This window comes from Stenotrophomonas sp. SBJS02, from assembly GCF_020428325.2.
Classification (GTDB): Bacteria; Pseudomonadota; Gammaproteobacteria; order Xanthomonadales; family Xanthomonadaceae; genus Stenotrophomonas; species Stenotrophomonas africana.
In genome coordinates this window covers 2,765,399-2,880,741 of sequence record NZ_CP109812.1, presented here as the reverse complement: position 1 = coordinate 2,880,741, position 115,343 = coordinate 2,765,399, and the positions used below count along the sequence as shown (strand labels likewise).

Annotated in this window: 93 protein-coding genes and 3 pseudogenes (2 of these 96 running past the window's edge); 59 read left to right on the top strand and 37 right to left on the bottom strand. The window is 67.1% G+C overall.

All coding sequences use genetic code 11. From position 1 onward, the window contains the following. Positions 1-1,314: the 3' portion of a choline BCCT transporter BetT gene (betT, locus tag FQS62_RS13375; protein WP_208043175.1), read on the top strand. The gene continues 666 nt to the left of window position 1, outside the view; only the last 1,314 of its 1,980 coding nucleotides appear in the window; its start codon lies beyond the left edge, outside the window; it ends in the stop codon at positions 1,312-1,314. Between the two features lie 107 nt (positions 1,315-1,421). Here the strand turns inward: betT and FQS62_RS13370 are convergent, their stop codons facing one another. Both FQS62_RS13370 and FQS62_RS13365 read right to left on the bottom strand, forming a co-directional pair. Next, positions 1,422-4,049, bottom strand: a complete 2,628-nt coding sequence (locus FQS62_RS13370; protein WP_208043959.1) for a TonB-dependent receptor — start codon at positions 4,047-4,049, stop codon at positions 1,422-1,424. 231 nt (positions 4,050-4,280) lie between these two features. Next, positions 4,281-5,258, bottom strand: a complete 978-nt coding sequence (locus tag FQS62_RS13365; protein ID WP_208044149.1) for a zinc-binding dehydrogenase — start codon at positions 5,256-5,258, stop codon at positions 4,281-4,283. Positions 5,259-5,689: 431 nt separating this feature from the next. Here FQS62_RS13365 and FQS62_RS13360 point away from each other — a divergent pair, with 431 nt between their 5' ends. The 4 genes from FQS62_RS13360 to FQS62_RS13345 all read left to right on the top strand — a co-directional run bounded on the left by FQS62_RS13360 (position 5,690) and on the right by FQS62_RS13345 (position 9,993). Beyond that, positions 5,690-8,053, top strand: coding sequence for a ribonucleoside-diphosphate reductase subunit alpha (locus FQS62_RS13360; RefSeq protein ID WP_208044148.1), 2,364 nt, complete (start codon positions 5,690-5,692; stop codon positions 8,051-8,053). A gap of 108 nt (positions 8,054-8,161) precedes the next feature. Then, positions 8,162-9,202: a ribonucleotide-diphosphate reductase subunit beta gene (locus FQS62_RS13355; RefSeq protein ID WP_049448128.1), complete on the top strand. Its 1,041-nt coding sequence runs from the start codon at positions 8,162-8,164 to the stop codon at positions 9,200-9,202. Positions 9,203-9,227: 25 nt separating this feature from the next. Then, the gene (locus FQS62_RS13350; protein ID WP_262252373.1) at positions 9,228-9,695 is read left to right on the top strand and encodes a flavodoxin; all 468 of its coding nucleotides are present in this window, start codon (positions 9,228-9,230) and stop codon (positions 9,693-9,695) included. Next, positions 9,667-9,993, top strand: coding sequence for a thioredoxin family protein (locus FQS62_RS13345; protein ID WP_005409967.1), 327 nt, complete (start codon positions 9,667-9,669; stop codon positions 9,991-9,993). Before FQS62_RS13350 ends, FQS62_RS13345 begins: the two co-directional genes overlap by 29 nt. Positions 9,994-10,080: 87 nt before the next feature. Here the strand turns inward: FQS62_RS13345 and FQS62_RS13340 are convergent, their stop codons facing one another. Next, positions 10,081-11,412: an Nramp family divalent metal transporter gene (locus FQS62_RS13340; protein WP_208044147.1), complete on the bottom strand. Its 1,332-nt coding sequence runs from the start codon at positions 11,410-11,412 to the stop codon at positions 10,081-10,083. Positions 11,413-11,529: 117 nt separating this feature from the next. Between FQS62_RS13340 and mntR the strand changes: the two genes are divergently transcribed. After that, positions 11,530-12,000 carry a manganese-binding transcriptional regulator MntR gene (mntR, locus tag FQS62_RS13335; RefSeq protein WP_014037494.1) on the top strand — a complete coding sequence of 157 codons (471 nt, stop codon included), beginning with the start codon at positions 11,530-11,532 and terminating at the stop codon, positions 11,998-12,000. A gap of 114 nt (positions 12,001-12,114) precedes the next feature. Here mntR and FQS62_RS13330 read toward each other — a convergent pair whose 3' ends face one another. The 3 genes from FQS62_RS13330 to fabR form a co-directional block, all read right to left on the bottom strand. Then, entirely contained in the window at positions 12,115-12,663 is a 549-nt protein-coding gene (locus tag FQS62_RS13330; RefSeq protein ID WP_208044146.1) for a thioredoxin-like domain-containing protein, read from the bottom strand. After that, positions 12,653-14,812: a TonB-dependent receptor plug domain-containing protein gene (locus FQS62_RS13325; protein ID WP_208044145.1), complete on the bottom strand. Its 2,160-nt coding sequence runs from the start codon at positions 14,810-14,812 to the stop codon at positions 12,653-12,655. The genes FQS62_RS13330 and FQS62_RS13325 overlap by 11 nt, the downstream gene beginning before the upstream one ends. 278 nt (positions 14,813-15,090) lie before the next feature. Then, positions 15,091-15,747 carry an HTH-type transcriptional repressor FabR gene (gene fabR, locus FQS62_RS13320; protein WP_005416927.1) on the bottom strand — a complete coding sequence of 219 codons (657 nt, stop codon included), beginning with the start codon at positions 15,745-15,747 and terminating at the stop codon, positions 15,091-15,093. A 92-nt stretch (positions 15,748-15,839) separates the two neighbouring features. Here fabR and FQS62_RS13315 point away from each other — a divergent pair, with 92 nt between their 5' ends. After that, positions 15,840-16,910, top strand: a complete 1,071-nt coding sequence (locus FQS62_RS13315) for a ferredoxin reductase (protein ID WP_208044144.1) — start codon at positions 15,840-15,842, stop codon at positions 16,908-16,910. A gap of 11 nt (positions 16,911-16,921) precedes the next feature. Further along, the gene (locus tag FQS62_RS13310) at positions 16,922-18,070 is read left to right on the top strand and encodes a fatty acid desaturase family protein (protein WP_049448133.1); all 1,149 of its coding nucleotides are present in this window, start codon (positions 16,922-16,924) and stop codon (positions 18,068-18,070) included. A 5-nt stretch (positions 18,071-18,075) separates the two neighbouring features. On the opposite strand, the gene FQS62_RS13305 is transcribed toward FQS62_RS13310, so the two are convergent. The 5 genes from FQS62_RS13305 to FQS62_RS13285 all read right to left on the bottom strand — a co-directional run bounded on the left by FQS62_RS13305 (position 18,076) and on the right by FQS62_RS13285 (position 22,113). Continuing rightward, positions 18,076-18,411, bottom strand: coding sequence for a tetratricopeptide repeat protein (locus tag FQS62_RS13305; protein WP_005409958.1), 336 nt, complete (start codon positions 18,409-18,411; stop codon positions 18,076-18,078). Beyond that, positions 18,411-18,986: a flavin reductase family protein gene (locus FQS62_RS13300; RefSeq protein WP_049448134.1), complete on the bottom strand. Its 576-nt coding sequence runs from the start codon at positions 18,984-18,986 to the stop codon at positions 18,411-18,413. Before FQS62_RS13300 ends, FQS62_RS13305 begins: the two co-directional genes overlap by 1 nt. Beyond that, complete coding sequence (locus tag FQS62_RS13295) at positions 18,983-19,612, bottom strand: superoxide dismutase (RefSeq protein WP_088480808.1); 630 nt, start codon at positions 19,610-19,612, stop codon at positions 18,983-18,985. Before FQS62_RS13295 ends, FQS62_RS13300 begins: the two co-directional genes overlap by 4 nt. A 402-nt stretch (positions 19,613-20,014) precedes the next feature. Beyond that, the gene (locus FQS62_RS13290) at positions 20,015-21,535 is read right to left on the bottom strand and encodes a thioredoxin family protein (protein ID WP_208044143.1); all 1,521 of its coding nucleotides are present in this window, start codon (positions 21,533-21,535) and stop codon (positions 20,015-20,017) included. Positions 21,536-21,663: 128 nt separating this feature from the next. Next, positions 21,664-22,113 carry a GNAT family N-acetyltransferase gene (locus tag FQS62_RS13285; RefSeq protein WP_208044142.1) on the bottom strand — a complete coding sequence of 150 codons (450 nt, stop codon included), beginning with the start codon at positions 22,111-22,113 and terminating at the stop codon, positions 21,664-21,666. A gap of 66 nt (positions 22,114-22,179) precedes the next feature. Here FQS62_RS13285 and FQS62_RS13280 point away from each other — a divergent pair, with 66 nt between their 5' ends. From FQS62_RS13280 to FQS62_RS13235, 9 genes and pseudogenes are all read left to right on the top strand, one after another. Further along, a complete protein-coding gene (locus tag FQS62_RS13280; RefSeq protein ID WP_208044141.1) occupies positions 22,180-23,115 on the top strand; it encodes a TIGR03571 family LLM class oxidoreductase in 936 nt (311 codons plus the stop codon). Between the two features lie 125 nt (positions 23,116-23,240). Continuing rightward, complete coding sequence (locus tag FQS62_RS13275; RefSeq protein ID WP_049448140.1) at positions 23,241-23,552, top strand: DUF3817 domain-containing protein; 312 nt, start codon at positions 23,241-23,243, stop codon at positions 23,550-23,552. 153 nt (positions 23,553-23,705) lie between these two features. Further along, the gene (locus tag FQS62_RS13270) at positions 23,706-24,902 is read left to right on the top strand and encodes an MFS transporter (protein WP_154349237.1); all 1,197 of its coding nucleotides are present in this window, start codon (positions 23,706-23,708) and stop codon (positions 24,900-24,902) included. Next, the gene (locus tag FQS62_RS13265; RefSeq protein WP_208044140.1) at positions 24,899-26,092 is read left to right on the top strand and encodes an isochorismate synthase; all 1,194 of its coding nucleotides are present in this window, start codon (positions 24,899-24,901) and stop codon (positions 26,090-26,092) included. The genes FQS62_RS13270 and FQS62_RS13265 overlap by 4 nt, the downstream gene beginning before the upstream one ends. Next, entirely contained in the window at positions 26,089-27,741 is a 1,653-nt protein-coding gene (locus tag FQS62_RS13260) for a (2,3-dihydroxybenzoyl)adenylate synthase (RefSeq protein ID WP_208044139.1), read from the top strand. The genes FQS62_RS13265 and FQS62_RS13260 overlap by 4 nt, the downstream gene beginning before the upstream one ends. Beyond that, a complete protein-coding gene (locus FQS62_RS13255; RefSeq protein ID WP_208044138.1) occupies positions 27,741-28,373 on the top strand; it encodes an isochorismatase family protein in 633 nt (210 codons plus the stop codon). The genes FQS62_RS13260 and FQS62_RS13255 overlap by 1 nt, the downstream gene beginning before the upstream one ends. Beyond that, positions 28,373-28,630, top strand: coding sequence for a phosphopantetheine-binding protein (locus FQS62_RS13250; protein ID WP_046986169.1), 258 nt, complete (start codon positions 28,373-28,375; stop codon positions 28,628-28,630). The genes FQS62_RS13255 and FQS62_RS13250 overlap by 1 nt, the downstream gene beginning before the upstream one ends. After that, positions 28,627-32,516: pseudogene (locus FQS62_RS13240) on the top strand (enterobactin synthase subunit F). The gene FQS62_RS13250 and the pseudogene FQS62_RS13240 overlap by 4 nt, the downstream one beginning before the upstream one ends. Then, positions 32,507-33,265 carry a 2,3-dihydro-2,3-dihydroxybenzoate dehydrogenase gene (locus tag FQS62_RS13235; protein ID WP_208044136.1) on the top strand — a complete coding sequence of 253 codons (759 nt, stop codon included), beginning with the start codon at positions 32,507-32,509 and terminating at the stop codon, positions 33,263-33,265. The pseudogene FQS62_RS13240 and the gene FQS62_RS13235 overlap by 10 nt, the downstream one beginning before the upstream one ends. 292 nt (positions 33,266-33,557) lie before the next feature. Here FQS62_RS13235 and FQS62_RS13230 read toward each other — a convergent pair whose 3' ends face one another. The 6 genes from FQS62_RS13230 to FQS62_RS13205 all read right to left on the bottom strand — a co-directional run bounded on the left by FQS62_RS13230 (position 33,558) and on the right by FQS62_RS13205 (position 41,596). Beyond that, positions 33,558-35,015, bottom strand: coding sequence for an esterase-like activity of phytase family protein (locus tag FQS62_RS13230; protein WP_208043333.1), 1,458 nt, complete (start codon positions 35,013-35,015; stop codon positions 33,558-33,560). An 18-nt stretch (positions 35,016-35,033) separates the two neighbouring features. Then, a complete protein-coding gene (locus FQS62_RS13225; RefSeq protein ID WP_208043332.1) occupies positions 35,034-37,352 on the bottom strand; it encodes a TonB-dependent receptor in 2,319 nt (772 codons plus the stop codon). Positions 37,353-37,665: 313 nt separating this feature from the next. Beyond that, entirely contained in the window at positions 37,666-38,043 is a 378-nt protein-coding gene (locus tag FQS62_RS13220) for a DUF2894 domain-containing protein (RefSeq protein ID WP_208043331.1), read from the bottom strand. Then, positions 38,033-38,671 carry an OmpA family protein gene (locus FQS62_RS13215; protein WP_208043330.1) on the bottom strand — a complete coding sequence of 213 codons (639 nt, stop codon included), beginning with the start codon at positions 38,669-38,671 and terminating at the stop codon, positions 38,033-38,035. The genes FQS62_RS13220 and FQS62_RS13215 overlap by 11 nt, the downstream gene beginning before the upstream one ends. After that, complete coding sequence (locus FQS62_RS13210; protein ID WP_208043329.1) at positions 38,668-40,932, bottom strand: DUF802 domain-containing protein; 2,265 nt, start codon at positions 40,930-40,932, stop codon at positions 38,668-38,670. The genes FQS62_RS13215 and FQS62_RS13210 overlap by 4 nt, the downstream gene beginning before the upstream one ends. Positions 40,933-40,942: 10 nt before the next feature. After that, positions 40,943-41,596 carry a DUF3348 family protein gene (locus tag FQS62_RS13205; protein WP_208043328.1) on the bottom strand — a complete coding sequence of 218 codons (654 nt, stop codon included), beginning with the start codon at positions 41,594-41,596 and terminating at the stop codon, positions 40,943-40,945. A gap of 145 nt (positions 41,597-41,741) precedes the next feature. Between FQS62_RS13205 and FQS62_RS13200 the strand changes: the two genes are divergently transcribed. Further along, positions 41,742-42,662 (top strand): M14 family metallopeptidase, encoded by a 921-nt coding sequence (locus FQS62_RS13200; RefSeq protein WP_049447671.1) that lies wholly within the window; start codon positions 41,742-41,744, stop codon positions 42,660-42,662. Here the strand turns inward: FQS62_RS13200 and eptA are convergent. The 10 genes from eptA to FQS62_RS13150 form a co-directional block, all read right to left on the bottom strand. After that, positions 42,566-44,374, bottom strand: a complete 1,809-nt coding sequence (gene eptA, locus FQS62_RS13195) for a phosphoethanolamine transferase EptA (protein ID WP_208043327.1) — start codon at positions 44,372-44,374, stop codon at positions 42,566-42,568. The two genes, FQS62_RS13200 and eptA, sit on opposite strands and share 97 nt — an antisense overlap. A gap of 73 nt (positions 44,375-44,447) precedes the next feature. Then, on the bottom strand, positions 44,448-44,834 hold the full coding sequence (locus tag FQS62_RS13190) for a diacylglycerol kinase (protein WP_049447669.1): 387 nt from the start codon (positions 44,832-44,834) through the stop codon (positions 44,448-44,450). Positions 44,835-44,892: 58 nt separating this feature from the next. Next, positions 44,893-46,125, bottom strand: a complete 1,233-nt coding sequence (locus FQS62_RS13185; RefSeq protein WP_208043326.1) for a sensor histidine kinase — start codon at positions 46,123-46,125, stop codon at positions 44,893-44,895. Further along, positions 46,122-46,796 carry a response regulator transcription factor gene (locus tag FQS62_RS13180; protein ID WP_049447667.1) on the bottom strand — a complete coding sequence of 225 codons (675 nt, stop codon included), beginning with the start codon at positions 46,794-46,796 and terminating at the stop codon, positions 46,122-46,124. Before FQS62_RS13180 ends, FQS62_RS13185 begins: the two co-directional genes overlap by 4 nt. A 104-nt stretch (positions 46,797-46,900) precedes the next feature. Beyond that, positions 46,901-47,434 carry a nuclear transport factor 2 family protein gene (locus tag FQS62_RS13175; RefSeq protein WP_208043334.1) on the bottom strand — a complete coding sequence of 178 codons (534 nt, stop codon included), beginning with the start codon at positions 47,432-47,434 and terminating at the stop codon, positions 46,901-46,903. Between the two features lie 69 nt (positions 47,435-47,503). Beyond that, the gene (locus FQS62_RS13170; protein WP_208043079.1) at positions 47,504-47,851 is read right to left on the bottom strand and encodes an RcnB family protein; all 348 of its coding nucleotides are present in this window, start codon (positions 47,849-47,851) and stop codon (positions 47,504-47,506) included. Positions 47,852-47,984: 133 nt separating this feature from the next. After that, positions 47,985-49,421 (bottom strand): efflux transporter outer membrane subunit, encoded by a 1,437-nt coding sequence (locus FQS62_RS13165; RefSeq protein ID WP_049447664.1) that lies wholly within the window; start codon positions 49,419-49,421, stop codon positions 47,985-47,987. Beyond that, positions 49,418-50,302, bottom strand: a complete 885-nt coding sequence (locus tag FQS62_RS13160) for an HlyD family secretion protein (protein WP_107379732.1) — start codon at positions 50,300-50,302, stop codon at positions 49,418-49,420. The genes FQS62_RS13165 and FQS62_RS13160 overlap by 4 nt, the downstream gene beginning before the upstream one ends. Before the next feature lies 1 nt (position 50,303). Continuing rightward, on the bottom strand, positions 50,304-50,513 hold the full coding sequence (locus tag FQS62_RS13155) for a DUF1656 domain-containing protein (protein WP_049447662.1): 210 nt from the start codon (positions 50,511-50,513) through the stop codon (positions 50,304-50,306). Continuing rightward, positions 50,503-52,485 carry an FUSC family protein gene (locus tag FQS62_RS13150; RefSeq protein WP_268921779.1) on the bottom strand — a complete coding sequence of 661 codons (1,983 nt, stop codon included), beginning with the start codon at positions 52,483-52,485 and terminating at the stop codon, positions 50,503-50,505. The genes FQS62_RS13155 and FQS62_RS13150 overlap by 11 nt, the downstream gene beginning before the upstream one ends. A 69-nt stretch (positions 52,486-52,554) precedes the next feature. On the opposite strand from FQS62_RS13150, the gene FQS62_RS13145 reads away from it, so the two are divergent. The 5 genes and pseudogenes from FQS62_RS13145 to FQS62_RS13125 all read left to right on the top strand — a co-directional run bounded on the left by FQS62_RS13145 (position 52,555) and on the right by FQS62_RS13125 (position 57,900). Beyond that, positions 52,555-53,349: an AraC family transcriptional regulator gene (locus tag FQS62_RS13145; protein ID WP_208043078.1), complete on the top strand. Its 795-nt coding sequence runs from the start codon at positions 52,555-52,557 to the stop codon at positions 53,347-53,349. An 18-nt stretch (positions 53,350-53,367) separates the two neighbouring features. Beyond that, positions 53,368-54,358: pseudogene (locus FQS62_RS13140) on the top strand (RHS repeat protein); the annotation flags it as partial. 1,291 nt (positions 54,359-55,649) lie between these two features. Next, complete coding sequence (locus FQS62_RS13135) at positions 55,650-56,867, top strand: S1 family peptidase (RefSeq protein ID WP_208043077.1); 1,218 nt, start codon at positions 55,650-55,652, stop codon at positions 56,865-56,867. Between the two features lie 249 nt (positions 56,868-57,116). Continuing rightward, the gene (locus FQS62_RS13130; protein WP_226053615.1) at positions 57,117-57,554 is read left to right on the top strand and encodes a hypothetical protein; all 438 of its coding nucleotides are present in this window, start codon (positions 57,117-57,119) and stop codon (positions 57,552-57,554) included. 10 nt (positions 57,555-57,564) lie between these two features. Further along, entirely contained in the window at positions 57,565-57,900 is a 336-nt protein-coding gene (locus FQS62_RS13125; protein WP_208043076.1) for a DUF6984 family protein, read from the top strand. Positions 57,901-57,945: 45 nt separating this feature from the next. On the opposite strand, the gene FQS62_RS13120 is transcribed toward FQS62_RS13125, so the two are convergent. Further along, entirely contained in the window at positions 57,946-58,320 is a 375-nt protein-coding gene (locus FQS62_RS13120; RefSeq protein WP_208043075.1) for a hypothetical protein, read from the bottom strand. A gap of 566 nt (positions 58,321-58,886) precedes the next feature. On the opposite strand from FQS62_RS13120, the gene moaA reads away from it, so the two are divergent. From moaA to FQS62_RS13065, 11 genes are all read left to right on the top strand, one after another. Then, positions 58,887-59,867: a GTP 3',8-cyclase MoaA gene (moaA, locus tag FQS62_RS13115; RefSeq protein ID WP_226053616.1), complete on the top strand. Its 981-nt coding sequence runs from the start codon at positions 58,887-58,889 to the stop codon at positions 59,865-59,867. An 8-nt stretch (positions 59,868-59,875) separates the two neighbouring features. Next, positions 59,876-60,871 (top strand): bifunctional molybdenum cofactor biosynthesis protein MoaC/MoaB, encoded by a 996-nt coding sequence (gene moaCB, locus FQS62_RS13110; RefSeq protein WP_226053617.1) that lies wholly within the window; start codon positions 59,876-59,878, stop codon positions 60,869-60,871. After that, a complete protein-coding gene (glp, locus tag FQS62_RS13105; protein WP_208043072.1) occupies positions 60,871-62,124 on the top strand; it encodes a molybdopterin molybdotransferase MoeA in 1,254 nt (417 codons plus the stop codon). Before moaCB ends, glp begins: the two co-directional genes overlap by 1 nt. Further along, positions 62,124-62,384, top strand: a complete 261-nt coding sequence (locus FQS62_RS13100; protein ID WP_057499650.1) for a MoaD/ThiS family protein — start codon at positions 62,124-62,126, stop codon at positions 62,382-62,384. The genes glp and FQS62_RS13100 overlap by 1 nt, the downstream gene beginning before the upstream one ends. A 3-nt stretch (positions 62,385-62,387) precedes the next feature. Next, on the top strand, positions 62,388-62,876 hold the full coding sequence (locus FQS62_RS13095) for a molybdenum cofactor biosynthesis protein MoaE (protein ID WP_208043071.1): 489 nt from the start codon (positions 62,388-62,390) through the stop codon (positions 62,874-62,876). Positions 62,877-62,980: 104 nt separating this feature from the next. Beyond that, complete coding sequence (locus tag FQS62_RS13090; RefSeq protein ID WP_208043070.1) at positions 62,981-63,529, top strand: molybdenum cofactor guanylyltransferase; 549 nt, start codon at positions 62,981-62,983, stop codon at positions 63,527-63,529. Beyond that, complete coding sequence (locus FQS62_RS13085; RefSeq protein ID WP_049454398.1) at positions 63,526-63,891, top strand: hypothetical protein; 366 nt, start codon at positions 63,526-63,528, stop codon at positions 63,889-63,891. The genes FQS62_RS13090 and FQS62_RS13085 overlap by 4 nt, the downstream gene beginning before the upstream one ends. A 68-nt stretch (positions 63,892-63,959) precedes the next feature. Beyond that, a complete protein-coding gene (locus FQS62_RS13080; RefSeq protein ID WP_208043069.1) occupies positions 63,960-64,736 on the top strand; it encodes a helix-turn-helix domain-containing protein in 777 nt (258 codons plus the stop codon). Between the two features lie 18 nt (positions 64,737-64,754). Beyond that, on the top strand, positions 64,755-65,498 hold the full coding sequence (gene modA, locus FQS62_RS13075) for a molybdate ABC transporter substrate-binding protein (protein WP_107379723.1): 744 nt from the start codon (positions 64,755-64,757) through the stop codon (positions 65,496-65,498). A gap of 3 nt (positions 65,499-65,501) precedes the next feature. After that, the gene (gene modB, locus FQS62_RS13070; protein ID WP_049447647.1) at positions 65,502-66,185 is read left to right on the top strand and encodes a molybdate ABC transporter permease subunit; all 684 of its coding nucleotides are present in this window, start codon (positions 65,502-65,504) and stop codon (positions 66,183-66,185) included. Next, complete coding sequence (locus FQS62_RS13065) at positions 66,175-66,843, top strand: ATP-binding cassette domain-containing protein (protein WP_208043068.1); 669 nt, start codon at positions 66,175-66,177, stop codon at positions 66,841-66,843. Before modB ends, FQS62_RS13065 begins: the two co-directional genes overlap by 11 nt. Positions 66,844-66,936: 93 nt before the next feature. On the opposite strand, the gene FQS62_RS13060 is transcribed toward FQS62_RS13065, so the two are convergent. Then, positions 66,937-68,466 (bottom strand): diflavin oxidoreductase, encoded by a 1,530-nt coding sequence (locus FQS62_RS13060; RefSeq protein WP_208044190.1) that lies wholly within the window; start codon positions 68,464-68,466, stop codon positions 66,937-66,939. After that, complete coding sequence (locus FQS62_RS13055) at positions 68,463-68,891, bottom strand: PAS domain-containing protein (RefSeq protein ID WP_208044191.1); 429 nt, start codon at positions 68,889-68,891, stop codon at positions 68,463-68,465. Before FQS62_RS13055 ends, FQS62_RS13060 begins: the two co-directional genes overlap by 4 nt. 442 nt (positions 68,892-69,333) lie before the next feature. Between FQS62_RS13055 and glgA the strand changes: the two genes are divergently transcribed. From glgA to glgX, 7 genes and pseudogenes are all read left to right on the top strand, one after another. Further along, complete coding sequence (gene glgA, locus FQS62_RS13050; protein ID WP_099589224.1) at positions 69,334-70,860, top strand: glycogen synthase GlgA; 1,527 nt, start codon at positions 69,334-69,336, stop codon at positions 70,858-70,860. Beyond that, a pseudogene (locus tag FQS62_RS13045) lies at positions 70,857-73,089 on the top strand (1,4-alpha-glucan branching enzyme). The gene glgA and the pseudogene FQS62_RS13045 overlap by 4 nt, the downstream one beginning before the upstream one ends. Further along, entirely contained in the window at positions 73,086-74,804 is a 1,719-nt protein-coding gene (treZ, locus tag FQS62_RS13040) for a malto-oligosyltrehalose trehalohydrolase (protein WP_208044193.1), read from the top strand. Before FQS62_RS13045 ends, treZ begins: the two are co-directional and overlap by 4 nt. Next, positions 74,801-76,645: a 4-alpha-glucanotransferase gene (locus tag FQS62_RS13035; protein WP_208044194.1), complete on the top strand. Its 1,845-nt coding sequence runs from the start codon at positions 74,801-74,803 to the stop codon at positions 76,643-76,645. Before treZ ends, FQS62_RS13035 begins: the two co-directional genes overlap by 4 nt. Then, positions 76,642-79,215 carry a malto-oligosyltrehalose synthase gene (gene treY, locus FQS62_RS13030; RefSeq protein WP_154349209.1) on the top strand — a complete coding sequence of 858 codons (2,574 nt, stop codon included), beginning with the start codon at positions 76,642-76,644 and terminating at the stop codon, positions 79,213-79,215. The genes FQS62_RS13035 and treY overlap by 4 nt, the downstream gene beginning before the upstream one ends. Continuing rightward, positions 79,184-79,354 carry a DUF2934 domain-containing protein gene (locus FQS62_RS13025; RefSeq protein WP_080354897.1) on the top strand — a complete coding sequence of 57 codons (171 nt, stop codon included), beginning with the start codon at positions 79,184-79,186 and terminating at the stop codon, positions 79,352-79,354. Before treY ends, FQS62_RS13025 begins: the two co-directional genes overlap by 32 nt. Further along, positions 79,341-81,461, top strand: a complete 2,121-nt coding sequence (gene glgX / locus FQS62_RS13020) for a glycogen debranching protein GlgX (protein ID WP_099589229.1) — start codon at positions 79,341-79,343, stop codon at positions 81,459-81,461. The genes FQS62_RS13025 and glgX overlap by 14 nt, the downstream gene beginning before the upstream one ends. Positions 81,462-81,513: 52 nt before the next feature. Here the strand turns inward: glgX and FQS62_RS13015 are convergent, their stop codons facing one another. Then, complete coding sequence (locus FQS62_RS13015) at positions 81,514-81,828, bottom strand: branched-chain amino acid transport AzlD family protein (RefSeq protein ID WP_154349208.1); 315 nt, start codon at positions 81,826-81,828, stop codon at positions 81,514-81,516. Next, positions 81,825-82,556 (bottom strand): AzlC family ABC transporter permease, encoded by a 732-nt coding sequence (locus FQS62_RS13010; RefSeq protein ID WP_154349207.1) that lies wholly within the window; start codon positions 82,554-82,556, stop codon positions 81,825-81,827. Before FQS62_RS13010 ends, FQS62_RS13015 begins: the two co-directional genes overlap by 4 nt. 127 nt (positions 82,557-82,683) lie before the next feature. Between FQS62_RS13010 and FQS62_RS13005 the strand changes: the two genes are divergently transcribed. The 13 genes from FQS62_RS13005 (at position 82,684) to gspF (ending at position 95,297) form a co-directional block, all read left to right on the top strand. Beyond that, on the top strand, positions 82,684-83,148 hold the full coding sequence (locus tag FQS62_RS13005; RefSeq protein WP_005413654.1) for an Lrp/AsnC family transcriptional regulator: 465 nt from the start codon (positions 82,684-82,686) through the stop codon (positions 83,146-83,148). Positions 83,149-83,595: 447 nt separating this feature from the next. Continuing rightward, a complete protein-coding gene (locus FQS62_RS13000; protein WP_154349206.1) occupies positions 83,596-84,276 on the top strand; it encodes an STN domain-containing protein in 681 nt (226 codons plus the stop codon). A 16-nt stretch (positions 84,277-84,292) separates the two neighbouring features. After that, a complete protein-coding gene (locus FQS62_RS12995; protein ID WP_154349205.1) occupies positions 84,293-84,823 on the top strand; it encodes an RNA polymerase sigma factor in 531 nt (176 codons plus the stop codon). 69 nt (positions 84,824-84,892) lie between these two features. Further along, positions 84,893-85,873 (top strand): FecR family protein, encoded by a 981-nt coding sequence (locus FQS62_RS12990; protein ID WP_107379719.1) that lies wholly within the window; start codon positions 84,893-84,895, stop codon positions 85,871-85,873. Positions 85,874-85,931: 58 nt separating this feature from the next. Continuing rightward, positions 85,932-86,483: a hypothetical protein gene (locus tag FQS62_RS12985; protein WP_154349204.1), complete on the top strand. Its 552-nt coding sequence runs from the start codon at positions 85,932-85,934 to the stop codon at positions 86,481-86,483. 144 nt (positions 86,484-86,627) lie between these two features. Continuing rightward, the gene (locus FQS62_RS12980; protein ID WP_226053619.1) at positions 86,628-87,188 is read left to right on the top strand and encodes a hypothetical protein; all 561 of its coding nucleotides are present in this window, start codon (positions 86,628-86,630) and stop codon (positions 87,186-87,188) included. A 57-nt stretch (positions 87,189-87,245) separates the two neighbouring features. Then, positions 87,246-87,683: a type II secretion system major pseudopilin GspG gene (gene gspG, locus FQS62_RS12975; RefSeq protein ID WP_154349202.1), complete on the top strand. Its 438-nt coding sequence runs from the start codon at positions 87,246-87,248 to the stop codon at positions 87,681-87,683. A 9-nt stretch (positions 87,684-87,692) separates the two neighbouring features. Further along, positions 87,693-88,598 carry a type II secretion system minor pseudopilin GspK gene (gspK, locus tag FQS62_RS12970; protein ID WP_208044195.1) on the top strand — a complete coding sequence of 302 codons (906 nt, stop codon included), beginning with the start codon at positions 87,693-87,695 and terminating at the stop codon, positions 88,596-88,598. Further along, on the top strand, positions 88,595-89,758 hold the full coding sequence (gene gspL / locus FQS62_RS12965; protein WP_208044196.1) for a type II secretion system protein GspL: 1,164 nt from the start codon (positions 88,595-88,597) through the stop codon (positions 89,756-89,758). Before gspK ends, gspL begins: the two co-directional genes overlap by 4 nt. After that, positions 89,755-90,282: a type II secretion system protein M gene (gene gspM, locus FQS62_RS12960; protein ID WP_208044197.1), complete on the top strand. Its 528-nt coding sequence runs from the start codon at positions 89,755-89,757 to the stop codon at positions 90,280-90,282. Before gspL ends, gspM begins: the two co-directional genes overlap by 4 nt. Then, positions 90,279-92,660, top strand: a complete 2,382-nt coding sequence (gene gspD / locus FQS62_RS12955; protein WP_208044198.1) for a type II secretion system secretin GspD — start codon at positions 90,279-90,281, stop codon at positions 92,658-92,660. The genes gspM and gspD overlap by 4 nt, the downstream gene beginning before the upstream one ends. After that, a complete protein-coding gene (gene gspE, locus FQS62_RS12950; protein ID WP_049448015.1) occupies positions 92,657-94,090 on the top strand; it encodes a type II secretion system ATPase GspE in 1,434 nt (477 codons plus the stop codon). The genes gspD and gspE overlap by 4 nt, the downstream gene beginning before the upstream one ends. A 7-nt stretch (positions 94,091-94,097) precedes the next feature. Beyond that, complete coding sequence (gene gspF / locus FQS62_RS12945; RefSeq protein WP_049448016.1) at positions 94,098-95,297, top strand: type II secretion system inner membrane protein GspF; 1,200 nt, start codon at positions 94,098-94,100, stop codon at positions 95,295-95,297. Positions 95,298-95,308: 11 nt separating this feature from the next. Here the strand turns inward: gspF and FQS62_RS12940 are convergent, their stop codons facing one another. Beyond that, positions 95,309-96,223: an IS110-like element ISStma6 family transposase gene (locus tag FQS62_RS12940; RefSeq protein WP_241882562.1), complete on the bottom strand. Its 915-nt coding sequence runs from the start codon at positions 96,221-96,223 to the stop codon at positions 95,309-95,311. Positions 96,224-96,700: 477 nt separating this feature from the next. Between FQS62_RS12940 and FQS62_RS12935 the strand changes: the two genes are divergently transcribed. Together FQS62_RS12935 and FQS62_RS12930 are read left to right on the top strand one after the other, a co-directional pair. Then, positions 96,701-97,891 carry a substrate-binding domain-containing protein gene (locus FQS62_RS12935; protein WP_010485337.1) on the top strand — a complete coding sequence of 397 codons (1,191 nt, stop codon included), beginning with the start codon at positions 96,701-96,703 and terminating at the stop codon, positions 97,889-97,891. 206 nt (positions 97,892-98,097) lie between these two features. Further along, positions 98,098-110,490: a filamentous hemagglutinin family protein gene (locus FQS62_RS12930; RefSeq protein ID WP_208043320.1), complete on the top strand. Its 12,393-nt coding sequence runs from the start codon at positions 98,098-98,100 to the stop codon at positions 110,488-110,490. Positions 110,491-110,834: 344 nt separating this feature from the next. Here the strand turns inward: FQS62_RS12930 and FQS62_RS12925 are convergent, their stop codons facing one another. Genes FQS62_RS12925 through gspH form a run of 3 tightly spaced genes read right to left on the bottom strand, consistent with a single transcriptional unit; the run spans position 110,835 to position 112,251 of the window. After that, positions 110,835-111,449, bottom strand: a complete 615-nt coding sequence (locus FQS62_RS12925; RefSeq protein ID WP_208043783.1) for a prepilin-type N-terminal cleavage/methylation domain-containing protein — start codon at positions 111,447-111,449, stop codon at positions 110,835-110,837. Beyond that, positions 111,446-111,808 carry a type II secretion system minor pseudopilin GspI gene (gspI, locus tag FQS62_RS12920; protein WP_208043784.1) on the bottom strand — a complete coding sequence of 121 codons (363 nt, stop codon included), beginning with the start codon at positions 111,806-111,808 and terminating at the stop codon, positions 111,446-111,448. The genes FQS62_RS12925 and gspI overlap by 4 nt, the downstream gene beginning before the upstream one ends. Beyond that, the gene (gene gspH / locus FQS62_RS12915; RefSeq protein WP_154349192.1) at positions 111,805-112,251 is read right to left on the bottom strand and encodes a type II secretion system minor pseudopilin GspH; all 447 of its coding nucleotides are present in this window, start codon (positions 112,249-112,251) and stop codon (positions 111,805-111,807) included. Before gspH ends, gspI begins: the two co-directional genes overlap by 4 nt. A 103-nt stretch (positions 112,252-112,354) precedes the next feature. On the opposite strand from gspH, the gene FQS62_RS12910 reads away from it, so the two are divergent. Continuing rightward, a complete protein-coding gene (locus FQS62_RS12910) occupies positions 112,355-112,831 on the top strand; it encodes a general secretion pathway protein (RefSeq protein ID WP_208043785.1) in 477 nt (158 codons plus the stop codon). Between the two features lie 90 nt (positions 112,832-112,921). On the opposite strand, the gene FQS62_RS12905 is transcribed toward FQS62_RS12910, so the two are convergent. Further along, positions 112,922-113,254: a hypothetical protein gene (locus tag FQS62_RS12905; RefSeq protein ID WP_057500751.1), complete on the bottom strand. Its 333-nt coding sequence runs from the start codon at positions 113,252-113,254 to the stop codon at positions 112,922-112,924. Positions 113,255-113,456: 202 nt separating this feature from the next. Here FQS62_RS12905 and FQS62_RS12900 point away from each other — a divergent pair, with 202 nt between their 5' ends. Together FQS62_RS12900 and FQS62_RS12895 are read left to right on the top strand one after the other, a co-directional pair. Further along, positions 113,457-115,073, top strand: coding sequence for a ShlB/FhaC/HecB family hemolysin secretion/activation protein (locus FQS62_RS12900; RefSeq protein WP_208043786.1), 1,617 nt, complete (start codon positions 113,457-113,459; stop codon positions 115,071-115,073). A gap of 38 nt (positions 115,074-115,111) precedes the next feature. Next, on the top strand, positions 115,112-115,343 hold the 5' end (the start) of the coding sequence (locus FQS62_RS12895; RefSeq protein WP_208043787.1) for a DUF2341 domain-containing protein. It continues 1,553 nt past the right edge of the window; 232 of the gene's 1,785 nt are visible here — the first part of the coding sequence; the start codon lies at positions 115,112-115,114; its stop codon lies off the right edge, out of view.

Here is a 115,343-nt window from a genome sequence, read left to right as displayed (position 1 = left end):
TCGCACCTGTTCAACATCCCGCACTCCAACCTGGTGCAGATCATCCTGGTGGTCGCCATGATGGGCGCAGCGGTGGCGGTGGCCGTTTCCGGGGTGGAAAAGGGCGTGCGCTGGATGGCCAACATCAACATGCTGCTGGCGATCGCGCTGGTGCTGTTCATGCTGTGCGCGGGGCCCACCCAGTACCTGCTCAGCACGCTGATGCAGAACCTGGGCGACTACCTCGGTAGCGTGGTGGGCAAGAGTTTCGATGTGTACGCCTATGGCGGCCGTCCCGAATGGCTGGGCGGCTGGACGGTGTTCTACTGGGCCTGGTGGATCGGCTGGGCGCCGTTCGTCGGCCTGTTCATCGCCCGCATCTCGCGTGGCCGCACCATCCGCGAGTTCGTGTTCGGCGTGCTGCTGATTCCGCTGGGCTTCACCCTGGCCTGGCTGTCGATCTTCGGCAACAGTGCTCTGGACCAGGTGCTGCACCACGGCCAGCAGCAGTTGGCACAGCTGGCAGTGGATGATCCACCGACGGTGCTGTATGCACTGCTCGATGGCTATCCGTGGAGCCGCACGGTGATCGCGGTGACGGTGCTGGTCAGCTTCATCTTCTTCGTGACCTCGGCTGATTCGGGGGCAGTGGTGTTGTCCACGCTGTCCTCGCACGGCGGTGCGCCGGAGGATGATGGTCCGCGTTGGCTTCGCGTGTTCTGGGGCACGGTGATCGCGGTGCTGACCGCCGGGTTGCTGCTGGCCGGCAGCATCGATGCGCTCAAATCGGCGGTGGTGCTGGCGTCGCTGCCGTTCTCGGCGGTGCTGCTGCTGATGATGTGGGGGCTGACCCGCGCCTTCAGTGACGAATCGCACCGCAAGCGCGCGCTGCAGTACCGGCCATCGCCGCTGATCGGTGACGACCGCCACCACCAGGGCTGGCGCCAGCGCCTGAGCCAGGCGATGCATTTCCCGGTGCGCGACCAGGTCTACCGCTTCATGGACGACACGGTGAAGCCGGCGATGGAGGCGGTGGCCGAACAGCTGCGCGGCCAGGGCTGGGACGTGTCCACGCGCTTCGAGGCCGGCGACATGGAGCTGACGGTGAATCACGGCGAGCAGCAGGACTTCCTGTACAGGGTGATCCTGAGCGGCTACCTGACCCCGTCGTTCGCCGCACAGCAGTTGCGCAACCAGCGTTACTACCGCGCTGAAGTGCATCTGTTCGAAGGCAGCCAGGACTACGACCTGGTGGGCTACAGCCGCAAGCAGATCATCAATGACATCATCAGCCAGTACGAACGGCACCTGCAGTTCCTGCACCTGAGCCGGTGATGCGGTGGGTGCGGACCGTTGGTCCGCACCCCCTGTAGAGCCGAGCCCGCGCTCGGCTCCTCGGTGTCGGAAGAGCAGCCGAGCATGGCTCGGCTCTACAGTGGCAATCAGAACCTGTAACGAGCGCCCAGCGAGACGAACTGTCCGCGCAGGTTGTACTGGCTGATGTCGAAACCGTTGGAGCCACCGGCCGGGTCGAACGGCGGATCCTTGTCGGTCAGGTTCAGCACCGACAGCGACAGCGTAGTGTTGGCAATGCCTTCGTAGGCCACATACAGGTCCAGTTGGTGATACGGCTTGATGCGGTCACGCAGGCCGGGGTTGCTGGTCGCCGTGGCCACGCGCTGGTCGTAGCCGCTCACGTACTGCAGGCTCAGCGTGCTGCTCCAGTCGCCCACCGCCCAGTTCAGCGACGTGGTGCCACGGGTGCGCGGCAGTGCGCCGTGGCGGTTGTTGCCGGCCCCTTCATACGGTGCCTGACCGGCCACCAGCGGCTGCTTGAAGCTGAGCAGATGGGTCCAGCTGCCGGCCACGGTGAAGTTGCCCCAGCCGTCGGTGCGGAAGGTGCGGTTGGCTTCCAGGTCCAGGCCCGAGGTAGTCAGCTCGCCCTGGTTGGCATACTGGTTGGTGATGAACTGGATGCGCCCCTGTGCATCACGTTGCACGCGGCCGGGGAACAGCGTCGGGTTGTCGACGATGAACTGCGCGCTGTCCGGCTTGACCAGGTTGTCCTGCTCGATGCGGTACCAGTCCAGGCCGATGCTGGTATCGCCATCGGGCGACCACACCGCGCCCACGTTGAAGTTGCGCGAGCGTTCGGCCTTCAGGTCCGGATTGCCGGTGCGGATGTTGGTCACGCCACGGCTGCCACCGGGCTGCAATGGATCCAACGGATCGATCACCGAGCCGTAGCTGACGGTCTGGCCCGGCGCGATCTCCGGCAGCGACGGTGCACGGAAGCCACGCGAGAACGAACCACGCAGCAGCAGGCTGTCCAGCGGCTGCCAGCGCAGCGCTACCTTCGGCGAGAACGCCTTGCCGAAGTCGTCATAGTGGTCGCCACGACCGGCCACCTGCAGCTCCAGCGTGCGGTGCAGCGGCACGCTCAGTTCCGCATAGGCGGCGCTGACCTGGCGCTCGCCGTTGACCACGTTGATGGCCGGGCGCAGTTCGGTGCCCGACAGCACCTGCGCGCTGGTGCGCGCATCCAGTGATTCCTTGCGGAACTCCGCACCCCAGGCAAAGCCGACCGTACCGGCTGGCATCTCCCACAGCGAGGTCGAGGCCTTCAGGTTCAACGAGTGCAGCTTGTACCAGCCTGGCCGCTTGGTCTGCAGGCGCAGTGCATCCAGCGCGCCCGGCGTGGCGGACGGGTTGAGGAAGTTGTAACTGCCATCGCGCAGGATCTGTTCGAACGCGTAGCGGTTGACGAAATTGTCGACGTATTCTCGCTGCGCGCTCTGCGAAGTCAGCGCCGCCACTTCCCAGTCCCAGCGCTCGCCACTGCCGCGCACGCCGGCCAGGGCACGGTAGAACACCTGGGTGTTGTCCTTCAGGCGCGGGCCGATGTCGAAGAAGGTGTACTCGAACGGCAATGGCGTGCTGCCCGGGTTGTTCGGGTGGCCGACCGGCAGCACCGCCGGCACGTCGATCAGGGTGCCGGTGGCCGGGTTGTAGGCACGCAGGCCCGGGCCGACGGTCAGCGGCGCGCTGAAGATCTGGTCGGCCTTGTTGTGGCTGTACAGCACGTCGGCGAACGCCTCGACGTTGTCATTGAAGCGGTAGGTTGCACTCAACGACGCCTGCAGGCGCTCGGCGCCGGGCTGCAGGGTCTTGAACGGCTGCGCGTTGAAGGCGCAGGCCTGGCCGGGCAGGGTGCTGCCGAAATCGCTGTACGGGCGCAGCTGGCTGCCATCCGGGCAGTTGGCGAACGGTTGCGGCGCGCGCGGGTTGGACAGCCAGTTGCCACCGGCAGTGGACCAGCCGGCCAGGCGGCCACCGGGCTTGTCGCGGAAATCGCCGCTGCGGGTGTAGGCACGCTGGTCGGCGTCGAGGCGATCACGCTTGAGCAGGTCCAGCCCGAACAGCACGTTCCAGCCCTGCTGTTCGAGGTCACCGAAGCCGGCCAGCAGGCTGGCCTTGCGTTCGTCGAGACCGCCCTGGGTGGCGGTACCGAGGCCGCCGCCCACTTCCACGCCCTGGAAGTTCTTTCGCAGGATGATATTGATGACGCCGGCGATGGCGTCGGAACCGTACACCGCCGAGGCACCATCCTTCAGCACTTCGATGCGCTCGACCGCGCTGATCGGCAGCGCATTGAGGTCGACGAAGGTGTCCTGGGTGTTGAGCGCGAAGCCGAAGTTGGACACGCGGTAGCCGTTGACCAGCACCAGCGTGTTCTTCGGCGACAGGCCACGCAGGCCGATCGAAGCCGAGCCCGCGGCAAAGCTGCCGGTGTACTGCTCGTCGAAGCTGTTGCCGGCATTGGCCGACAGGTTGCGCAGCACGTCGGTGAGGGTGGCGCGGCCGGTCTGCTCGATCTGCTCTCGGCTGACGATCTGCACCGGATTCGGCCCGGCAGTGTCGCTGCGCTTGATGTTGGAGCCGGTCACCAGTACGGTGCCGAGAGTGGTGCTGTCCTTGCCGGTATCGGCCGATTCAGCGGCGCCGGCAGCGCCGGCGGTGAGGCCCAGCGCAATGGCGCCGGCAAGCAGGTTCAGGGTGGTGCGGTACATGGAAGCGACAACGCCGAACGGGGGAGGAGCCGTCAGTACCGCACGCAGGCACATGCGCCTTCCAATGACGAAAGCGCATTCAGTTATACATCACAGGTTCTTAACGAACCGGCTCGGTGGGTGCGGACCGTTGGTCCGCACGCCCCTGTAGAGCCGAGCCTACGCTCGGCTCCACACACTGGCCGGAAAGCAGCCGAGCATGGCTCGGCTACAGAACGCAATGTCAGACGATCACGGCCGCAGCAGCACCTTGCCGTTACGACCCGAACCCGCACCGGCCTTCGCTGCCTGGGCGATATCGTCCAGTGCGAAGATCTGCTCCACCGGCAGCGTCAGCTCGCCGCCAGCCGCACGCTTCAGCAGTTCGCCAACCAGCCGGCGCTTGTCCTCCACCGCCATCGCCTGGCTGACCTTGCTGCCCCAGAAGCCCTTCACCGTCGCTTCCTTGTAGATCAGGCCGCCGGCCGGGATGCGCATCGGTTCGCCGCTCATCACGCCGAACGACACCAGCGTGCCGTTGTGGCCGAGCAGGTCGACCAAGTCACCGCTGGCGTCGCCGCCGATGGAATCCACGGCGGCCGCTGCCTGTGCTTCGCCGGTCGCTTCACGAACGCGATCCTTCCAGCCGTCCACCGAGGTGTCGAACACATGATCGATACCCAGCGCCTGCAACTGTGCGACGGCATCCGCATTGCGCACCAGGTTGGCTACATGCACGCCACGCGCCCGCGCCAGCATCGCCAGCGACTTGCCCACCGCGCCGTTGGCGGTGTTCTGCACGATCCACTGGCCCGCCTCGACGTGCAGGAACTCCAGCAGCATCAGCGCGCTCAGCGGCATGGCGATCAGCTGCGCGGCCATTTCGTCGGGGATCGCCTCCGGCATCGGAATCACCATGCGTGCCGGCGCGATGAAGGCCTCGGCCCAGGTACCGTGTACCGAGGCTGCGGCGACGCGCTGGCCGATCTGCAGGCCGTCGACACCATCGCCGAGTGCATCGACCACGCCCAGCGCTTCACTGCCACCGATCGCCGGCAGGATCGGCTTGTAGCCATAGAGGCCGCGCACGGTCAGCAGATCGTGGTTGTGGATCGAGGCCAGCACGGTGCGGATGCGCACCTCGCCGGGGCCGGGCTCGGGCAGCGGCGCATCGACAATGGCAAGGACGTCGGCCGGGTTGCCGAAGGAGGGGTACTGGGCAGCGCGCATGGGCGGTGTTCCGGGGAAAGTGGATGTTGTACCGAACTGGGGACGCAGGGGCTGTCGACAAGGCGCCGCAGCTGCAACACGGCATCCTGCGACTGATCGTCGCGACATGTGCTGATTACCGCATCTTGTGTTGACGGTTCGGGATATCCCCACTATGTTGTGGCCGTCACTCCCGGTCAGCCGCCGCCGCCGGACATGCAGCAAACGTCCCGCGGCCCGCCCCTGAAGGCTTGCCGTGTCGACGCGGCCGCCATCGTGCGGACGCAGGTCGCCCCCACGGCCCGGATACCGGCCGCAGGCGCAGGCAGATGCCGACGACCTACGTTCCCGTGCCCTGGCAATCCACCCGTTCGCCCCGTGCGCCGGTATCGCGTTCAGGGCCGCCGTGGCATCGACCGCCAACGCGCGTGCGAGCCTGGAGTTTCACCACCATGACCGACAGTACCCTCCGCGTGGCCGATCTGGCCGGCGCTGGCGACGCCTTGCGCGCCGGTGGCGAGCGCGTGCCGACCTGGATCACCAAGGAGGCCGGCAACCGCCGCCTGCCGTTCGAGGCCGAGCGCCTGCAGCGCAGCATCGACGCCGTGCATGCCGAGTTCCCGCAGCTGGACGTGAGCGACTATCGCCGCGTGGTGCAGGCGATGGTCGAGCGCAAACCGAGCATCAGCGCCGACGACCTGGTCGATCTGCTGATCCGTGAGGCCGAATCGCGGGTGGACCTGGTTGCACCCGAGTGGGAACAGTTTGCCGCGCGCATCTACCTGCGCCGCCTGTACAAGCGCGCCAGCCGCAACCGCTTCTACGACGTCGGCCTGAAGTACGGTTCGTATGTGGGCCTGCAGGAAAGCCTGGCTGACCGCGGCATCTACAGCAACGACATCCTGCGCTGCTATTCGAAGGAAGAGCTGCAGCAGGCCGGCGAGATGATCGACCCGGAGCGCGACCGCCTGTTCGCCTACAACGGCCTGTACCTGCTGGCCACGCGCTATCTGGCCAGCGACCGCAGCCGCGAGGTCTACGAGCTGCCGCAGGAGCGTTGGCTGACCATCGCGCTGTACCTCATGCAGGAGGAAAAACCGCGTGAGCGGCGCATGCAGCTGGTCGGCGAGGCGTATTGGGCGCTGTCCAACCTGTACATGACGGTCGCCACACCAACGTTGGCCAATGCCGGCAAGGTGGGTGGGCAACTGTCCAGTTGCTTCATCGACACGGTGGACGACAGCCTGCAGGGCATCTATGACTCCAACACCGATATCGCCCGCGTGTCAAAGCATGGCGGCGGCGTTGGCGCCTACCTGGGCTATGTGCGCAGCAGTGGCGCACCGATCCGTGGCGTGGCCAATTCCTCTGGCGGCGTGGTGCCGTGGATCAAGCAGCTCAACAACACCGCGGTGTCGGTCGACCAGCTTGGCCAGCGCAAGGGCGCGGTGGCGGTGTACCTGGACATCTGGCACCGCGACATCGAAGCGTTCATGGACCTGCGCCTCAACAACGGCGACCAGCGCCTGCGCGCGCACGATGTGTTCACCTCGGTGTGCGTGCCCGACCTGTTCATGGAGGCGGTGGAGCGCCGCGCCGACTGGTACCTGTTCGACCCGCACGAGGTGAAGCAGGCCAAGGGCTGGTACCTGCAGGACTTCTACGACGAGAAGCGCGGCGCGGGCAGCTTCCGCGACCGCTACGCCGAACTGGTGGCCGACGAGCGCATCAGCCGCCGCACGGTGAAGGCCATCGATCTGTTCAAGCGGATCATGCTCAGCCAGCTGGAGACCGGCAACCCGTTCCTGTTCTACCGCGACGAGGTCAACCGCCGGAACCCGAACAAGCACGCGGGCATGATCTATTCCAGCAACCTGTGCACCGAGATCCTGCAGAACATGAGCCCGACGCGGATGATCCAGGAGATCGTCAGCGGCGACCAGATCGTCACCACACGCCGTGCCGGTGATTTCGTGGTCTGCAACCTGTCCTCGATCAACCTCGGCCGGGCGATCAGCGCACCGGATGACCTACTGGCCACCGATGTACTGGAGCGCCTGATCCCGATCCAGGTGCGCATGCTCGACAACGTGATCGACCTCAATGCGTTGCCGGTGCCGCAGGCCACGATCACCAACCGCAAGTACCGCGCCATCGGCCTGGGCACGTTCGGTTGGCACCACCTGCTGGCGCAGCAGGCGATCCAGTGGGAATCACCGGATGCCGAAGAACTGGCCGACCGTCTCTACGAACGCATCAACTTCCTGACCATCCAGGCCAGCGCGCAGCTGGCGAAGGAGAAGGGCAGCTACCCGATGTTCGCGGGTAGTGACTGGCACAACGGGCGTTACTTCCGTGACCGCGACTACAGCGGCGCCGCATGGGACAGCCTGGCCCACGAGGTCGCCACGCACGGCCTGCGCAACGGCTGGCTGCTGGCCGTGGCACCGAACATGAGCACCGCGCAGATTGCCGGTTCCACCGCCTCCATCGACCCGATCTACAGCGCGTTCTACTACGAGGAAAAGAAGGACTTCCGGCGGCCGGTGGCAGCGCCGGGCCTGTCGCTGGAAACCTGGCCGTACTACGAGAAGGGTGCCTACAAGGTCGACCAGTTCGCCAGCGTGCGCCAGAACGCCCGCCGCCAGCGCCATGTCGACCAGTCGATCAGCTTCAACCTGTACGTGCCCAGCACCATCCGCGCGAGCACGCTGCTGGAACTGCACCTGAGCGCCTGGCGCGAAGGCCTGAAGACCACGTACTACGTGCGCTCCAACGACATCGACATCAGCGAATGCGAGTGGTGCTCCAGCTGATTGCTTCGACTCCTGTAGAGCCGAGCCTATGCTCGGCTCAGGCGCAAGGCAGCCGAGCGTGGGCTCGGCTCTACAACGGCAACGCACGCAATACGAAGGCAGAAACCCATGGCAACCCCCCTCGACCGCATCAAGATCCTCGAACCGCGCCATCCCAACCGCAGCACCGGCATCATCAACGGCCGCACCAGTGGCATCCTCAACTGGAACGACATCCCGTACCCGTCGTTCTATCGGGCCTACAAGGAGCTGTCGACCAACTTCTGGATTCCCGACGAGGTCGACATGAAGCTGGACGCCCGCCAGTACGGCGAGCTCAACTCGCGCGAAAGGAACGCGTACGACTCGATCATCGGCCTGCTGGCCACGCTCGATTCACCGCAGACCCGCTTCATCTACAACGTGGCCGAGTACATCACCGATCCGGCCGCGCATGCCAATGCGGCGATCATCGGCCAGCAGGAAGTGATCCACAACGAGAGCTACAGCTACGTGCTGGCCTCGATCACCGATCTGCCAAACCAGAACCGCATCTTCGAGATCGCCCGTACCCACCCGACCATCATCAAGCGCAACGCGCCGATCATGGGGGCGTACGACGACTTCATGCGCGAGAAGACCGCCGAGACCCTGCTCAAGTCGCTGATCCAGTCCTCGATCCTTGAAGGCATCAACTTCTATTCCGGGTTCGCCTACTTCTACAACATGGTGCGGCAGAACCGCATGAACGGCACCGGCAAGATCATCAGCTTCATCAACCGCGACGAACTGGCGCATACCAAGTTCATCAGCGAGCTGATCCGCGCCATCATCGGCGAGAACCCGGAGTTGCAGACCAACGAGTTGACCGCCTACGTGCACCAATCGTTCGAACACGCGATCGAACTGGAGACGCAGTGGTCGTCGGAGGTGCTGGACGGCATCGATGGCATCGACGTGGACGAGATGGTGCGCTACGTGAAGTACCGCGCCAACAAGATGGCCGGCATGCTCGGCATCGAGCGCCTGTACAGCGACACCACCGACAACGTGATGCCGTGGATCAAGGCCTACGCTGACAACTTCACTGAAACCAAGACCGACTTCTTCGAGATGCGCAATGCAAGCTACAAGAAGACCAACGTCGACAACGGCTTCGACGATCTCTGAGCCCAGCGCCGCGCTGAGCATCCTGGTGGTGGTCGCCTCGTTGAGCGGCAACACCCGCGAACTCGGCCGGCAGATCGCCGAGCGCTGCCGCGCCGCAGGTCATGCGGTGCACTGGCAGGAGGTCGACGACCTGCGCCAGGCGCCGCCACTGGCCGCCGGCGAGGCCGATCTGGTCCTGCTGGGCAGCTGGACCGACAACGCTGGCCGCACGCCGGCGGAGATGAAGGCGTGGGTGGCCGGCATCGCCGAGCGCGGCGAGCGGCCACGGCAGCTGGCAGTGTTCGGCACCGGCGAAACGCAGTGGGGGCAGGAGTACTACTGCGGCGCCGTGCACCGGCTGATCCGCTATTTCCGCAGCGACTATCCGCCGTTGGAGATCGAACAGATGCCGCATGGCGTTCGCCATGCCGAAGCCATTGATGCTTGGATCAATACGGTCCTGGCCCATTACTGGAGCAACAGCGATGCAGATCATCGACGCCACCACGCCTGAGCAGTTCCAGCAGCTGCTGGCCGAGCACCCGCGGGTGCTGGTGGATTTTCACAAGGACCAGTGCCCGGGCTGCCGGATGCTGGAGATGTCGTTGCACCGGGTGGCCAACAGCGTGGCGGGGCAGGGCACGACCCTTCTGCGCGTGCAGCTGGAAGTGCTGGGTGAGGCGTTCTTCCGCGAGTTGGGGCTGCGGCAGACGCCGACGCTGTCGCTGTTCCGTGATGGTGACGAACGTACGCGCCTGGCCGGGTTCCAGTCGCCGCAGCAGATCGAGGCCGCAATCGCGTTGCATTTGTAGAGCCGAGCCATGCTCGGCTGCTGTTCGTGCGGTGTGCGATGAGTCGAGCATGGCTCGACTCTACACAGGCATCCATGGCATTTCGCGCTATGCGCCGCTGAAGGTATCCACCAGCAGTTTCACGTTCAACACCACGATCACCATCGCGATCACCCAGGCGATGCTGCCCAGCCAGCGCGGGGCCACCAGCGCGCCCATCGTCACCTTGTCGGTCACGATCCGCACCAGCGGGATGATGGCGAACGGCAGCTGCATCGACAGCACCACCTGGCTCAGCACCAGCAGCTTCACCGCGCCCTGGTCGCCGAAGAGCATGATCACCACCACCACTGGAATGATTGCCAGTGCGCGTGTGATCAGTCGACGCAGCCACGGCGGCAGGCGCAGGTGCAGGAAGCCTTCCATCACGATCTGCCCGGCCAGCGTCGCGGTCACCGTCGAATTCAGGCCGGAGGCCAGCAGGGCGACGGCAAACAGTGTCGCTGCGGCGCCCACGCCCAGCATCGGGGCCAGCAGCTGGTGCGCCTGCTCGATGTCTTCCACATCAAAGCGGCCGTTGGCATGGAACACCGCCGCCGCCAGGATCAGGATGCTGGCGTTGATGAACAGTGCGAGGGTCAGCGCGAGGGTACTGTCGGTCACTGCCCAGCGCAGGGCACTGCGACGGCCCTCGTCGGTACGCGGATAGGCGCGGGTCTGCACGATGGACGAATGCAGATAGAGGTTGTGCGGCATCACCGTGGCACCAATGATGCCGATGGCGATGTACAGGGCGTGCGGATCAGTTACCACCTGCGCGTGCGGAATGAATCCGCCCAGCACGTCCATCACCGGCGGTGCGGCCAGCACGATCTGCACCATGAAGCAGCCGAAGATCACCATCAGCAGCGCGATCACGAAGGCTTCCAGCGCACGGAAACCGCGGTTCATCAGCAGCAGCACCAGCAGGGTGTCCAGGGCGGTGATGACCGCGCCCCACAGCAGTGGCAGATCGAACAGCAGTTTCAGTGCGATCGCGGTGCCGATCACCTCGGCCAGGTCGCAGGCGATGATCGCCGCCTCGCACAGCGCCCACAGCGCCAGGTTCACCGGTTTCGGATACCGGGCGCGGCAGGCCTGCGCCAGGTCCATGCCGGTGGCGATGCCGAGCCGCGCCGACAGCGCCTGCAGGATGACGGCCATCAGGTTGGAAATGAGGATGACCGACAACAACAGGTAGCCGAAGCGCGAACCGCCGGCGAGGTCGGTGGCCCAGTTGCCCGGGTCCATGTAGCCGACCGAGATCATGTAGCCCGGGCCGAGGAAGGCCAGCAGGCGGAACCACCAGTGCCCCTTGTCGGGCACCGCGACCGAGGCGTTGAGCGCGCCCAGGCTGGCCGGAGTGGAGGCCGAAGGGTCGCGGGGCGCCAGGGTGTTCATGGGTCCGAATATAGCTCCTGCTATAGTCATTAGCAATGTGAAACAATCGTCTTTATCGCGTTACTGGTCCAGAATTCAGGTTCAACACCGGATTACACCGGAAGGACAGGCGCAGGCGTGGGCAAGACCGACGATTCGACATCGCTGAAAAGCACCCCCTTGATCGAGGCCGAGCGCCAGGTCGAGAGCTTCCGGCAAGTGCGCGAGGCGCACCGGATGGAGCTGGTGGAGGACTATGTCGAGCTGATCTCGGATCTGCTGGCCGACGGCGGCGAGGCCCGCCAGGTCGACATCGCGACCCGCCTGGGCGTGGCCCAGCCCACCGTGGCGAAGATGCTGCGGCGGCTGGCCCGCGATGGCTGGGTGGTGCAGCGACCGTACCGCGGCGTGTTCCTGACCCCGGAAGGCGAGGCGCTGGCGCATGCCAGCCGCCAGCGTCATCAGACCGTGGAGCGTTTCCTGCTGGCGCTCGGGGTGGATCCGGATACCGCACGGCGTGATGCCGAGGGCATCGAGCACCATGTGAGCGAGCAGACGCTGGCGTTGTTTGAAGCGTTCGTGCGCAAGGCCGAGGGCGGGGCGCCGTGACGGTAGCGCCGGGCCATGCCCGGCGGCATTTCGCGCGATCCCGATTTTTGTAGAGTCGAGCCATGCTCGACTGCTGTTCGCGCGGTGATGGAATGAGTCGAGCGTGGCTCGACTCTACAATTCGGGCGGGCAACGGGCCTGCTGCTGCGCGCACGCCCGTTTCGCCCATTCCTTCAACACCGGCTGCAGGCCTTCATAGCGCCGGCCGTGCCAACCATTGGCCAGCACCCTGCCGTCGGCATCGATCAGTACCAGATTCGGCGGTGCCAGCCCGGCCAATGCCTGCAGCGCCGGCATGCGCGCGGCGCGGCGTGGGTCCAGCACCGGCCACGGCATGTCCTGCGCGTGCATGTAGCGGCGCAGCGCGGCCTCGCTTTCATCCAGGCTGACGTACACCACTTCGGTATCGGCGCCGGCCTCGCGCAACGCGTCGCGCACGCTGCGCAGCGTGGGTACGAAGGCGTGGCACGGTGCACACCAGTCGGCACCGAAGTACAGCGCCACCAGCTTCGGCGGCGGCGTCCACTGCATCGGCCGCAGCGAACGCTGCTCCGGCCGCATCAGCGAGGCCGAGACCTGCGCGTGCAGGTCCGCAGCCATCGCCGGTGAGGCCAGCAGCACGGCACAGGCCAGCAACAGCGCTCGTAGTGGATCAGAACGCATAGCGCAGGTTGACGTACCACGAACGCGCGAAACGCGGCCCGTAGACATAGTCGCTGTCACGCAGCGCGCCCACTTCCAGGTCCTTCTGGCGCTGATCGAACACGTTCTTGACGCCTGCGGCCACCGACACTTCCTGCTGCGCCTGCGCGCCCAGATGCCGGTGCCAGCGCGCACCGAGGTCGGTGACCAGGAACGAGCGCGTGCGGTGCAACGCGCCCAGCCGGTTGTTCAGCACCGACATCGGTCCGGTATGGCGCAGCGCGACGAAGGTTTTCCAGGGCTCGGCGGGCATCCAGCTGAGCTGGGCCAGGCCAGTCCAGCGCGGGGTCTTCAGGTAGTCGCGGCTTTCGATCACGGTGTCGCCACCATCGCCGGTGTCGTCGAAGATGCGCTGCGGTTCGCGGAAGCGCGAGCGGTACCACGAGGCGCCGGCGGTCAGGCGCCACTGCGGCGAGGGTTGCCAGCCGAGGTTGGTTTCCGCGCCCAGCACGTTGGAGCCGGAGGCGTTGTAGCGCAGCTGGCTCAGTTGTCCGTCATCGCCACGCTGGATCTCGCCCAGCGCGAAGGTGTCGCGGATGCGTGCATAGGAGGCGGTGGCATCCCAGCTCCACACCGGATTGGCCGGGTCCGATCGCCAGTCGAAGCCGAACAGGGTGGTCAACGCGCGCTCCTCCTTCAGGCCTTCGGTGTTGCGCACGCGCACCTGCTCGCCGCCGAGGGTATCGACGTGCACATCCTCGACGAAGATCTCCGGTGCACGGAAGCCGGTGGCAATGCCCGCCCGCCATTTCAGGTTCGGGTTGGCCTGCCAGGCCAGCGCGATGCGCGGCGAGAACACCGCATTGTCCAGCTCCGAGCTCTTGTCCACGCGTGCGCCGAGCACCAGGTCGACGTTGTCGCGCAGGCTCCATTCGTCCTGGATGAAGGCGCCCAGGTTGTGGAAGGTCGCATCCTCCAGCACGGCAAGACGCCGGCCGTCACCGGTGCGGTTGTCGTCCCGCAGCGCCTCGTGCTTGTACTGCACGCCGAAGGCCAGCGCGTGCGCGCCCAGCCGCCAGTTCAACTGGCTGTCGATGTAGTGCAGCGGGTTGTGGGTGCGGCCGTACTGGCGCCACGAACGCGAGGCCGCGCTGCCGGCCACGTTGCGGTCCAGCTGCGAGGGGTCATAGCCGGGCGCGGACGGATCGGTGACCACGTTGCCAAGGCCGCCATAGAAACTGTCGCGATCGATGTCGGCGAAGGCGTAGGCCAGGCGGAAATCGACGTCGGCGTTGACTTCCTGATCCCACGACACGCTGCCTCGGCGGTATTTCGTATCCAGCGATTCGGCGATGTTGGCCAGATACTCGGGCTGGTCCAGGCGGTTGCCGCCGCGGCGGGTTTCATCGGTCACCTGCAGGTCCAGGCGCAGCCGCGTGCCCGGCGTGGGCGCGTACCAGGCCTGCAGCCCGCCGACCTTGAGGTTCTTGCGGGTGATCTCGGTGTAGCCATCACCGTTGTAGTCGATGCCGCTGTTCCAGTTGCGCTGGGCAATCACCGACAGGCCGGCGTCTGCTTCCTTGGCCACCAGGTCCAGCCGCACATCGGCGTTCTTCTGCGGCGTGCCTTTCAGGACATCCACGCCGGCCTGCACATGGCCACCGCTGCGCGCCGGCAGCGGCGGAACCAGGTTGATCACACCGGCAACCGCACCCGGGCCGTACAGCGCCGAGCCACCACCCTTGACCACTTCGATGCGATCGACGAACCCGGCCGGGATCTGTTCCAGACCGTACACGCTGCCCAGCGTGGACAGTAGCGGAATGCCATCGAACAACAGCTGGTTGTAGGCGCCGGGCAGGCCCAGCAGCTGTACTTCGCTGGTGTTGCAGTTCTGGCAGTTGCTCTCCACGCGCAGGCCGTTGATCAGCTCGGCTGCGCGCGAGAAGTCGGTGGCCGCGCGCAGCGCGATGTCTTCCTTGCGCAGCACTTCGGTGCGGATCGGGACATCGGACAGCAGGCGTTCGCTGCGGGTGGCAGTGCTGACCTTGACCTGCACGCGGTCCAGCTCGGTCGGTTTCGGAGTGGCGGCCAGTGCGGGCAGCGGCAGGGTCAGGGCAATGGCGGCGGCCAGGGGCAGCCGACGGATGAGGGGTGCGGCAACGGGCATGAGGGCGTCGTCCTTGGGAAAAAGAAAGGCGGCGAGGGCGACCTGGCTGACGCATATGAAAGCAGTGGCTTATCAATATAGCAAGGGCTATATAACGAAGCCGTAGTAATTACGAGTGGAGCACCGGCCAAGTCAGATCATGATAAGGTTATAACATTACACATAACGACCGCGACCCTGCCGGTGGTCATATGCGGAGGATGGAATTGCCGTGTGGGGCTGGGAGACGGGGTCAGAGCCCTTTCTTTGGAAAGGGATCCGACCCCGGGTACCGATCGTCAGCCGCGGCGGAATGCGGCGGGGGTACGGGCGCCGACGATGATCATGCGGATCATCGTGGAGATCTGTTCGACCAGTTCCGGATCCTTCTCCGGCGGCAGGTCCATGGCGGTCGCGCCCATCGCGAACACCAGCCGGGTGATGGCCTTGGCCACAAGTTCCGGGGCATGCAGTACCGCGCCATCCAGTGCGGCCAGTCGCACCAGGTCGTGCTGCAGCTCTTCCTCGAAATAGTGCAGCTCGCGTTCGACCGCGTGCTTGAAGTCGTCCGAGCCGACCGCGCCTTCGCGCAGCAGTACGTGCAGCAGCTTGTCGTCGGCGCGCAGCTGCTCCATGAAGGTCTCCACCGAGACCCGCACGACGCTGGTGGCGGTGGAGGTGGCGCGTTGGCGGGCCTCGCCGATGATGGTGCGCAGCGAGCGGCCGGCTGCATCGATCAGCGCCACGGCCAGTTCGTCCATGTCGCGGAACTGCCGGTAGAAGCTGTTCGGCGCGATGCCGGCCTCACGAGCCACTTCGCGCAGGCTGAGCGTGGACAGGCTGCGGTGCGGCCCGATCAGTTTCAGGGCGGCGGCCAGCAGATCCTCGCGGCTCACCGTACGGCGGGCCGGGCTGTTGGCATCTTCGGGCGTCGACAAGACGGTGGCGGCGGCCATGGGGGTTCCGGTGGGGCGAGGCTGAATCATACCCAATCCGGTTCAATATACACATGTATACACAGGTGTATGTGCGCCCGTATAGTTCACCCATGAACGCTGTCGTCCGTCCGTCCCTGTTCTCTCCGTACCGCTGGGTCTCGCCGTCGCTGTTCGATTTCTGGGCGGGCCAGCTCAATCCCCTGTGGACCCTGCGCGAGCCGGTGGCCCGCCTGGTCCGGCGTGAGCCGGCCGGCGAGGGCGCGGCGACCCTGGTCCTGCGCACCAACCGGCACTGGGCCGGCATGCGCGCTGGCCAGCACGTCACCCTGGGCGTCGAGATTGAAGGACGCCTGTGGCAGCGCAGCTACAGCCCCACCGCACTGGGTCGGCGTGAGCTGGCGATCACCGTCAAGGCGATCGAGGGTGGCCGGGTCAGCCAGCATCTGGTCCACCATGCGCAGCCGGGCGAACTGTGCCGCCTCGATGCCGCCTTCGGCGAATTCCATATGCCTGCCGCCGCGCCGGTCTTGCTGCTGGCTGCCGGCAGTGGCATCACGCCGATGCGCAGCCTGTTGCGCGACGCCTGCCAGCGCCCGCTGGCAGCACCGGTGGACCTGTTCTATTGGGAGCGCACCGCCGCCCACCTGCAGTTTCGTGATGAACTGCAGGCGATGGCTGCGGCGCATCCGAACCTGCGCGTGCATCTGCTGACCACCCGTGAGGGTCAGGCGCCGGCCGCGCGCATCGATACCCATGATCTGCAGGTGGCCGGTGATGACACGCCGCTGGCGCAGCGCCATGTGCTGGCCTGCGGCCCAGACGGCTTCGTTGCCGCTGCGCGCGAACGTCTGGTGCAACAGGTGGCCGGCTTCCAGGCCGAAGCCTTCACCCCGCCGGCGCCGCTGCGCGATGCCAGCAGCGAAGGTGAGGTGTCGCTGACGCTTGCGCGCAGTGGCCGCCAGCTGAGCGTGCCGCGTGGCCGCTCGCTGCTGGAAAGCCTGGAAGCCCATGGCATCAAGCCCAAGCATGGCTGCCGCATGGGCATCTGCAACAGCTGCAGCTGTGACCGCGTCAGTGGCGCCACCCGCCACCTGCGCACCGGCGACCTGCAGTCCGAATCGGCACAGCCGGTGCGGATCTGCGTGAGCGCGCCGACTACCGACCTGACCCTGGATCTCTGAGGACGCCTGCCATGACCCGCGCTACCGACCGTGCCCTGAGTACAGCCGAGATGCATGCCTTCGGTGAGGAACTCGACGCGATCCGCGACCGTGTGATCGGCAGCCTCGGCGCCTCCGATACCCGCTACATCCGCCGGGTGGCTGCCGCCGTGCGCTGGTTCGGCGTGGGTGGCCGCGGCCTGCTGTTCCTGGCGGCATTCTCGCCGCTGTTCTGGATGCCGCTGCTGTGGCCGGCCGCGATCACCGGCACGCTGCTGCTGGCGCTGTCGAAGATCCTGGAGAACATGGAGCTGGGCCACAACGTCATGCACGGCCAGTTCGACTGGACCGGCGACCCCAAACTCAATGGCAACACCTACGAGTGGGATATCGTTGCCACCGCCGACAACTGGCGCAAGACCCACAATTTCCGCCACCACACCTACACCAACGTGCGTGGCATGGACGATGACATCGGCTACGGCCTGCTGCGCATCTTCCCGGAGCAGCGCTGGAAGCCGTTCTACCTGCTGCAGCCGATCATCGCGCCGATCTTCGCGCTGCTGTTCCAGTGGGGCGTGGCCGCGCAGGACCTGCGCCTGGGCCGTTGGCTGAAGGGCCGCATCAGCGGCCGTGCGATGTGGATGCAGACCCGCCCGGTGGCGCGGAAAATGGCCCGCCAGGTGCTGAAGGACTACGTGTTCTTCCCGCTGCTGGCCGGCCCGTTCTTCCTCACCGTGATGCTGGGTAACATGGTGGCCAACGGCCTGCGCAACATCTGGACCTACGTGATCATCTTCTGCGGCCACTTCACCGCCGAGTCGGAAACCTTCCCGAAGGAATGCCTGCGCAATGAATCGCGCGGCCACTGGTACCTGCGCCAGCTGCGCGGTTCGTCCAACATCAGCGGCGGCTTCCTGATCAACGTGCTGTCGGGCAACCTCAGCCACCAGATCGAGCATCACTTCTACCCGGACCTGCCGGCCAACCGCTATGCGGCCATTGCCAAGGAAGTGAAGGACATCTGCCGCCGTTACGGCCAGCACTACAACAACGGCTCGCTGCCGCGCCAGTTCGGCCAGGTGGTCTGGCGCATCCTGCGTCACGCGTTCCCGAGCAAGCCGCGCCGCCTGCCGATGTCGGACATCATGTCCACACCGGCATCGGCCAACGCGGGCTGATCGACTCAGCCCGCCTTCGCCAGGTCCGCCTGCTCGCGGTCCAGGCGTCGCAGGAACACCTGCATTTCCTTGCGTGCCTGCTGGTCGCCCTTGCTGCCGGCCACGCTCAAGCCGCGTTGCCATGCTTCGCGCGCCGCCTGCGGCTGGCCGCTGGCCAGCCAGGCTTTGCCCAGCAGCTTCCAGGCGGCCGAGTATTGCGGATCAAGCACCACGCAACGGCCCAGATGGGTGGCCGCGCGCACCGGATTGCCGGCGTCCAGCCAGCCCTTGCCCAGGCCGAAGCGCAGCAGCGCGCCGTCCTTGCCGGCGGCAAGCATGCATTCCAGGGCTTCGATGTTCATCAGCGCACCTCCACCAGCAGCTCGGCCGGGCCGGGCTGGAAGCGGCCCCGATGGAACAGCAGCGGCGCGCCGCCGTTCTCGTGCACTTCGATGATGCGGCCGGCCAGCAGCAGGTGATCGCCCACTGGCCACTGTGCGTGGCGGGTACAGGTGAGATGGGCGACCGCACCGGCGATGCGTGGCGGGGCGTTCTCATCGTCATCCAGCAATGCCAGGCCGTCGAAGCGGTTGCGCACCTGTGGATCGGCAAAGCGCCGGGCCAGCGCCTCCTGGTCGGCCGCCAGCACGCTGATCGCAAAGCGGGTGGCGCGCTGGAAGGTGGACAGGCTCTGCGCATGCAACGCTAGGTTCCACAGCACCAGGGGCGGCTGCAATGACACCGGCACGAACGAATTGATGGTCAGGCCGATGGGTTTGCCCTGCGCATCGCGTGCGCAGACGATGGCCACGCCGGTAGGAAAGTGGCCGAGCAGCCGCCGCAGGGCACGCGGCGGCATCTCGACCGACGGCACCGGGGCGGGGGCGGGGAAGACCCCCGCCCACGGCCCGGCGTACGGCAGCGTCTCGCCGCTCATGAGGCCCGGGCCTGGCGGTAGCGCCGGCCGACCTCGGCCCAGTTGATGATGTTGAAGAAGGCGCCGATGTAGTCCGGGCGACGGTTCTGGTAGTGCAGATAGTAGGCGTGTTCCCAGACATCCAGTGCGAGGATCGGGGTGTGGCCGGACAGGCCGACGGCTGCGCCCATCAGCGGGCTGTCCTGGTTGGCGCTGCTTTCCACCTGCAGGCGGCCATCGCGATCGCTGGTCAGCCAGGCCCAGCCGCTGCCGAAGCGGGTCTGCGCAGCCTTGGTGAACGCATCCTTGAAGGCATCGAAACCGCCGAGATCGCGGTTGATGGCGGCGGCCAGTTCATCATCGGGTGCACCACCGTTGGTGCTGAGTACGGTCCAGAACAGGCTGTGGTTGGCGTGGCCACCGCCGTTGTTGCGGACCGCGCCACGCTGCGCCTCGGGCACGGCATCGAGGTTGGCGATCAGCGCCTCGACCGGCTGTGCGGCGATGCCGGCCTGCTCGATGGCGGTGTTGAGGTTGTTGACGTAAGTCTGGTGGTGCTTGCTGTGGTGGATCTCCATCGTGCGCGCATCGAAATGCGGCTCGAGGGCGTCGTAGGCATAGGGCAGCGGGGGAAGCGAGTACGACATCGAAGCAATCTCCGTGGGGAAGGCCAGAAGGCTGGCCGTGGGGAGATTGTTATCGCACCTCAACATTGGTTGAGGTCAAGGGGCGGGATTGAAATGCGTGCGCGTTCGTCGCTTTGATTCCTTCCATCAATCTCTGCAGGACTGCTCCCTGCGGCGGCGCGGAGAGGGAGTCAAAGGCAAGAGCAGGAGCGGCATGGTAGTGCCGGCCGCTGGCCGGCAGACAGGCAAGGTCGGGTTGCCGGCCAGCGGCCGGCACTACCAGAACCCGCTTTTCGAACCTCACCGGCGCGCTGATGTGTTGCCCGTGGGTTTACGGCGTGTCCCGGCCAGCCCCTTCCCCCGCCACAACCGATATCAACAAAAGCGTCGGCAGGCAAACCCGCCGCCAGCGCCTTCATCAACTCAACTCAACCAATCCTTGCACGCACCATCCACCTGGTCGCCGCACGCCTGCTGCATCCGCTGCTGCAGCCGCGCCAGTGTCTCCGCACCCTGATGCTTGCCGCTCCATGTCTTCAACTGCCCGGCCAGGCGCTCGAAGCGCTGACGGGTGCGCTGGTGGTAGCCCGAAGGCTGTGCTTCCAGTTCGGCGATCAGCGAGGCGGTGGCCTGCTCGATGCGTGGTGCGTCGTCCGGCGCCAGCTTCAGCAGGCCCTCTACGTACAGCACGCCCCACTGCACGCGGGTGGCCGGACCCTGCGCACCGTCGTAGGCACGCTTCAACCACTCCAGCGCCCCGGCGGTATCGCCGCGTTGCTCGGCCAGTTCGGCCAGCTCGGGCATGTAGTAGTACGGCTGTTCGCTGCGCTTCAGCTCGGCCAGCAACAGCGCCTCGGCACCGGCGTCGTCGCCAACCTCGCGCAGGGCATGGACAGCGCTGCTGATCGTAGCCTGGCGCGCATGCGCATCGGTGGCGGCGGCATCGGCAGCGGCCACGCGCTGCTTGACCCGATCAACCAGCGGCGCGGGCAGTGCACCCTCCGGCTGCTGCTGACGGGCCAGCGACACTTCGGTCAGCGCGCGCGACAACGCGTCGTCGGCGCGGTCGCCGCGCTCGGCGTCTGCCCGCTCCAGTGCGACCAGCAGCTGCTGTCCCAGCGTGTTGCTGGTGGCCGGCCCGGCACTGGCCTGCTTGACCAGCTGCACGCCTGCATAGCCGAGCAACTCGCGGTTGCGGCGTACTTCCGCCGGTTGCGCCAGCACTGCCTGCAGCAGCTCGCGTACTTCGGTGGGTGAGGCATCGGGCTTTTCGGCCGTCGCCAAGGCAAGCAGAGCGAAGCGGCGCTGCAGGGCGGCATCCGGTGCCGCCTTGGACAGCTGGCGCAGCACGTCCTGGCTCCTGCGCTCGCCGGCCAGGCGGTTGGCGTCCACTTCCCAGCCGTAGTCGCCCAGCACCTGCCAGTCTTCGGCAGCCAGCTTGCCCGGCGTCGCCAGCGCTGTGGCCAGGGTGGCGGCAACGGCACTGCGGCGGCCTGCGGCGACGGTCAGTGCCCGGGTCAGTTCGGCGGCGTCGTTGCCGCCGGCCACGCGGGTGATTTCGTTGCGCTGTGGGTCCAATACGATCAGGGTCGGATAGCCGCGTACGCCGAAGCGCTCGCCCCAGGCCTGCGCCCCTTCCTCGTCGCCATCCAGATAGACAGGAACGAATTTGCTGGTCAGCGCGATGAAGGCCGGATCCTTGAACAAGCCTGCTTTGAGCTGGTTGCACGGCGGGCACCAGACGGCACCCCAGTACAGCAGCACCGGCTTGCCGCTGTCGGCGGCCTCGGCGAAGGCATCGTCGACATCGCCCTGGCGCCAGGCGATTGCCTTGGCCGGCGCGGGCGCCTCGGCGGAGTTGGCGGTGGAAACCGGGGCCGGGGTGCAGGCGCTCAGCGCCGAAGCCAGCAGCAACACGGAAAGCGCGACGCGCATCGGCAGCATCTCGAAGGGCAGGGTGACAGGCCATTGTAGGAACCGCCGGGGAGCCCGCTGATTCAGTTTGCTTATGACGGGCGTGCCGCAGGGCATGACGCCCGCCGGGCATTGCCGGGCATGCCCGGCGGATGCCTTCAGGCCGCTGCCCGCACCATCTGTTGATACACCAGCCCATTGAACTCGCCGACGTCGCCGTCCAGCACGAAGCCATAGCGCAGGTAGGTCGGTACTGCATTGAGCGAGGCGCGCACGGTCAGGACCGGCGCGCGCACCTGTGGAAGCGCCGCCTCAAACAAAGCATGGCCGATGCCCTGGCCCTGGCAGGCGGGATCGACGAACAACATCGCAAGGTGCCGACCCTCCTTCAGTTCGATCACGCCGACGACGCGGCCGTCCTGCTCGGCCACCAGGATGTGGTTGTCGCCGTGCAGGCGCGCGCCGAACGCTTCGGCTGCGGCGACACTGCCGAAGGTGGCGATGCCGGCCGCGCTGAGCGAAGGCGCGACCGCGGCAGTGAACGCAGCCAGGCACACCGCACTGATCGCGGGCGGGTCATCGACATGGGCAGGGCGGATCATCGGCATGCAGTGTTCTTCCGGTAGTGGGCGGCGCGTCATCGTTGCCGCAGGCCTGCACGCTAAGCTGCGGGCATGAGTGATTTCAATCCTGCTTACGCTGCCTTGTTTCCGCAACAGGGCCTGAGCCTGGGCCTGATGACGCCTGTCGCCGCGCATGGACTGGCCGATCAGCATGAGGCGCGGCGCATTGCGCGACTGGCCGATGATCTGGGCTTTGCCGCATTGTGGACGCGTGATGTACCACTGATGGTGCCGCAGGGTCCGGACGCGACAGCAAGCGCGCTGGATGACCCGTTTCTGTGGCTGGGCATGCTGGCTGCCGCGACCGGACGCATCGTGGTCGGCAGCGCGGCCATCGTGCTGCCATTGCGGCAGCCGCTGCAGGTGGCGAAGTCGGCCTTGAGCCTGGACCGGATCAGCGGCGGACGCTTCGTGCTGGGCCTGGGTTCGGGCGACCGCCCGGAAGAATTCGCCGCCTTCGGTGAGGATCTGGAGGGCAGGGCGGCGACGTTCCGTGAGCGCTGGACGTTGCTGCGCGCGGCGTTGTCACCGGAGGCCTATGAGCGGAGCGCCGTACTACAGGCCACGGGTGGCTTCGACGTGCTGCCGGCGCCGGCAGCGCGCATTCCGATGCTGGTGGTGGGTACCGCGCGGCAGAGCCTGCAGTGGATCGCGCGCGAGGCCGAAGGCTGGGCCACCTATCACCGCGAGGAGGCCGCGCAGGAAGGACGCATCGGCCTGTGGCAGCAGGCGCTGGCGCAGCGCGGCGGACCAGGCAAGCCGTTCGTGCAGTCGATGCTGCTGGATCTGCAGGCGGATCCGCAGGCGCCAGCCGAGCCGCTGCCGCTGGGCCTGAAGGTTGGCCGCGATGGCCTGCGTGACTACCTGCTGCGCGTGCATGCGCAGGGCGTGGCGCATGTGATGTTCAACCTGGTCGACAACGGGCGACCGATGGACGCGGTGCTGCGCGAGATCGGTGAGCAGGTTCTGCCGTACATGCTCCGGTAGGTGTCCACCTGGGCGGACACGTTCCAGCAGTCGAGCACGGCCCGACTCTACATGAGGTTCGCATCTGCGTATCATTCGCATTTGATACCCCGATGCCGGAGCCCCGCGTGACCCAACCTTCCCCCATGCACCCGACCGGACGTCTGTTCGCCGCGGTCGCTTTCATCGAGGCTGTGACCTGGGCCGGGCTGCTCATCGGCATGTGGATGAAGTACGGCCCAATGGCCAGCGTGGCGCTGGTGAAGCTGTTCGGGCCGCTGCACGGCGTGGCCTTCCTGGTCTATGTGGCAGTCACCCTGTTTGCGGCGGTGCGCCTGCGCTGGCCGTGGTGGGCCAGCGCCCTGGCGCTGCTGGCGGCGATCCCGCCGCTGGTGACGCTGCCGCTGGAGTGGTGGTTCAAGCGCCGTGGCCTGCTGGGCCTGCGTGCGATGCGCTGAACCCGCTGTTGCATGCCCATTCAAGAGAATGGGTATCAAATGCAAATACGAGCCGTTATCATTTAAGGGTGGTGTCTGGTCCTGAGCGGGGCCGGTGCCGGGTGGGGCGCGCAGGTGCGCCCGCCCATCCTTTCCTGTTACGGCTGGTGTTCCATGCATGCACGTCCCGTCGTCCCCGGCTTGCCGGCGCTGGTGTTGGCTGCCCTGATCGGCACCATGGCGATGATGTCCTTCGTCGCTGTGATCGGCCCGGTGGTCCGCATGCTCGGCCTGTCCGAGTGGCATGCCGGCCTGTCGGTCACTGCCGCAGGCGTGTTGTGGATGCTGGCCGCGCGCCCCTGGGGCCAGCTCAGCGACCGCATCGGCCGCAAGCGCGTGCTGATGCTGGCGATGAGTGCCTACACCGTGGTCTATATCGCGCTGGCGGTGTTCATCGACATTGCCTTGCAGGCGGTGCCGCCGGTACTGGTGTCAGTGCTGGTGCTGGTCGGCGCGCGTGGCCTGATCGGCCTGTTCTATGCGGCGGTGCCTCCTACCGCAGCCGCGCTCATCGCCGACAAGGCACCGACCGGCCAACGTGCGAAATTCCTCGCCCGCCTGGGCAGCGCCAACGCGCTGGGCATGGTGCTCGGCCCGGCCGCCGCGGGCTGGCTGGCCTATACCAACCTGTCGCTGGCGCTGTACGTGGCCGCGCTGCTGCCGTTGCTGGCACTGGCGTTGCTGGCCTGGCGGCTGCCGGCGACACCCCCGGCGGCTGCTGGCAACGCACAGCGCCGCACGCCGATGAGCCGCCTCGACGCGCGCTTGCGCCTGCCGCAGCTGGCAGCGTTCATCGCGATGGTCTCGGTGACCATCGCGCAGGTCACGGTTGGCTTCTTCGCGATTGATCGCCTGGGCCTGGATGCGGCTGCGGGCGCGCGCATGGCCGGCATTGCACTCACAGCGGTCGGCGTCGGCCTGATCCTGGCGCAGGCGCTGGTGATGAAGCTGGAGGTACATCCACGCCGCTGGATCGTCCTTGGCGCCCTGATTTCCGGCATTGGCTTTGCCTCGGTGGCAGGCGTGCAGCAGGCCTGGCAGCTACCGGCGGCGTATGCGCTGGCCGCGTTTGGCATGGGCTTCGTATTCCCCTCGTTCCAGGCGCTGGCCGCCGATGCGGTGGAGGCGCACGAGCAGGGCGCCGCCGCCGGCACCGTCGCTGCCGCGCAGGGGCTGGGCATGGTGGCCGGGCCGATGCTCGGCACGCTGTTGTATCGCGGCGGGCCAAGCCTGCCTTACCTGCTGGTCGGCGCGCTGCTGCTGTTTCTGTGCGCGCTGGCCGCAGCGCATCGGATGAAGGAGACCCCATGAACGATTCCCTGATGCAGGGCGCGTGGCCGGAGGCTGCGCCAGCGCCGCAGGAGAGCACCGACGACGCGTCGCTGTTCCTGTTGCAGCATGCGGGCCAGCACGTGCACGCACGCGGCTGTCGCGCCACGCTGCCGGCCGGTGCGCTGGCGACCTTGGCAGAGCGCGTTGCGGCGTTCTTTGCCCAGCAGCGTGGCGGCCCGGGCCTGCTGGTGGGGGCGGTGCCGTTCGAACCGCGTGCGGACGACGCGTTGTACCAGCCCGAGCGCCTGCTGCCGGCGCTGGCACTGCAGCCGCAGGCCGCACCGCCGCTGGACGGTTCCCTGAAGGCCGAGCCTGCGCCGCAGGACTATGCGTCAGCGGTTGCCGCGGCGGTGCAGGTACTGCGCGCGCCCGAACTGAACCTCCAGAAGGTGGTGCTGGCGCGCAGCCTGCTGGCGCGCACCCGCCAGGCGCTGTTCCCGGACGTGCTGCTGGCACGTCTGGGCGCGGATCCGTCGGTGGCGACCTACGCGGTGCCGTTGCCGGCGGAGCCAGGGCAGGCGCCAGCATGGCTGGTGGGGGCAACCCCGGAACTGCTGCTGCGCAAGCGCGGCGCCGAGCTGTTGTCGCATCCGCTGGCCGGTTCCGCGCGGCGCAGCGCCGATGTCGCCGAGGACGAGCGTGCGGCGCAGGCGCTGCTGGCCTCGACCAAGGACCACGACGAGCACCGCCACGTGGTCGAAGCCATCGTCGAGGGGCTGGCACCGTACTGCAGCCACATCGATGCGCAGCCGCGGCCGGTGCTGCATGCCACCGCCAGCATGTGGCATCTGGGCACCCGCATCCACGCCACCCTGAAGGATCCGCAGACGTCTGCCGCCGAACTGCTGGCACAGTTGCACCCCACGCCGGCGGTCTGCGGTACGCCACGGTTGGCGGCGCTGCAGCGCATCCGCGAACTGGAACCGGTGCCGCGTGGCTTCTATGCCGGCGCCGTGGGCTGGTTGGACGCTCAGGGTGACGGCGACTGGTACGTGGCGATCCGCTGCGCGCGCCTGCAGGGCACGCAGCTGCGCCTGTATGCCGGTGCCGGCATCGTCGCCGAGTCGCAACCCGAGGCCGAGGTGGCCGAAACCGCAGCGAAGTTCGCTGCCTTGTTGAACGCGCTGGGTGTCCATGAATCCGCGCCCGCCATCGAGCCTGCCGCATGAGTACCTCCACTGACTTTTCCCGCCTGCCACTGCAGCAGGTGTGGCCGGATGACCTGATGGCGCGCTATCGCGAGGCCGGTCATTGGCGTGGCGAGACCTTCCCGGCGTTCCTGCGCGAGCGGGCGGAACGCTATGCCGACGACATCGCGGTGGTCGCCGGTGATGTCCGTCTGAGTTACGCGCAGCTGTGGCACGAGGCGGGACGCATCGGCGCGGGCCTGCTGGCGCTCGGCCTGCAGCCGGGCGAACGGGTGCTGGTGCAGCTGGGCAACACGGCAGGCTTCATCACCACGGTCTGCGGCCTGTTCCGCGCCGGGCTGGTGCCGGTGTATGCGTTGCCGGCGCACCGCATCACCGAGCTGGTCCACTTCGCCAACAAGGCTGAAGCAAGTGCCTACATCACCACCACACTGCATGAGGGCTTCGATCATCGCGGGTTGGCAAGGGCGCTGCAGGCCAAAGTGCCGGCGGTTCGCCATGTGGTGATCGACGGCGATGCGGCGGAGTTCATCGCGCTGGAGGCACTGCAGGGCGATCGCAGCCAGCTGCCGGCCGATCCGGACCCGCAGTCGGTGGCGTTCCTGCAGATTTCCGGAGGCAGCACCGGGCTGTCCAAGCTGATTCCGCGTACCCACGACGACTACATCTACTCGTTCCGCGCCAGCAATGACCTCTGCGGCATCGACCGCGACAGCGTCTATCTGGTCGCGCTGCCGGCCGCGCACAATTTCCCGATGAGTTCGCCGGGCTTCTTCGGCGCACTGTATGCCGGCGCCCGCGTGGTGCTCAGTCCCGGCCCCGGTCCGGACGCGGCCTTCCCGCTGATCGCCCGCGAGCAGGTGACCTGCTGTGGGCTGGTGCCGCCGCTGGCGTTGCTGTGGGCGCAGGCGGCTGCCACCAACAAGCATGACCTGTCCAGCCTGCAGGTACTGCAGGTAGGCGGCGCCAAACTGGTGCCGGAGGCGGCGCGGCGCGTAATCGACGGCCTGGGCTGCACACTGCAGCAGGTGTTCGGCATGGCCGAAGGCCTGGTCAACTACACCCGGCTGGATGATCCGGAGGAACTGATCGTGGCCTGCCAGGGCCGGCCGATCAGTCCGGACGATGAAGTGCGCGTGGTCGATGACCATGACCAGCCGGTGGCCGAAGGCGAGGTGGGGCATCTGCTCACCCGTGGCCCGTACACCATCCGCGGCTACCACAACGATGCGGTGGCCAATGCGCGTTCGTTCACCGACGATGGCTTCTATCGCACCGGCGACCGCGTGCAGCAGCTGCCCGGAGGCTACCTGGTGGTGCAGGGCCGCGCCGGTGACCACATCAACCGTGCCGGCGAAAAGATCTCCGCCGAGGAGATCGAAGACCACTTGCTGGCACATCCGGGCGTGTTCGATGCCGCCGTGGTCTCCATTCCCGATGAGTACCTGGGCGAGCGCAGCTGCGCCTTCGTGATTCCGCAGGGCGAGCCGTTCAAGGCGCCGGCGCTGAAGTCCTGGATGCGCGGGCGCGGCCTGGCGGCGTTCAAGGTGCCCGATCAGGTCGTGTTCGTCGACAGTTTCGATACCACCGCGGTCGGCAAGATCAGCCGCCGCGAACTGCGCGCGCAGTTGCGTGCGCGTCATCTGCAACAGACAGGAGGAACGCGCTGATGGCGCTGCCCCGTATCACCGATTACCCCTTGCCGACCGCCGCTGAACTCCCGCAGGCGCGTGGCCCGTGGCGCCCGCAGCGCGATCGTGTCGCGCTGCTGGTGCACGACATGCAGCGTTACTTCCTGGCCGCGTTCGACGCCGGCAACGCACCGCTGCGGCCGGCCGTGGACAACATCGCACGCCTGCTGGCGCATTGCCGCGCGCACGGTATTCCGGTGTTCTACACCGCCCAGCATGGCGACCAGGACCGCCGTGATCGTGGCCTGCAGGCCGACCTGTGGGGGCCGGGCATGCACCGTAGCGCCGACCATGAACCGATCATCGAGGCGCTGGCACCGCAGCCGGGCGAGCACGTGCTGGTCAAGCACCGCTACAGCGCGTTCCAGCGCAGCAACCTGGAGACGCTGATGCGGGTGCGTGGCCGCGACCAGTTGCTGGTGACCGGCGTGTACGCCCATATCGGCTGCACCGCGACCGTGGTCGAAGCGTTCCAGCGTGATATCGAGGCCTTCATCGCCGCCGATGCGGTGGCGGATTTCTCGCGTGCCGATCACGATCAGGCGCTGCACTGGATCGCGCGCACCAGCGGGGTGCCGATGACCACCGACCAGCTGCTGGAGGTGCTGTGATGGCTGCCACGGGTGAGGTGCTGGATCTGGAGCGGATGCGTGCCGACGTTGCGCGCGTTCTGGAATGTACGCCGGCCGAGATCGGTGACGACGACAACCTGATCGATCTGGATCTGGACTCGATGCGCATGCTCGGCCTGGTCCTGGCCTGGGGCAACACCGGCCTGCCGCTGGAGTTCTCGCAGTTGGCCGAACATACCACGCTGCGCCAGTGGTGGAACGTTGTGCAGACGCTGCAGGCCGCGCAGAACGCATGAACGCCGTCGCGCTGGCCACGCCGGTGGCATTGACCGAGGCCCAGGCCGGACTGTGGTTCGCACAGCGGTTGGCACCGGACAACCCGTCATTCAATACCGCGCATGCGGTGTGGATCGACGGCCCGCTGGACGTGGCCGCGTTCGTTGCAGCGGCAGACCAGGCTGCGGGCGAGGCGCAGGCCTTCGCGCTGCGCTTTGCCGAAGGGGCCGATGGCCAGCCGCTGCAGTGGCATGACCCGGCACACGTGCCGCTGCTTTCGGTGCGTGATGTTTCCGCCGCGGCGGATCCCTCCGCTGCCGCACGCAGCCTGATGCACGCTGACCGGATGAGCCCGGTCGACCCCACCCGCGACCGGATCAGCCAGCAGGTGCTGCTTGAGCTGGGCGGGGAGCGCTGGGTCTGGTACCTGCGCGTGCATCATCTGGCGGCCGATGGCTATGGCATGGCGCTGTTCACCGATCGCGTCTGCGCGTTGTACGCCGGCCGCATGGGTGAGCCACTGCCGGGGCTGGCGGGCGTGCTGGCCGATGATGCCGCTTATCGTGCCGACCCGGGCCGCACGCAGGCCGGGCAATGGTGGCGCGAGCACATGCAGGGAGCACCGGCAGGCGTGGGTCTGGCCGGCACGCTCGCGGCCAGTGACGACGCGCTGCGCTGGGTGCAGCCGCTCGATGCGGCCTTCCGCGAGCAGCTGCTGCAGGCCTCGGCACGTTGGCTGCAGCCATGGCCGGATGTGCTGGCCGCGTTGTCGGCCGAGTACCTGCGGCGGATGAGCGCGGCCGATGAAGTGGTGCTGGGCGTGCCCTACATGGGGCGGCTCGGCAACGCGTCAGCGCGGGTGCCGGCGATGGTGATGAACGTGTTGCCGCTTCGCGTGGCGGCCGGCGAGGGCAGCGTCGAGGCCTTTACCCGTGGGCTAGGCCGCAGCTCAGCCAGGGCCGCAAGCACGGCCGCTACCGCGGCGAGCAGCTGCGCCGGGACCTGGGCCTGGTCGGCACGCAGCAGCGCCTGTACGGCCCGCTGGTGAATGTACAGCCGTTCTACAAGCCGTTGGCGCTGAGCGGCGTGCAGGCCACGCTGGAGGTGCTGTGCACCGGGCCGGTGGATGACCTGACGCTGGGCTTCCGTGGCGACGGCCAGAGTCTGCTGGATCTGGAGATCGAGGCCAATCCCGCGCTGTACAGTCGCGAGGATGTCGAGGCGCATGCGGCGCGGTTGCTGCATTTCGTGTCCGCGGCAGTGCAGGCTGACGATATCGCAGCCGTGCCTCTGGCGACGCCCGTGGAGGCGCAGCAGGTGCTGCATGGTTTCAATGCCACCGCGCACGCGCTGCCGGAGACGACCCTGGTCGAGCTGCTGCAGCAGGGCATGGATCGGGACCCGCACGCGCCGGCGCTGGTGTTCGGCGACGCTGCTTTGGATTACGCAACGCTGGAAGCGCGCAGTTTCGCGCTGGCGGCACAGCTGCGGGCGATGGATGTCGGCCCGGGCAGCGTGGTGGCGGTGGCATTGCCGCGCTCGCTGGAGCTGGTGATCGGGCTGGTTGCGGTGCTGCGCGCAGGCGCGGCCTATCTTCCGCTGGACCTTGCCCATCCCGATGAGCGGCTGGCGCGTATCCTCGCCTCGGCACAGCCTGTGTGCGTACTGGCTGCTTCCGAGGTTTCGGCGCGCATGGCTGGCGTAGCGGTGCTCGCGCCGGAACAGTGGACCGCGCTGAGCTTCGCCGCGCCGTGGGCGGATCCTTCGCCCAGCGATGCAGCCTATGCGATCTACACCTCCGGTTCGACCGGCGAGCCCAAGGGCGTGGTCATCGAACACCGTGCCATCGTCAACCGCCTGCTGTGGATGCGCGAGCACTACGGCATCCGTGCCGACGACCGCGTGCTGCAGAAGACCCCGGCCACCTTCGATGTCTCGGTCTGGGAGTTCTTCCTGCCGCTGCTGTGCGGGGCCACCCTGGTGGTCGCCGGGCCGGAAGCGCACCGCGATCCCACTGAACTGGCGCGCTTGATCCGTGGGCATGGCATCACCACGGCGCATTTCGTGCCGTCGATGCTCGATGCCTTCCTCGCTGCGCCGGCCTCGGCGGGGCTGCAGCTGCGCCGGGTGTTCACCAGCGGTGAGGCGCTGGACGCTTCATTGCGCGACCGTTTCCACACACGCGTGCACGCAGAGCTGCACAACCTGTACGGCCCGACCGAGGCGGCGGTGGATGTCAGCTACTGGCCGGCGTCGGCGCAGGATCGCTCGCGACCGGTGCCGATCGGGTTCCCGGTCTGGAACACCCGCCTGTACGTGCTGAACGCCCGGATGCAGCCGGTGCCGGTCGGTGTGGCCGGTGACCTGTACCTGGGCGGGGTGCAGCTGGCACGCGGCTATCTCGGTCGCGACGATCTGACTGCCGAACGCTTCATCGCGGATCCGTTCCGGGCGGGCGAGCGCATCTACCGCACCGGCGACGTGGCCCGTTGGCGGCGCGATGGTGCGGTGGACTACCTCGGCCGCAGCGACCACCAGGTGAAACTGCGCGGCCTGCGCATCGAGCTGGGCGAGATCGAGGCGGCACTGCGCGAACTGCCGGGCATGGAGCGGGTGGAAGTGCTGCTGCGCCAGGATGCCCCGGGAGACGCCCGGCTGGTGGCCTATGTGCCAACCGCGCTTGCCGACGCCGTGACGCTGCGCAGCCACCTGGCCGCGCGGGTGCCGGACTACATGGTGCCCTCGGCGTTTGTCGGCGTGGACCACTGGCCGGTAACCGCCAACGGCAAGCTCGATCGCAACGCGTTGCCGAAGCCACCGCAACTTGAAGTCGTCGGCTTGGCGCCGCGCACGCCGTTGGAACAGGAACTCGCGTTGCTGTTCGCACAGGCGCTTGGGCGTGAGGCGCCGGTGGCGGTGGATGCGGACTTCTTCAGTCTCGGCGGTGACTCGCTGTCGGCAGTGCACCTGCTGCTGGCGATCGAGCAGCGCTGGCGCCGCGATCTGGGTCTGGGTGTCTTGTTTGCCCAGCCCACCGTGGCCGCGCTGGCGGTTCGTATTGCCGAACCGCCCGTGCTGGCCGATCACGGACTGGGGCCGGTGATCACATTGGCCGAGCCCGGCGCCGCCGGTCCTTCGCCGCTGTTCGTGCTGCATCCGGCCGGGGGCATCGCCTGGAACTACCGCACCCTGGCCCGGGCACTGCAGCCGGCACGCCCGGTGTACGGCCTGCAGTCGCCGGCACTGGACGCGCGGCAGCCGCTGCCGAGCAGCATCGAGGCGATGGCCAACGACTACGTACAGCGCGTGGTCGCATTGCAGCCGAAGGGGCCGGTGCATCTGCTGGGCTGGTCGGTGGGTGGCATCCTCGCCCAGGCGATGGCGGTGCGCCTGCATGCGATCGGCCGCGACGTCGGCGAGCTGGTGCTGCTGGACGCTTATCCCAGCGAGTGCTGGCGGGCCGAGCCGGAACCCGATGCCATTGCCGCATTGCGGGCACTGCTGGCGATTGCCGGTCATGACCCGGATGCGCATCCGGAACTGGACAGTCGCGAACGCATTCTGGCGTTCCTGCGACGTGGCGGCAGTGCACTCGGCAGCCTGCCGGATGTGGTGCTCGATGGCGTGGTGCGCGCGGTGACCGGCACCAATCGACTGATCCGCGAACATATTCACCAATCGTTCGACGGCACGCTGGTGCACGTCCGTGCGGGCCGGGATCATCAGACGCGGCCGCAGCTGCAGTCGGCGTTGTGGCGGACCCACGCGCGCAAGGTGCAGGCGCTGGAACTGCCGTTCCTGCACGCCGAACTGACCGGCCGCGATGCGGTGGCGCAGCTGGCACCGTGGTTGTCGGCGCGACTGCGCCAATGGGACGAGCAACAGGAGATCGCAGCATGCAGTTGACCGGTTTTGAAGGCCGCGTGGCGTTGGTGACCGGTGCTTCCGGCGGCATCGGAGAGTCGCTGGTACGGCTGTTGGCCGAGGCCGGCTGCACGGTGGTGGCGACTGATCGCGAGGCACCCATGGTCGTGGAGGCACGTGTGCAGGCATTTGCTCTTGATGTGACCGACAGTGCGGCTGTGGACGCGCTGGTGGACCGGGTAGAGTCCAGCGTCGGGCCGATCGCGCTGGCCGCCAGCGTCGCCGGGGTGCTGCATGTGGGTGGCGTGACCAATACCACCGATGACGACTGGCGTCGGGTGTTCGCGGTCAATGCCGACGGTGTATTCCATGTTGGGCGCGCGCTGGCGCGGGTGATGTCCGCGCGCCGGCAGGGCGCGATCGTTACCGTCAGCTCGAACGCTGCCGGCGTGCCGCGGCATGGCATGGCCGCCTACGCGGCATCCAAGGCCGCCGCCACGATGTTCACGCGCTGCCTCGGGCTGGAACTGGCGCCGCTGGGCATCCGCTGCAACATTGTCGCCCCGGGTTCAACGTTGACCCCGATGCAGACCGGTATGTGGCAGGACGAGCACGGTGCCGAGCGCGTGATCGCCGGCAGCCTGGAGACCTACAAGGCCGGCATTCCGCTGCGCAAGCTGGCCACGCCGGAAGACATCGCCCATTCGGTGATGTTCCTGCTGTCCGAGCAGGCCGGGCACGTGGCAATGAGTGATCTGTACGTGGACGGGGGCGCGACCCTGCGTGCCTGAGCTTTGTAGAGTCGAGCCATGCTCGACTGCTTTGCGGCATGAGTCGAGCATGGCTCGACTCTACAGGGTGTATCGGGTTGATCCGATAGCGCCGGGCCACGCCCGGCGACGTCTCAGGGCAGGGTCAGGCGGTACACGAGCACGCGGTTGTCGTTGTCGTACGGGATGTCGCAGGCCCGGCTTCGTTGTAGAGTCGAGCCATGCTCGACTGCTTTGCGGCATGAGTCGAGCATGGCTCGACTCTACAGGGTGTATCGGGTTGATCCGACGCCGGGCCATGCCCGGCGACGTCTCAGGGCAGGGTCAGGCGGTACACCAGCACGCGGTTGTCGTTGTCGTACGGGCTGTCGCAGGTCTGGCCCTGCATGCGGCAATGGCGGGCGATGAAGTCGTTGTCGTTGCCGATCAGCAGCAGTACGTCGTTCGGGTGCTGCGGGTCCAGCGCCGGCAGCACGTCCATGGCTTCCCACTTCTCTGACAGCAGTCCGGCATGTGGGCCGCGCTTTGTGTCCAGGTCCAGCCCGGCACGGGCCAACTGCGGGCGGTCCAGCAGGTTCAGCAGTTCGTCGCTGCGTGCTGGCATGATCTCCGGCTTCAGCGCGGTGTCGGTCGGGTCGGCCAGAACCGAGGCCGTGCCGGTTTCATAAGCACTTTCGGCCAGGTTGGTGGCATCGGCCACATCGACCAGCAGCACCGACTTGTAGACGATCGGGTCTTCGCCGTCCTTGCCCAGCCCGTTGCCGTCGCGGGCCAGCAGCAGGAAGCGATGGTCGTCCAGCGCGCGCAGCTCGCTCTGCGCGGCGGTGCGGTCCAGCTTGCCCTTGCCATCGTGCGCGTAGGCGGGCAGGGCCATCACGTAATGGCCGATCGGATGCTGTGGCGTCGGCGAGGCCGTCACGTCGTAGACCAGTACGCGGGTGTTGATGCGGCCCACCGCGTTGCCCCGCGCACTGTCCTGCAGCGTGGCGCTCTGCAGGGCGACGAACAGGCGGGTACCGTCGGGTGACAGGCCCATGCCTTCCACGCCCTGGTTGTTGCGGCGGCCGGTCTGCGGTGGCGCCAGTGAACCGAACGCCGGCTTGCCATCGCGCTGCGGCCTGATTGCAGGCGGTGCCACGATCACGCCCTGCAGGTGCCCTTGCGCATCGAAGTAGTAGACGTTGGCGGTGTACTCGTCGCCGATATAGAAGTGACCATCCGCGGTGAACTGCAGCGATTCCGCGTCCAGCGACACCTTGCCAGCGCCTGCGCCGCTGGCCGGCGAGGGCAGTACCACATCGCGCTGGGTGACCGGGTGGTCACCGGGGTCGGCACCGGTGAACGGTTGCCCGCTGAAATCCTTCAGCACCACGCCCTTGTCGGGCACCATCGTCAGCGTGCCAAGCTCGGATTTACCCGGGGAAACGTCGATGCGCAGCTGCATGCGCTCCACTCGGCCGGTGTAGTCGTAGAACAGGCCGGCCTCGGGGTCGTTGCGGCCGCGGTCGGGCAGGGTCCACAGCACGCCTTCGTAGCCGTTGGCGGTGCGCTTCCAGGTGCCGGGCTGCACCGCCAGCGACGAGAACGAGCCCAGCGTGTCGCCCAGGAAGTCCACCGTGCCCGCCGGCAGCCGCCCGGCGGCGACCAGGCCTTTGTCGACATAGGTACGACCGCCCAGCTGCAGGGTGCGTGGTGGTGCACCCGTTGCCTCGTGCGGAGCGGCGTATCCGCTGGCGGAGAGCGTGGCCAGCAGCAGGGCGGTCGTGAGCATCGGTGGACTCCGGGGCGATCAGAAGCGAAGGTCGATCGTACCGAACACCTGGCGCGGTGCCGAGGCATGGAACACATACAGCTTGCCGGCAGGGTCGCTGGGCGCGAACACGCTCGAATCCAGGTTGCTGGCGTAGCGCTTGTTGGTCAGGTTGGTCACGTTGAACGACAGGCGCATGCCCTTGGCGAAGCCGACCTGGCCGAAGTCATAGCCGCCGGCCACGTCGAACACGGTGAAGCCGCCGAAGCCCTGGTCGTTGGTGTAGGTGTAGAAGCGTTCGCCGGTGTACTTGCCGCGCAGGCTGGCAAACCAACCGTTGTCACGCCAGGTGATCTCGGTGGCCAGCAGCTGCTTGGGCGTATCGGTCTGGATCTTGCCCTTGATCTGCTGCTCCACACCGGCCTGCACGTAGTTGGAGGCGTAGGTCGAACGGTTCAGTGAGGCCGAGGTGTACCAGCTGAAGTGCTCGTTCGGGGTCCACAGCACGGTCAGCTCGGCGCCGCGGCTGTCGACGCCGCCCACGTTGTAGAAGCGGTTGCCGCAGGTCGGGCCGACCGGCTGGCGCGAGTCGCAGGGGTTGTACTGCAGCAGGCGGTTGTCGAAGCGCACGCTGTAGGCCGCGATCGAGGCCTGCAGGGTATCGGTGACGAAGCGGTAACCGGCTTCGAGAGAGCGCGATTCCTCCGGCTTCAGGTTGCCCTGTGCATTCCAGGTGGCCTGGCTGACCGCCTGCGGGCCCAGCTTGAACCCGCCCTGGAACATGGCGATGTTCTCGGCATAGCTGGCGAACACTTCGTGGTGCTCGGCCAGGCGGAAATTGGCACCGATGCTGGGCAGGAAGTTTTTGCTGGCCTTCAACGAGCCGGTGGCGAACTGGTTATTCGAGGCCGGCGGGATCGGCGTCTTCGCGTCACCGGGCAGGGCCTGTGCATCGGAGGTGGCATGTGGGCTCTTGGCGCCGAATTCCAGCGTCAGGCGATCATCAAGCAGGCGCCAGGTGTCTTTCAGGAAGAACTGATGGGTCTTCCAGCGCGTGCGCTGGGCGAACACACCGACATCGGAGGGCAGGGTATTCATGCCACTCAGGTCGCGCGGGCCATCCACGGCGGTCTGGTAGCGCTCGGCGCTGCTGGTATTGCGCTCGTACCAGACGCCGCCTTCGATGCGATGTGCACCCAGCTCCCAGTCGAACGACAGCATGCCGCCATCGCGGTCGATGGTGTAGATGGTGTTGCGGAAGATGATCGGAATCTCCTGCGCCGTGCCCTTGTTCGACCACGCGCCACTGTTCCAGTTGTGGCCTTCGCCACGGTCATCGTGGTGGTAGGCCAGCGCCCGCAGGCTGAAGCCATCGGCCAGGAAGAAGTCGCCGGCTAGGTAGTACAGGTTGTCATCGCGCAGGATCTGCCCGGCGGTGAAGGCACCGTCGGCATCCTTGTCCGGGCCGCTGTTGTCGCACTTCTTCGCGTTGAAGCTGGCAGTGTTGCAGTAGGCCTTGGCCACGGCCTTGTTCCAGTCCGGCGCGTAGCCGCCCCAGTCCCAGCCGAGGCCGCGCGACATCTCGTCCTTGGACAGGTAGAAGTAGTCAGCCTGCGTGGTCCGCGAGGTATCGACGAAACCGGTGATCTGGCCGCGGCCGAAGTTCCACACGCCCTTGGCATTGAACTGCTTGGTGGTGGATTTGTTGTAGGCGGTCTGGTCGTTCCACAGATCGGAGACGGCGTTCATGCCGGAGACGTAGCCGGAGAAACCGTTGTACTCGCCGCTGTCCACGCGCACGAAAGTGCGACGATTGGCATCGCTGCCGAAGGTCTGCACCACGCGACCGCCGATTTCCTGGGCCGGGCGGTCGGAGGTGTACGAGATGGTGCCACCGAGGTTGCTGGTGGACGGCGTGCCGAGGCTGCCGATGCCCACCGCCAGCTCGGCGCCGGCCATGTTCTCGCTGATCAGCGCACGGTTGATGGTCAGGCCGTTGTAGTTGTTGTACGCGCCATCGCCCAGCGGCACGCCGTCCAACGTGTAACCGAGACGGGTGGAGTTGAAGCCGCGCAGGCTGAGCGTCATCGACTGCTCGTTGGTGCCCAGCGCATCGGCCGACTGCGCGTTGACGCCCGGCAGCAGGTTCAGGGTCTTCTGCAGGCTGGTCCCCGGCGGCAGGATGTCGAGGTTCTCGCGGGTGATGCGCTGCACCTGGCGCGCTTCACCGCTGCCGATCACCGAGACCGCATCGAGGGTGGTGGCGGAGGGTGTGCTGGAGGTCGGGGCAGCATCCTGCGCCCAGGCCGCAGGAGCGAGCGCGATCGACAGCGCGGCGGCCAACAAAGTTTTCGTCATGTTACGGACACTCATGCAGGCACGAGCCGCCGCGTGGGCGCGGAGCTCATGGACTTTGAAGAGGGAGATAGCCGATGCGATCGGCAGGCACTGCAGCGCCGTGGGTCAACGTGAAAATGGTGCGCTAGACAGATGACTGTCTGGTGACACCGCTACACGCGTGGCATGCCGACGCATGCATTGGTGGATGCCAACCTTGGTTGGCATGCGCGGCGTCGTTGATGGAGCGCCAACCAAGGTTGGCGTCTACCAGAAGCGCGGATCAGGATTGTCGTATCCAGGAACGCCGAACGAGGTCGGCGTCAATGTGCGATCAACCCGCGTTGCGCGGCTTGCGCGTGCGCTTCGGCTTTGCGTTGTCACCGCCGCTGGCGGCGCCATCCTGCAGCGCCTGCAGCCAGGACAACGTATCCACGTAATCGATGAAGTGGCGCAGGTAGCCGGGGCTGGTGGCCTGCATCGTGTCCAGCATGCGCTGCACCAGCACCGCCGAGTTCAGCGGGCCGCCATCGGCGGGAGCCTCGGTGCGTAGTGAGCGACGCACCTGCAGTTCGCTGCGCAGCTCCGACCACTCGCGCTGCACCTGCGCCAGCATCGGCACCTGCGGGTAATGCGGCAGCGAGCGCGACCCTGCATCGAGGTCACGCACCAGTGCGCGCAGGCCTTCAAGCGCTGGCGGCTTACTTGGCATCCGGCGCCTTGGGCTTGGGAATCGGCGCGATCTCCACGCGGCGGTTGCGTGCGCGGCCTTCTTCATTGGCATTGGAACTGACCGGCTGCTCGCTGCCGAACGCGGCGGCGAACACGGCGTCGGCCGGTACGCCGTCGGCGATCAGGGTGCGGGTCACGGTCAGCGACCGCTGCGCGGACAGCTCCAAGTTGTCGGCGAAACGACGGTTGCCTTCGCGCACCGGCGCGTCATCGGTGAAGCCGCTGACCATCAGGATCTCTTCGCGACTGCCCAGGTAGGCGGCCAGCGGCGCGGCCAGGCTGCGCAGCAGCTCCTGGCCTTCCGGCTGCAGCTGGTCGGAGTTCAGCGCGAACAGCACGCTACCGCTGATGCCGATGCGGCCATCCACCAGCGTCACGCGACCGGCAGCCAGCGGGCCAGCCAGTGCCTGTTCGAGCGTCTGCAGGCGCTTGGCTTCGGCCTGGCGCTGCTTCACTTCCTGGTCCAACCGCTGCGACAGCTCCAGCTGCACCGCGACCACACCCACCAGGATCAGCACGAACGCACCCAGCAGCACCGACATCAGGTCGCCGAAGGCGGCCCAGATCGGGGCGTGTGAGCCGCCATCGACCTCCAGCTCGTCGCTCATGCGCTGCCGGCCTTGCCGCGGCGCGTGGCCAGCTGCTGCAGTTCTTCCATCACCTGCTTCTGCGACAGCAGGCTGAGGTCGACCACCTCGCGCGCCTGCGCCACGTAGTAGGCCAGCTGTTCATCGCTGCGGGCCAGCGAGGCATCCAGTGCGCCGCCGATCTGTTCCAGGCGGCCGGACAATTCAGTGGAGGCGCTGTCGAACTGCGCGACCGCTTCGCCGAAGCTGCTGGCCAGCTGGCCGACGTCGCCCGCGCTGCCGTGGAGCGCTGCGGCAATGCCATCCAGCTTGCCGGTCTCTGCGGCGATATGGTCGGTGAAGCGATTGCCAACGCGCTCCAGCAGCTCGGCCGAGCCACCGACCAGTGCGTCCACAGCGGTGCGCTGTTCGTGCGAGGCATGATTGATCGCATCGAGCAGGGTCTGCACGGTGGCCAGCAGGCGTCCGCGTTCTTCCAGCATCGCGTTGTCGCGCACCAGGCTCTCGGACAGCGTGCTGCGCAGCTCGTTGATGACGTCGGCAGCAGCTTTCGGTGCCGCCGCCGCGGTCTGCAGCAGGGTCGACACCTCGGCCAGCGTGGCGTTGGCCTGCGCGCGACCGTTCTCGCCGATCTGCTGCGCGGTGGCCGCCAGCGTGTCGCAGACCTGCTGCTGCTGCGCGGCCAGGCGTTCGCCGTTGGCCTGCAGTCGCTCGGCCAGATCGGTGGAAACGTGCTGCAAGGCATCGCTCCAGCGCTGCAGGCGCTGTTCATCGCCGGCCTGCAGCTGTGCCTGCAGGGTGGCGTGGGCCTGCTGCAGCTCGGCGCTGACCGCGTCCCAGCGCGCCTGGCGCTGCTGTTCGCGGCTGTCCAGGCTGGCCTGCAGTTCGGCGTGCGCGGTCGCGGCGGCGGCCTGCGCGGCCTGCCAATCCTGCGAGCGCTGCTGTTCGTGGTCCTGCAGCAGCGACTGGCTGGCGCTGTGCTGCTGCTCCAGTGCCTGCAGCAACGCCTGCGCGTGCTCCTCCAGCTGCTGACCGGCTGCGAGCAGCGCCTGCTGCTGGCGCTCGACCAGCGCGCTGTTCAGGGCCTGCTGCTGTTCGGCGGCAGCACGCAAGGCCTCTGCATTGCCCTGTGCATCGGCCTGCAGACGCTCGCCGATGCGCGCGACCAGCGCTTCGCCATGCGTGGCCTGGCCATCGCTGAAGGCCTGCAGGTGCTGGCGCAGATCACCCACCAGTGCCTGTTGTGCCTGGGTCTGTTCACTGACCACCTTGGCCCAGCTGGCCTCGGTGGCGACGCGGCTGCGCTCGAAACCGTCGCTCAGGCCGGCCAGCTGCTGCTGCACGGCCTGCTCGACGCGGGCATGCAGTGCTTCGCCGTGACGGGCCAGGCCAGCCAGGGTGGTCTCGGCCATCGGCTGCAGCGCGCCACCGATGGCGGCGGCGCTGGCTTCGGCGCCTTCGCGCAGCGACTGCTGCAGCGAGACCGCCAGGCGCTCCTGCAGGGCCTGGCTCTGGGTCAGGAACTCGGCCTGGCCGGCCAGCAGGCGCTCATTGGCAGCCGCACTGTGCTGTTCAAAGGCGCTGGTCATCGCCTGCAGGCGGTCCACCAGCGCCGGCAGTGCCGCGGACTGTGCCTGCAGCAGGCGCAGCGATTCGGCGCGCTGCCAGGCCTGCGAGTACGGATGCAGGTCACCGGCAATGGCGCGGTCCAGCTGCTGCACGGCCTGCAGGCGGTCACGACGCAGCAGCGCTGCCAGCAGGCCGAGCATGGCCGAGCTGGCCACACCGGCGATCGAGGTACCAAATGCCACCGCCAGGCCCTGCACCGGCGAGGCCAGCGAGCCGCGGATCGCGGCCATGTCGGTCGCGCTCTGCAGGGCCAGTCCGGTGCCACGCAGCGTGTCCATCATGCCCAGCAGGGTGCCGAGCATGCCCAGCAGCACCAGCAGGCCAACCAGGTACGGGGTCAGTACCGGTGCGGGCAGGGCAGTGCGCTCGCCTTCCACGCGCATGCGCACGGCGTTGCGCAGGCCCACCGGCACGCGCTCCAGCCAGGGGGCGAGGCTTTCCTTCGCGCTGGACAGATCGTTCAGTGCGGTGCGCAGGCCGTTGCTGGCCTGGCGGTAGCGGTACAGCTCCACGCTACCGGCGATGTAGCAGGCCGCGATGATCGCCGCGACCGCTGCACCCAGCGGATGCACCGAAACGTAGCCAATGCCGATCCAGCACACGGCCAGCAGGCCGACAAGGAAAACAACGACATGGAAAGCAGTTCTGGACATGGTGTTCCGGTCAGTGGGAGCGCAGGGCGTCTTTCAGCCCTTCGATCGGGTGGAAGCGCAGCTGCAGCTCGGCGAGCAGCAGTGTGCGCATGTCTTGGCGGAAGGCCGCGCGCCAGCCGGGCTGGCCGTGCACGCGTTCAAAACGGGCGCTGAGCACTGCCGGCGCAGTGGCCAGCAGGCTGTGCTCGCGCGGGGTGAGGGTCTGTTCCATCACCGCATCGACCTCGGCCAGCCGCGCCAGCTCGGGCGAAACCTGCACCAGCTGGTCGCGCAGGCGGCCGCGCAGGCGCCCGGTGGCGGTCTGGATGGCCTGCTGCAGCACCCGGTAGCGCTGGCGCAGCGAGGCGAAGTTGGGTACAGCGGCGGCTTCGGCCAGGTCCAGCAGGCGCTCGGCCTCGGCATCCTCACTGATCGAGGCGAGCAGGCTGGCACGCGCCTGGGCACAGTCGGCCAGCACATCCTGGACCGCTTCGGCGGCTTCACCGGGCTCGGGCAGGCGTCCGCCGAGCGCTCCGGACAGGGCCACGGCACGGCTCCAGTCCACCCACTGGCCGAGGCGATCGGTCAGGGCGGGACTGGTGGCCGGTATCGCGCCGTCGCTGAGACGGGCGAGCAGGCGGAGGAACTCCGGTCCACCCAGGACCGGCTGCGCTGCGTTCGCCATCAAGGGGTTGGGGCCAAAAACCATTGATTTTACAACCAGATGACCCGGCCTGGATGAAGGCGGGGGCCGGGCGGGGGCGCCCGCAGGCGCGACAAGGCTTAGAATGTCCGGCTGCACCCATCCGTTCGACCCCTGGAGTTCCCCAATGACCGTTGCGCAGTTCTACCCGATCGGCACCCCCGGACAGCCCTGGGGCGACGCGGAACGCGCACAGTGGCGGGCCCGCCAGCAGCGTCAGCGCAGTTACCACGATGACGTGGTGGCCGCCCTTGAGCGCCTGGACGACAGTTTCGACGTGATCCAGTACGGCCAGTTGGACTATGCGCCGGACCATTACCCGCTGTTTGCCGTGGTCAACCACGACTGGAACCCGGCACTGCCGACCGCGCTGATCACCGGTGGCGTGCATGGCTACGAGACCAGCGGTGTGCACGGTGCCCTGCAGTTCCTGGAGCAGCAGGCTGAGCGTTACCTGGGCCGGCTGAACCTGATCGTGGCGCCGTGCGTCAGCCCGTGGGGCTACGAGCGCATCCAGCGCTGGAACCCGGATGCCATCGACCCCAACCGCAGCTTCCGTGACGGCGGCCAGATCGAGGAAGCGGCCGCGCTGATGGCCTGGGTGGCCGAGCGCAAGCCGAACCTGCTGGTGCACCTGGACCTGCACGAGACCACCGACAGCGATCTGCACGAGTTCGATCCGGCGCGCTGTGCCCGCGACGGCAAGCCGTTCGAGCGCGACACCATTCCGGACGGCTTCTACGTGATCGGCAACAGCGAAGATCCGCAGGCCGAGTTCCAGAAGGCATTGATCACCGCCGTGGCCCCGGTCACCCATATCGCCCCGGCCGACGCCGAGGGCAACCTGGTCGGCCTGCCGCTGCAGTCGCCGGGCGTGGTCTGGGGTGAGTCGCGTTCGATCGGTGCCTGCGCCGGCTTCACCGACGCGCGCTTTGCCACAACCACCGAGGTCTACCCGGACAGCCCGCGCACCAACCCGCAGGAATGCAACGACGCCCAGGTGGCGGCCGTATGCGCCGGCCTGGATTTCGCCCTGGCCGCACAGTAACGCGCCACGTTCCGGGCGGTGACCGGCATCAGCCGGTGCCGCTTGGCCGGCGCGGTGGCGAGCGGCGCGCCGGTCGTCGCCCGGCAGCCGGCGAAGACATCCAGATCGCGCTGGTACACGCTGCTGCTGACACCGAACAGGCCCAGCAGGGAATGGAAGACATTGTCGTGGCTGTAGGCGCGGTGCAGCGCATTCCCACGCAGGCAGGCCATGTCCAGGCCCGCGTTGCGGCTGAACTCCGTTGAGAACCACATCACCATCGGCACCTGGGTCTGTTCGCGCGGGGCGATGAAGTAGGGCGTGCCGTGAAGGTACATGCCGCGTTCGCCGAGCGACTCACCATGGTCGGAGACATAGATCAGCGCAACGTCGCGGTGGTCCGAATAGCCCTGCAGCAGGTCGATGGTCTCCGCCAGCACCTGGTCGGTATGCACCAGGGTGTTGTCATAGGTGTTGACCAGTGCCTCGTTGCTGCAGTGCTGGATCTGGTTGCTGTCGCAGGTCGGGCTGAAGGCCCGCGACGCTGCGGGATACCGTTCAAAGTAGGTCGGCCCATGGCTGCCGAGTTGATGCAGCACGACCAGGGCATCGCCATGGATCGCGTCGATGCGTGCGCCGAGCTGATGCAGCAGCACGTCGTCGTAGCAGGTGCCGTCGCCGTTGACGCACCGGCCGGCCACCTTGAGTGCGGGCATGTCCTCGGTCGGCACGCGCTCGCACACGCCCTTGCAGCCGCCATTGTTGTTGTTGCGCCAGAGCACGCCGACGCCGGTACGCTGCACGATGTCGAGCACGTTCTCCTCGGTCGCCGCGCGGACGTCGTCGTATTGCTGGCGGGTCATCTGCGAGAACATGCAGGGCACCGAGATCGCTGTTGCGGTTCCGCATGAGGAAACATCACTGAAGCTGATGACGCCTTCCTTGCGCGAGAGCCGGGGATTGGTCACGCGTGGGTAGCCGTTGAGCTGGAAGTTCTGTGATCGCGCGGTCTCGCCGACGACCATGACTACCAGCTTCGGGCGCGGCCCCGGTACGCGCCGTGCGTCCATGCCGATCGGGCGCAAGGGTTGCTGGCGGGTGCTGTAGAGACCTTTCAGATAACCGTGGGTATGGCGCACGATGTTCATCGGCAGCACCTGGTCACGGATATAACGATTGTTTCGCAGCAGCGAGGAGTAGTCCTTGTAGAACGCGAAGCCGACTGCCAGCAGTACCAGCAATGACGCCAGAACGCTGGCCGGCCACACCAGCAGCGAACGTATCGAACCGGCCCCGCTGGTGGTGCGCACCAGGGCCAGCCCGGCAGCAGGCAGCACGCCCAGCGCCAGCAGGGTCAACAGCAGTGGCAGCGAGAGATAGGCGTTCAGCTCGGCCTGGTTGGTCTCGAACACGTTCTGCACCATGCTGCGATCGATCAGCACGTTGTAGTGCAGCATGAAATAGCTGCAGGCGGCGCTGACGACAACGAGCAGCACCAGCAGCGGCCTGCGCAGGAACGGCAGTGCCAGCAGGGGCGTCAGCATCAGGTTGAACAGGCAGAACAGCACCACCGGCAAGCTGGCCAGGAACAGCACGCTGCGCAGGCTGTTGAGGTCGATCAGCCCCCACAGCGTCTTCCAGAGGGCGATGTTTCCAATCGTGGTGAAGAACAGTGCGGCGGCCCAGACCAGAACGATCGGATGGGGCCGTGGAAAACGGAGGCATTGACGCACGAGCAGGTTCCGCAGAACGGGAGTGCGCGCAGTATCGAAACCGCTTTATCAGGAAGTTGTCAGGATTGGCGGCTCACCCCAGCAGGATCACGCCCCACACAGCGCCGACCATCAACAACGCGGTGGTCTGCGCGGCACTGCCCATGTCCTTGGCATTCTTGGACAGCGGATGCTGCTCCAGAGAGATGCGATCAACCACCGCCTCGATCGCCGAGTTGAGCAGTTCCACCAGCAGGCTGATGAAACAGACCGCCAGCACTATCGCGCGCTCGACCGCGCTGATGTCCAGCACGAATGCTGCAATGATCAACAGCGCGTGCAGAAGCAGCAGCTGACGAAAGGCTGCCTCGCCGCGGAAGGTGGCGATGAAACCATCGCGCGAATGGATGAGGGTGTGGAAGATGCGGCTCAGGCCGGTCTTGCCGTGCGGGTACTTGCCGCTGTCCTTGGGGTGTTGCATGCGGGTTCCGCCGTGAAGTGAGCCATCCCAGCATGTGCACGCGCGCGTCAGGAAACCGTCAGAGGGGCCACTCCAGGCTGAACCGGCATCCCTGCTGCGAGGAATGCACCGTCATCCTCCAGCCCAGATGCTCGACGATGCGCTGCACGATCGACAGCCCTAGTCCCTCGCCACTGTGCGGGTTGCCGGGCAGGAAACGCTCGAACTGCTGTGGGTCGATACTGGAGGGCAGGCCGGGGCCCGTGTCGGCGACGATGAGTGCGGAGTCGTGGAGGGTGATCCGCACTTCGCCGCATTCGGTGTACTGGCAGGCGTTGCGCAGCAGGTTCCAGATCACGCTGTGCGCCAGATTCGCGTTGGTGTCCAGCACGGTGTCATGCAGGGCATCAAACGCAACGATCACCGGCTTGCCGGAAAGCCAGGGCTCGCAGCGCTCCATGCAGGATTCGATCAGCGGACGCAGGGCCACCTGGTTGCGCGGCACGGTACTGGGGGCGCGCGAGAGCAGCAGCAGGCAGGTCAGCTGGCGCTGCATCTCCTGGGTGGTGCGCAGGATGCGCTCGGCACTGGGAACCAGGTGGCTGTCGGCCGGAAGCTGGCAGGCGAGCGTCTCTGCGGCGCCTCCGATGATGGCCAGCGGCGTGCGCAGCTCGTGGCTGGCATCGCCACTGAAGCACTGCTCGCGATGCAGGAACCGTTCGAGCTCGTCGCTGTGCCGGGCGAAGGCGCGGGCGAGTACACCAATCTCGTCGCGCGCGTCCTGATAGGGAAAGGGCTTCTGGCCGTCCTGCACCGCGTCCGCCAAGCGCGTGATGGGCGCGATGACGTGCGTCGCCACCTTGCGACCGATCAGGAAGGCGCCCAGCACGCAGATCGAGATGACCAGCGCCGCAAAGGCATTGATCAGGTGTTCCAGGTAGCCATAGGGGGCAGCGTCCTGCAGCAGGTAATAACGTTGGCCGCCACTGTCGAACACACGCAGGTGCCACTCGTTGGGTGCTGCTTCGCCGTGGTAGCCCGGACCGTACTGGCGCAGGACCATCGGCACGCTATGGCTGTCGTACAACTGGCTACCCGAGGGCAGGGCGGGGTGTTCGCCACGGGCCAGTGTTCCCTGCAGCTTCTGCACGGCACTATCCTGGGTCCGCGCGATGACGGCGGCCCTGACCTGGTCGTAGTCGACCTGTTCGGCCAGGACGATGAAACCCATTGCACCGGCCATCAACAGCACGAACGAGATCGTGATGCGGGTGCGCAGGCTCAGCCGGCGGTAGAGGGAAGCAGGGCTCACGCCAGCATGCGCCAGCCGACGCTGTGCACCGTGGTGATCAGCGCGGTGTCAAAGCTCCGGTCCACCTGCAGGCGCAGCTCATGGATGTGTGTTCGCAGCGCGCCGCTGTCCGGTGGCTCGTCGCCCCAGACCAGGTACTGCATCTCCTGCTTGCGCACCACCGCGGGAGCCGCACGCACCAGGCACATCAGCAGCTTGTGCGACGTGGGCGTCAGCGTAATGCAGCGGCCTTGCCGCCAGGCCTGTGGCGAGCGCGTGTCCACCTGCAGATCCTTCCACGCCAGCACGCTCTGGACCTGGCGACCCTGCGCCCGTCGCACCAGGGCCTTGATCCGCGCATCCAGTTCCGTCAGCGAGAACGGTTTGACCAGGTAGTCGTCCGCACCCAACGCCAGGCCCTGAACCCGGTCTTCGACTGGATCGCGCGCGGTCAGCATCAGGATCGGTACCGGGTTCTGGAACTCCTGGCGCAGCTTCTGGCACAGCGTCATGCCATCCAGGCGCGGCAGCATCAGGTCCAGCAGGATGGCGTCGTAGTCGTGCTGCGTGGCCCGGCGCAGGCCGCTGGCACCGTCGCGGGCGTCGTCCAGCACGTAGCCGAGAGGCTCGAAGAAGGCGTACAGGTTGGCTACGAGCTCGGGGTTGTCTTCGATGATCAGCAGGCGGGTCATGGCGTGCGTCCTTGCGCGTGGCCGAACTGTGCCCGATCCCTCACTGATTGCCAATGCGCAGGCTGAATGGATCGCGGCCTGGGTTCGGCCCCGTCAAACGACGTTCAATCGGCCGGGCTGCGTGAATCGCGGACCGAGTAGATCACCGAGAAGATCTTCCAGCCCTGCTCGGTCCGGATCAGCTGCCACATTTCCTTGCCCCAGTTGGTCTTCACCCCATCGTCGTGGAAGCTGTAGTCGAACGACACCGAGGCCACATCGCCATCCGTCTCGATCTTGGTGTTGGAGAATGTCTCTTCTTTTGGCTTCGGCGAAGCCACCGCTCCGTCGATCAGCGCGATGAAGTTGTTGGTGGGAATCTGCCGAGCCTTGATCGCATCGGGCTTCGCCTTGCGGATGTCCTGCAGGCGCGTGTCCTCGGAGACGAACTGCCAGCCGACATCTTCCGGTTTTTCCGAAAAGAACAGGCCCATGTAGGTCGGCTTGTCCTTGTTGATCAGCGAGGTGCGGAACGATTCGACCACCTGTTCGATCGCTTTTACATCCGCCGCTGATGGGTGCTGGGTTGCGTGGGCCGGCTGGCCTGCGACGAGGAAGGCAGCGAGAAGCGCGCCTTGGAATCCGATGGTTCGCATCATTGACGTGGGTCGCAGCAGGATAGGAGCGCCGCCGGGGCCCCGGCTACAGGGCCCCGGCGCGCTCCACATTCAACGATGCAGCGCGTCAACAATCAAGCCGGTTGCGATCTCCACCAACAGGTACTCGTTGTCGGACTGGCGCACCCAACGCCGGTCGCGGCCCGGCTCACGCAGGTGATAGCGCGCATAGTCGTTCACCCAGTATCGGCGATCCACTTCGGACCACGGCAGGCGCTCACCGCGTCGCCAGGCCTTCTTCTGCCAGCCCGGCGGCGGCGCATCACGGTTGTGGGGGCCGCCGGCATGCGGCGGCGGGCCGTTGCCGCGGGCGTGGTGCGGCGGATCCGCGAAGGCGGGAGCTGCGGCGAGTGCTGCGGCCGTACTCACGGCAAGGGCAAGCAGACGTATGGATGTCATCGGGATGTCTCCGTCATGGCCGCGGTATGCGGCGCTGTGAACGCGAATGTAGGGCAGGCCATGTGAATGAATACGGGTGTCGGCATGCCGTTCATGAACAGATCGGGTTGCGCCTGCTGCTGCGAAGATGATCTCAGCGTATCGCACCATCGGCTGTGTCGCCCGCAGCCCAACCGCCGCCCAGTGACAGGAACAGTTCCATCTGACGGTCGACCCGCTCCGCGCGCGAGGTGGCCAACGCGGACTCCGCATCTGCCAGCGCGGCCTGGGCCGAAAGCACGTCGAGAAAATCGATCCTGCCGAAACGGTAGAGTTGCTGTGCCTGCCCGGCGGCCCGCGCTGCGTCCATCCGCGCCTGCGCCAGGCTGCGCTCGCGTTCAAGCTCCTGCGTGCAGGCAGAAAGCGCGGTCTCGGTCTGGCGCAGTGCCCGCAGCACGATGCCGTCAAACGAAGCGAGAGCAGTATCTGCATTGGCACCAGCCGCTGCGATGCGGGCCTTGGCTGCGCGGCGGTTGGGCCAGTGCCATGACAGCACGGGGCCGATGCTCGCACCGAAGCTGTCGGCTGACAGCAGATGCGCCGGTGTGCCAGCCACGCCCGAGGAGGCGCCCAGAGTGATCTGCGGATAGAGCCCCGCCGTCTCGACACCGATCATTGCAGTCGCGGCGGCCAGGCTGCGTTCGGCTGCGCGTACGTCAGGGCGCCGCTGGAGCAGCTGCCAGCCGTCACCGACCGGCAATGCTTGCTCCAGCTCAGGGGGCTGTGGGCACCCTTCTGCTTCCCTGGGATAGTCCGCCGGGAGCCTGCCCATTAGTGCGGCCAGTTCGAGCAGTGAGGCCTGCCGTTCCGCCAGCAGGTGCGGTATCCCCGCCGCGCTGCGGTTGACGGCGGCACCGGCACGGCTGACATCGAAGTCCGTTCCGCGCCCGCCTGCAGCCAGGCGTCGGGTTGCCTCCAGCGTGGCGCGCTGTATCGCCAGCACTTGCCGGGTTGCGGCGAGCGTGTGATTGCGGGTGCACACCTGGAGATAGGCACGGGTGACGGCAGCAGCGACGACCACGCGGACCTGGTCGCGTGCCGCAGCAACCGCCTCCGCGTTCGCGTTGGCGGCTTCGATGCCGCGGCGGATGCCGCCTGCGAGGTCCAGCGGATAGGAGAGGTGAAGACCCAGCGCATAGGACTGCGGCGCGGCCGACGCCTGGGTGTAACCACCGGCATGGGCGAGCGTGCCCGATGCATCCACGTCGGCCTGCACGGCACCGCGCGCACGGTACTCCAGCACGGTAGCGCTGGCGCGCCGAAGGTTGGCATCGGCGGCGCGCAGGTCGGTATTGGCCGCCAGTGCTTCGCGTACGTAGGCGTCAAGCTGGGGGTCGCCATACAGTTGCCACCACCGATCCGGTGGCACGTCGTGACTGAACGATGCGTCCTGGCCTGAGACGAACGCCCGGGCCGCCCGGGGGGAGGCTGCGACGGCATTCGCAGGCAGGTGATAATCAGGGCCGGATACGCAGGCCGTCATCGGCAGCAGCAGGGCAAGCAGCCCACCACGTACGGTTCGCACGCTCACTTGCAGGCTCCCTGGGCCGAGGGCGTGATGGTCACGTTCGCAGTGCGACCCACGATCAGACGCGTATCCGCCGGCGCATCATCGATGTGGATGCGGACCGGGATGCGCTGTGCAAGCCTCACCCAGGTGTAGGTCGGCGCCACGGCCGGCAGCAGGTTGTGCGTGCTCGAGCGCTGATCGTCGGCAATGCCGGCGGCAATGGTGTCCACGTGTCCGCGGACATCGCGGGCGTCGCCCATCAGCCGGGCCACGGCGGCATCACCCTCGGTGATGCAGCCCAGTTTGGTTTCCTCGAAGTAGCCTTCGATACGCAGGCTGCCGGTATCGATCAGCGCCAGCGCCTGCGCACCGGGTTGCAGGTAGTCGCCCGCGTGCAGGTCCAGATTGGTGACGATGCCATCGGTAGTCGCGCGCACCTCGGTACGTCGCACGTTGAGCTGGGCTACGCGCTGTTCGGCTCGTGCCTGGGCAAGGGCGGCCAGCTCGGTATCGACCTTGGCGGCGTTGCGTTCGCGTGTTTCCGAGGCGACCAGGTTGCCAAGTGCGTTGTCGCGCGTCGATTCGCGGCGGGCCAGCGTCAGCGTCGCTCGTGCACTGCTGACCGCTGCGTCGGCCTTCTCAAGCGCGGCAGCGAAGCGCGGTTGATCCAGCACCAGCAGCAGCTGTCCGGCGCTGACCCGCTGGTTGTCGTGCACCAGCACCTGGGTGACCAGGCCTCCCATGTCCGACGCGACGCGCACCACATCGGCGCGCACCCGTCCATCACGCGTCCACGGGCGTGTTTCGTAACGATTCCAGAGGGACAGTGCAGCGACGACAGCAATCGCGAATACAACCAGCGTTGCGCTCCAGCGCCCGATGACAGCAAGCGTGTGTTTCATTTCATTTCTCGAACAGAGGCGCAAGCCGGATCATCAGCTCCGCCAGGATCACGAACAGGGAAAGGCCTACCAGCGGCCGTGCGGCGAACCAGCGGTACAGACCGAGGCTGGCGAGCAGACGTGAGGTCAGCATCGACAGCGCCAGCGCGGCGGCGGCCACGGCGAGCAGGCCGGGAATGAGCACGCCATCAATGGAAAGATCAGAAAACATGAGGTCGGTGCCGATGGGTGAGCGGGGGTGCCAGCAGGTCGCGGCGCAACCCGCAGAGCAGGTGCGACAGATGCTCCCGATCCGCGCTGCTGGCCACCGCTGCTTCTCGCATGCGGTCGAGCAGTTCCAGGAGATGGGCGTCGACACGGCGTGGCGCGTGGGCGCGGATCCTGAAATGTGCTGCGACGCGTTCGATCAGCGTCGCCTGAAGCGCTTGCATGCGCGGATCCTGCAGGCGCGTGTCCAGTGAGCGGAGTTGGCTGGATGCACGTGCCGCACGGACGTCCGCAAACAACGCTCGCAGGTCGTGTGCTGCGCTGGAACAGCCCTGCAACCTGGGAGCGAGCAGCCCGATTCGATCCAGCATGCGGCTGAGCCAGGCGCGGGTCATATCATCTTGTCCGGCGGCGTGTCGTGCGATGTCCCGACGGATCGAACGCTCCAGCCGTGCGCGGTTGCGGCCCGCATCGGCGGTCTGGAACAGCTGCATGCTGCACAGTGCCATTGCCGTACCGACGAACAACGCAACGCTGTTGTTGAGTGCGCCGACGATGTTGACCGTATTGGTCGCACCCAGGCCTGCGATGAGCGGGAAGGTCAATACCACGCCCAGGGCGGCCATGATGAAGGGCGGCCGGGCCAGGAACGATCCGCACAGCAGCAGCACCGGCGCGAACGCGGCAATCAGGCCGACGAAATCGGACAGCGCGGGGAAGATCAGCAGACCGTAGAGCAGGCCGACGGCAACGCCAATCAACGACCCCACCAGATAGCGCATGACATGCGGCGCCGGCGCTTCGAGGGTGCCGAACAGGACGCATGCAGTGCCGATGATGGACACCGCCGTGGCGCCCTCCGGCCAGCCGGTAACGATCCACAGCACGCAGCTCAGCAGGATGCCTACGAACGCGCCCAGCGCGCTGCGCAGGGCAAGCCGATGATCCCGGTGAAGTACCGCACCCTGCGCATGTCGGGCAAGGCGGGCAGGTACATGCCGGCGCCAGTCGGGGCGGGCAGCGCATAGTTGTGCCTGCAGCACGCGGCAGTCGGCGTGGGCGAGGTCGAGCTCGGCCTGTTGCGCGGCGAGGCCGGTCTGCATCAGCTCGCGCCAGCCAGGCGAATCCATGGCGCTGGCCTGTGATGAGCGCAGCCGTGCGAGGGAATCTTCCACCGCGCTGGAGAGCATCAGTACATCCAGCATCCGGTCATGCAGGGCACGCAGGATCTGCACCTGGGCCACGCCGTGGGCGCTGTCGAAGGGCAGGTGGATCGACAGCACATGCAGCTCGAGCAGGTCGGCGGCCACTTTCGAGCGGTCCGTCGCCAGCACCGTGTCCGATGCACCGGCGCGCATGTCGCGTGTCCATCGTTCCGCGTCATCCAGCACGGCAGCAACCCGCGCGTGCACGCGCATCGAGACCCGGCGCGGCAGCACCAGCCCATGTACCAGCGTAGCCGCCAGGATGCCGATGGCGATTTCCTGCACCCGCGTGATGGCGATGGTGAACACGTCTCCCGGCACCATCACCGCAGGAAACCCGATCAGGCTGGTGGTATAGCCGGCCAGCAGGAACGCGTACGCACGTGGCGTGCGGTCGAGCATCGCCAGATACAGGCACAGCGCCATCCACGCCGCGAGCGCGGCGCTCAGCACCAGGGGTTCATTGGCGAAGCGTGGCACCAGCACGACGGTGGCGACGGCCCCGCCCACGGTACCGAGCAGGCGGAACAGGCCGCGGCTCAGTGTTGCCCCGGAAAGGGGCTGCGACACCAGATAGACCGTCCCGATCACCCAGAATGGGCGATTCAGGCCGATCCGCAAGGAGACATACAGCCCCAGCGACGCGGCGAGCAGGCATTTGAGCGAGAACAGCAGCGCTTCCTGATCGGTCCTGAGGGCAGGGTTTTTCAACCGGGCAAATGCCTGGCGCATGTAGGGGCGGAACGGGGTGGGGGAGTGCATGCGGCTCATGCTAGTGATCGGCCGCACTGGCGAATTTCGCTACAATGACAGTCAATCGCTAAAACCGGTCATTGTGAGATGGCTCGCATTTCGCTCCCCGGCTTTGACCTGGACCCGGACGAGACCGATCGCCCGGCGGTCGCCAGCCGCCTGCAGGTGGCCGAGCACGACGCGGAGATTCCCGTGCATGAGCACCGCAAGGGTCAGCTCATTCTTGCGCTGCATGGGGCGGTGACCTGCGAAGTGGCCAATGCGTTGTGGATCGTGCCGCCCCGGTGTGGCGTCTGGATTCCGGGTGGCATGCCGCACAGCAACCGCGCCACCGCCAACGCGCGCCTGTGCTACCTGTTCGTCGAGCCCGGCATCGTCGATCTGCCCATGCAATGCGTGACGCTGGCGATCTCCCCGATGCTGCGCGAGATGATCCTGCACCTGGCCGACGCGCCGCTGGACTACCCGCATGGCAGCCGCACCGACCGGCTGGCGCGCGTGTTGCTGGACGAGCTGGTACAGATGCCGGCCGAGCACCTGTCGTTGCCGGTCAGCCATCACCCGAAGGTGCGTGCGCTGGCGGCGGCGCTGTCGGCGGATCCGGCAGACCGCAGCACCATCAGCCAGTGGGCCGTGCGCCTGGCCCTGGGCGAGCGCACGCTGACCCGGTTGATTGAGCGGGAAACGGGCTTGTCCTTCGGACGTTGGCGGCAGCAGCTGCACCTGCTCATCGCCATTCGTGAACTCGCCGCGGGCGCACCGGTACAACGCGTTTCCGAGACGCTGGGCTATGAGTCGGTGACGGCCTTCATCACGATGTTCAAGAGGGCGCTTGGCCTTTCCCCGGCGCGGTACTTTGCGGTGCGCCTGCGCGGGCAGTAGCGGGGAACAACGGGGGAAGCCGTTGCCTGGAACGTGCGCGATATCCAGGGCCGCATCAGCCAGATCGGCCTGGCCCGGCCCGGCCAAGCCCGCCAGATCGTGGTGAACAACGTGACCTATGCGGCCTTCGGACCGGCGACCGGTTGGATTTATGGCAACGGCCGCCAGTTGCAGCGCCCGCTGGACCTCGACTATCGCCCGCAGGCGGTGCACGACCCGGCGGCAGGCGGCCTGTCGCTGGGCTACGGCTATGACCCGGTCGGCTCGGTCACCGAGCTGAAGAACGGCACGGGCTCGACGGTGTTGGCCAAAGTACGCCTACGACACGCTGGGTCGCCTGACCCAGACTCAGGACGGCGCGACCGGCACGCCGATCGAAACCTATGCCTACGACGCCACGGGCAATCGGACCGCGCTGACCACCTCGGCAGGCACCGCCAGCTACACCTATCCCGCAACCAGCCACCGGCTGACCGCCGTGGATGGCGAAGCGCGCACCCAGGACGCGGTGGGCAACACCGCCAGCATCGGCAGCAAGACGTTCATCTACAACGATGCAAACCGCATGAACGCGGTGAGGCAGGGTGATGCCGTGCTGGAAAGCTACGGTTACAACCATCGCGGCGAGCGCGTGCTGCGTACTCCAGCCGGTGGCGCAGCTTAGATCACGCTGTACGATGAGGCCGGACAGTGGCTGGGCAGTTATTCCGCCACGGGCGAGGCCCAGCAGCAGGCCATCTGGCTGGACAACTGCCCGGTGGCACTGATCAATGTGCCAAGCACTGGTGTGCCGGAGCTGGCCTACGTCCAGTCGGATCACCTAGGTACGCCGCGCGTGGTGTTCGATCGGGTACGGAATGTCTCGATCTGGGAGTGGAGCAACAAGAGCGAGGTATTCGGCAACCAGATTCCGAGTGCCGATCCGGATGGCGATGGTGTGGCGTTCGAACTGGCGTTGCGCTTCCCGGGCCAGCAGGCCACGGATGCGAGCGGGTTGTTCTACAACTATAGTGGTTCGATCAAAACATCAAGGGCGACTCCAGCGCTGACTCCGCTGCGGATCAGCTGGCAAACCGCCTCGGACGATCATCTGGACAATTGAGCCGTACGCGGAGTTGCTCGCAGATGTGCGGGAGCTATCGACCCGGTGGAAACTTCCCTTACTGATGACTCGGATGCCTCAGATGTACGCTCCCAAGCTGCTCCCAATCGTGACGCTGTCAATCGCACTTTCTGGTTGCATGGAAGTTGCCAGCACCGAGTATGCAGACCGCAATCAAGCCGTCTCAAGGCAAGCAATCGGTGAATCCAAATGGTTGCCTTCATGGTGCCAGAGGATGCAGTCAATATACGCGAGTCGCACGACATTGACACAAATGAATCGTGGCTGGTTTTCCTCCTGACCAGCGGGGCTCTTACTTTGCCCGAAGAATGTAGGCTGGTGAGCAGGCCGGAGTTGTCCGGCGCGCGAGTCATGCGGAGATTTCCACAGTTTGCTCGCAGCGCGTGGTCACGAGAATCAAGCTACTCCGGGATGTTCTATCTGTGCCCGGAGGGTGATGCTGGTCGCTGGGTCATGCGCGATGAAGAACAGGGCCTTGTCTACAGCCGAATAGCGCTATAAGTGGCTGGGCGGTCTCGCCTGGGAAGCGAAATGCGTGGCTGGCACTTGGCGATCTCCTTTCCCGGTGCCTGGTTCGCTACTTTCCGGCCGAGCGTCGAGGTCGGGCATGGGTCACATCGACCTCGCCACTGGCCATGTTCGCGAATGGGAAGGCGCTGTCAGAGCATCGCAGGTTCCGGCAGGTCCTGGGGCGCGTGGCCGTGGTGACGACTATATCGGAGGGGTTCTGTGATATCGGCTCCATGGCCTATTGTGGCTGCAGCGCAGGCGGCGGATGGAGGCGAATGGAAATGAAAGACAAAATGAGAGAAAGAGAGGCGCTGTCGCCAACTGGCTTCTATGACCAATACTATGCGGACAGTGGCCTGGATCAGGAAGTACAGCTCATACAACCGGAACGAAGTGGAACGGATGATTGAGCTGTCTTGCACGCAGCAGGAGCGGCTGGGTGTGTACGAAATTCTCAGGCAAGGAACCAATCGCCTGATCCATGAAGTGCTTAAACTCATCTAAAGATGCGCGAACGAACACCACCACAATACAGACGTCAGGGTGCACAATCATTCCACTGAGACTTGTGAGCTAGGTCGCGGTGTCGGAGGGTAGACAGTGCTAGGCTCGCGCATCGAGGCATGTGAAAGCCTCGATGATTTGTTACAAGCTCTGGAGATGTCGCATGAAATGGAAGGTTCTAGGATGCTCCGCAGCACTTCTTGTATCCACCTGTGCTTTGGCGCAGGTGCCTGACGCTGACACGCAAGAAGGCAAGGAGATGCAGATTCAGATTCACAGCTATTTGAGTGAACACCCCACGGTCTCGATAGACGAAGCAATCACGCGCCTAGCGGTACAAGGTGAGGTGATGTCGGATATTGAAGCGTTGCGTATCGAGTTCGCAGATCGTCTAACGGAACTGTCGATAAAAGACGCGCCAGATCAACACATCCTGGTTCAACTCAAGGGGCCAGATCCAGTCGCGGATCGAACGATTACCACCGAGAGCGGGACGACCCGTGTGGTGTTCGAGGTTGGTCACAAGTACACCCAGGACGAATTTTACGCGCTCCTTGCTCAGCACAGACCTCTTCTTCACAGCGCCATACCAGGAATCACGGGGACGACTGGGTTCCCAGGTGAAGAACGGGTGCTGATTGACATAAACGGCGACAGCCGCCAAGCAGAAGAGTTGAAGGATACAATCAAGAAGCTTGAAAGAGTCACCGGTCTCAAGATTGAAGTCCGCCCCAACATGCCGAAGTCAGTCAACGCGGAGTATGTTGTTGGCGGCGCCCCCCTCCAATCCAACAATAGCTACTGCACCTCAGGATTTCCGGTTATTCATAAGGCCACTGGACGAAGGGGTATCACCACTGCGGCGCATTGCCCCGACAATCTAATCTATGGCAACTACGCAACCGGCGCAGGGAAGTACACCGTGCCGCTGACGTTCGTGGACCAGATCAATGATGCGAGCCACGACGTTCAGTGGCATACGGTGGGGTCACACACACCGCTACGGGAGGTGTATGCCACCTCCACTTCGGATTACAGTAGGCGCCGCATCATGTACATGTGGACCAACGCTACTCAAGGCCAGAGCATGTGCTTCAGAGGCGTCACCAGCCAATACACCTGCGGAACAGTCGTGAGCATCAAGCACAGGCCCGAGCTCGCATGCGGTCCAACCGGAAACCTTCCCTGCGCGGACGCGTGGATACGCATCGAAGGATCGTCGTTGGCGTGCGGATTTGGAGATAGCGGTGCCGCTATCTTCTTCGGAGACAATGGATACGGCATTGTCGCTAAGGCAAGCCTGAAAGACGGAAGTTGCAAGGGAGTCTCCGCAATGCCTTGGGGCGCAGTCAGCGCATTAGGGCTGGAGGCAGGCGGTTAGTCGCTACAACGAAACGTCCGGCTGAGGATGCTGGCTTTGCATCCTCAACCGGATATCCGCGATCGACTCTTTTTAATTGATTAAGTGAGCACGCCCGGTCCCTCTGGAGTTGAGGCGGTCAAATCGATGCTGGACGTGGTGAAGGAGAAGAATGTTAAGAAGCTGGGCGGGGCCTGATCCAAAGGTTAATCGTCCAGTGTTTCCTGGGTAGCCATCAGCCGCCAAGTGCCTGCCGCGTGTCGAACTTTATTGGGGCGGCTCGTCGCTGGCGCGGTGGCGCTGTCTTGGGTTCTAGAACATCTCGATGTGCAGGGCGACGTTTGCGCGTGTCTCGTCGTGATTGCTTTAGATCCTCCGCTTTGTATGTTTCCCGCTACTGTCACTGGGGGAAATTCTCCATCGATGCGTTGTCATGGCTGTTTCCTATCCGGCTCATGCCGCACAGGATGTCTGCTCGCGCAGAACGCTCTGCCAGTTTTACTGGGTGGAGAGCGAATTGAGTTCGCCAAGGTTGACGATAACGAGCCGGGACTTGCTGATCTTCTTGATCGTTGGAAGGCGGTCGGCTATCCGTTGTCCGGCCTGAAGTGTTTTCGTATCGAGACCAGCTCGACCGGAAGCGTCATTCTCATCTACGCCAAGACATGGCGGATCGAGCATCTGCCGATGGCGGACGCGGTGCCCTGAAGGACACTCCGTGCCCAGATTGCTCACCCCCGACGAGGTCTCCCTCATCCACAGGCTGCTGCCGGAGACGACCGAGCTGTCCGAACGGTTGTTGAAGGATCTGGCGCTGGCCCAGGTGGAGGACGTGGAGGTCGTCGGATTCGGGGGCGTGGTGTTCCTGTCCAGCACGACCCAGGTCTTCGGAAGCGACATTGCCACGGCGATGCTTGCCGATGCCGACGGCGTGCCGGTGAGAGTCACCCTGTGCCTGGACAATCACGATCAGCTCTTCGAGCTGGAGCTGTGGAAGGTGGACTTCTCGCCGATCATCGGCGTCGATCTGAGGAGCGCTTTCAGCGAGCACTGACGCCTGCTGAAAGCGATCCAAGCTGAAGGGCGTTGTGCATCGCCTTCACCCTTCGGGCTGCAACCGCCCCACCGCCTGGGCGCACAACGACTGGCAGGCCATGACCAACCCCTCCATCACCCGGTCGCCCACGTACTCTTCCGGTTCGCCGTTCTGGCTGGTGCGTTCGGCTGCCAGCAGCATTTCCAGCACCACCCGCAACCCGGTTAACGCGCAATCGGCGTCGGCCAGGGCCAGGCAGCGCCCGGGCAGCTGATGCCGCTCCGGCCAGGGTTGTCCGTCGGCCGCCGCACCGGAGCCGATGCGGTGGAGATTGGCAATGAAGGTGTTCCGGTCAACCGTAGTCGCAACCGGTGGCGAACCCTCGTCGCGGGCCGTGCTGCGGAAGGCGTGCAGATGGGGGAAGTCCGATTCGTTCATGGCAAGGCTCCGTGCAGGGCAATCGGTAGCCGCCACCCATAAAAGTGGCGGGCGGTACGTGGTTCGAACACCGGGTTGATGTCAGTCCGGCGGGCCCGAAGGCCCCCACGCACCGCCCGCCATAGCCGGCAGACGGATTGCCAGCCGGCGCCACGCTAGGGTGGCGCCGGCTGGCAAGCGCATACATCAACATCAACTCGGGTGTTCGAAGCCCGGCCACCCTTTTCCGGTGGCACGCCATCTGAGCCCTTGGCGCTGTGCAATGCCAATCAGAAGAGTTGCAAACATCACTCGATTGGAGACGCTTTTGACATTGTCCTACGCTGTTAAGCCCCGGAAGTGCTGGCTGGCGTAGTGATCCGCCCGCAACGTGCAATCTGCGACAGGTGTCGAGGTTGTCACGGCGAACGGGACGGGCGGGGCGGGCCTATCACGACAGGTGGCGCCAATTCAGGCTGCGTGCCTCCCGGGTTGACGCTTTCAACGCCCCAGCGCACTCTGCGGGCTGGGGTCGACAACCCGTTCAGGGGCAGGGCTGCAGGGTGGTACCAGGAGGCGGAACAGCCATGAGCCAACTCACCGATAGTTTCGGACGCAGCTTTCCGTACCTGCGCTTGTCGCTCACCGAAGCCTGCAACTTCCGGTGCAGCTACTGCCTGCCCGATGGGTACCAGGCCGACGGCCACCCGCGTTTCCTGCAGGTGGAGGAGATCGGCCGCCTGGTGCGGGCCTTTGCCGCGCTGGGCATGAGCAAGATCCGCCTGACCGGTGGCGAGCCCAGCCTGCGCAAGGATCTGGACGAGATCATCGCCACCGTGGCGGCGGTGCCAGGCATCCGCAAGGTGGCCATCACCACCAACGGCACGCTGCTGCCGCGGCGCCTGCCGGGCTGGCACCGGGCAGGCCTGACTGCGCTGAACGTGAGCATGGACAGCCTGCAGCGCGAACGCTTCAAGACCATCACCGGGCACGACCGCCTGCCGGAGATCGAACAGGGCCTGGCCTTGGCGCAGGCGTTGGGCCTGCAGGCGATCAAGCTCAACGCGGTGCTGCTGCGCGGCCTGAACGACGACGAGCTGCCGCAGTGGATGGACTACCTGCGTGACCGGCCCTTCAGCGTGCGCTTCATCGAACTGATGCGCACCGGCGATAACGAAGCCTATTTCCAGCGCCACCACCTGCGCGCCGACCTGGTGATCGAGCAGCTGCTGGCCGCGGGCTGGCACGAGCGCCCCCGTGCGGCCGATGCCGGCCCGGCGCGCGAGTTCGGCCACCCCGACCATCGCGGCAGCATCGGCATCATCGCCCCGTATTCGCGTGACTTCTGCAAGGGCTGCAACCGCCTGCGGGTGACCGCCAAGGGTGACCTGCGGCTGTGCCTGTTCGGCGAGTTCGGCGTACCGCTGCGCCCGCTGCTACAGCACGACGATGACCACGACGCGCTGCTGGCACGCATCACCACCCAGCTTGGCCTGAAAGCGGCCGGGCATGGACTGCACCAGGGCCAGACCGGGCTGACCCCGCACCTGGCCTCCATTGGAGGATGAGCAACACGATGAGTGGGGAATTGAACGCGGCCTTCCACATGGCCGATGTGCGCAATAAGCGCATCAGCCGCCGCCGTGCGGTGGCGGTGGGCGAGCTGCATGCCGGTCCGGCGGCCTATCCGCTGATTGTCGAGCGCCGCCTGCCCAAGGGCGATGCGCTGGTGATGGCCGAGATTGCCGGCCTGCAGGGCGCCAAGATGGCGTCGATGCTGATGCCGCTGTGCCATCCGCTGCCGCTGGAACTGGTGCAGGTGTTCTGCGCGCCGGTACCGGAACGGCAGGCGATCCGCGTGTGGTGCGAGTGCGCGAGCGAGGCGCGCACCGGCGTGGAGATGGAGGCACTGGCCGGCGTCAACGCGGCGCTGCTGACCCTGTACGACCTGAGCAAACCAGTGGAACCGGCCCTGCGCATCGAAGGCATCCGCCTGCTGTTCAAGGAAGGCGGCAAGCGCGGGGTCTGGCTGCACCCGGACGGCATGGACGAGGCCGAGCGCGCGCGTTTCAAGCCGCGTGCGCCGAAGGGCCTGCAGGGCGCGGCCTGCGCGGTGATCACCCTGAGCGATCGCGCCAGCGAGGGTACCTATGAAGATATCTCTGGCCCGACCCTGGTGGCCGGGCTGAAGAAGCTGGGGGGCGTGGTGGTAGCCGCCGAAGTACTGCCCGATGGCATTGAGCCGTTGGCGGGCCGCCTGCAGGCCTTGGCCGCCGAGGGCGTGCGCCTGTGCCTGTGTACCGGCGGTACCGGGCTGGGCCCGCGCGACCTGACTCCGGAGGCGCTGCGTTCGTTGAATGCGCGGCCGGTGCATGGCCTGGCGCAGATGGTGCGGGCGCTGAGCGCGCAACATACGCCGATGGCCTGGTTGAGCCGCGCCGAGGTGGTGCAGCTGGGCAACATGCTGGTGTTCGCGCTGCCGGGCAGCCCGAAGGCGGCGGCGCAGTGCCTGGACATCCTGACGCCGGTGCTGGGCCATGCCCTGGCCATGGTCGATGGCGGTGGCCACTGATGATTGCCTACAGCGAGGCCTTGCAGCACCTGCTGGACGCGGCCACACCGCTGCCGGCCGAACATCTGCCGCTGCATGAGGCCGGCGGCCGTACACTGGCCAGCGACATCCACAGTGGGCAGTCGTTGCCGCCGTTCGATAACTCGGCGATGGACGGCTTCGCGCTGCGCGCCAACGGCGCGACGTTCGAAGCCGGTACCGAATTTGCCGTGCAGGGTTGGCAGGCGGCCGGCGATGCTGGCGCCGAAGGCGGCGAGGGGACCTGGGAAATCATGACCGGTGCGCGCATGCCGGTCGGGCTGGATACGGTGGTGCCGGTCGAGAACGTGGAGATCCTCGCCAGCGAGGAAGGACGCCCGACCCGCATTGCCTTGAAGGGCACGGTAAAGCCGGGCCAGAACGTACGCCTGCGTGGCGAAGACGTTAGCGACGGCGAGCGCGTGCTGCAGACCGGGCAGGTGCTGGACATCAACGCGCGCACCTTGCTGCATGCCATCGGCGTGGCTCAGGTGGCGGTGATGGCACGGCCGAAGGCCGCGGTGATCGCCACCGGCAAGGAGCTGGTGACCGAGGCGGCGCAGACGCTGGCATCCGGGCAGATCCGTGACAGCAACCGGCCGTACCTGGTCGGCCGCCTGCAGGCCGCCGGTGCCGAGGTGGTCTGGCAGGGCACGGTGGGCGATGAGGTGGCCGCGTTCAACGCGGTACTGGATGCAGCGCTGGACGCGGGTGCGCAGCTGTTGATCAGCACCGGCGCGGTGTCGGCCGGCCGCTACGATTTCATTCCCGACGCGCTGCGCGGCCGGGGTGCGCGCATCGTGTTCCACAAGGTGGCGATCCGCCCCGGCAAGCCGTTGCTGTTCGCGGTGCTGCCCAATGGTGCGCTGTACTTCGGCCTGCCGGGCAACCCGGTGTCGGCTGCGGTGGGCCAGCGCTTCTTCGTCGAGCCGGTGCTGCGCCGCCTGCTGGGGCTGGTACCTGAGCCGGTGCTGACGTTGCCGTTGCAGGCCGACGTGCGCACGCCGCCCGGCCTGCGCTTCCACGCGCGGGCGCGGGTGGAAGTGGACGCGCAGGGCCGCCTGAGTGCGCGCGTGCTGGCCGGGCAGGAGTCGTTCCGTTTGATGTCCATGCTGCAGGCCAACGCTTGGGTGGTGCTCGAAGGCGAGGGCGGCGTGGTCGCCGCCGGCACGCCGGTGCGTGTGCAGGGCTGGGGTCATCATGACCCGGTGCAGCTGGCGAGCCAGGAGTCATGATGAGACAGGTGAATCTGCAGTTGTTCGGTGCGTTTTCTGATCTGGACGCCAGCCGCGAAATCGCGGTGGAAGTGGCTGGCGGCACTGTGGCCGATCTGCGCCAGGCGCTGCGTGAGCTGCTGCCGGTGCGGTGGCCGGGTTTCCGTGCCGGCTTGCTGGATTACTCGGCGTTCGCCGATCAGCAACGCGTGCTGCGCGACCATGACGCGCTGCCCGACGACGGCCGGGTGGCGATCCTGCCGCCGGTGAGCGGGGGCTGAGCGATGAACGAAAAGATCATCGCGAAGGTGGTGGACCGCGCGCAGGCGGCGATCGATCCGGCCGAAGGCATCGCGGCGGTCTCCGATCCCGGCTTCGGCGGCATCGATGTGTTCATCGGCAAGGTGCGTGACGTCAATGTGGGCCGGCGGGTGACCGGGATCACCTACGATCTGTTCGAACCGCTGGTGCTGAACGAGTTCAAGCGGTTGGCGGCAGAGGTCGAGGCCACGTTCGGTCCGAAGCTGAAGCTGTACGTGGCGCATGCCAAGGGCCGGTTGGGCATCGGCGACGTGGCGGTGGTGGTGGCCGCCGGCAGTCCGCACCGTGACGAGGCGTTCCGCGCCTGCCGGCAGTTGATCGAGGTGGTCAAGCACCAGTGCCCGATCTGGAAGCAGGAGCATTACGAGGACGGCGACAGCGAGTGGAGCGAGGGCTGCAGCCTGTGCCATACGGACGGCGAAGCCTTGCACCCCCATGGCCACGGGCATTGACCGCGCCCTTAGGAGGGCGCCGGGTCCAGTAGATCCACGCCATGCGTGGATGAGGCTCTCCCGATGAATCCGGTGGGCGCAGCCACGCATGGCGTGGCTCTACCATGAATGGAACCATCAACGGCATCGTGCTGGCCGGTGGCCTGTCCGCCCGCATGGGCCGCGACAAGGCACTGCTGCCCTGGCAGGGCCGCACATTGCTGGAACACATGCGCGGCCTGTTGAAGCAGGCGGGCGCGCGCGAGGTCTGGGTCAGCGGCAACTACCCGGCGTTTGGCGGAATCCCGGATCGGGTTGCACGCTGCGGCCCACTGGGCGGCCTCTACAGTGTGGCGATGCAGATGACGGATGGCCCTGCCTGGGTGGTGCCGGTCGATACGCCGCGGGTGACACCCGCGCTGTTGCAGCGCCTGCAGGCCGATCAAGCGCGCGCCTGCACGGTATTCGACGATGAACCGTTGCCGATGCGGTTGCAGATCGATGATCATTGCCGCCGCGTGCTGCAGGCCTTGATCGATGACCCGACGGCGCGCCGTTCACTGCGCGCCCTGCAGGAACGCCTGGGCGTGACACGGTTGCCACTGGCGCCGGAGGATCAGGCGTTGCTGCTCAACTGCAATACCCCGTCGGAATGGGAGTCCATCACAGCATGAAGGTCCAGCTGCAACAGCAATCGATGCGCCTGCGCGTGGATGAAGAAGAACTGGCACGATTGCTGGCAGGTGAATCGGTGGAGAACCTGACGCGCTTTGGTGGCAGCGGTGGCTGGGGCGTGGCGCTGTCGCTGCATGCCGGCGACCAGGCCGTGCTGCTCGATGGCGGGACATTCTGCCGGTTGGTGCTGCCGCGCCAGGCCGTTGAGTCGCTGGCGGGGAGGCTGCCTTGCCGCGATGGGCTGGGCTTCGGTATTGCCCTGGATGACGACAGCATGTTGCAGCTCCAGTTCGATGTGGACGTGCGCGACAGCGTGCGCCAGCGTGGCCCGCAACGACGTGCTGAACCTGCGCCCGAGTAGGCGCAGGTTGCGCAGGGCCGGGTGGTGCGCTGTCGTATGATGAGGGCCTTCGTTCCTGCGTCGCTGCAATGCCCCTGAACTCCTCCGCTCCGCCTGCGTCCCGACCGGCCACGCCCAATCCGGCAGCGGCCGACGACGGAGACGCGCTGCATTTCTGCAGCACCTGCGCGTTCTCCGATGCCTGCATGTCGCAGGGCTACGACAAGACCGCGCTGGGCGAACTGCATGTGCTGGTCGACCACGTCGGCCCGTTCCAGGCCGGCGACTATCTTTTCCGTGCGGGCGATCCGTTCGATTCGATCGCAGCGGTCCGCGCGGGCATGGTCAAGACCTTTGTCGATGACAGCCAGGGCAACGAGCAGGTGCTGGGTTTCAGCCTGCCGGGCGAGGTGATCGGGCTCAATGCCATCCACGGCGCGCGCTTCCCGTGCAACGCCGTGGCGCTGGACACCGTCTACCTGTGCCGGATCTCGTTCCCGCGATTGAGCCTGCTGGCCAGCCGCATGCCGGGGCTGCAGGCGCGGCTGTTCAGCCTGCTCAGCGCCGAGATCGGCAAGGTGGCCACGCTGGCCGCCAACCATCGCACCGAGGAGCGCATGGCGGCGTTCCTGCTGGATCTTTCCGAGCGCTATGCCCGGCGGGGCTTCTCGGCGACCCGATTCAACCTGAGCATGGCCCGCACCGATATCGCCAACTACCTGCGGATGGCGCCGGAGACGGTGAGCCGCGTGCTGCGCCGTTTGAGCGAAGAGGGTGTGATTGCGGTGAACCAACGTGAGATGCTGTTGCTGGACCCGGACCGGCTGGCGGAACTGGCCGTAGCCCGGGACGCCGGACTGGACTGATCAGGCAGAGGGCTGGGTATGAAGCGAGCGGCATTGTTGTTGCTGGGACTGCTGGCCACGGTGCCGGCCTGGGCGGCTGAGCTGACGGTGTCGGCGGCATCGAGCCTGACCGAGAGCTTCCGCGAACTCGGCACTGCCTATGAGAAGGCGCACCCGGGAACCAGGGTCGATTTCAACTTCGCCGCGTCGGGCGTACTGCTGCAGCAGATCAGCCGCGGCGCGCCGGTGGATGTGTTCGCGTCGGCCGATGAAACCACGATGGACCAGGCCCAGCAGCAGAATCTGCTGGCTTCGGGTACCCGCGAGGTGTTCGCGGTGAACGCGCTGTGGGTGGTGGTGCCGCCGCAGGCCAAGGCCGCGCCGCGCACCTTGAAGGACCTGGCCGGTGCCGGTGTGCAGCGCGTTGCGCTGGGCAACCCGGACAGCGTGCCGGTCGGCCGCTATGCCAAGAGTGCGCTGGAAGCGGCAGGCCTGTGGCCGTCGGTGCAGGGCAAGACCATTACCACCCAGAACGTTCGCCAGTCGCTGGATTACGTGGCGCGCGGTGAAGTGGACGCCGGCTTCGTCTATGCCACCGATGCGCAGGCGATGCCCGACCGGGTGCGCCGCGCCTTTGCGGTGCCGGTGTCTGGGCGCATTGCCTATCCGCTGGCCGTGGTCAAGGCCAGCTCACAGCAGGCGGAAGCCAAGCGCTTCACCGCCTTCGTGCGTTCGGCACAGGGCCAGGCGATCCTGGCCAAACACGGGTTCGGCAAGCCCTGAGGCATGGATCTGGACTGGAGCGCATTGGGGTTGTCGCTGAAGGTGGCCGGCTGGGCCACCGCGATCAATCTGGTGCTGGGCGTGGCACTGGGCGCGCTGCTGGCGCGTCGGCGCTTTCCCGGCCGTGAGCTGCTGGATTCGCTTCTGACCCTGCCGATGGTGCTGCCACCGACGGTGCTGGGCTATTACCTGCTGGTGCTGATCGGCCGCAACGGCCCGATCGGCGCGTGGCTGCAGTCGTGGTTCGGTATCAACCTGGTGTTCACCTGGCAGGCGGCGGTGATCGCCGCGGCAGTGGCTTCGCTGCCGCTGGTGTTCAAGCCGGCGCGCGCGGCGTTCGAAGAAGTGGACGGGCAGTTGGAACAAGCCGCACGCACGCTCGGTGTGTCCGAAGCCGCGGTGTTCTTCCGCGTCACGCTGCCACTGGCCTGGCGTGGCATTCTTGCCGGTCTGTTGCTGGCGTTTGCACGCGCGATGGGCGAGTTCGGCGCGACGCTGATGGTGGCTGGCAGTATTCCTGGCCGCACGCAGACGCTGTCGATCGCCATCTACGAGGCGGTGCAGGCCGGTCAGGATGGCAAGGCCAACGCGCTGGTGATCCTGACCTCGGTGGTCTGCATCGTGATCCTGTTGCTGGCTGCGCGGCTGGTGGGCGGACCTCGCCGGGAGCTGCGAGATGTGGCTTGACCTGCAGGTGCAGCGTCGCCTGCTGGCAGCAGGCCAGGAATTCGTGCTGGATGTCGCGCTGCAGTGCACGCAGCGCCAGGTGGTGCTGTTCGGGCCCTCGGGCGCGGGCAAGAGCCTGACCCTGAAGGCGGTGGCCGGGCTGCTGCGGCCGGGGCAGGGGCATGTACGGCTGCAGGGGCAGACCCTGTTCGATGCGGCCACCGGCGTGGATCTGCCGCCGCAGCGCCGCCGGCTGGGCTATGTCTTTCAGGACTACGCATTGTTCCCGCACCTGAGCGTGCGCCAGAACGTGGCGTTCGGGCTGGAGCGCGGCTGGTTCAATCCATTGCGCAGCCGGCGCATCGATGCGGTGGAGCAGTGGTTGCACGCATTCCGCATCGACACGGTGGGCGATCTGCTGCCGTCGCAGGTATCGGGTGGCCAACGTCAGCGTACCGCCCTGGCGCGGGCTTTGGTGACCCAGCCACAGGCGCTGCTGCTGGATGAGCCGTTCTCCGCTCTGGACCACGACCTGCGCCAGCACCTGCGCCAGGAGCTGGAGGCGGTGCTGGACAAGACCGGGATCCCGTTGCTGTTGATCAGCCACGATCCACAGGATGTGGCGATGTTCGGTCAGCAGGTGGCGCGCGTGGTGGATGGTCGCATCGTCGGTGGTTGAGCTGCGGTTGTAGAGCCGAGCCCATGCTCGGCTGCTGTTGGCGGTGTCGCGAAAAGCAGCCGAGCATGGGCTCGGCTCTACAGGATCAACAGATCAATACAACTCACAGTGCGTGCGACCTTCGCCCCGCAGCGCGTCCCAGTGCCCTTCGCCACCGATGGCATCGATGGCTTCGCGCACCGCGCTTTCCAGGTGGCGCTTGTTGCCGCACAGGTACAGATGCCCGCCGCGGGCCAGGACATCGCGCACTTCGCTGGCGCGCTGTTGCAGCACATGCTGCACATAGACCTTTTCCGCGCCGTCGCGCGAGAACGCAGTATGCAGGCTGGTCAGCACGCCACGCGTGTGCCAGTCCTGCAGCTGTTCCCTGTAGAGGTAGTCGTGCTGGCTGTGCTTCTCGCCGAATACCAGATGCACCTCGCGCTCGTGGGCGTTGGCCTGCAGTTCCTGCATCAGGCCCATCAACGGTGCAATGCCGGTACCGGTGCCGACCAGCAGCAGCGGTGCCTCGCCGGTATCGGGCAGGTGGAAGCCGGGGTTGGAGCGGCAGTACACACGGGCATGGTCGCCGCCATGCAGCAGGCTGCCGGTGGCAGTACCGAAGCGCTCGCGGCCGCGCAGGCTGTAGCGCACTTCGCGCACGCACAGGCTCAGCTGGTCGTCACACGGGTGCGAGGCGATGGAATAGGCACGCGGCAGCCGCGGTGACAGCAGTTCGCGCAGCCGGGCAAGCGGCACGCTGTCCGGGGTGGCGTGGTCCTGCAGCACGTCCAGCAGGTCCAGGCCGTGCAGGTAGGCGTCCAGCTCGCGCTTCTGCTTGACCTTCAACAGGCCCTTCAGTGTCTCGCTGCCGCCGAGCCTGGCCAGTTCGCGCAGCACGCCCTTGCTCAGCAGGCGCAGCTCCCGATCATGCAGGGCGGCCACGGCGGCGGTGTCACCATACCAAGCGGCCAATGCCTGCAGCAGGGCAGGGTCGTTCTCGGGCACCACGTGCAGGGTGTCGCCCGCGCGGTAGGCCATGCCGCTGCCGGCAATGTCCAACTGCAGGTGCCACGCCGCCGGGTCGCTGCTGTTCAAGCGGCGGCGTTCGAGAATAGGCGCGGCAAAGGCATTGTCTTCGCCATAAGCGGTGACCTGCAGGTGCAGATCCTGGCCAGCGTTGAGGTCGCCATCCAACACCTGGCCCAGCACCGGCTGCCATTGCTGGAAGAACTGCTCGTAGCCCAGGTCGGCATCCACGCGGCGCAGCAGTGGCTGCGCCTGGCGCTCGCGCAGGGCGGCATCCAGCGCCTTGGTAAAGCCGCAGAAGCTCGGGTAGCCGGTGTCACCAAGGCCGAACACCGCATAGCGCAGACCGCTCAGCGTTGGGGTCTGGCGTAGCGTTGCGAAGAACTGCTCGCCGTTGGCTGGCGGCTCGCCATCGCCGAACGAGCTGGAGATCGCCAGCAGCACATCGCCGTGGCCGAGACTGGCCACGTCGATGTCGTTGAACGGGAGCACCTGCGGCGCGTGCGGCTGCAGGTCCGCGCCCAGGCGCTGGGCCAGGGCGCGGGCATTGCCCGACTCGGACGCGAAACCCACCAGCAGGCGGCTGAAGGGCGTACTGGTCGGGACGGCGTTCACGCGGCCTCGTAGAAGTCGTCGAACTTTTCCTTGCTGAACTCGACCAGGTCGTAGTTCTGCATCAGGTCGTTCACCACGCGGCGGATGCTGATGTACGAAGTGATGTTGCCATCGGCGTCGAACAGCGGCTGCACGGTCGTGTCGACCACGTAGAGCACGCCGTCCTTTCCAAGGTTGGGCACGATGCCGGTCCAGGTCTTGCCGGCCTTGATGGTGTCCCACATGTCCTTGTAGACGGCCTTGGGAACATCCGGATGGCGCACGATGCTGTGCGGCTGGCCGATCAGTTCCTCGCGGGCGAAGCCGGTGAGCGTGCAGAACAGGTCGTTGGCGTAGGTGATGTTGCCCTGCAGGTCGGTGGTGGAGATCACCATGACGTTCTGCATCGCGTTCAGCAGCTGGGCGTTGTCGGGGGTGTAGCTCATCGCAGGGTCCTTGTGGATGCCGGCCGCGCCGGCGTGTTCGGGTCCTGCATAGGAATACGCCCGCGCGGCGGCGGGCGGTTTGACATTGGTCAAGCGCGTGGCGCGAAGGCCTGCGACCGGGTGTCGCAGGGAGAATCTCCGTAGCGCCGAGCCCATGCTCGGCTCACGCGGCAAACGGGATTGCCAGCAGCCGAGCGTGGGCTCGGCTCTACATGAGAGGCACGGGCGGGAGGCGGGTAGACGTCATGTGTACTGAGCTCATGACGTGTTGTCACAAAGAAATCGCCATGGCTTCACGGTTGATTGATCGCATGCAGGGCTATTGTCGTCCTGAGCCTCTCGCTGACGTCCCCCACGTCCTGCGTCGACTTCCTCCCCACCATCAGCGCCCATCAGGGCGCCGCTGGCGTCCGTCTGCCTGAAATACCCGAGAGACCCTCCCATGGCCAGCGCTGTCCAGTCCGCTTCATCTGTTGCGACCTCTTCCGGTTCGCTGGTGCCGATCGGCACCCGCCGTGGCCACTCGCAACCATTGCAGCTGCCGGCACTGGTACAGCGCGTGTTGTTCGTCGCCACCGAGATGGCCGACTTCATCAAGGCCGGAGGCCTGGGCGACGTGGCCGCAGCCCTGCCGCGTGCGGTACGCGGCGCCTGTGATTCGCGCGTGCTGCTGCCCGGCTACCCGGAGGTACTGCAGCGCCTGCCACAGCTGCAGCGGGTGGGGCAGGTCAGCTCGCGGGCCGGCTTGCCAGCGTGCACGATCGGCATGGCGGTGCAGGCAGACGGTCTTCCGATCTATGTGCTGCTCTCGCCTGAGCTGTACGAGCGTGAAGGATCGCCCTACGTCGACGGGCAGGGCCAGGAGTGGAAGGACAACGCGGTTCGCTTCGCCACGCTCTCACACGCGGCCGCGGAGATCGCGGCCGGGCGTGCCGGGCTGGACTGGTCGCCGCAGCTGCTGCACCTGAACGACTGGCCCGTGGCGCTGGCTGCGGCATACGTGCGCTGGGACCGGACAGCCGTGCCGACCCTGCTGACCATCCACAACCTGGCTTACCAGGGGCTGTTTCCGTACGCGCTTGCCCCTGCGCTGGGCGTACCGGCCGAACACCTGGATGAGCTTCACTTCCACGGGCAGATGTCGTTCCTGCAGGGCGGGATCACCAATGCCACGCGCCTGAACACGGTCAGCCTGCGCTACGCGCAGCAGATCACTGCCCCGGACGATGGTTGCGGGTTGCACGACCTGTTGGCGCGCCGAGCGGCTGGTGGCCACCTCAGCGGCATCGTCAACGGCATCGACGCCAGCTGGGACCCGCGTCGTGACATCCACCTCAAGGCCCACTTCGGCATTGGTGAGTGGACCGGTCGTGCCACCAATGCGCACGCGGTGCGCAGTGCATTCGGCCTGGCGCCCTCCGCTGGCCCGCTGTTCGCGGTGGTCTCCCGCCTGGTGCACCAGAAGGGCCTGGACATCACCTGCGACGTGGCGCCACAGATCGTGGCGGCCGGCGGCCAGCTGGTCATCATCGGAGGCGGCGAGCCGCAGGTGGAAGCACAGGTGCAGGCGCTCGCCCGGCGCTACCCTGGACGGGTGGGCGCATTCATCGGCTTCGAAGAGGCGCTGGCCCGCCAGATGTTTGCCGGCGCCGACTTCCTGCTGATGCCTTCGCGTTTCGAACCCTGCGGGCTGAGCCAGATGTACGCGCAGCGCTTCGGCTGCCTGCCCATCGCGCACGCGACCGGCGGCTTGGTGGATACCGTCGAGGATGGCGTGACCGGATTCCTGTTCCACGGCGCCAATGCTGATGGCCTGCGCCGTTGCGTGGAACGGGCGATGCGCACCTTCCGCCTGCCGGGCCTGCTGCAGGCCATGCGCCGCGCCGCCATGCTCCGGCCAGGTGGCTGGGATGCGGCGGGGCGTGCGTATCTGGCGCTGTACCAGCAGACTTGCCAGGTGGCCGCATGAGCCACGACAGCCTGCATCCGGCCAGCCTTGACGACCAAGCCATGGTGGGCGCCGGACTGGACGAGCGCGCGGCGCCGGCATTGGAAGACCTTGTCCATGCACGACCTGCCGATGCATTTGCCTGGCTCGGGCCGCATCAACAACCGGATGGCCAGCGACAGCTGCGCGTACTGGTTCCCCATGCGCATCGCGTGGAGGTGATTGCGGGCCCGGAGCGGCGCTGGGGTCTGCAGCCGGGCCCTTTGCCCGGGCTGTTCGAGGGGCCGGCTGGCGAAGCGCCTGTGCCGCTGCTCGCTGCATTTCGAGCAGGGTGTGGAGCAGGTGCACGATGCGTATTCCTTCGGCCCGCTGCTGGACGAGGCGCTTCTGCAGCGCTTTCATGCCGGTGATGCTGAAGCGGCGCGGCAGCTGGGTGCGGTGCCGACGCAGGTGCAGGGCATTGCGGGCGTGCGCTTCGCGGTGTGGGCGCCCAATGCCCGGCGGGTCGCCGTGGTTGGCGATTTCAACGGGTGGGACGGCCGACGCCATCCGATGCGGCTGCGTCACACCGCCGGCGTGTGGGAGCTGTTCCTGCCGGGCGTGCAGGCCGGTGCCCGTTACAAATTCCGCATCGTCGGTGCCGACGGCCGGGTGATGCCCGATAAGTTCGATCCGATGGCGCGCTGGGCCGAGCTGCCACCGGCGACAGCATCGCGGGTGCCTTCGGCTGTGCCGATGCAGTGGCACGATGACGCATGGCTGGCGGCCCGCCGCCAGGCCGGAACCCGCGCACCGCTGTCGATCTACGAAGTGCATGCGGGCTCCTGGCAGCGCAGCGACGAGGGTGCGCCGCTGGACTGGGATGCCCTGGCCGAGCGGTTGATTCCGTACGTGGCCGGGCTTGGCTTCACCCATATCGAGCTGTTGCCGGTGAGCGAACATCCCTTCGGCGGTTCCTGGGGCTATCAGCCGCTGGGGATCTACGCGCCGACGGCACGCCATGGCACCCCGCAGGCCTTCGCACGCTTCGTGGACCGCTGTCACCAGGCCGGCGTGGGAGTGATCGTGGACTGGGTGAGCGCGCACTTCCCCAACGATGCGCATGGCCTGGCCGGGTTCGATGGCACCGCGCTGTACGAGCATGCCGATCCGCGCGAAGGGGTGCACGCCGACTGGGACACGTTGATCTACAACTATGGCCGCAACGAAGTGGCCGCCTACCTGATCGGCAGCGCATTGGAGTGGGTGGAGCGCTTCCACATCGACGGTCTGCGCGTGGATGCAGTGGCCTCGATGCTGTACCGGGATTACAGCCGTGCCGAGGGGGAGTGGATACCCAACGAGCAGGGCGGACGCGAGAACCTGCAGGCGGTCGCGTTCCTGCGGCGGATGAACCAGGCGCTGCGCGAGCGCTTTCCGGACGTGCTGGTGATCGCCGAGGAATCCACCGCATGGCCGGGGGTGACCGCGCCGGTGGAGGAGGGTGGGCTTGGCTTCACCCACAAATGGAACATGGGCTGGATGCACGACACCCTGCAGTACCTGGGGCGCGACCCGGTCCATCGCCCGCATCACCACAGCGAGATCAGCTTCGGCCTGGTCTACGCCTTCTCCGAACGGTTCGTGCTGCCGCTGTCCCACGACGAGGTGGTGCACGGCAAGGGGGCGCTGCTGGCCAAGATGGCCGGCGAGCCGGCGCAGCGGCTGGCCCAGCTGCGCGCGTACTACGGTTTCATGTGGGCGCACCCGGGCAGCAAACTGCTGTTCATGGGCGGCGAGTTCGGCCAGGGCCATGAGTGGTCGCACGATGCGGCACTGGACTGGGCACAGGCGGCCAGCGGTGAGGGCCGGGGTCTGTCCCGCCTGGTGGGCGACCTCAATGCCGTGCTGCGCGCCGAACCTGCGTTGCATCGCGACGAACGCGACGAACGCGGTTTCGACTGGAGCGTGGCGGACGACAGCCGCAACAGCGTCTATGCCTTCGTCCGCCGGGATCCTGCCGGCAGCGGCCGCACCCTGCTGGTGGTGAGCAACTTCACCCCGGTGCAGCGCGACGGGTACCGGGTAGGCGTGCCGCAACCGGGGCGTTGGACTGAACGTCTGAACACCGACAGCGGGTATTACGGTGGCGACAATGTGGGAAACCTCGGCGCGGTGCTTACCGAGCCGAGTGCGATGCATGGTCACGCCCAGTCGCTGCGGCTGACCCTGCCGCCGCTGTCTACGCTGTACCTGCAGGTTGATGCATGACCACAGTGGCCCCTCGCCTGGGCGCATGGCCGGTGGCCGGCGAAGAGGTGGAGTTCCGCGTGTGGGCGCCGGACGTGGACGCGGTGGCGCTGTGCCTGCAGGGCGCCCAGCGGCCGATGCAGCGCGACCGGGATGGCTGCCACTGGCTGCGAACGCCAGCGTCGCATGGCGACCGGTACCGTTTCCGCCTGCCGTCCGGCCAGGACGTACCCGACCCGGCCTCGCGCTGGCAGCCGGACGGCATCGATGGCGACAGCGCGGTGGTGCTGGGCATAGATGGAGCACGGCCCACGTGGCAGGGGCATGCCTGGCAGGACCTGGTGATCTGTGAAGTGCATATCGAAGCGGGCGGCGGCTTCGCGGCGTTGACCGCGCAGCTGCCGATGCTGGCGGCCCTGGGTATCACCGCCATTGAACTGATGCCGGTCGCGCAGTTCCCCGGCCAGCGCAACTGGGGCTACGACGGCGTGTTTCCCTACGCGCCGGCGCATGCCTACGGCGGGCCGGCAGCCTTGAAGGCCTTTGTCGACGCCGCGCATTCGGCCGGGCTTTCCGTGCTGCTGGATGTGGTCTACAACCACTTCGGGCCGCAGGGGAACCGTCTGCGCGACTACGCACGGGGGTTCTTCCGTGACGACCGCACCACCCCTTGGGGCGAGGCCATCGACTTCCGCCAGCCATGGGTGCGGCGGTTCTTCGTCGACAATGCGTTGATGTGGTTGCGCGATTACGGCTTCGATGGCCTGCGCCTGGATGCGGTGCATGCCATTGACGACGACCGGTTCCTGCAGCAGCTGGCCGATGAGGTACGCGCGACGGTGCCGCAGGCGCACCTGGTGTTGGAGAACGAACGCAACCAGGTGCGGTGGCTGCGCGGCGCCTATCAGGGGCAGTGGAACGACGACTTCCACAACGCGCTGCATGTGATGCTGACCGGCGAGCAGGAAGGCTATTACGCGGCCTATGCCGGGCGCGCCGAAGCACTGCTGGCGCGCTGCCTGGCCGAAGGATTCGCCTGGCAGGGCGAACCGGATCTGCATGGCCATCCCCGCGGCGAACCGAGCGCCGACCTGTCGCCCGCGCGTTTCGTGGTGTTCGCGCAGAACCATGACCAGGTGGGCAACCGTGCCTTCGGCGAGCGCCTGTCGATGCTGGTCGATCCCGCGCCGCTGCGCGCGGCACTGGCCCTGACCCTGCTGACGCCGATGATCCCGCTGCTGTTCATGGGTGAACCCTGGCAGGCGCAATCGCCATTCCTGTTCTTCACCGACTACGCGCCGCCGCTGGACGAGGCGGTGCGCGAAGGGCGTCGCCACGAATTCGCGGGTTTCAGCGCCTTTGCCGATGTCGCCTCGCGCGAGCGCATTCCCGACCCGAACGACCCGGCGACCCTGCAGGCCTCGTACACGCTGCCACCCGGCGATGATCCCTGGTCGCAGCACTGGCTGCGCTGCACGGGTGAGTTCCTCGGCCTGCGCAGGCGCTATCTGCAGCGTGGCCTGCTGCAGGCGCGGTCGCTGGGTGCACGCGTGCTGGGCGAGGGCGCGGTGCAGGCGGGCTGGCAGCTGCCGTCAGGCCAGTGGTGGATTGCGATCAATGTGGGGCCATCGCCAGTGGCGCACGCGATGCCGGCCGGCGAGTGCGTTGTGGGGCCGGACGCGGCCGGGGTGCTGCCGGCAGGCGGCGGTGTGCTTGCCTGCTGGGTCGCCGCATGAATACGGATGCGACGGTGCGGGACGCGGCACGCCGTGCGGGCCTTCTGGTTCGCTGGACCGACGTGGCTGGTGCCGAGCGCGAGGTTGCGCCGGACGTCCTGCGCGCCGTGCTGGCGGAGTTCGCGTGCGACGGTGCGCCGGTGGACCACCCGTTGCTCACCGCCTGCTGTGGTCAGCTCCTGGCCCTGCCTGCGGCAACGGGAGCGGCGTGCTGGGTGGATGAGCAGGGCACAGAGTTGCCTGCACGTGCGGATGCGCAAGGGCGCTGGCGCGTGCCGGATCAACCAGGCTATTGGCAGTGGCGCCAGGGCGGTCAGCAACAGGCGGTTGCGGTAGCACCGCAGCGTGCCTGGTGGCCGCAGGGCATGCTGCGCGGCTGGGGCCTGTCGGCGCAGGTCTACAGCCTGCGCGCGCCCGGTGATGCCGGCATCGGTGACAGCGCCGGCTGTGCGCGATGGAGCGAGCTGCTGCACCGTCACGGGGGCGATGCACTGGCATTGAGTCCGCTGCACGCCGGCCTGCCACCGGGCCCGGGCTACAGTCCTTACTCGCCCAGCGACCGGCGCTGGCTCGATCCGCTGCAGGTGTCGCTGCCGCAGGTATTGCCGGAGGCTGCCAGCAGCGTGTTGCGCGAGGACGAAGCACTGGCGACGGCCGTCGAAGCGGGTACCGCAGCACGCCGCATCGACTGGCCGAACTCGGCGGCAGTGAAGTGGCGCTGGCTGCGGCAGGTACACCAATGGCTTCGGCTGCAGGTGCCAGCGCAGTACGCGCAGATCGAAAGCTGGCGTGCCGCGCAGGGCGATCCGCTGCGGAACTATTGCCAGCATGCCGCCGACCGGTTCACCGGCGGCGCGGACGACCATGCGTTTGCGCAGTGGCTGGCACAGCAGGGCTGGGCACAGGTGCAGGATGCGCTACGCAACGATGGCGCGTCGATCGGACTGATCGCGGATCTGGCGGTGGGTTGCGCGCCGCAGGGCGTCGAAGCCCGGACCGGCGGCGACCATCTGCTGCAGGACCTTGAACTGGGCGCGCCGCCGGATGCATTCAATCCGCTGGGCCAGGCCTGGGGTATCACCAGCTGGTCACCTTCTGCGCTGCAGCGCGAGGGGTTTGAACCGTTCATCCGCGTGCTGCGCGCCGTGATGGCTGGCCGTGGCGGGCTGCGCATCGATCACGTCCTCGGCCTGCAGCGGCTGTGGGTACTTCCCCGCGGCGCAGGCGCCGGGCAGGGCGTATACCTGCGCTACCCGTTCGATGATCTGATCAACCTGCTGGTTCTGGAATCGTGGCGCCATCGCTGTGTGCTGATCGGTGAGGACCTTGGCGTGGTTCCTCCGGGTATCCGCCAGCGACTGGCCGCCCGTGGCGTGCTGGGGCTTGAGGTGCTCCCGTTCGCCCGCAACGGCGAGCGCTTCCTGCCGGCGCCACGTTGGCGCCGCGATGCGGTGGCCATGCCCTCCACCCATGATCTGCCACCGCTGGCCGGCTGGCTGCGCGGGCGCGACCTGCGCTGGCGTGCACGCCTGGGTGAGCTGACGGAGTTCCCCGCGGCGCTGCACGCGCGTGCCAGTGAAGTGCAGGCGCTGTCCGCAGTCGCCCGGGGCGAGGGCGCGACGCTGGAAGCACGTGCGCTGTCACTGGTGGCGCACGCACCTTCACGGTTGGCGTTGCTGCCGCTGGAAGATGCGCTGGGCAGCCGCGCGCAGGTGAACCTGCCCGGTACCGTCAACGGCCACCCCAACTGGCGCCGTCGGTTGCCGCTGGCGTGGGACAAGGACGCGGCCGACGCGCGTATTGCCCGATTCAGCGCCACGCGGCGGAAGGTGAGGCGATGACCGGGTTGCGTGCCACTGCCCGCCTGCAGTTGCAGGCAGGCTTCAACTTCGAGGCTGCCTCGGCGCAGCTTCCGTACTACGCCGCGCTGGGCGTCAGTCACCTCTACCTGTCACCGATCGCTGCTGCGATGCCGGGGTCCACGCATGGCTACGATGGCATTGATCCGGCCAGCATCAATCCGGACCTGGGCGGCGAAGCGGGCTTCCTGCAGCTGGCGACAAGGGCGCGCTCGCATGGCATGGGCCTGATCCTGGACATCGTGCCCAACCACCTGGCGGCGTCCCCGCATACGCCGTGGTGGAGCGATGTGCTGCTGCACGGGCGTCGAAGCCCCCACGCAGGGTGGTTCGACATCGAATGGGAGGCGCCGGACTGCGAGGGTCGGCTCTGGCTGCCCGTATTGGACCGGCCATTGCACGACGCCGTGCGCGATGGGGTGGTGCACGTGGTGGTGGACAACGCGCGGCCCGTGCTGCGCCACCGTGGGCTGGCATTGCCCTTGTCGCCGCGCAGCCATCCGCTGGCACCCGCGCAGTGGCCAGCCTGGGCCGAGCGCTGCAACCGCAGCGTGGAGCGGTTGCACGCGCTGCTGCAGCGGCAGCATTACCGGCTGGCCTGGTGGCGCACGGCGGGTGACCGGGTGAACTACCGGCGCTTCTTCGACATCAACGAGCTGGCCGCGTTGCGGGTGGAGCGCGACGATGTGTTCGAGGCGGTGCATGCACTGCCCCTGCGGCTGGTACGCGAGGGCTGGGTGGACGGCCTGCGCATTGACCACGTGGATGGCCTGTCGTCACCCGGTGCCTATCTGCAACGCCTGCGGGCGTCGCTCGACGCGGCCTGCGCGGCCGGCGGTCGTGACGCACAGGCAGTGAGCGTGCATGTGGAGAAGATACTGGCGGAGGACGAACAGCTGCCCGATGGCTGGGCCTGCGACGGCACGACCGGCTATGACTTCATGGACCAGGTCGGCGCGTGGCTGCATGATCCGGCAGCTGCCCCCGTGCTCTCCCGCGCCTGGCAAGCGGCGAGTGGCGACGCGCGCAGCTTTGACGACCTGCAGCAGGATGCCCGCGGCATGCTGCTGCGCACGTCGCTTCACGCCGACTTCCAGCGACTGCTGCGCAGCGCGCAGCAGGTGCTGCAGCCCCGGCTGGCCGAAGCCGATATCGGAGCCGCTGCGCTGGCCCGTGCATTGGCTGCGCTGCTGCGGCACTACCGTACCTACCGCCCCTATTCGCTGCAGGGTGCGGGTGAACGAAAGGCGCTGGTGGACGCCGCCGCGTCGGCACGCGAGGCACTGGACGGTGCGGCACGTGTGGCGCTGGATCTGCTGCTGCGGGCACTTCCGGGCGACGCGCTGGCCGATAGCGCGCTGCGCGTGCGCTTCGGTCAACTGGCCGCGCCGTTGAATGCCAAGTCGGTGGAAGATACCGGGTTCTATCGCTATTTCAGGCTGCTGTCGCGCAACGAAGTCGGAAGTGATCCGCAGCGGTTGGGCATGGAGGGACGAGAGCTGCTGGAACACGCAGTGGGACGCCTGCAGCGCCATCCGCGGGCATTGCTTGCGCTGGCGACCCACGATCACAAGCGCGGGGCCGACAGCCGCGCGCGGCTGGCGGTGCTCAGCACCTGCACGACGGACTGGCGTGCCGCGGTACAGCGCTGGGGCCGGATGACGGCCAAGGCCGGGATGCCGATGCCGTTGCCGGGCGCGGAGGCATATGCGCTGTGGCAGGCGCTCGTTGCGGCGTGGCCGATGCACGGCGCCCCGGGCGCTGACTTCGCATCGAGGATGGAGCAGTGGCTGATCAAGGCGTTGCGTGAGGGCAAACGGGTCAGCAGCTGGTCCGATCCGAACGTGGCGGTGGAGGAGGCCGCCGCGCAGTGGCTGCACGCGCTTCTGGATGCAGCACCATTGCAGCCGGTGCGGCAGGCGCTGGCGACGTTCGTGGCGCGCATTGCGCCGGCCGGCGCCTGCAACGGCCTGGCACAGCTGTGCTTGCAGCACTGCCTGCCCGGCGTGCCCGACCTCTACCAGGGCGGAGAAGGCTGGGACCTGAGCCTGGTGGACCCGGACAACCGGCGTGCCGTGGACTATCCAGTGCGGCAGGCGTGGCTGCGTGATACGCGCGGGTGGCCCGCCCTGCTGGAGGACTGGCGGGACGGTGGCATCAAGGCATTTCTGCTCAGGCGCTTGCTGGAGTGCCGCCGCAGGCACCCGCAGCTGTTCCTGCGCGGCCAACTGCAGTCACTGTCCCTGCCTGCGCGCTCGCCCTGGCTGGCGTTCACGCGCAGGCATGAGGCGCAGGTGCTGCTGGTGATCATGCGGCGTGGTTCGCCCACCGCCATGCGCGGTCCCGGCCTGCACACGGCGCACGACGTCGGTACCGGCGTGACGCTGCGCGGGCTGCCAGCAGGCCCCATGCGCAACCTGCTGGACGGGCGCATCGAGCATTTCAACGCGACCGCGGATGTGGGCAGGCTTCTGGCTGACAGCCCGCTGGCGATATGGATCAACGAGGAGACAGGTAGGGATGGACAGCAGGGAACGACGGCAGCGGATTGAGGCACTGGCCCACCAGATCTGGGAAGCAGAAGGGCGCCCGGATGACCAGCAGCAGCGGCACTGGCACATGGCCGAGCGGCTGGTGGAAGCCGAGATTGCTGCGGCGCGCGGCGAGGAGGGAAGCGATGGCCAGCCGTAAATGGGCACAGACCTCGCGCGTGCGCGAAGGGCGGCCTTTCCCGCTGGGTGCAACCTGGGACGGGCTGGGCGTGAACTTTGCGCTGTACTCGCGCCATGCCACCCGGGTGGAGCTCTGCCTGTTCGACGCGCGCAACCGGGAAGTCGAGCGGATCGCCCTGCCTGAGTACACCAACGAAATCTGGCACGGCTACCTGCCCGACGTGCGGCCCGGGCAGCGCTACGGCTACCGGGTGCATGGCCCGTATGCGCCGGAGGAGGGCCATCGCTTCAATCCCAACAAGTTGTTGTTGGATCCCTACGCCAAGCAGATCGTTGGCGAGCTGAAATGGGCGCCACACCTGTTCGGCTACACCCTCGGTCATCGCGATGGCGACCTCAGCTTCGACCGTCGCGACAGCGCCAGCTACATGCCCCGTTGCGCCGTGATCGATCCCGCCTTCAGCTGGGGCGCCGAGCGTGCGCCTGCCACGCCTTGGGACCGCACCGTGATCTACGAGGCGCACGTGCGCGGGTTGACCATGCAACACCCCGGTGTTCCGCAGGCCGAGCGTGGCACATTCTCCGCGCTGCGCCATGATGCGCTGGTCGACCATCTCAGCGGCCTGGGCGTGACCGCCATCGAGCTGCTGCCGGTACATGCCTATGTGGATGACCAGCAGCTGCTCGAGCGTGGCCTGCGCAACTACTGGGGGTACAACACCATTGGCTTTTTCGCGCCGCAACCACGCTATCTGTCGCTGGATACGGTGGCCGAGTTCAAGCAGATGGTCGCGCGGCTGCACAATGCTGGGATCGAGGTCATCCTGGACGTGGTCTACAACCACACCGCCGAGGGCAACGAACTGGGGCCCACGCTGTCGTTCAAGGGCATCGACAATGCCAGCTACTACCGATTGGCCGATGATCGCCGCTATTACATCAACGATACCGGTACCGGCAACACGTTCGATCTGACCAATGCCGGCGCGCTGCGCATGGTGATGGACTCGCTGCGCTACTGGGTGACCGAGATGCGGGTGGATGGGTTCCGTTTCGACCTGGCCACCATCCTCGGCCGCGAGCGGCATGGCTTCGACGCCTCGGGCAGCTTCCTTGATGCGGTACGCCAGGATCCTATCCTGAGCCAGGTGAAGCTGATTGCCGAGCCATGGGACATCGGTCCGGGCGGCTATCAACTCGGGCAGTTCCCGCCGGGCTGGGCGGAATGGAATGACCGCTTCCGTGATACGGTGCGCGCGCTGTGGCGCGGCGATGGCGGCCAGCTGCCGGAATTCGCCACGCGTTTCACCGGCTCGGCCGACCTGTTCGAACACCATGGCAGGCGACCCTCGGCCAGCATCAACCTGGTGACGGCGCACGATGGGTTCACGCTGCACGATCTGGTCAGCTACAACGATCGCCACAACGAGGCCAACGGCGAAGACAACCGTGATGGCCACTCGCACAACCTCTCCAGCAACCAGGGTGTGGAGGGCGACACCGATGATCCGGCAATGCTCTCCGTTCGCGCGCGGCAGATGCGCAATCTGCTGGCCACGCTGCTGCTGGCGCAGGGGACGCCGATGTTGCTGGCCGGCGACGAGTTCGGCCATTCGCAGCAGGGCAACAACAACGCCTACTGCCAGGACAACCCGCTGAGCTGGATCGATTGGGAGCGTGCTGCTGGGCCCGCCGCGCAGGCCCAGGTCGCCTTCGTGCGCCGCGCGCTGTCACTGCGCCGGCGTTATGGCCTGTTGCGCAGGAACCGGTTCCTCCGCGGTGAATACGATGAAGCACTGGGCCTGCGCGATATCGACTGGCGGCATCCCGATGGCCGCACGATGGAGGAGGCGGACTGGCATGATCCTGCGCTGCGGGCACTGCTGATTGTGCTGGACGGTCGAAGTCCCGACAGCGGCCTGCGCGAGCCTGGGCGGCATGTCAGCCTTGCACTGCTGCTCAACGCCGGGGAGCAGCCGCAGCGATTCTGTGTGTCAGACGACGCCCTGTCGTTCCGGCGCGTACTGCTGCAGACCGACGAAGCGCCAGTGGAGCCGGATGAGGAAGGCGCCTGGACGCTGCCGCCGCGCAGCCTGTGCCTGCTGGCGGCGAGCAGCGGCGCGTGATTGCACTGCTGCGCCACTACGGTACGCCGGGCGTTGCCCGGCGTACCGGTAGCTACCCCATCAGATAGCGCAACACACCCGCCGAGACCACGCCGATCAGCACGGTCGGCAGCATCGACAGCCGCGTGGCGGCCAGCAGGGTGATGGCCAGCGCGGCCAGGTCGGCCGGCTTGTCGGCGACGAAGTCCGGGGCGATCACCGAGATCAGCACGCAGCCCGGCGCGGCCTCCATCATCGTCACTGCGCGTTTGCTCAACGTGCGGTTGCGCAGCGCGAGGAAGCCGACGATGCGGGTCAGGTAGGTGGCGGCGGCCATCAGCACGATGGTCAGCACCGAGGTCCAGTGGATCAGTTCATTGAAGATCATGCTGCGTCCTCCGCCAGCAGCCAGGCGGCCGCCAGGCCGGCCAATGCGCCGCTGGCTACGTACCAGGCACCCGGAATCAGCAGGTAGGTGGCGGCGGCCACGATCAGGCTGACCAGCCACGGCCGCGCCGCCTTCATGCCCTGCCACATGCCGCGCAGCAGCACCAGGAACACGGCGGGGAAGGCCATGTCGAAACCGTAGGCGTGGATGTCGCCCAGCATCGGCCCGACGATCGCGCCCAGCGCGGTACAGGCCACCCAGACCGTGTACAGGCCTGCCGACACGCCAAGGTAGTAGGCCAGGCTGAAGCCGAGCGCACGGCGGCGCGCATCGGCCACGCCCATCGCCCAGCTTTCGTCGCACATGAAGAACAGCGCTGGCAGCACCCGGCGGCGTGGCAGGTGCTGCAGCAGCGGGGCCAGGCTGGCGCCCATCAGCAGGTGGCGGCTGTTGACCAGCGCGGTGATCGCCACGATCAGGGCGATGTGTGGCGGCGAGGTCCACAGTTCGACGGCGGCGAACTCCGAGCCGCCAGCGAAGTTGAGGCCGGTCATCAGCGGCACTTCCAGTGCGCTCAGGCCTTTCTGGGCCGCCTGCGCGCCGAGCACCAGGGCGAAAGGAATGAAGCCGATCATCACCGGCACGGCGGCGCGCAGGCCGCGCAGGAATTCGGCACGCGGCGCGGTGTCGCAGGCGTCGGGCAGGGGGAGGGTGGTACGGGCGTCCATGGAGCGGCACAACGAGATGGGGGTGGCCCATGCTAGCGGTCCGATCGCGAAATCGGGTTGCGTTGATGCTACTGGATTCTGGATGATTGATATTTAATGCGGTCAGAAGTGAAAAGGGCGAAATCCCATGCAATATCAGCTCGACAACCTCGATCGGCGCATCCTCGACGCCCTGCAGCGCGACGGCCGCCTGCAGAATCTGGAGCTGGCCCGTCTGGTCGGGCTGTCACCGTCGGCCTGCCTGCGCCGGGTGCGGTTGCTGGAGGAGGGCGGCTACATCGACCGCTATGTGGCCTTGTTGAACGAGGCCAAGGTGGGCCGTGGCTTCACGGTGTTCGTGCGGGTCTGGCTGCGCGGGCAGGACGAGGACACCACCAACCACTTCATCAACAGCATCAAGTCTTTCCCGGAAGTGCTTGAATGCCATCTGATGGCCGGTGACTGCGATTTCCTGCTGCGGGTGGCGGTGGCTGACCTTGATGCCTACCGGCAGTTCCAGATGCAGCACCTGAACCGGATCGCCGGGGTGCAGAACACCAAGACCGAGATTCCGATGCAGCGGATCAAGCAGACGACCCAGTTGCCGCTTTGAGGGATGGGTGGTTGCGCGGTGCACCGGCACCCGCGGGTAGTGCCGGCCGCTGGCCGGCAACCTCAGGAGCAACAGCAACAGCGATTCTCCGTGGGGCGGCGGGGCGGTAAGGCCAGGCAGGACACGCCGTAAACCCTTCCTTGGGGGCTCGATGGCGCCATCCATGGCGCCAACGGTCCTGCCTGGCCATACCGCCCCGCCGCCTGACAGCTTCCCGCGATCTGTCGGGGTCGGATCCCGTGCGCAGATGAACATGTCTGCTCGGTTCATTGATTCCTGATGCATGACTGGCTCCACGGAGCCTGCCTCGACGCCAGACCGTGGGCAGCGGTCATCGCAATGACATCTGGCCCCGGTACGGTTTGAGCCCGCTTGCGGGTCGCGCGCGGGCCGGGGTTCCGGTCGTGGCGCGCGTCCACTGCAGCTGCTGTCGCTGCCGAGGGTCATGTGTTCTACGTCAGGGGGCTGAATGGACACCATGCGGTCAGAACTTGGAAGGTGGCCATCGCCGCATGGCTGCTGCTGTCCTTTGCCGCTGCCGGGCACGACGGTGTTCATGCCTACGACATCCCTGCGCAGCCGCTGGAACAGGCGGTCGAACGCTTCAGTGTCATCAGTGGGTGGTCGGTGATGTACCCGGGTGACCTTGCCGCCGGGCGCAGCAGCCACGCGCTGAGGGCCAACCTGCCGCCACTCCCCGCGTTGCAGGCGCTGCTGCAGGACACCGGCATCGAGGCCGAGATGATCGGCGAGCAGCGCGTGGTGCTTCGCCGGGGCACGCCCTCGGTCGCCGAACCAGGTGTTGGCACCGGCCTTCCCGAGGCCGAGCGTCGGCGTCGCTACGGTGGGCTGCAGCAGCGCCTGCGTGCGGCGTTCTGTGACGACCCCGAGATCGCGCCCGGCCGCTATGCCGCGACGCTGCGCTTCCACGTCGACAGCGAAGGCCAGGTGCATGCGCCCGAGCTGCTCTCAGGCAGTGGCAGCGCCCGCCGCGATGCGCGCCTGCTGCAGGCGCTGCAGGGCCTGATGCTGGCGCCCGATGCCGCTGCGCTGCCGCAGCCGGTAACGCTGCAGATCCGACCTTCCGGCACCGACCACGACTGTGGCCGTCGCGCGCCCCCTCCATGACTTCAAGGATTCGAACATGAGTAACGGTACGGCTGGGGCAGTTGACCTGATGGACCACCTTCTGGGTGCCTACGATGAGCTGAAGCGCCGGCTGGCACGCAAGCTGGGCTCGGAAGAGTTGGCCGGCGACGCGCTGCAGGACACCTGGATGCGCCTGAGCGCGCGCCGTGACCGTCTGGATGCCGTGCAGAACCCCGCGGGCTACCTGCTGCGCATGGCAATGAATACCGTGATCGATCGCCAACGTGCGGACCACCGTCTGCTGAGCCTGGAGGAGGTGGATACGCTGATGGACTTGGCCGACCCTGCACCCGGCCCGGCGCAGGCGGCCGAACTGGACTTCGCGTTGGAAGACATGGTCGGCCTCCTGCAGCGCATGCCCGAGCGCCGTCGCCGCATCCTGCTGGCGATCCGCGTCGATGGCCTGCAGCAGCGGGACGTCGCCGATCACCTTGGCGTGTCGCTGCGGCTGGTGCAGCGTGAGCTGAAGGCGGCCCAGGACTATCTGGCCGAGCGCAGCGGGCAGGGGCGCCAGGTGCGGTTCTGAACGGCGGCATCCGTCTACACTTTGACGCCGAGCAGAACCCCGCAGCGTGCGGGAGCGGCATGAGCCCCCATGGATCCTGACGATCGCCCGCAACGCCCGCTGGATGCCGTCGAGCGTCAGGCCCACGCGTGGGTGGTGCGGCTGACCTCGGGCGAGGCGACCGCCGCCGACGGGCGCCGGTTCCGTGATTGGTGCGAGGCTGACCCGCGTCATCGTGAAGCGTTCGGACGTGCGCGCAGGCAGTGGGAGCAGGTGCGGCTGGCCGGCGAGCAGCTGCCCGCCACCGCGCGTCAACCGGTCGCGCCGGCTCCGGCCCAGCGCTGGAGCCGACGCGCCTTTCTGGGTGCCGCGATTGCAGCCCCGGCCAGCCTGGTAGTGGTGGCGGCGATCCGCCCGCCGCTGGGGCTGTGGCCCTCGGTAACGGCGATGACAGCCGATTTCCATACCGGCACCGGTGAGCGACTGCAGATCACGCCCTCGCCGCAGCTGAAGATCGAACTGGATACGCAAAGCAGCCTGCGTCGTCGCGCGGACGCGCAGGGCGAAGGCTTCGAGCTGGTGCAGGGCCAGGCCGCGATCGAGACCCAGGCCGGCCTGCGTCTGGCGTTGTTCGCCGGCCCGGGTTGCGTGATTGCCGATGAAGGCGCAGTACGCCTGGATGTGCGCAACACCCACGGCCAGGTTCGGGTGACCTGCCTGCATGGCAGTGCCCGTATCGAGCATGCGCAGGGCCGGCTGCAGCTGCAGGCCGGCCAGCAGACCCGGTACGACGAGCGCCTCAGCGGCGTGGTGGCCGAGGCCATGGCTTCGGACGTGAGCGCCTGGACCGAAGGCATGCTGGTGTTCCGCCGCGCACCGCTGCGCGAGGTGGTGGACGAGATCAACCGTTACCGCCGCGGCAAGGTGCTGCTGGGAGAATCGGCGTTGGCGCGTGCTCCGGTCAGCGGTCGCTTCCGCATTGATGATCCAGACGCGGCACTGGAGCAGCTGCGACTGACGATGTCGCTGGATCTGCGTCGCTTTCCGGGTGGCATTGCCGTCCTTGGATAGATGAAGACGCTGGCCGTGCGCGCCGCGCAGGGCTGTTGCAAGCGAGGAGAGGCCAAGGATGCGCAACGAGACCATCGGTGTGCTGGATCTGCGTCGTAATCTGTCGGCGCTGCTGGAAACCACGCAGCGACGGCCATTGATGGTGCATCGCTATGGCTCACCTTGGGTGTGCGTGGTGTCCGATGCGCAGTGGCAGCAACAGGCGGTGCTGCTGGACTTTGATCCGCAGTCGCACCCGCTGGCGATGCTGCTGCGCCTGCAGCAGCAGTCGCTTCCGCTGTCTGAAGCTGGTGCGTTGCCGCCCGCGGCGGTTGCACGCGCACTGCTGTTGATGGACGTGCATCGCATTGAGAATCTCGCACAGCTGCACGACCAGGTGCTTCACCATCGCCTCTGGCATTGGTTCGTAGCAGGCACCCATGGTGTGATGGACGGCTGGCAGCTGCCGGCGCTGCGCGTTTCGATGGCGTCATGGTTCGATGACGTGGACATGTCCAATGCGCTGGCAACATTCGCCGCGCGCAGCGACGTGGCGATACTGGCGCGCCGTTGCGGAGGTGAAGCACCGCGGCTGGAGCGCGAAGCCTGCAGGCAGATGACGCTGCGATGACGTTGTCGATGAAGCGCCACGCAGCGCACAGAGCAGCATGTACGCTGTCGCTTCACCCGCCGTGCTGACGTCTTCTCCAGAATACGGCGCACCACGCGTCACAGAGCACGGGCGGCGCCGATGGCAGACAGTCGCAGGATCAGCATGCTGGAGCTGGATCGCCACCTGAGCCGGTCACTGGAGCAGGCGCGGCATACGCCCCTGAACGTGCAGCGCTACGGGCAATCGTGGGTCTGGGTGCTGTCCAGTGATGCCTGGGCGGATGCGGCGCGCTGGGCGGCACTGGATTGTGGTACGCACCCACTGATGGCGCTGCGAAGAGCCCTCGACCCGCAACTGCGGCCCTGGCCCGAATGTGCGGCGGCGCTGCTGCCGCTTGAGGCCGGTGATGTACGCGTGCTGCAACGCGCGGCATTGCTGGTGGTGATGCGCAGCCTGAACAGCGCGCAGCGCGTGTACGACGACCTGCGCTACCACCAGGCCTACCGGCAGTTCATCGGCCTCGACCACGGCACGGCCTGGTCGCCGATGCAGTGCGTACGCCTGTTGCAGGCCTGCGCACATCCACTGCTGCGGGCCTGTATCGACGACACACTGGGCAGCCTTCCATCTCCGTTGCTTGAAGCGGCGTGTGCGCCAGCGGTACGTGCTGCACCGCTGCAGGCACAGCCGCAGCGAATAGCGGGCGGATGTTTATCGTACTGACACATGCACCGCTGACCATGGCGCAGCGGTCTCTTCCAGGATGATGAGGGCGGAACAATGGCAAGGCAGGTGGGTGGTCGCAGGGCTCGGCAGCAGGGTTTCAGCCTGATCGAGATCATGGTGGTGGTAGTGATCATCGGCATCCTTGCCGCATTGATCGTGCCGCGTTTGATGGATCGCCCGGACCAGGCGCGCGTGGTTGCGGCGCGCCAGGATATCGCCGCGCTGATGCAGGCCTTGAAGCTGTTCAAGCTGGACAACGGTCGCTATCCCAGTGCCGAGCAGGGCCTGCAGGCGCTGGTGAAGCCGCCGCAGGGCAGCGGTGGATTGCCGGTGACGCCGTATCTGGATCGCCTGCCGAATGATCCGTGGGGCCATCCGTACCAGTACCAGGTACCCGGAACCCACGGCGACATTGATGTGTTCTCGCTGGGAGCGGACAGCAAGCCCGGTGGCGACGCCGGAAATGCGGATATCGGCTCCTGGCAGCTGTGAGGCGTGCTGATGGCAGCCCGGACGCGTTCGGTCTCGTACATCCGCCAGCGTGGCATGGCGGTGATCGTCGCCCTGCTGGTGGTGGCGTTGGTGGCTGTGATTGCCACTGCGCTGCTGACCCGGCAGTCGGCGCAGCTGCGTGCGCTGCGCGGCGACCAGCTGCGCGCGCAGGTACGCATGGCCGTGGACGCTACGCTGGAGCGTGCGGCGCAGCAGCTGCGTGAGGATGTAAAGGAACAGCTGACCACGGTACGCGGCGGGCGCTGGGCGCGTCCATTGGAGCTGCAGGTGCCGTTGCCGGTGCAGCTGCAGCTGGTCGATGCGCAGTCGATGTTCAACCTGCGGAACCTTCTTGCGCATGGCAGGCCGGACCCCGAGGCGCGGCGCGCGTTCATCGCGTTGTGTGCCGGGCAGGGGCTGGGCCAGGGCGCCTGCGCATCCGCCGCGGACCACATCCAGGCGCGCCTGCGCGACGGCGACATCCAGGCGCAGGCACCGCTGCCGCGCGAATCACTGATCGAACAGGCGCTGCCGGGTGTCGATCCGGTGGCGTTGCAGGCGCTCGCGCGGCGCACCGTGGTGTTGCCGGCGCAGACTCTGGTCAATGCCAACACCAGCGACCTGAACGTTCTGCAGGCGGTGACGCCTGGGGTCGAGCCGGCACGGCTGCAGGCGTTGCTCGGTGAGCGCGACGCTGGCCATTGGCTGCTCAATCGCGGCGACATCGCCAACCGACTCCAACTGAGCAATGAACAGATGGCCGTGCTTCCCCTGGGTATCCATAGCGAGTGGTTCCTGGCCGTCGGTCAGGTGCAGGCTGACGGCAACGCGGTTGATTTTCGCGCGCTGCTCTGGCGCGAGTACCGCGACGATGGCGTGCGTGTGCAGCGCGTGTGGACGAGGATCGGCGCATGAACGTGCAGCTTCGGGTGCGCCTGCCGGCGCTTGAACGTCTGCGCGGCGACAGCGAGCTGGACTGGGCGCAGCTGCACAAGGGCGAGGTGCTGGCTCATGGCCGCGACACGCTGGCGGCGCTGGGCCTGCGACATCCGCAGGCTGCGGTGCATGCCTGCCTCGATCCGAACGACCTGATCCTGCTGGAACTGCAGCTGCCGCCGTTGTCCGGGCGCCGCCTGCAGTCGGCGTTGCAGGGCGAGGTGGAGGCGATGCTGCTGGATGACCTGCAGGAGGTGGCGCTGGCCCATGGCGCTCAGGCGGCGGACGGCACGGTTCCTGTGACCTGGTTGGGCCAGCAGGCGCTTCTGCAGGCGCAGCAGTTGCTGGCTTCGTGTGCACTGCGGCTACAGGCACTGTATCCGACGCCGCTGCTGCTGCCCTGGCAGGACGGCCATGCCACGCTGCAGATCAGCGGCGAGCACCTGCTGGTACGCAGTGGGTGCGATCGGGGCTTCGTTCAATGGTGCGGCGGACGTGACGCCTGTGCGGTGATGCAGGCGCTGGCCGTGCGCCTGCAACAGGCCGGGGTGCAGGCCGTGCAATGGATCGACAGCGTGCCGCCGGCGTGGCCGGACAGCCTGCCGGCCACCGCCGTCACGCATGAACGGCAGGTCTGTGGCCCCCTGCCAAGCTGGTCATTGCCGCTGCCCGGCACGGGCCAGAAAACGCCGCGGCTTGCGATCGGGCTGGCATTGGCGGCAGTGCTGCTGGCTGCACTCGGCCTGCAGCTGCAGGTCTCGCGTTGGCGGATCGAGGGTGAAGCGCTGCAGCAGGACATGGCACGGCAGTTCAGCGCACGCTTCCCGGAGATCATCGATGTAGTGGACCCGGTGTTGCAGGCAAGGCGAGCACTTGCAGTGCCACCGCCGGCGCCGCCGTTACCGCCGCTGCAGCGTCAGGTGGCCGGCACGCTGCAGGCGGTTCCGGAGCTGGCGGGACAGGTGCGCAGCCTGCATTACCAACCCGGGCAACTGGACATGGAGCTGGATGCCGACGCCCAGGCATTGGCCGATGATCCACAGCGGCTTGAGCACTGGCAGCAAGCAGTTCAAGCACAGGGCCTGCAGCTGGCGCGCGAAGCCGGTGGACACCTGCGAGTGAGCGGAGCTGGGCAGTGACGACCCGCACCCTACGGCTGGGCGAGGGGCTGGTGGGCCTGCAGCAGCGCTGGCAACGCCTGCCACCGCGCGACCGGCTGATGCTGTGGGTGATGGTGGTGGCGCTGCTGGTGGCGGGCCTGTGGATGTTGTGGCTGGAGCCGCTGCTGAAGCAGCGCACGCACTGGCAGGCCGAGCTGCCGCGGCTGCAGGCACAGGCGCGTGTACTGGCACCATTGCTGCAGGCACGCGAGCGCCAGCAGCAGACGCAGGGGCAGCGCCCGACGATGGCCGGGTTGCGTGATGGAATCAAGTCGGCCGGCCTCGCCGACGGACTGCATATCGAAGCGCGCGACGGGCGTTGGCACCTGCAGGTGCACGCGGTGCCCGCTGACGCGCTGTGGAACTGGCTGCTGCCCGTGCTGGCCGATCCGGCCATCGAACTGCAGCAGCTGCAACTGACACGCACAGGGGATGCGAACATGCCGGCGGCGCGGATTTCCGGAAACATCGTGATGGCGCTCAACGTGGGTGCCCATCCATGAGGGCGATGCGCAGCCTTGCCTGCAGTGCCGCACTGGCCTTGATCGTGTGCATGGCCCACGCACCGGCGTCGGTGCTGGCGCAGGACGCCCGCGATGAGCCGGTGCAGTTGAACCTGGTCGACACCGATATCGGTGGCGTGTTGCGCATGGCCGCACGCTTCACCGGCCGCCAGTTCCTGGTCGACCCACGGGTGACCGGCAAGATGACAGTGGTTTCCGATGGCCCGGTCAGCCGTACCCAGGCCTACCAGTTGCTGTTAGGCGCACTGCGCATGCGTGGCTTCGCCGTGGTAGAGAACGGCGGCGTCAGCCGGGTGGTGCCGCAGGCCGATGCCAAGCTGTTGGGAGGACGCGTCGGCACCGGTGGTGCCGGCGGCGAGGTCGCCACGCGCACCTTCGCGCTGCGCTACGAGAACGCGGCGGCACTGGTGGCGGTGCTGCGTCCGATGATCAGTCCGGACAATCCGATCACCGCCAATCCAGGCAACAACACCCTGGTGATCACTGACTACGCCGACAACTTGGAGCGCATCGCACGGGTGATCGCAAGCGTCGATACACCGGCCGGCATGGACACCGACGTGGTGAAGCTGCAGCAGGGTATTGCCGTTGACGTCGCGGCGATGGTAGCGCCGCTGCTGGATGCGCAGGGCGCCGAGCCCACCCAGAAGGTGGTGGTGATGGCCGACCCGCGCAGCAACAGCGTGCTGCTGCGTTCCAGCAGTCCCGGTCGTACCCGCCTGGCGCGGCAGCTGGTGGAGAAGCTGGACCGCGCGCAGGACGAGTCCGGCAACCTGCATGTGGTCTACCTGCGCAATGCCCAGGCCAACCAGCTGGCCGGTGTGCTGCGTGGCGTGGTGGCCGGGCAGAGCGATGCAGCAGCGATGGGTAGCAATGAAGGCATCACGCCACTGCCGGGTGATGCCAATCGTTCCCCGCCAACGCAGCCGTCGCAGCCGCAGCAGGCCAAGACCGGAGGCAATGCGCTGGAATCGCAGCGCCTGGGCCCGAGCCGCCGTGACCCGATCGATGCGGGAAGCACCGGCTTCAGCCAGAACGGCATCTCGGTGCAGGCGGACGTGGCCACCAATACGCTGCTGATCTCGGCGCCGGAGCCGGTGTACCGCAACCTGCGGCGGGTGATTGATCAGCTCGACCAGCGCCGTGCACAGGTGCTGGTCGAGAGCCTGATCGTGGAGGTCAACCAGACCGACGCGGCTGAGCTGGGCGTGCAGTGGATGCTGGGCAATGGCCGTACCTTTGGTGGCACCCACTTCGGTGGTGCCACCGGCGGCAGCGGGCTCAATACCGGCGCGCGTACCACGCTGGACGTGCTGCCCAAGGATGGCCTGAAGATCGGCGTGATCGACGGCACCATCAACCTGCCCGGTGTCGGCCAGATCCTCAACATGAAAGCGCTGGCCACTGCGCTGCAGAGCAAGGGCGGTGCCAACATCCTGTCCACGCCGAACCTGATGACGCTGGACAACGAGGCGGCCAGTATCATGGTCGGCCAGACCGTGCCGTTCGTCAGCGGCCGCTACGTCACCGACGGCGGTGGCGGCAGCAACAACCCGTTCCAGACCATCGTGCGCGAGGACGTGGGCCTGAAGCTGCGCGTACGCCCGCAGATTTCCGAGGGCGGCACGGTGAAGCTGGACATCTACCAGGAAGTCAGCAGCATCGATGCGCAGAGTGCCAACAGTGCCGCCGGCATCATCACCAACAAGCGTGCGCTGGATACCAGTGTGCTGCTGGATGATGGCCAGATCATGGTGCTCGGTGGCCTGCTGGAGGACAACGTCAGCCATGGCCGTGATGCGGTGCCGGGCCTGGGTAGGATCCCGGTGCTGGGGGCGCTGTTCCGCAGTGATACGCGCAAGCGCTCCAAGACCAACCTGATGGTGTTCCTGCGCCCGCACGTGGTGCGTGACCCCGCCGCCGGCCAGCGTTTGACCCGCGACCGCTACGACTACATGCGCAATGCGCAGGCCGGTGCGCAGCCGGTACAGAGCTGGGCATTGCCGGCGCTGTCGGCACCACAGCTGCCGCCGCAGGACCTGTCTGTACTCGGCCAGGGCAATGCGCGCGACGGGCAGGGCCAGCCGCTGCAGAACACCAGCCTGGCAGCGTTGTATCCGGCCGATGACGGCAATGCGCAGCTGGTGCAGTTCGCGCAGGGGCTGGACCCGGCACGTGCCAGCCAGGGCGTGGCGCAGGTGCGGGCACTGGGCCTGCAGGCCTATGCCGAAGCGACGCCGGGCGAGAGCGGGCAGCGCCTGCGCGTGCGACTGCCGCGCGATCCGGCGACGCTGGACCCGGCATTGCAGCAGCTGCGCGGGCTGGGCTACACGCCGGAACTGGTGATCGGGCCGTGAGCGCCGCCGCGCCGCTGCCGTACGCCTGGGTGCGCAGCCATGGCGTGATGCTGTCCGAGGCCGGTGGCGAACCGGTGCTGCTTGGCACCGCCGACACCGCGGCGTGGGCCGTGGCCGAGCTGCGCCGCCGGCATGGCCCGCTGCCGTTCCATGCGCTGGATGCGGCGACCTGGCAGCAGCGGCTGGGTGAGCAGTACCGTGACGGCGGTGATGCCGCTGCCGTGGTCGGTGCCGCCGAAAGCGAAGTCGACCTGGACCGGCTGATGCAGGACATGCCGGAGGTCACCGATCTGCTGGATGCGCAGGACGATGCGCCGGTGATCCGCATGATCAATGCGCTGCTGGCACAGGCTGCACGCGATGGCGCCAGCGATCTGCACATCGAGCCGTTCGAGACCCATTCGGTGGTGCGCTACCGGGTGGACGGCACGCTGCGCGACATGGTGCAGCCCCGGCGCGCACTGCATGCGGCGCTGGTGTCGCGCATCAAGATCATGGCCCACCTGGACATCGCCGAGAAGCGCCTGCCGCAGGACGGGCGCATCGCGATCCGTGTGGGCGGCCGGCCACTGGATATCCGTGTCTCCACGGTGCCGACGGGGCATGGTGAGCGTGCTGTGCTGCGCCTGCTGGAGAAGGATGCCGGCCGGCTGCAGCTGCAGCGACTCGGCATGGCCGATGACACCCTGGCCACGTTTACCGGGTTGATCCGGCAGCCGCACGGCATCGTGCTGGTCACCGGGCCGACCGGCAGCGGCAAGACCACGTCGCTGTACGCCGCACTGGGCCAGCTCGACAGCAGCACCAGCAACATCCTCACCGTGGAAGACCCGGTGGAGTACGACTTCGCCGGCATCGGCCAGATCCAGGTCAACGCGCGCATCGGCATGAGCTTTGGCACCGCGCTGCGCGCGATCCTGCGTCAGGATCCGGACACCATCATGATCGGTGAGATCCGCGACCTGGAGACCGCACAGATTGCGGTGCAGTCATCGCTGACCGGCCATGGCGTGCTGGCGTCCCTGCACACCAACGACGCGATCTCGGCGGTGACCCGCCTGGCCGATATGGGCGTGGAGCCGTTCCTGCTGGCTTCGTCGCTGCGCGGCGTGCTGGCGCAGCGGCTGGTGCGGCGGCTGTGCACGCAATGCCGGCGTGCCGAGGTGGATGGCGACGGCCGTACCGTGTGGCGCGCGGTGGGCTGCGCGGCCTGCGCCAACAGCGGCTATCGGGGGCGAACCGGCATCCACGAGCTGTTCGTGGTGGACGATCGCGTGCGTGCGCTGATCCATGAAGGGCAGGGCGAGCCCGCCCTGCGCGAGGCGGCGGGGCGTGCCGGCATGCGGACCTTGCGCCAGGACGGCCAGCGTTGGGTCGACAGCGGGGTGACCACGCTGGAAGAGATCCTGCGCGTCACCGGTGACGACTGAGGCGACGATGGCACTGTTCGATTACCAGGCCGCCAACGCGCAGGGCCGCATCGAGAAGGGCCAGCTGGACGCCGACAGCCCGCGCGGAGCGCGCCAGCTGCTGCGTGGGCGCGGGCTGACTCCTGTACAGGTGAGCGCGGCGCGCAGTGCCGGCAGTGGCTGGGGCGCTCGGCGGCTGTCCGCCAGCGAGCTGGCCTGGGCTACGCGCCAGCTGGCCAGTCTGCTGGCCGCCAGCCTGCCGTTGGAAGGCGCATTGAGTGCGGTGATCGAGCAGGCCGAGCGCCCGCACGTGGCCCAGGCGCTCACCGCGGTACGCGCCGACGTGCGTGCCGGCCAGCGCCTGACCGTGGCACTCGCCGCGCGGCCTCGCGATTTCCCGCCGATCTATCGGGCACTGGTGGGGGCGGGTGAAGACTCCGGCGACCTGGCGCGAGTGATGGAGCGCCTGGCCGACTACATCGAAGAACGCAATGCGCTGCAGGCCAAGGTGCTGACTGCCTTCATCTATCCGGCGGCGATCAGCCTGGTATCGGTGGCGATCGTGATTTTCCTGCTCAGCTACGTGGTGCCGCAGGTGGTGACCGCGTTCGTGCAGGCGCGGCAGACGCTGCCGATGCTGACCCAGGTGATGCTGGCGGCCAGCGCCTTCGTGCGCAGCTGGGGCGTGTGGGTGGGGCTGGGCATCGCTGCGCTGGTGGTGGCGTGGCGGCTGGCCCTGCGCCGGCCCGAGCTGCGCCTGCGCTGGGATGCGCTGTTGCTGAGGGTGCCGATGATCGGGCGCTTCGTGTTGGGCGTGAACAGTGCGCGTTTTGCCTCGACGCTGGCGATCCTGCTGGATGCGGGCGTGCCGCTGCTGCGCGCGCTCGAAGCTGCCCGGCAGACGCTGAGCAATGCACTGCTGGCGCGCTGTGCCGATGATGTGTCCGCACGCGTGCGCGAAGGTGCGGCGCTTGGCTCTGCGCTGAAGGTGCAGAAGGTGTATCCGCCGATCCTGGTGCATCTGGTGGCCAGTGGCGAAAAAACCGGTTCGCTGGCGCCGTTGCTGGATCGCGCTGCGCAGACGATCTCGCGGGAGATCGAGCGTCGCGCGATGGCGCTGACCGCGCTGCTGGAGCCGACCATGATCCTGGTGATGGGGGGCGTGGTGCTGACGATCGTGCTGGCGGTGCTGATGCCGATCATGGAAATGAACCAACTGGTGCAGTAGCAACTGTCTTGTCAGGGGCAGCCGAGGGCCACCTCGGCGTCCCGCTTACGGGCGTTGAGGATCACCAGCATTTTGCGCATGACCGCCACGAGCGCCACCTTGCTCGCTTTGCCCTTGGCCTTCAGGCCAGCGTAAAACGCGCGCAGTCCTGGCTCGTACCGGATGGCCGTCAGGGCCGCCATGTAAAGGGCTTCGCGTACTACTGCGCGCCCACCACTGATCCGCCGTTGGCCCTGCCAGGTGCCACTTTCGCGGTTCATCGGGGCCAACCCCGCCAGCGATGCTATGGCTTTGCTTCCCAAGCTGCCCAGTTCGGGCAACTCGCAGGCCAGTGTGCTGATCAGGATGGGGCCGACGCCTTTGAGCGTGCCGATATTCTTCCAGCCAGGCTGTCCCTCAAGCTGCTCGGCAATAGCTTTATCCAGTTGCTTCAGGTCGTCAGATAGCTGGGCTATATGGCGTTGCTTCATCGCAATCAGATCCGGATCGACCAATCGCCGCAAGCGCTGCATCTCACTGACCCGCATCTGCACCAAATGCCTGCGGCATTGCGCAAATTCAGCCAGACGCTGCTGCCAAGGGGCAGGCGGTACGTAGCGGGTCAGCGGCAACAAATGGGCCATCTGCGCCAGCACTGTCGCATCGAGCCGATCGGTCTTGGCGGCACGGCCCGTGCCTTGGGCAAATCGCCGTGCACGCGCCGGATTGATTCGCACCATCGGCAGGCCGGCGGCGTGCAATACATCCAGAGCAGCACGCTCGTAACCCCCGCTTGCCTCAAGAACGACCTGCTTGATCGGCCACGTCTTCAGCCACCGAATCAAGCGCACAAAGCCGCGCTTGTCGTTGCTGAATTGGCGAAACTGCTCTCCATGGACGACCACATCCAGCGTGGCTTTGCTCACATCGATCCCGATCCCAAACATGGCAGAACTCCGCTAGGCTGACAGGGTCGAGAGCTCTCCCCGCTTGCCCAGTCTTATCAGTTCGAGCGCCAACTCAACCAACTGTTCGGGCGGTTCAGGGAGAATCCGGCGTGGGGACCCAAGCTACTTCTCGGTCGCAAGACCTGGATCCACACGGTCGCCCACGCCGGGCTCTCGGCCCCCAAGGTGCCAGATCGGCAAGAGATAAGATCCACGCCATGCGTGGATGGATCACCAGACGCGCGCCATGGGCGGCACATCCACGCATGGCGTGGATCTACTGACATCGATTCTCCACACAATCCTCCACACCTTTTTCCGATCTTCCACAGGTTTCTTAAGCGGCCTGTCATCGGCGCGGACCAGCATGGACACGTCGCCGCAGAGTGGGCTGGGAGGCCCTCGGCGGCAGCAGGCGTGTAGTGACCGTTCCTCCCTTGGTGTTTCCCTTCGCAGTAAACCCTTCAGGAGAAGATCATGAACAAGTACAAGACCCTGGCCGCGCTGGTTGCCACCGCGCTGCTGGCCACTGCCGGTGCCGCTTCGGCCCAGACCGCCGTCACCGGCGGCGGCGCCTCGCTGCCGGCCGACCTCTACAAGGGTTCGGCTGACAGCATCCTGCCGGCCAACTTCAGCTACGCCGTGACCGGCTCGGGTACCGGCAAGAAGGCCTTCCTGGAAAACAACTCGGCGCTGTTCTCCACCACCGGTACCGTGCACTTCGCCGGTAGCGATTCGGTGCTGAGCAGCACCGAGCTGAACACCTACAACAGCACCTACAACGTGTCCGGCGATGCCAACCGCTACGGCGCCCTGGTGCAGATCCCGTCGGTAGCCACCTCGGTCACGATTCCGTTCAACAAGGCCGGTTCGGCCGTTGACCTGTCGGTGACCCAGATCTGCGGCATCTTCTCCGGCAAGATCACCAGCTGGTCGAGCATCGACAGCGCCCGCAGCGGTGCCATCCAGGTGGTCTACCGTGGCGAGAGCAGCGGTACCACCGAGCTGCTGGCCCGCTTCCTGACCAGCGCCTGCAAGCCGGCCGACGTCTCCGGTACCGCGCTGAAGCTGACCAATGGCGTGCCGGCTTTCTCGGTGCAGTCGACCTTCGCCAACCTGTTCACCACGGTTCCGTCGAACTTCGTCGCTGCCCCGGCCACCGGCGGCACCTCGGTGTACAACGCCGTGTACGCTGCCGATGGCCGCATCGGCTACGTCGGCCCGGACGTGATCCCGAGCCTGACCGACGCCACCAAGGTCGCCAAGGTCAAGGGTTTCTCGCCGGACGAAGTGAGCGTACAGGCGACCTTGGAAACCGTCGCTCCACCGACCGATGCCGCCGCTGAGAACCCGGCCAACTGGGTGCCGGTGTTCGGCAACCCGAACGCGGGCTACCCGATCGCGGGCTACACCAACTTCGTGTTCGGCCAGTGCTACAAGAACGGCACCGTGGGCGCCAACATCCGCGGCTTCCTGACCCGCCACTACGGCAGCACGGTGATCAACGGCGTGGAGCAGGGCCCGAACGACGCCGCCATCCGCGCGCACAAGTTCATCCCGCTGACCAAGGCCTGGCGTGATGCGATCCGCACCCGCTTTGCGACCGCCACCAACGCCGGGGCCGTGAACAACCCCAGCACCTGCTCGGGCATCGGCCGTCCGCTGTAACTGCGATTGCTTTGGTAGTTGCAGGAAACGCACAAGGGCGCCGGCAGCAATGCCGGCGCCTTCTGCGTATGTCCGCTGCATGACAGTGATGCGCCTGTCGCCTTCACGCCGCCGCCACCGTCTATGAGGTGCAGGGCGTGCCTCGCGCAGGCCCATCCGTACACACGCCGCCGCCGACGCGGCCCATCAGGTTGACGAGGTCCCCGATGTCGCACCCGCATTCGCCCGCCGCCCGTTTCCCTGCTGCCCTGTGGCGCAGCCACCCGATGGCCTGGGCCGTCGCCGTGGCCCTGGGCAGCGTGGTGGCTCCGGCCACTCAGGCCCAACAGGCGTTCAGCCCCGGCTGGTTCGCCGAGCGCGGTGCGGCGCAGGGCGCGGCGGCACAGAGCGGGCGCATGCCCAATGGCGTGCCGATCCAGTTCCAGCTACCCGCGCAGCAGCAGGATGCGGCACGGCAGAAGCTGCAGCAGTCGATCGACAACCTTGGTACGGCCGCGCAGGCCATCGCCCTGCAGCAGCGCCTGCAGGAACAGGCACGGCAGGCGCGCCGCGAGGCGGGCTTCGTGATCGCCGATGGGCTGGGCAAGGATGGCCTGAAGGTCGACGAGAATCCGCTGACCCGCGGCTGGAACAACGCCCGCGAGGCGATCCAGTCGCAGGCCGCCGACGGGCGGGTGCTGGTCAACATCGAGCAGACCGCCGACCAGGCGATCCTGAACTGGGAAACCTTCAACATTGGTGGCAACACCACACTGAATTTCCTGCAGAACCCCGACTGGGCCGTGTTGAACCGGGTCAATGATCCCGCCGCAAGGCCCAGCCAGATCCTTGGCCAGCTGAAGGCCAATGGCACGGTGTTCGTGGCCAACCGCAACGGTGTGGTGTTCGGCAACAACAGCCAGGTCAATGTCCGCAACCTGGTGGCGGCGGCCGCGCGCATCAGCGACGCGCAGTTCCGTGAGCAGGGTCTGTACAGTGCCGAGGCGAACACCTCGGCGCTTACCGACGCCGTAGGCAAAGTCATGGTCGAACGCGGTGCACGCATCACCACGCACGAACCGACCACGGCAACGCGGGGCGGTGGCTATGTGCTGCTGGCTGGGCACAGCGTGGAGAACGCGGGCCAGATCGAGACGCGCAAAGGTCAGACCCAGCTTGCCGCCGGCGACAGTTTCGTGATCCGCCGTGGCGTGGGCACGGCGCAGAACACTGCATCGACCACCCGTGGCAACGAGATCGCACCGCGCTTCGTCGCTGACAGCACGGCCGGCAGCGTTCGCAACAGCGGTCTGATCCAGGCACGCGAGGGCGACATCACCCTGGCCGGCCGCACGGTCGAACAGGCCGGCGTTGCGGTTGCGACCACCACGCTGAATCAGCGCGGCACCGTACACCTGCTGAATTCGGCGTCCGATGCGGCGGGCAGTGTGACCCTGGCCTCCGGCTCGACCACTGCAGTACTGCTGGAAGACGATGGCAAGAGCACGGCGCTGGACAGCCAGCGCGATGCCCTCATCAGGGAATCGGCCGAGCAGGACAAGCTTCGCGGTGGCAGCAACAGTGGCACCTTCGACAATCTCTCGCGCCTGCAGGACCGCCGTGAGCAATCCCGCATCGAAGTCGTCTCCGGCGGCGATGTGAACTTCCAGGCCGGTTCGCTGGCGGTGGCCACCGGCGGCCAGGTGATCGCCGACGCCAGCCGGCGCAGCTATCTGGATGATGGCGCGCGCGTGGACGTCTCCGGTGCGGTGGGTGTGCAGGTGGCGATGGAAAGCAACAACGTCAAGGTGAAGGTGCAGGGCAATGAGTTGCGCGATTCGCCGGACAACCGTGACAGCGGCAAGCTGATCAGCAGCGAGGTGTGGATCGACCGCCGCCAGTTGACCGAAGTTGCCGCCGGTACCGGCGGTTATGAAGGCACGCGCTGGTATGCCGGCGGCGGCCTGCTGGAAGTAGGTGGCTACCTGGACAATCAGGGGCATTCGATCAGCGAATGGGCGGCGCAGGGCGGCACCGTCCAGCTGGCAGGCAAGGAAGTCGTCAGCCACGCTGGTTCGCGCATCAATCTGGCCGGTGGCAGCCTGGATGTGCAGTCCGGCGTGGTGCAGCAGAGCTGGCTGCGGGGCCGCGACGGGCAGTTGTACCGGCTTGATGATGCACCGGCCGAGATGCTGTACGACGGTCTGTACCAGGGCTATGAAGTGAAGCAGGAACGGTGGGGGATGACCGAATCGTTCCGCAATCCGCTGGTGGCACCCACCCAGCGTTTCGACAATGGCTATACCGTGGGACGCGATGCTGGCCGCCTGTTGATCTCGGCGCCCACGGCCGTTCTGCAGGGCCAGGTGGATACGGTGGCCTTCCAGGGCGCACAGCAGACGCGCCGGCCCGATCAGGAGCAGGAGGGCTACGCGCAGGCACAGACGGCGGCGGCCCGCAACGCCCAGCTCTGGCTCGGACGTTTCGACAACAGTGGGCGCAGCGCGGTGTTTGACTCGAATGTCCGCATTGGAGCGCTCCAGGCCGACACCCGGCCGTGGACGCTGCAGGCGCCAGTCGGGGAAGCACAGCGCGATACCGTGTGGTTGGACAGTGAGGTGCTGAGCGCCCAGCGATGGGGGCAGGTGGACCTCGCGTCGGCCGGTCGTATCGACCTCGACGGCACGCTCAGGTTGCAGGAGGGCGGCCGGCTTGGACTCACCGCAAGCCGCGTCAACTTTGGTGGAACGGTGCAGATTGCCGGCGGGCAGGTGGAAGCCGGAAATCTGCTTGCGGCGCTTGGCGGGCCCACGGCATTGCTGACGTCCGGACGTGGTGCGGTGGATGTTGCGGCCGGCGCACGGATCGATCTTGGCGGCGGTTGGGGCAACGCGCTTGCTGCGCCGGATGGCGGTCCCGCACAGGCGTGGATCGACGGCGGACAGGTGCGCTTCAACAGCAGCCACGACATCCATGTGGGCGAGCGGGCCGAGATTCTGGTCGATGCCGGCGGCGCGATCGATGCCAGTGGCAAGGGGCGCGTAGGCAAGGGTGGCAGTGTCAGCCTGCTCGCGGCCAGCACCGAGGTTGGCACTGACGGCAGCGGACGGATCCGTATCGGCGAGGACGCACGCTTCAGCGCGCTCGGCAATGGCAGCGGCAACTTCACGTTGGCAACCGGCGGTGTGGTGTCCATCGGCGCGCCTGGCACGGATGCATCGGCGGCGTCGTTGCGATTGCAGCCAGCACTGTTCAGGAGTGGCTTCGCCGGCTATGACATCGCCGGTCACAACGGCTTGACGGTTGAAGAAGGTACCCAGCTGCAGGTCGAACGACCGGCGCTGCGCCTGGCCGAGGGCGCACAGCAGGCACTGGCCCGCGAGCAGGGCGTTCAGGCCTGGACGCCGTCGCTGTATGAGGCGGATCCGGCCAGCGGGCGTGTATCGCAGCGCGGCGGCGCGAGCTTGGCACTGCGCGCAGGGCATCTGCTGTCCACGGCCGATCTGCGCGTTGGCAAGGGTGCAAGGATCGAGGTCGATGCCGGCCAGTCGATCGAACTGTTCAGCGCCGACAACCTGGACGTGGCTGGCGGTCTGAAGGCGGCAGGCGGCCGCATCCGCCTGGATGAGGCATTCGATCCGTCGGGCGTACGCGGCGATGCACGCCGCGAGCGCCAGTGGACAATCGCTGAAGGCGCACTGCTTGACGTGAGTGGCGATAGCGTTTCCCTGCCCGACGCGCGCCGAACATTGCGCGGACAGGTGCGCAAGGGTGGAACGATCGAGATCGGGGGGGCGCTGGACTGGGAAGACCAGGACAACGTACGCCACCTGCCGCCCGATACCTTCGTGGTGGTGGAGCGCGGTGCGCGGCTGGACGCGTCCGGTGCTTCGGCGCTGTTGGACATTGATGGCAGCGGGCGCACCCGGGTGGACAGCGATGGCGGCAGCATCGTGCTGCGCGCGGGCAATGCGCTGTACCTGCAGGGCGAACTGGACGCAGCAGCGGGCGGCGACGGCGCGCGCGGCGGCACCCTCGGTGTTGCCTTTGGGGGCGGCACCTACGGCAGAACGGCAGTGGGCAAGGACGTGCTGGGGCCACGGGTGATCTCGCTGACCCAGCACGCCGCGCAGACGGCGGACCTGCCTGCACGCCTTGAGTACGGCCATGCGGCACTGTCGGTGGAGCAGATCGAGGCCGGTGGTTTCGATCATCTGGCCCTGTTCGGTGACATCCGCGCCCAGGGAGATGTCAATCTGGGCATGGACCAAAGCCTGCGCATCCATGGCATGAATGAGCGCGCCCTGGGGTTTGCGGAAGGCAACAGCGAGGGCAGCCGCCTGTTGCTGAGCGCGCCCTACGTGCGCCTTGCGCAGGGACGCTGGTGGCAGCCGGCGGGGGAGGGCACGCTGCGGCCGGTCGAGGCGCGGTTCGACGAAGGGAAGCAACATCGTTTCGATGTGAAGGCGAACCTGATCGACCTGCGCGACGTTAGCTGGCTGGCGGGCTTCGACCATGTCAACCTGGACAGCCGTGGCGACATCCGCCTGCTGGCACCGGGAGCCAGCAGCGCCCAGGAAACTTCGTTGTCGTCCCCGGGTTCGATCGATATCAGTGCAGCCCGTCTGTACCCGGCGGCCCGGGCGCGTGGGCGCATCGTCGCTGGCGTTGCGGACATCGGTCCGTCGGGACAGCCTGCCTGGCAGAACCCGGAGGCTGTATTGCGCATCCACGGCGTTGGCAGTGCCACGCAACCGGCACCGGATTCGGCATTCGGCCGCCTGGAACTGGTCGCGGCGACGGTGGTGCAGGGCGGCAACGTGCAGGCGCCGTGGGGCCGCGTCCAACTGGGTGGCGGTGAAAGAAACACCAATCGCGCCAGCCGCGTCGACCTGCTGGGTGGCAGCGTGACCTCGATCAGTGGCGCCGGCCTGGCGCTTCCGTTTGGCGGTACCGTGGACGGTGTGACATGGCGCCGGAACGGCGCCGAGTTCGATGTGCTGGTTCCTGGATCGATCGATGCCCCGATCGGTGTGGATATCGTCGCCAACGCCTTCAACGGTGCCGCAGGCAGCATCGTGGATGTCTCCGGCGGAGGTGAGTTGACCGGCGCTGCGTTCGTCGCCGGGCGCGGTGGCTCGGTCGATGTCCTGCGGCATTCGTTGGCGGATGCCAATCCACGCTATGGCTTCAGTCGCGCGGGCAATGCGGTCTACGCAATCGTGCCGGGCCGAGCGGACGTGCAGGCACCGCTGGCGACCGGTGACGGCAGCGTCGATCCCCGTGTCGGCCAGGAGATCGTCATTCCGGACGGCGTGCCTGGACTCCCGGCGGGAACCTACACGTTGCTGCCGGCGAACTACGCATTGCAGAAGGGCGCATTCCGCGTCGAGATCGGCGCCGAGAGCGCGCTGGGCAACGTCTCGCCGGTGGCGACCGGCACCGGCTCCTGGCGCGTCAGCGGGCACCGCGCGCAGGGCCTGGGCGGGGCGGTGTCGCCGTTGCTCACCGACCTGGTGCTGACACCAGCGGAGGCGGTTCGCCGCCACGCCGGCTACAACGAAACCTCCTACAACGCGTTCGTGCACGGCGTGGCCGAGCGGCGTGGCGAAGCGCTGCGCTGGCGGACGGTGGATGCCGGGAGCCTCAACCTGGTGTTCGGTGAAGGCGCAGGACGGTCGGGTACCCCGGCGGCAACCTTCCTCGGCCTGTCCCGCTTTGGCGCCGGCAGCAGTGACGGGCTCGGCGGCACGCTCTCGGTCAATCTGCGTGTCTCCAATGGTGCAGCGCTGGAGATCGCCAGCGAGGGCGCCGATGCCGCCAGCGGGCGCGGCGCTACCGTCTCCGATACCACGCTCAATGCATTCCGTCCGGTAACGATGCTGATCGGCGGCACGCTGCGGCGCGATGCAACCACCTATGCGCTGGAGGGCGGCGCACAGCACATCGTGGTGCGCAACGGCGTCAACCTGACGGCGCAGGAAGTGCTGCTGTCGGCCGCGTTCGGAGGCAGGGGTATCCTAGTCGAGCAGGGCGTTTCGATCGACACCCTGTCCCAGTCGGGCCCGTCGAGCGTGGCGCAGCCCACGGCGCCCTACCTGGTCGCGGGCGGCCTGCTTGCCGTGTCCAACCAGCGCTTGACGGCGCTCAGTGCACAGGGCGGAAGTGCCGGCGGGCCGGTAGCGATCGACATCGGCGGTTGCGAGGCGGACTGCAGTGGGCAGACCCGCTTGCTGTCGGCGGGCAGCATCAACGTGGTCACCGACGGCGCCTTGAACATGGGTGACTCGCTGAGCTATGGCACGCGCCAGCTCGGCCTGGGCATGTCCGCACTCAACCTGGGCAGCACCGAGGCCATTGCGATGGCGTCGGCGGCCGGCGGCCTGCCCACGGGCATGACCATGAACCAGGAGGTGCTGCAGCGGTTGCTGCGCGGAAACACCGCCATCGGCGCTCCCGCACTGGAGGCGCTCAGCCTGACCGCGCGTGATGCCATCAACGTGTTCGGCAGTGTCGACCTGGATACGCGCGATGGCGCGACCGGTCGCAGCAGCCTGCGCAATCTGGTGCTGGGTGCGCCGGCCATCCACGGCTATGCTGCCGCCACCGACCGCGCGCGCATCTTCGCCGACACGCTGGTCTGGGATGGGACATTGGCCGGCACCGACCTGCCCGGCGGCGAGCTGGCACAACCGCCCGGCGAGGCGATGGTGGGCCGGCTCGGCCAAGGGCAGCTGGAGATCAATACACGGGTGCTGGAACTGGGGCGTGCGCCGTTCACCCGCCCCAACTCGTCTGTGGCGGCCGGTCGCCAGGTGCTCGGCTTTGCCGGCGTTACCCTGGCAGCGTCGGACCGCATGCTGTTCTCGGGCAAGGGCAGCCTCGATGTGTTCCAGCAGCAGGGCGACTACCTGCCAGGCAGCGGCTGGCAGTTCAGTGGCGGCGCGCTGGACATCGTCACTCCCCTGCTGACCGGTGATGCCGGTGCGCAGCTGGCAATCCGCAATGGCGGTACGGTGCAGCTGCGCGGCGCCGCGGCGACCGCGGGCAGCGATGCGTTGGGTGCCGAGTTGTCCATCACGGCCGAACGCGTTGTGATCGACAGCAGGGTGGCGTTGGCGTCCGGCAGGTTCGAGGCCAACGCACGCCAGGGCGTGGTGCTTGGCAGCAATGCAGTGCTGGACATGGCAGGGCGCAAGGTCAGTCTGTTCGACGTGGACAAGTACAGCTGGGGCGGTGACGTGGCGCTGTCGAGCCGCGAAGGTGACATCGTTGCCGACGCGGCGTCGCGGATCGATCTTTCCGCCCGCAACAACCGCGGCGGCCGCTTGACCGTTGCTGCGCTGGGCCCGCAGGGCAGCCGTGTCGATCTGGCAGGTACGTTGCTTGGCGGTGCCAGCGGCCGCTACGACGCCGGTGGCACCGAAGTGCCCTATGACGGTGGCGAAGTGGTGGTGCGCGCACGCCAGTTGCAGGACTTCTCCGGGCTCAATACACGGCTTACCGCCGGTGGTATTACCGGTGGCCGGACCTTTCAGTTGAGCGAAGGCGACCTGGTGATCGGCGATGAGGTGAAGGCCCGCAACGTTGATATCAGCGTCGATGGCGGCAGCCTGCAGGTCAATGGCCGCGTTGATGCCAGCGGCGAACCGGTCGGCAGCATCCGCCTGTCCGCCCGCGACGTGCTGCGTATCGATGGCACATTGGACGCGCATGGCAGCGCCTTGCGCGTGGACAGCTACGGCAAGATCATCGACAGCCCGAACCGGGCCATGATCGAACTGACCTCGGCCAACGGCAGCCTGCAGCTGGGTGCGGCTGCCTCGATGGACCTGCGCGCCGGCACGTCGGTGGCCACCGGTAGCGGGCCGGGCCAGAACGACGGCCGCGCACGCGGCAGCGTCAAGCTCAACGTGCCCCGCGTGGGCAGCAACGATGCAGCGATCGAGGTGGCCAGCGGCATCCGCATCGCCGGTGCCGGCGACGTGCAGGTCAACGCCTTCCGCAGCTATGATTCGGCGCCTTTGGCCAGCGCTCCGGACGTGCATGGCCATCGTCCGCAGGTGATCAACCAGCAATGGTTGGATACGGTGGTGGATCCGGACAACAGCCAATGGATGAACGCCGCGCTGGCCAATACCGGATTGCAGCAGCGCATCTCCGCACTGGGCAGCTATCGCCTGCGCCCCGGTGTGCAGATCATGGCGCGAACCAGCAGTGACAACCCGCGCGGTGATCTGGTCGTGGCCGGTGATATCGATCTGTCCGGCTACCGCTACGGACCGCAGTCGAACCGGGCCGATCCTGCGCGCCGTGGCTTCGGTGAGTCGGCCGCGCTGGTACTGCGTGCCGAGGGCGACGTCAATGTCTACGGCAGCATCAACGATGGGTTCGCGCCACCGCCTGCCAATCCCGATGAAGACGGCTGGGTGTTGCTGGAAGGACGCAGTACGGGTTCACCGAACACCGCGTTTGGCGGTGACCTGATCGTGCCGGGCGAGGGTGTCCAGCTCCAGGGCGGCACCGAGTTCCGCGCCGGTGCCACGCTGAATTATGCGCTGCCCTTCGAGGCGGTAACCCTGCCGGCCGGAACCGTGCTACCGGCGGAGATGGTGTTGTCCGGGCCGCTGCTGCTGCCGGCCGGTACCGTGCTGGGCGCGGTAGTGACCACAGACAGCGGACAGGTGATGGTGGCCGGCACCGTGCTGGCACAGGCGCTGGCGTTGCAGTCCGGTGCCCGACTGGGTGCCGGTTTCCGCCTGCGCACGCCGGCGCCGTTGGCCGCACAGGTGTGGCCGGCCGGCGTCGCCCTGCCCATGGCGATGAAGCTTTCAGGCGCGCTGAACCTGCATGCCGGTGCGATCATCCCGTCGATGACCAAGGTGGAGCTGCCAGGCGATGCACCGGTGAAGCTGCGGGCGGCCGATGCCAGCGGACGCCAGGGCCGCAACTGGGCGCTGGCGGCCATGCTGCCCGAAGGCACCACCTCGTGGGACCTGACCGCGGTGGCCGGTGCTGATACGACCGCCGCCGATCCGCGTACCCGGCGCTGGGGGAGTGACGGCAGCATCGTGCTGGCCGACAGCCACTACAGCACCATCGGTACGGTGACCACGACGACGGAATGGAAGGGCGACCGCGTGATCACCGTGGATGGCTCGCTGGATCTATGGGGCGATGAGTCGTGGGTCGGAAAACCCGTAGCGGATCTCGCTCGGGAGCTTGGCATGACCGAGAGCGATGTCTGTGATTCCGGACCCTACTGCGGTCCGGCCCCGCGCCTGGTCGACAAGGAAGGCTCGCTGGCATGGTGGGGCGATGAATCGTGGGTCGGCCGCCCGGCTACGGAGCTCGGGGCCGAGATGGGCATGTCGGAGGAAGAAATCTGCGCGGCGATGGGCTACTGCTATGGCGGCGGCACGTTGACTGAAGTCACGACCTATGGCAAGCGCCTGGGTGCACCGGCCTGGAGCGTCCTGCGCACCGGCAAGGGTGACCTGGCGCTGCTGGCCGCGCAGGATGTGCGCATGAAGTCCGGTTTCGGTGTGTACACCGCAGGTGCGCCGACGGCGCTGGGTGATGGCCGTGACACGCAGTTCACCCCGGGGCGGGCCCCAGTGCCCAGGAACACCGCGCTGCTGGGCCCGGTCCAGGCGTCCGGCCGCTACGATGCCGCCATCGCCACTTACCAGGCGTGGTACCCCGACCAGGGTGGCAATCTGCACGTGCAAGCGGGCCGCGATATCACCGGTGATACCTGGAGCGCGCGCGCAGAGGCGGGCACGCCGCAGCGCGACCAGGCCGGGCATTCCAGCGCCGCGGTGGGCAACTGGTTGTGGCGCCAGGGATCGGGCACGACTGCTGGTGTAGTGCAGAGCGCAACCAGCTGGTGGATCAATTTCGGTACCTACAGCACGGTGGGCCCTGAGCTGGATGCGACGCCTCGCCTGGTCGGCTTTACCGGTTTCGGCACGCTGGGCGGCGGTAATCTGTCCCTGGAAGCAGGCCGCCACTCGGGCGTGATCGCGCCGATGGGCAATGCTCTGGGATTGTTGACGGCGCCCCATTCCAGCGCGATCGTCGCGGCGGTCGGGTCGACCGGACGGGTCAGCAACGGTGAATTGCATCTGACGGGGGGCGGAGACCTGACGCTGCGAAGCGGCGGAGCGGTCAACCCCGGCCTGCGCGCAAGCGCGCAGCAGCCCGAAGGTTTCCAGCAGGATCTGGATCTCAACGGCACCGTGACCAATCTACGCGGCAGCACGCTGCTGCAGGCGGCGCGCATCGGCGGTCTCAGCGCGATACAAAGCAGCTACGGCACGTTGGGCCTGCACAATCCGTTCGTGGCCGACGCACCCGTTGCGATGGCCGGGCCGGTGCTGGTGCTGGGCGATTCCACCGCCCAGGTGCAGGCGCGCGGCGATGTGGTACTGGGTAGTGCCGCCGATCCCGGCCGGGTTCCCGTGGCCAATTTCAACGATATCCTGCTGGAAGGGGGCGGCCACGCGTCGGGCACAAGCTGGTTCTCGCTGTGGACGCCGCGCACCGCACTCGACCTGTTCTCCGCAGGCGGAAATCTCTCGCCGGGCCTGGTTGGCACGCAGCACACGACCGGCAGCAACCAGGGTAGGGAGGTGATCAGGATCAACCCCAGCAATGGCGATGCCTATCTCAACTACTGGTTGTATCCCTCCCGGTTCACGGCCATCGCGGCCTCCGGGAACATCAATCTCGCCAGTCTGCGCAGTGGCAGCGTGCCCGATGCGCAGGACGTCATCGTGCTGGCGCCCTCGGCGTCGGGTCGGCTGGAGGTATTGGCGGGAGGATCGATCCTGGCTACCGACCGGGCCACTCAGATTGTGCGCTCAAGCAGTGATGCCCGTGTCCCCGGCCCATTCAATCCCGGCTTCATCGCGCAAGGCCCCGGAAACGCGGGAACCGTGCGCAGCAATGTACCCGCGGACGGGAACGGCGCCAGTCCTGGCACTACGCTGCCGTACTTTGCCTTCGGTCCCAATACCGCGCTCGGCGTGCTGTTGCCAACCACACCGACCGTGGCCAGCCGGTTCTATGCAGTGGCCGGCGATGTCATCGGGCTGGGAAGCGGCGACAGGCGGCAACTGTCGCGCAATGCCGAGAACGGCGCGCGTACCGTATTCGACTGGTACGAAGCGGGCTCGGCGGTACAGCTGCGCGCCGGTCGCGATGTGATCGGCGCGGATGTCACCGCGCTCAACACCAGCGGTACCGATATCAGCGGGATCGAAGCGGGCCGGGACATCATCCGCAGCAACCTGACGGTTGCCGGCCCCGGCAACGTCGAAGTGAGTGCGGGCCGGCAGCTGCGCCAGGAAGAGGCCGGAAGCATCGTGAGCCTGGGCGGCGTCGTGCAAGGCGATGCCCGTCCCGGCGCCAGCATCGCAGTGACTGCCGGCAACCAGGGCATTGATTTCGGCTCACTTCGCACGTACTACCTGGATCCGGCCAACCTCGCCGATCCCTCGCAGTCGTTGGCTGCGCAGCCGGGCAAGGCGGTGAAGATCTACGACAAGGAGTTGAGGGAGTGGCTGCAGCAGCGCTTCGGTCTGGCGGTTGATGGCGCCGAGGCGCTGGCAGCATTCGACCGGCTGCCGAAGGAACAGCAGCGCATCTTCCTGCGCCAGGTCTACTACGCCGAACTGCGTGAAGGTGGCCGCGAGTACACCGATGCCGAAGGCCCGCGTTTCGGTTCTTACCTGCGCGGCCGCGAGGCGATCGCCACGCTGATGCCGGACAAGGATGCGACGGGGGCGACGATCCAGCGCACCGGCGACATCGTGATGTACGGCGGCTCCGGCGTGCGTACCGAAGCCGGCGGCAACATCGAGCTGATGGCGCCGGGCGGGCAGATCGTGGTGGGTGTGCAGGGTGTGGTGCCGCCGGCCAGTGCCGGGCTGGTGACGCAGGGGCAGGGTGACATCCGTCTGTTCAGCCAGGACAGCGTTCTGCTGGGGCTGTCTCGGGTGATGACAACGTTCGGCGGAGACATCCTGGCCTGGTCGGAGCAGGGTGACATCAACGCCGGTCGTGGTTCGCAGACCACGTTGTTGTACACGCCACCGCGCCGCGTCTATGACGGCTGGGGCAACGTGATCCTGTCGCCGCAGGCCCCGGCCAGCGGTGCAGGCATCGCAACGTTGAACCCCATTGCCGAAGTACGACCGGGCGACGTCGACCTGATCGCGCCGCTGGGCACCATCGACGCGGGCGAAGCGGGTATCCGCGTCTCGGGCAACATCAACCTGGCCGCGCTGCAGGTGCTCAACGCCGCCAACATCCAGGTACAGGGTGAAAGCAAGGGCCTGCCCGTGCTGGCCACGGTGAACGTCAACGCGCTGGCCTCGGCCAGTGCAGCAGCCAACAGCGCCAGCCAAGCGGCACAGGATGTGATGCGCAAGAGCCAGGATGATGCGCGGCGCAACCAGCCATCGGTGATCAGTGTGCAGATCCTCGGTTTCGGCAGCGGCACCAGCAGCATCAACCCGCCGGTGCGTGGCAATACTGCCAACGCTGGCTATGACGCCAACAGTGCCTTCCAGTTCCCGCAGGCAAGTCGCGACGAGGGCACGCAGCGCCGGTAGCCCTCTTGCAAGCGTGCCGACCAACGGTCGGCACCAAGGTAGATCCACGCCTTGCGTGGATGCGATCCGGCCGGAAGAACGGACAGCATCGGGCCAGCCGCCACGGAGCGGTGGCGGCCCCAGCCAGGACGGCACGGAGGGTAGGGAGCGGCCATCAGCGGTGAGGACCACCGACACGGCGCCGCCGGGTGCAGGAGTGCGCCCGGCGGCAGGCGGGGGGATCCATGCAATGCGCGGATTCCGGAGCCAACAACAATGCCGACCCACGGTCGGCACCCACCAAGGCACGGTCGGCACCCACCGTAGATCCACGCCATGCGCGGATGCGGTGCCACGAACGAATCCTACAACTCCAACACCCGCCGGTAACTCAACGGCTCACGCCCATCGTGCAGGCCCAGCCGCAGCTCCAGTCCGGTGGCTGGCAGCACCTCGCCCTTGCTCGGCAACACGGCCCATCCCTCGCCGGGCTGCCACGCCCGCACATCGAACCGCTGCACATCGCGCGCCACCGCGATGCCCTTCGACTGTTCCGGCGCCGGCAATGGATACCGGTCCGTGGCCGCGCCGCTGGCCCGCCACAGTGTGCTGCCCTGACGCCACCAGCGCACGCGCTGCCAGTGCAGCCCATCACTGCCCACGCTGCGGGTGATCTCCAGCGCGAAGCTCCCATCCGGATGCCGCTCGCTCACCAGCGAAGGAGGCAGCAGCCGCTGCGGTTGGTCGGCCGGGCGCACCGCGCCATTCATCAGCGCATCGTCCGCACGCATCTCGATGTCGCGCTGGAACTGCTGTAGCACGCGCAGCGCCGTCGTGGTCTCTGCATCGGCCTGGCGCAGTCGCTGGTCGCTGCTGGCCACGCTGTCGAGCGCCCGCCAGCAGATCAGTGCCAGTACACCCATGATGGTGATCGCAATCATCACCTCGATCAGGGTGAAACCGCGCACGGAACGGTTCATTGCGCCGCCGTCCACGGCAACTGCATTCGCGCCAGCGACTGCCGCGGAGCATCCTCGGCAACCACACTCAGTTCCAGCTGCGGCTGGCCGTCGCTGCCCGTGCCCAGATGCTGAAGCACCAGGAAGCTGCCGCGCCCCTGCACGCAGCGCTGCCGGGCATCCCGCGGTTCCTGTCCGCTCAGGCGCAGTTCCTGCCAGCGGTCCTGCGCGCACATCAGTGCCAGGCGGCGATCCCGCAGCCGTGACTGATCGTCGGTCGCCACTGCCACCGAGCGCATCACCGCTGCCAGCGCAATCGATACGATCGCCAACGCAATCAGCACTTCGATGAGGGTGAATCCGCGCGCCACCTGTTTCATTGCGCGACCTGCAACTGTCCGCTGCCATCATCACGAAGACGCAGTCTGCGGCCATCCAGCGACAGTCCAAGCTCCCAGGCGATACCGATCCACTCCGGGCTCAGCTCAATGGGGTTGGCGGGCTGCACCGCGATGCCCGTCGCCTGCCACCTCTGCGGGCGCAGCAGATCATCGCGTTCAACGGTCACCCAGCGGCTGCCTTCGCGGCGGCTGAAACGATAGCCGTTGGCGTCGGCCTGCCAACGCAGCGGGCGGCCATCGATGCGCGCCTCATCGCGCGCCACCTGCAGGCGCTGCGCCAACCGCTCGGCTTCCTGTCGCAGCTGCCGGCCCGGGTCGAGCAGGCTGCCCAGGCCCAGCCCGATCCCGGCCGTGCAGATGCCGATGATCACCAGCACAACCATCAGTTCCAGCAGGGTGAAGCCACGCGGCACGCGCTGCATCGACGTTGCCTCCTGTCCGGGTCGATACCTGCCAGCGTAGGCCGGCATGATGAAACAAAAGCGTCAGCCGCAGCTGCTAGCGTAGGCGGACAAGAACGTGGCGATGGTGCGGAACATGGATGGCAGGCGCTGGGATCGCAATCGAATGTTGACCCTGCTGGCGGCGACGCTGCTGCTGGCCGTGGTGGCCTATTGGAGCGTCACCCTGTCTGCGGTGGCGCCAGCGGCTACGGCCAGCGAAGCGAAAGCCGAGGCGCCGGTACGGCCGATGTTCGATGCGGTGGCCAGCCTGCCGCTGGTGCGGTTGCTGTCCCCCGGTGCGGTGCAGACCGACGTGGTGGTGCTGGGCGTGCTGGCCGGTGACCACGCGCCTTTGGCCCTGCTTTCGGTGGATGGACGCCCGGCGGAAGCGTATGCGCCCGGCCAACGACTCGGACCCTGCACGGTGCTGACCAGCATCAGTGCCAGCGCGGTCGAATTGAACCAGGCCGGGCAATTGCGCAGCCTGCCGGTGCCTGAGCTGCCGCCGTTGCCAGGCGATGGCATCGTGCCGGCCGCTCGGCAGGGCGGCGCTCTGTAGAGCCGAGCCCGCGCTCGGCTGCCTTTGCATGGCTGTTGAAAGGTGTGCAGGAGCAGCCGAGCGTGGGCTCGGCTCTACAGAGGCATGGGCTCAGCGCGCCGGACGCTGCGGTACCACCGAACGACCAAAGGCATCGCCCATGCGCTGTCGTGTGCCTTCCAGGTTGTACTGCATCAGCTGGTTGCCGGGCTGCCGCATCAGCCGTTCGGCCTCGGGGAGCGCCGGTGATTTCGCCGCTTTCGATGCCGGCGCAAGTTTGCGCTGCAGGCAGTCCCACGCCGGAATGCGCTCGCCATTGACCTGTACTTCGATGCAGGGCGCGGCGTCTTCCTGCTTCTTCGTCTCGTCAGCGCGCGCCGGGGACAACACCAGCAGCGCAAGGGTGAGGGCAGCGCGCAGGCCCGCCATCAACGATTCACGCATCTCGGATCTCCCGCAGCAATCGACGTTCTGCAATGAAGACGTGTGGCGAAGGCGGGGTCCGCCAGCGAGCGTTCTGGCGCTTTCAAAAGATGACAGTGCTGTCACAAAACTGTTGGCGGCTTTGACGCGACGTACACGTCCTGTTGGTAGACCCACGCGCCGCTCCCTGGCCACTCCCCTTCGATACGACGCGATGCCTTCGATGAATCCTGTTCCGTGCCGAGCCGTCCGTCTTCCCTTGCGCCTGCATCCACTGATGCTGGCCCTGGTGGCGCTGCCGCTGCCGCTGTTCGCCCAGGAGGCAGCGCCTGCGCCCAGCGTGAACATCAATGAATACATCGTGCGCGGCAATACCGTGCTCGACCCCCGGGACATTGAACGCGCGGTGGAACCCTTCCTCGGCCCGGCAAAGACCCTGGCCGATGTCGAGAAAGCACGCGATGCTGTCAATACGCTGTACCAGCAGGCGGGCTACCAGTCGGTCTACGTGGAGCTGCCTGAGCAGCAGGTCAGTGGCGGCGTGGTGCTGCTGAAAGTGCAGCAGACGCCGATCGGCCAGCTGCGGGTCGTGGGGACGAAGCACGAATCGCCCGAGCGCATCCGCGAACGCGTGCCGGCGCTGGCGGAAGGCAAGGTGCCGGACTTCGACCAGGCGCAGAAGGAACTGACTGCGCTGAACGAGGGCGGGCGCCGCCAGGTGATGCCGCTGGTGCGCGAGGGCCAGGTGCCGGGCACGATGGATGTGGACCTGCAGGTCGAAGAGAAGTCGCCGTGGCGTGCCAGTGCGTCACTCAACAACGACCACAGCGCCGACACCGAGAAGCTGCGCCTGAGTGCGTCGCTGGCCTACGACAACCTGTGGAAGCGCGGGCACAGCGCCACCCTCAGCGCGTACCTTGCGCCGGAAGATACAAAGCAGGCCAAGGTGTTCTCGGCCTCGTACACGATGCCGTTCGAAGGCACGCCGTGGAGCCTGGAAGCCTCGGGCTACAAGTCCGACAGCCGCGTGTTGAATGCCGGCGGGCAGGTCGGTACCGGCACCGGTACCAATGTGATCGGGAACGGCCATTCGATCGGCCTCAAGCTCAACTACCGCCTTGCCGCCAGCAGCCAGTGGTGGCGCCAGCTCAGCCTCGGTGTGGATTTCAAGGACACCGAGGAAGACACGCAGATGGGCCAGGACAGCCTGAAGACACCGCTGAAGTACGCGCCGATCACCTTGGGGTTTGTCGGCGTGCGCCAGGGCGAGCAGGATCAGGTGAGCATCAACACCCAGCTGGTGGCCGGTACCCGCCGCCTGTTCGGCTATGGCAGCGATGCCATCGGGTTCGGGCAGAAGCGCTACTGGGCGGACCCCAGCTTCGTCGCGTTCAAGGCGGACGTCGCCAACACGCATACCTTCGGCAGCGACTGGCAGTGGTATGCACGCGGCTCGCTGCAGATAACCGATGCGCCCCTGGTGTCGGCCGAGCAGTTCGCCGCCGGTGGCATGTACACCGTGCGTGGCTACCTGTCGGCCGAGGCGATCGGCGACTACGGCGGCCTGGCCAGCCTGGAATGGCGTACCCCGGCATGGTCGCTGTGGAGCGGCACCGATCTGCGCGTCTACAGCTTTGCCGACGCGGCCTACCTGCGTCTGCGCCAGCCGCTGCCCGAGCAGCGTGACAAGTACAACCTGGCCTCGGTCGGCCTGGGCGCGCAGCTGCGCCTGGGCGAACACCTGCAACTGCGCCTGGACTACGCCTGGCCCTATGCCGACGGCCCGGTCACGCGCAAGGACGACCCGCGCCTGCATTTCAACATCAGCACCAGTTACTGACCCTTCCCTTGAACATGCGTTCTCCGGAGACCCTTCGCATGGACCGTTTGCTTACCCGAGTGTTGCTGCTGCTGGCCGCGCTGGTTGCGTTGCCTGCTGCTGCGGCCGATGCCAATTGGTGGCAGGCCGAATGGAAGTACCGCAAGCCGATCACCGTCGACGCCGGCCCGCAGGGCGCGGGCCTTGCCGGTGACCCGGGTCGCACGCCGCTGCTGCTGCGCCTGCATACCGGCAACTTCGGTTTTGACGGCACCCAGGACGCGGGCAACG

Coding starts and splice junctions, on each gene's coding strand:
- FQS62_RS13370 (WP_208043959.1), bottom strand. CDS start 4,049: ATGTACCGCACCACCCTGAACCTGCTTGCCGGCGCCATTGCGCTGGGC.
- FQS62_RS13365 (WP_208044149.1), bottom strand. CDS start 5,258: ATGCGCGCTGCCCAGTACCCCTCCTTCGGCAACCCGGCCGACGTCCTT.
- FQS62_RS13360 (WP_208044148.1), top strand. CDS start 5,690: ATGACCGACAGTACCCTCCGCGTGGCCGATCTGGCCGGCGCTGGCGAC.
- FQS62_RS13355 (WP_049448128.1), top strand. CDS start 8,162: ATGGCAACCCCCCTCGACCGCATCAAGATCCTCGAACCGCGCCATCCC.
- FQS62_RS13345 (WP_005409967.1), top strand. CDS start 9,667: ATGCAGATCATCGACGCCACCACGCCTGAGCAGTTCCAGCAGCTGCTG.
- FQS62_RS13340 (WP_208044147.1), bottom strand. CDS start 11,412: ATGAACACCCTGGCGCCCCGCGACCCTTCGGCCTCCACTCCGGCCAGC.
- FQS62_RS13330 (WP_208044146.1), bottom strand. CDS start 12,663: ATGCGTTCTGATCCACTACGAGCGCTGTTGCTGGCCTGTGCCGTGCTG.
- FQS62_RS13325 (WP_208044145.1), bottom strand. CDS start 14,812: ATGCCCGTTGCCGCACCCCTCATCCGTCGGCTGCCCCTGGCCGCCGCC.
- fabR (WP_005416927.1), bottom strand. CDS start 15,747: ATGGCCGCCGCCACCGTCTTGTCGACGCCCGAAGATGCCAACAGCCCG.
- FQS62_RS13315 (WP_208044144.1), top strand. CDS start 15,840: ATGAACGCTGTCGTCCGTCCGTCCCTGTTCTCTCCGTACCGCTGGGTC.
- FQS62_RS13310 (WP_049448133.1), top strand. CDS start 16,922: ATGACCCGCGCTACCGACCGTGCCCTGAGTACAGCCGAGATGCATGCC.
- FQS62_RS13305 (WP_005409958.1), bottom strand. CDS start 18,411: ATGAACATCGAAGCCCTGGAATGCATGCTTGCCGCCGGCAAGGACGGC.
- FQS62_RS13300 (WP_049448134.1), bottom strand. CDS start 18,986: ATGAGCGGCGAGACGCTGCCGTACGCCGGGCCGTGGGCGGGGGTCTTC.
- FQS62_RS13295 (WP_088480808.1), bottom strand. CDS start 19,612: ATGTCGTACTCGCTTCCCCCGCTGCCCTATGCCTACGACGCCCTCGAG.
- FQS62_RS13290 (WP_208044143.1), bottom strand. CDS start 21,535: ATGCTGCCGATGCGCGTCGCGCTTTCCGTGTTGCTGCTGGCTTCGGCG.
- FQS62_RS13285 (WP_208044142.1), bottom strand. CDS start 22,113: ATGCCGATGATCCGCCCTGCCCATGTCGATGACCCGCCCGCGATCAGT.
- FQS62_RS13280 (WP_208044141.1), top strand. CDS start 22,180: ATGAGTGATTTCAATCCTGCTTACGCTGCCTTGTTTCCGCAACAGGGC.
- FQS62_RS13275 (WP_049448140.1), top strand. CDS start 23,241: ATGCACCCGACCGGACGTCTGTTCGCCGCGGTCGCTTTCATCGAGGCT.
- FQS62_RS13270 (WP_154349237.1), top strand. CDS start 23,706: ATGCATGCACGTCCCGTCGTCCCCGGCTTGCCGGCGCTGGTGTTGGCT.
- FQS62_RS13265 (WP_208044140.1), top strand. CDS start 24,899: ATGAACGATTCCCTGATGCAGGGCGCGTGGCCGGAGGCTGCGCCAGCG.
- FQS62_RS13260 (WP_208044139.1), top strand. CDS start 26,089: ATGAGTACCTCCACTGACTTTTCCCGCCTGCCACTGCAGCAGGTGTGG.
- FQS62_RS13255 (WP_208044138.1), top strand. CDS start 27,741: ATGGCGCTGCCCCGTATCACCGATTACCCCTTGCCGACCGCCGCTGAA.
- FQS62_RS13250 (WP_046986169.1), top strand. CDS start 28,373: ATGGCTGCCACGGGTGAGGTGCTGGATCTGGAGCGGATGCGTGCCGAC.
- FQS62_RS13235 (WP_208044136.1), top strand. CDS start 32,507: ATGCAGTTGACCGGTTTTGAAGGCCGCGTGGCGTTGGTGACCGGTGCT.
- FQS62_RS13230 (WP_208043333.1), bottom strand. CDS start 35,015: ATGCTCACGACCGCCCTGCTGCTGGCCACGCTCTCCGCCAGCGGATAC.
- FQS62_RS13225 (WP_208043332.1), bottom strand. CDS start 37,352: ATGACGAAAACTTTGTTGGCCGCCGCGCTGTCGATCGCGCTCGCTCCT.
- FQS62_RS13220 (WP_208043331.1), bottom strand. CDS start 38,043: ATGCCAAGTAAGCCGCCAGCGCTTGAAGGCCTGCGCGCACTGGTGCGT.
- FQS62_RS13215 (WP_208043330.1), bottom strand. CDS start 38,671: ATGAGCGACGAGCTGGAGGTCGATGGCGGCTCACACGCCCCGATCTGG.
- FQS62_RS13210 (WP_208043329.1), bottom strand. CDS start 40,932: ATGTCCAGAACTGCTTTCCATGTCGTTGTTTTCCTTGTCGGCCTGCTG.
- FQS62_RS13205 (WP_208043328.1), bottom strand. CDS start 41,596: ATGGCGAACGCAGCGCAGCCGGTCCTGGGTGGACCGGAGTTCCTCCGC.
- FQS62_RS13200 (WP_049447671.1), top strand. CDS start 41,742: ATGACCGTTGCGCAGTTCTACCCGATCGGCACCCCCGGACAGCCCTGG.
- FQS62_RS13190 (WP_049447669.1), bottom strand. CDS start 44,834: ATGCAACACCCCAAGGACAGCGGCAAGTACCCGCACGGCAAGACCGGC.
- FQS62_RS13180 (WP_049447667.1), bottom strand. CDS start 46,796: ATGACCCGCCTGCTGATCATCGAAGACAACCCCGAGCTCGTAGCCAAC.
- FQS62_RS13175 (WP_208043334.1), bottom strand. CDS start 47,434: ATGATGCGAACCATCGGATTCCAAGGCGCGCTTCTCGCTGCCTTCCTC.
- FQS62_RS13170 (WP_208043079.1), bottom strand. CDS start 47,851: ATGACATCCATACGTCTGCTTGCCCTTGCCGTGAGTACGGCCGCAGCA.
- FQS62_RS13160 (WP_107379732.1), bottom strand. CDS start 50,302: ATGAAACACACGCTTGCTGTCATCGGGCGCTGGAGCGCAACGCTGGTT.
- FQS62_RS13155 (WP_049447662.1), bottom strand. CDS start 50,513: ATGTTTTCTGATCTTTCCATTGATGGCGTGCTCATTCCCGGCCTGCTC.
- FQS62_RS13150 (WP_268921779.1), bottom strand. CDS start 52,485: ATGAGCCGCATGCACTCCCCCACCCCGTTCCGCCCCTACATGCGCCAG.
- FQS62_RS13145 (WP_208043078.1), top strand. CDS start 52,555: ATGGCTCGCATTTCGCTCCCCGGCTTTGACCTGGACCCGGACGAGACC.
- FQS62_RS13135 (WP_208043077.1), top strand. CDS start 55,650: ATGAAATGGAAGGTTCTAGGATGCTCCGCAGCACTTCTTGTATCCACC.
- FQS62_RS13120 (WP_208043075.1), bottom strand. CDS start 58,320: ATGAACGAATCGGACTTCCCCCATCTGCACGCCTTCCGCAGCACGGCC.
- moaA (WP_226053616.1), top strand. CDS start 58,887: ATGAGCCAACTCACCGATAGTTTCGGACGCAGCTTTCCGTACCTGCGC.
- moaCB (WP_226053617.1), top strand. CDS start 59,876: ATGAGTGGGGAATTGAACGCGGCCTTCCACATGGCCGATGTGCGCAAT.
- glp (WP_208043072.1), top strand. CDS start 60,871: ATGATTGCCTACAGCGAGGCCTTGCAGCACCTGCTGGACGCGGCCACA.
- FQS62_RS13100 (WP_057499650.1), top strand. CDS start 62,124: ATGAGACAGGTGAATCTGCAGTTGTTCGGTGCGTTTTCTGATCTGGAC.
- FQS62_RS13095 (WP_208043071.1), top strand. CDS start 62,388: ATGAACGAAAAGATCATCGCGAAGGTGGTGGACCGCGCGCAGGCGGCG.
- FQS62_RS13090 (WP_208043070.1), top strand. CDS start 62,981: ATGAATGGAACCATCAACGGCATCGTGCTGGCCGGTGGCCTGTCCGCC.
- FQS62_RS13085 (WP_049454398.1), top strand. CDS start 63,526: ATGAAGGTCCAGCTGCAACAGCAATCGATGCGCCTGCGCGTGGATGAA.
- FQS62_RS13080 (WP_208043069.1), top strand. CDS start 63,960: ATGCCCCTGAACTCCTCCGCTCCGCCTGCGTCCCGACCGGCCACGCCC.
- modA (WP_107379723.1), top strand. CDS start 64,755: ATGAAGCGAGCGGCATTGTTGTTGCTGGGACTGCTGGCCACGGTGCCG.
- modB (WP_049447647.1), top strand. CDS start 65,502: ATGGATCTGGACTGGAGCGCATTGGGGTTGTCGCTGAAGGTGGCCGGC.
- FQS62_RS13065 (WP_208043068.1), top strand. CDS start 66,175: ATGTGGCTTGACCTGCAGGTGCAGCGTCGCCTGCTGGCAGCAGGCCAG.
- FQS62_RS13055 (WP_208044191.1), bottom strand. CDS start 68,891: ATGAGCTACACCCCCGACAACGCCCAGCTGCTGAACGCGATGCAGAAC.
- glgA (WP_099589224.1), top strand. CDS start 69,334: ATGGCCAGCGCTGTCCAGTCCGCTTCATCTGTTGCGACCTCTTCCGGT.
- treZ (WP_208044193.1), top strand. CDS start 73,086: ATGACCACAGTGGCCCCTCGCCTGGGCGCATGGCCGGTGGCCGGCGAA.
- FQS62_RS13035 (WP_208044194.1), top strand. CDS start 74,801: ATGAATACGGATGCGACGGTGCGGGACGCGGCACGCCGTGCGGGCCTT.
- treY (WP_154349209.1), top strand. CDS start 76,642: ATGACCGGGTTGCGTGCCACTGCCCGCCTGCAGTTGCAGGCAGGCTTC.
- FQS62_RS13025 (WP_080354897.1), top strand. CDS start 79,184: ATGGACAGCAGGGAACGACGGCAGCGGATTGAGGCACTGGCCCACCAG.
- glgX (WP_099589229.1), top strand. CDS start 79,341: ATGGCCAGCCGTAAATGGGCACAGACCTCGCGCGTGCGCGAAGGGCGG.
- FQS62_RS13015 (WP_154349208.1), bottom strand. CDS start 81,828: ATGATCTTCAATGAACTGATCCACTGGACCTCGGTGCTGACCATCGTG.
- FQS62_RS13010 (WP_154349207.1), bottom strand. CDS start 82,556: ATGGACGCCCGTACCACCCTCCCCCTGCCCGACGCCTGCGACACCGCG.
- FQS62_RS13005 (WP_005413654.1), top strand. CDS start 82,684: ATGCAATATCAGCTCGACAACCTCGATCGGCGCATCCTCGACGCCCTG.
- FQS62_RS12995 (WP_154349205.1), top strand. CDS start 84,293: ATGAGTAACGGTACGGCTGGGGCAGTTGACCTGATGGACCACCTTCTG.
- FQS62_RS12990 (WP_107379719.1), top strand. CDS start 84,893: ATGGATCCTGACGATCGCCCGCAACGCCCGCTGGATGCCGTCGAGCGT.
- FQS62_RS12985 (WP_154349204.1), top strand. CDS start 85,932: ATGCGCAACGAGACCATCGGTGTGCTGGATCTGCGTCGTAATCTGTCG.
- FQS62_RS12980 (WP_226053619.1), top strand. CDS start 86,628: ATGCTGGAGCTGGATCGCCACCTGAGCCGGTCACTGGAGCAGGCGCGG.
- gspG (WP_154349202.1), top strand. CDS start 87,246: ATGGCAAGGCAGGTGGGTGGTCGCAGGGCTCGGCAGCAGGGTTTCAGC.
- gspK (WP_208044195.1), top strand. CDS start 87,693: ATGGCAGCCCGGACGCGTTCGGTCTCGTACATCCGCCAGCGTGGCATG.
- gspL (WP_208044196.1), top strand. CDS start 88,595: ATGAACGTGCAGCTTCGGGTGCGCCTGCCGGCGCTTGAACGTCTGCGC.
- gspD (WP_208044198.1), top strand. CDS start 90,279: ATGAGGGCGATGCGCAGCCTTGCCTGCAGTGCCGCACTGGCCTTGATC.
- gspF (WP_049448016.1), top strand. CDS start 94,098: ATGGCACTGTTCGATTACCAGGCCGCCAACGCGCAGGGCCGCATCGAG.
- FQS62_RS12940 (WP_241882562.1), bottom strand. CDS start 96,223: ATGTTTGGGATCGGGATCGATGTGAGCAAAGCCACGCTGGATGTGGTC.
- FQS62_RS12935 (WP_010485337.1), top strand. CDS start 96,701: ATGAACAAGTACAAGACCCTGGCCGCGCTGGTTGCCACCGCGCTGCTG.
- FQS62_RS12930 (WP_208043320.1), top strand. CDS start 98,098: ATGTCGCACCCGCATTCGCCCGCCGCCCGTTTCCCTGCTGCCCTGTGG.
- FQS62_RS12925 (WP_208043783.1), bottom strand. CDS start 111,449: ATGAACCGTTCCGTGCGCGGTTTCACCCTGATCGAGGTGATGATTGCG.
- gspI (WP_208043784.1), bottom strand. CDS start 111,808: ATGAAACAGGTGGCGCGCGGATTCACCCTCATCGAAGTGCTGATTGCG.
- gspH (WP_154349192.1), bottom strand. CDS start 112,251: ATGCAGCGCGTGCCGCGTGGCTTCACCCTGCTGGAACTGATGGTTGTG.
- FQS62_RS12910 (WP_208043785.1), top strand. CDS start 112,355: ATGGTGCGGAACATGGATGGCAGGCGCTGGGATCGCAATCGAATGTTG.
- FQS62_RS12905 (WP_057500751.1), bottom strand. CDS start 113,254: ATGCGTGAATCGTTGATGGCGGGCCTGCGCGCTGCCCTCACCCTTGCG.
- FQS62_RS12900 (WP_208043786.1), top strand. CDS start 113,457: ATGAATCCTGTTCCGTGCCGAGCCGTCCGTCTTCCCTTGCGCCTGCAT.